The organism is Glycomyces sp. YM15 (genome assembly GCF_016918015.1).
In the GTDB taxonomy this organism is placed as follows: domain Bacteria; phylum Actinomycetota; class Actinomycetes; order Mycobacteriales; family Micromonosporaceae; genus Glycomyces.
The window spans coordinates 1-115343 of record NZ_JAERMK010000017.1; the positions used below are offsets into that span (position 1 = coordinate 1).

96 protein-coding genes and 5 pseudogenes (1 of these 101 running past the window's edge) are annotated in these 115343 nt (G+C 70.3%); 59 read left to right on the forward strand and 42 right to left on the reverse strand.

Going from position 1 to position 115343, the window contains the following annotated elements; genetic code table 11:
* Positions 1–118: 118 nt before the first annotated feature.
* Positions 119–1309: a LacI family DNA-binding transcriptional regulator gene (locus JHY01_RS18225; RefSeq protein WP_205327098.1), complete on the reverse strand. Its 1191-nt coding sequence runs from the start codon at positions 1307–1309 to the stop codon at positions 119–121.
* Between the two features lie 53 nt (positions 1310–1362).
* Positions 1363–2370 (reverse strand): hydroxyacid dehydrogenase, encoded by a 1008-nt coding sequence (locus JHY01_RS18230; RefSeq protein ID WP_205327099.1) that lies wholly within the window; start codon positions 2368–2370, stop codon positions 1363–1365.
* A gap of 278 nt (positions 2371–2648) precedes the next feature.
* Between JHY01_RS18230 and JHY01_RS18235 the strand changes: the two genes are divergently transcribed.
* The 5 genes from JHY01_RS18235 (at position 2649) to JHY01_RS18255 (ending at position 7042) form a co-directional block, all read left to right on the forward strand.
* Positions 2649–3998 carry an ABC transporter substrate-binding protein gene (locus JHY01_RS18235; RefSeq protein ID WP_205327100.1) on the forward strand — a complete coding sequence of 450 codons (1350 nt, stop codon included), beginning with the start codon at positions 2649–2651 and terminating at the stop codon, positions 3996–3998.
* 61 nt (positions 3999–4059) lie between these two features.
* Positions 4060–5019, forward strand: coding sequence for a carbohydrate ABC transporter permease (locus JHY01_RS27835; RefSeq protein WP_205327101.1), 960 nt, complete (start codon positions 4060–4062; stop codon positions 5017–5019).
* Positions 5016–5876, forward strand: coding sequence for a carbohydrate ABC transporter permease (locus JHY01_RS26815; protein WP_205327102.1), 861 nt, complete (start codon positions 5016–5018; stop codon positions 5874–5876). The genes JHY01_RS27835 and JHY01_RS26815 overlap by 4 nt, the downstream gene beginning before the upstream one ends.
* A 5-nt stretch (positions 5877–5881) precedes the next feature.
* Complete coding sequence (locus tag JHY01_RS18250) at positions 5882–6568, forward strand: hypothetical protein (protein WP_205327103.1); 687 nt, start codon at positions 5882–5884, stop codon at positions 6566–6568.
* Between the two features lie 63 nt (positions 6569–6631).
* Positions 6632–7042, forward strand: coding sequence for a cupin domain-containing protein (locus JHY01_RS18255; protein WP_205327104.1), 411 nt, complete (start codon positions 6632–6634; stop codon positions 7040–7042).
* Between the two features lie 210 nt (positions 7043–7252).
* Here JHY01_RS18255 and JHY01_RS18260 read toward each other — a convergent pair whose 3' ends face one another.
* The gene (locus tag JHY01_RS18260) at positions 7253–7768 is read right to left on the reverse strand and encodes a DoxX family membrane protein (RefSeq protein ID WP_205327105.1); all 516 of its coding nucleotides are present in this window, start codon (positions 7766–7768) and stop codon (positions 7253–7255) included.
* A gap of 282 nt (positions 7769–8050) precedes the next feature.
* Here JHY01_RS18260 and JHY01_RS18265 point away from each other — a divergent pair, with 282 nt between their 5' ends.
* Both JHY01_RS18265 and JHY01_RS18270 read left to right on the forward strand, forming a co-directional pair.
* Positions 8051–9037, forward strand: coding sequence for a glycosyltransferase family A protein (locus JHY01_RS18265; RefSeq protein WP_205327106.1), 987 nt, complete (start codon positions 8051–8053; stop codon positions 9035–9037).
* Positions 9034–9990 carry a lysylphosphatidylglycerol synthase domain-containing protein gene (locus JHY01_RS18270; protein WP_205327107.1) on the forward strand — a complete coding sequence of 319 codons (957 nt, stop codon included), beginning with the start codon at positions 9034–9036 and terminating at the stop codon, positions 9988–9990. Before JHY01_RS18265 ends, JHY01_RS18270 begins: the two co-directional genes overlap by 4 nt.
* On the opposite strand, the gene JHY01_RS18275 is transcribed toward JHY01_RS18270, so the two are convergent.
* From JHY01_RS18275 to JHY01_RS18310, 8 genes are all read right to left on the reverse strand, one after another.
* On the reverse strand, positions 9951–11075 hold the full coding sequence (locus JHY01_RS18275) for a glycosyltransferase family 4 protein (RefSeq protein ID WP_205327108.1): 1125 nt from the start codon (positions 11073–11075) through the stop codon (positions 9951–9953). The two genes, JHY01_RS18270 and JHY01_RS18275, sit on opposite strands and share 40 nt — an antisense overlap.
* Before the next feature lie 11 nt (positions 11076–11086).
* A complete protein-coding gene (locus JHY01_RS18280) occupies positions 11087–12220 on the reverse strand; it encodes an endonuclease/exonuclease/phosphatase family protein (protein ID WP_205327109.1) in 1134 nt (377 codons plus the stop codon).
* A gap of 8 nt (positions 12221–12228) precedes the next feature.
* Positions 12229–13179, reverse strand: a complete 951-nt coding sequence (locus JHY01_RS18285) for a UbiA prenyltransferase family protein (RefSeq protein ID WP_205327110.1) — start codon at positions 13177–13179, stop codon at positions 12229–12231.
* Complete coding sequence (locus JHY01_RS18290) at positions 13127–14236, reverse strand: NAD-dependent epimerase/dehydratase family protein (RefSeq protein WP_240192958.1); 1110 nt, start codon at positions 14234–14236, stop codon at positions 13127–13129. The genes JHY01_RS18285 and JHY01_RS18290 overlap by 53 nt, the downstream gene beginning before the upstream one ends.
* Positions 14237–14238: 2 nt before the next feature.
* Entirely contained in the window at positions 14239–15651 is a 1413-nt protein-coding gene (locus tag JHY01_RS18295; RefSeq protein ID WP_205327112.1) for an aspartate aminotransferase family protein, read from the reverse strand.
* Positions 15638–16681 carry a glycosyltransferase family 2 protein gene (locus JHY01_RS18300; RefSeq protein WP_205327113.1) on the reverse strand — a complete coding sequence of 348 codons (1044 nt, stop codon included), beginning with the start codon at positions 16679–16681 and terminating at the stop codon, positions 15638–15640. The genes JHY01_RS18295 and JHY01_RS18300 overlap by 14 nt, the downstream gene beginning before the upstream one ends.
* A gap of 206 nt (positions 16682–16887) precedes the next feature.
* Positions 16888–17868, reverse strand: coding sequence for an aldo/keto reductase (locus tag JHY01_RS18305; RefSeq protein WP_205327114.1), 981 nt, complete (start codon positions 17866–17868; stop codon positions 16888–16890).
* Between the two features lie 19 nt (positions 17869–17887).
* A complete protein-coding gene (locus tag JHY01_RS18310; RefSeq protein ID WP_205327115.1) occupies positions 17888–18694 on the reverse strand; it encodes a BTAD domain-containing putative transcriptional regulator in 807 nt (268 codons plus the stop codon).
* 564 nt (positions 18695–19258) lie between these two features.
* Between JHY01_RS18310 and JHY01_RS18315 the strand changes: the two genes are divergently transcribed.
* From JHY01_RS18315 to JHY01_RS18380, 14 genes are all read left to right on the forward strand, one after another.
* Positions 19259–20182, forward strand: coding sequence for a carbohydrate ABC transporter permease (locus JHY01_RS18315; RefSeq protein WP_205327116.1), 924 nt, complete (start codon positions 19259–19261; stop codon positions 20180–20182).
* A gap of 10 nt (positions 20183–20192) precedes the next feature.
* Entirely contained in the window at positions 20193–21008 is an 816-nt protein-coding gene (locus JHY01_RS18320; protein ID WP_205327117.1) for a carbohydrate ABC transporter permease, read from the forward strand.
* Positions 21009–21046: 38 nt separating this feature from the next.
* A complete protein-coding gene (locus tag JHY01_RS18325; RefSeq protein ID WP_205327118.1) occupies positions 21047–22369 on the forward strand; it encodes a sugar ABC transporter substrate-binding protein in 1323 nt (440 codons plus the stop codon).
* 30 nt (positions 22370–22399) lie between these two features.
* The gene (locus JHY01_RS18330; protein ID WP_205327119.1) at positions 22400–23419 is read left to right on the forward strand and encodes a LacI family DNA-binding transcriptional regulator; all 1020 of its coding nucleotides are present in this window, start codon (positions 22400–22402) and stop codon (positions 23417–23419) included.
* A 19-nt stretch (positions 23420–23438) separates the two neighbouring features.
* Entirely contained in the window at positions 23439–25991 is a 2553-nt protein-coding gene (locus JHY01_RS18335) for a CBM35 domain-containing protein (RefSeq protein WP_205327120.1), read from the forward strand.
* Between the two features lie 129 nt (positions 25992–26120).
* The gene (locus tag JHY01_RS18340; RefSeq protein WP_205327121.1) at positions 26121–28196 is read left to right on the forward strand and encodes an alpha-galactosidase; all 2076 of its coding nucleotides are present in this window, start codon (positions 26121–26123) and stop codon (positions 28194–28196) included.
* Between the two features lie 182 nt (positions 28197–28378).
* Complete coding sequence (locus tag JHY01_RS18345) at positions 28379–30226, forward strand: choice-of-anchor M domain-containing protein (RefSeq protein ID WP_205327122.1); 1848 nt, start codon at positions 28379–28381, stop codon at positions 30224–30226.
* A 22-nt stretch (positions 30227–30248) separates the two neighbouring features.
* Complete coding sequence (locus JHY01_RS18350) at positions 30249–30887, forward strand: choice-of-anchor M domain-containing protein (RefSeq protein WP_205327123.1); 639 nt, start codon at positions 30249–30251, stop codon at positions 30885–30887.
* Between the two features lie 133 nt (positions 30888–31020).
* Positions 31021–31650: a choice-of-anchor M domain-containing protein gene (locus tag JHY01_RS18355; RefSeq protein WP_205327124.1), complete on the forward strand. Its 630-nt coding sequence runs from the start codon at positions 31021–31023 to the stop codon at positions 31648–31650.
* A gap of 126 nt (positions 31651–31776) precedes the next feature.
* A complete protein-coding gene (locus tag JHY01_RS18360) occupies positions 31777–32925 on the forward strand; it encodes a WxL protein peptidoglycan domain-containing protein (protein ID WP_205327125.1) in 1149 nt (382 codons plus the stop codon).
* Positions 32922–34442 carry an anchored repeat ABC transporter, substrate-binding protein gene (locus tag JHY01_RS18365; protein ID WP_205327126.1) on the forward strand — a complete coding sequence of 507 codons (1521 nt, stop codon included), beginning with the start codon at positions 32922–32924 and terminating at the stop codon, positions 34440–34442. Before JHY01_RS18360 ends, JHY01_RS18365 begins: the two co-directional genes overlap by 4 nt.
* Positions 34439–35857 carry a TIGR03773 family transporter-associated surface protein gene (locus JHY01_RS18370; RefSeq protein WP_205327127.1) on the forward strand — a complete coding sequence of 473 codons (1419 nt, stop codon included), beginning with the start codon at positions 34439–34441 and terminating at the stop codon, positions 35855–35857. The genes JHY01_RS18365 and JHY01_RS18370 overlap by 4 nt, the downstream gene beginning before the upstream one ends.
* Positions 35847–36611, forward strand: a complete 765-nt coding sequence (locus JHY01_RS18375; protein WP_205327128.1) for an anchored repeat-type ABC transporter ATP-binding subunit — start codon at positions 35847–35849, stop codon at positions 36609–36611. The genes JHY01_RS18370 and JHY01_RS18375 overlap by 11 nt, the downstream gene beginning before the upstream one ends.
* Positions 36608–37471: an anchored repeat-type ABC transporter permease subunit gene (locus tag JHY01_RS18380; protein ID WP_205327129.1), complete on the forward strand. Its 864-nt coding sequence runs from the start codon at positions 36608–36610 to the stop codon at positions 37469–37471. The genes JHY01_RS18375 and JHY01_RS18380 overlap by 4 nt, the downstream gene beginning before the upstream one ends.
* A 198-nt stretch (positions 37472–37669) precedes the next feature.
* Here the strand turns inward: JHY01_RS18380 and JHY01_RS18385 are convergent, their stop codons facing one another.
* Together JHY01_RS18385 and JHY01_RS18390 are read right to left on the reverse strand one after the other, a co-directional pair.
* Positions 37670–38116 (reverse strand): hypothetical protein, encoded by a 447-nt coding sequence (locus tag JHY01_RS18385; RefSeq protein ID WP_205327130.1) that lies wholly within the window; start codon positions 38114–38116, stop codon positions 37670–37672.
* A gap of 1260 nt (positions 38117–39376) precedes the next feature.
* The gene (locus tag JHY01_RS18390) at positions 39377–39718 is read right to left on the reverse strand and encodes a metalloregulator ArsR/SmtB family transcription factor (protein ID WP_205327131.1); all 342 of its coding nucleotides are present in this window, start codon (positions 39716–39718) and stop codon (positions 39377–39379) included.
* A 56-nt stretch (positions 39719–39774) separates the two neighbouring features.
* Here JHY01_RS18390 and JHY01_RS18395 point away from each other — a divergent pair, with 56 nt between their 5' ends.
* From JHY01_RS18395 to JHY01_RS18410, 4 genes are all read left to right on the forward strand, one after another.
* Positions 39775–41634, forward strand: a complete 1860-nt coding sequence (locus tag JHY01_RS18395) for a heavy metal translocating P-type ATPase (RefSeq protein ID WP_205327132.1) — start codon at positions 39775–39777, stop codon at positions 41632–41634.
* Positions 41635–41665: 31 nt separating this feature from the next.
* Positions 41666–42700, forward strand: a complete 1035-nt coding sequence (locus JHY01_RS18400) for a GTP-binding protein (RefSeq protein ID WP_205327133.1) — start codon at positions 41666–41668, stop codon at positions 42698–42700.
* Between the two features lie 79 nt (positions 42701–42779).
* Entirely contained in the window at positions 42780–43925 is a 1146-nt protein-coding gene (locus tag JHY01_RS18405) for a GTP-binding protein (RefSeq protein WP_205327134.1), read from the forward strand.
* Between the two features lie 117 nt (positions 43926–44042).
* A complete protein-coding gene (locus JHY01_RS18410; RefSeq protein WP_205327135.1) occupies positions 44043–44825 on the forward strand; it encodes a class I SAM-dependent methyltransferase in 783 nt (260 codons plus the stop codon).
* A gap of 93 nt (positions 44826–44918) precedes the next feature.
* Here JHY01_RS18410 and JHY01_RS18415 read toward each other — a convergent pair whose 3' ends face one another.
* A complete protein-coding gene (locus JHY01_RS18415) occupies positions 44919–45587 on the reverse strand; it encodes an ABC transporter ATP-binding protein (protein ID WP_205327136.1) in 669 nt (222 codons plus the stop codon).
* A pseudogene (locus JHY01_RS18420) lies at positions 45584–46066 on the reverse strand (ABC transporter substrate-binding protein); the annotation flags it as partial. The pseudogene JHY01_RS18420 and the gene JHY01_RS18415, both read right to left, overlap by 4 nt.
* 142 nt (positions 46067–46208) lie before the next feature.
* On the opposite strand from JHY01_RS18420, the pseudogene JHY01_RS28165 reads away from it, so the two are divergent.
* Together JHY01_RS28165 and JHY01_RS26820 are read left to right on the forward strand one after the other, a co-directional pair.
* Positions 46209–46544 (forward strand): annotated as a pseudogene (locus tag JHY01_RS28165) (ATP-binding cassette domain-containing protein); the annotation flags it as partial.
* 52 nt (positions 46545–46596) lie between these two features.
* Positions 46597–46938 (forward strand): annotated as a pseudogene (locus JHY01_RS26820) (ABC transporter ATP-binding protein); the annotation flags it as partial.
* A gap of 80 nt (positions 46939–47018) precedes the next feature.
* Here JHY01_RS26820 and aac(3) read toward each other — a convergent pair.
* Positions 47019–47816 carry an aminoglycoside 3-N-acetyltransferase gene (gene aac(3) / locus JHY01_RS18430; RefSeq protein WP_205327137.1) on the reverse strand — a complete coding sequence of 266 codons (798 nt, stop codon included), beginning with the start codon at positions 47814–47816 and terminating at the stop codon, positions 47019–47021.
* Entirely contained in the window at positions 47813–48643 is an 831-nt protein-coding gene (locus JHY01_RS18435; RefSeq protein ID WP_205327138.1) for a helix-turn-helix domain-containing protein, read from the reverse strand. The genes aac(3) and JHY01_RS18435 overlap by 4 nt, the downstream gene beginning before the upstream one ends.
* 126 nt (positions 48644–48769) lie before the next feature.
* Between JHY01_RS18435 and JHY01_RS18440 the strand changes: the two genes are divergently transcribed.
* Positions 48770–49513 carry an SDR family oxidoreductase gene (locus JHY01_RS18440; protein WP_205327139.1) on the forward strand — a complete coding sequence of 248 codons (744 nt, stop codon included), beginning with the start codon at positions 48770–48772 and terminating at the stop codon, positions 49511–49513.
* Between the two features lie 48 nt (positions 49514–49561).
* Here the strand turns inward: JHY01_RS18440 and JHY01_RS18445 are convergent.
* Positions 49562–50982: pseudogene (locus tag JHY01_RS18445) on the reverse strand (MFS transporter).
* Positions 50983–51276: 294 nt separating this feature from the next.
* On the opposite strand from JHY01_RS18445, the gene JHY01_RS18450 reads away from it, so the two are divergent.
* The 3 genes from JHY01_RS18450 (at position 51277) to JHY01_RS18460 (ending at position 52522) form a co-directional block, all read left to right on the forward strand.
* Complete coding sequence (locus JHY01_RS18450; protein WP_205327140.1) at positions 51277–51498, forward strand: YHS domain-containing protein; 222 nt, start codon at positions 51277–51279, stop codon at positions 51496–51498.
* Between the two features lie 125 nt (positions 51499–51623).
* Positions 51624–51926 (forward strand): ATP-dependent Clp protease adapter ClpS, encoded by a 303-nt coding sequence (gene clpS / locus JHY01_RS18455; protein WP_240192963.1) that lies wholly within the window; start codon positions 51624–51626, stop codon positions 51924–51926.
* On the forward strand, positions 51926–52522 hold the full coding sequence (locus JHY01_RS18460) for a DUF2017 domain-containing protein (RefSeq protein ID WP_205327141.1): 597 nt from the start codon (positions 51926–51928) through the stop codon (positions 52520–52522). Before clpS ends, JHY01_RS18460 begins: the two co-directional genes overlap by 1 nt.
* A gap of 211 nt (positions 52523–52733) precedes the next feature.
* On the opposite strand, the gene JHY01_RS18465 is transcribed toward JHY01_RS18460, so the two are convergent.
* A complete protein-coding gene (locus JHY01_RS18465; RefSeq protein ID WP_205327142.1) occupies positions 52734–53105 on the reverse strand; it encodes a VOC family protein in 372 nt (123 codons plus the stop codon).
* 82 nt (positions 53106–53187) lie between these two features.
* On the opposite strand from JHY01_RS18465, the gene JHY01_RS18470 reads away from it, so the two are divergent.
* On the forward strand, positions 53188–54126 hold the full coding sequence (locus tag JHY01_RS18470; RefSeq protein WP_205327143.1) for a YafY family protein: 939 nt from the start codon (positions 53188–53190) through the stop codon (positions 54124–54126).
* A 76-nt stretch (positions 54127–54202) separates the two neighbouring features.
* Here the strand turns inward: JHY01_RS18470 and JHY01_RS18475 are convergent, their stop codons facing one another.
* On the reverse strand, positions 54203–56977 hold the full coding sequence (locus JHY01_RS18475) for a hypothetical protein (protein ID WP_205327144.1): 2775 nt from the start codon (positions 56975–56977) through the stop codon (positions 54203–54205).
* A 185-nt stretch (positions 56978–57162) separates the two neighbouring features.
* Here JHY01_RS18475 and JHY01_RS18480 point away from each other — a divergent pair, with 185 nt between their 5' ends.
* From JHY01_RS18480 to JHY01_RS18505, 5 genes are all read left to right on the forward strand, one after another.
* Positions 57163–59397, forward strand: coding sequence for a carbohydrate-binding protein (locus JHY01_RS18480; RefSeq protein WP_205327145.1), 2235 nt, complete (start codon positions 57163–57165; stop codon positions 59395–59397).
* Positions 59398–59459: 62 nt separating this feature from the next.
* Positions 59460–61214, forward strand: coding sequence for a DUF2264 domain-containing protein (locus JHY01_RS18485; protein WP_205327146.1), 1755 nt, complete (start codon positions 59460–59462; stop codon positions 61212–61214).
* A gap of 122 nt (positions 61215–61336) precedes the next feature.
* Complete coding sequence (locus JHY01_RS18490) at positions 61337–62629, forward strand: ABC transporter substrate-binding protein (protein ID WP_205327147.1); 1293 nt, start codon at positions 61337–61339, stop codon at positions 62627–62629.
* 48 nt (positions 62630–62677) lie between these two features.
* Positions 62678–64636: an SDR family NAD(P)-dependent oxidoreductase gene (locus tag JHY01_RS27415; RefSeq protein ID WP_275889819.1), complete on the forward strand. Its 1959-nt coding sequence runs from the start codon at positions 62678–62680 to the stop codon at positions 64634–64636.
* Positions 64637–64826: 190 nt separating this feature from the next.
* Positions 64827–65189: an Imm51 family immunity protein gene (locus JHY01_RS18505; protein ID WP_205327150.1), complete on the forward strand. Its 363-nt coding sequence runs from the start codon at positions 64827–64829 to the stop codon at positions 65187–65189.
* A gap of 15 nt (positions 65190–65204) precedes the next feature.
* Here the strand turns inward: JHY01_RS18505 and JHY01_RS18510 are convergent, their stop codons facing one another.
* Positions 65205–66371, reverse strand: a complete 1167-nt coding sequence (locus JHY01_RS18510) for an FAD-dependent oxidoreductase (RefSeq protein ID WP_205327151.1) — start codon at positions 66369–66371, stop codon at positions 65205–65207.
* A 99-nt stretch (positions 66372–66470) separates the two neighbouring features.
* Here JHY01_RS18510 and JHY01_RS18515 point away from each other — a divergent pair, with 99 nt between their 5' ends.
* The 4 genes and pseudogenes from JHY01_RS18515 to JHY01_RS28170 all read left to right on the forward strand — a co-directional run.
* A complete protein-coding gene (locus tag JHY01_RS18515; RefSeq protein ID WP_205327152.1) occupies positions 66471–67067 on the forward strand; it encodes a TetR/AcrR family transcriptional regulator in 597 nt (198 codons plus the stop codon).
* Complete coding sequence (locus JHY01_RS18520) at positions 67057–68223, forward strand: damage-control phosphatase ARMT1 family protein (protein WP_205327153.1); 1167 nt, start codon at positions 67057–67059, stop codon at positions 68221–68223. Before JHY01_RS18515 ends, JHY01_RS18520 begins: the two co-directional genes overlap by 11 nt.
* Positions 68224–68238: 15 nt before the next feature.
* Positions 68239–69162 carry an alpha/beta hydrolase gene (locus JHY01_RS18525; RefSeq protein WP_205327154.1) on the forward strand — a complete coding sequence of 308 codons (924 nt, stop codon included), beginning with the start codon at positions 68239–68241 and terminating at the stop codon, positions 69160–69162.
* 1347 nt (positions 69163–70509) lie between these two features.
* Positions 70510–70650 (forward strand): annotated as a pseudogene (locus tag JHY01_RS28170) (VOC family protein); the annotation flags it as partial.
* 58 nt (positions 70651–70708) lie between these two features.
* Here the strand turns inward: JHY01_RS28170 and JHY01_RS26835 are convergent.
* Together JHY01_RS26835 and JHY01_RS18535 are read right to left on the reverse strand one after the other, a co-directional pair.
* Positions 70709–72223, reverse strand: coding sequence for an alpha/beta hydrolase (locus tag JHY01_RS26835; protein ID WP_240192950.1), 1515 nt, complete (start codon positions 72221–72223; stop codon positions 70709–70711).
* Positions 72224–72379: 156 nt separating this feature from the next.
* The gene (locus tag JHY01_RS18535) at positions 72380–72859 is read right to left on the reverse strand and encodes a MarR family winged helix-turn-helix transcriptional regulator (RefSeq protein WP_205327156.1); all 480 of its coding nucleotides are present in this window, start codon (positions 72857–72859) and stop codon (positions 72380–72382) included.
* A 93-nt stretch (positions 72860–72952) separates the two neighbouring features.
* Here JHY01_RS18535 and ribA point away from each other — a divergent pair, with 93 nt between their 5' ends.
* Entirely contained in the window at positions 72953–73585 is a 633-nt protein-coding gene (ribA, locus tag JHY01_RS18540) for a GTP cyclohydrolase II (protein ID WP_205327157.1), read from the forward strand.
* A gap of 52 nt (positions 73586–73637) precedes the next feature.
* Here the strand turns inward: ribA and JHY01_RS18545 are convergent, their stop codons facing one another.
* Entirely contained in the window at positions 73638–73991 is a 354-nt protein-coding gene (locus JHY01_RS18545; protein ID WP_205327158.1) for a helix-turn-helix transcriptional regulator, read from the reverse strand.
* Between the two features lie 102 nt (positions 73992–74093).
* Here JHY01_RS18545 and JHY01_RS18550 point away from each other — a divergent pair, with 102 nt between their 5' ends.
* Positions 74094–75578, forward strand: a complete 1485-nt coding sequence (locus JHY01_RS18550; protein WP_205327159.1) for an FAD-dependent oxidoreductase — start codon at positions 74094–74096, stop codon at positions 75576–75578.
* Between the two features lie 21 nt (positions 75579–75599).
* Positions 75600–76085 carry an AAA family ATPase gene (locus JHY01_RS18555; RefSeq protein WP_205327160.1) on the forward strand — a complete coding sequence of 162 codons (486 nt, stop codon included), beginning with the start codon at positions 75600–75602 and terminating at the stop codon, positions 76083–76085.
* A gap of 80 nt (positions 76086–76165) precedes the next feature.
* On the opposite strand, the gene JHY01_RS18560 is transcribed toward JHY01_RS18555, so the two are convergent.
* A complete protein-coding gene (locus tag JHY01_RS18560) occupies positions 76166–76807 on the reverse strand; it encodes an arsenate reductase ArsC (RefSeq protein WP_205327215.1) in 642 nt (213 codons plus the stop codon).
* 255 nt (positions 76808–77062) lie between these two features.
* Between JHY01_RS18560 and JHY01_RS18565 the strand changes: the two genes are divergently transcribed.
* From JHY01_RS18565 to JHY01_RS18575, 3 genes are read left to right on the forward strand one after another with little or no spacing between them, the layout of a single operon-like run.
* Complete coding sequence (locus JHY01_RS18565; RefSeq protein ID WP_205327161.1) at positions 77063–77434, forward strand: helix-turn-helix transcriptional regulator; 372 nt, start codon at positions 77063–77065, stop codon at positions 77432–77434.
* Positions 77431–78525 (forward strand): ACR3 family arsenite efflux transporter, encoded by a 1095-nt coding sequence (gene arsB, locus JHY01_RS18570; RefSeq protein WP_307814498.1) that lies wholly within the window; start codon positions 77431–77433, stop codon positions 78523–78525. The genes JHY01_RS18565 and arsB overlap by 4 nt, the downstream gene beginning before the upstream one ends.
* A complete protein-coding gene (locus JHY01_RS18575; RefSeq protein WP_205327162.1) occupies positions 78518–78919 on the forward strand; it encodes an arsenate reductase ArsC in 402 nt (133 codons plus the stop codon). The genes arsB and JHY01_RS18575 overlap by 8 nt, the downstream gene beginning before the upstream one ends.
* On the opposite strand, the gene JHY01_RS18580 is transcribed toward JHY01_RS18575, so the two are convergent.
* The 4 genes from JHY01_RS18580 to JHY01_RS18595 form a co-directional block, all read right to left on the reverse strand.
* A complete protein-coding gene (locus JHY01_RS18580; RefSeq protein ID WP_205327163.1) occupies positions 78916–79806 on the reverse strand; it encodes a carbohydrate ABC transporter permease in 891 nt (296 codons plus the stop codon). The two genes, JHY01_RS18575 and JHY01_RS18580, sit on opposite strands and share 4 nt — an antisense overlap.
* Positions 79803–80777 (reverse strand): ABC transporter permease subunit, encoded by a 975-nt coding sequence (locus JHY01_RS18585; protein WP_240192967.1) that lies wholly within the window; start codon positions 80775–80777, stop codon positions 79803–79805. Before JHY01_RS18585 ends, JHY01_RS18580 begins: the two co-directional genes overlap by 4 nt.
* 5 nt (positions 80778–80782) lie before the next feature.
* Positions 80783–82453 (reverse strand): extracellular solute-binding protein, encoded by a 1671-nt coding sequence (locus JHY01_RS18590; protein ID WP_205327165.1) that lies wholly within the window; start codon positions 82451–82453, stop codon positions 80783–80785.
* Between the two features lie 194 nt (positions 82454–82647).
* On the reverse strand, positions 82648–83364 hold the full coding sequence (locus JHY01_RS18595; protein ID WP_205327166.1) for a methyltransferase domain-containing protein: 717 nt from the start codon (positions 83362–83364) through the stop codon (positions 82648–82650).
* A 26-nt stretch (positions 83365–83390) separates the two neighbouring features.
* On the opposite strand from JHY01_RS18595, the gene JHY01_RS18600 reads away from it, so the two are divergent.
* The 3 genes from JHY01_RS18600 to JHY01_RS18610 are packed head-to-tail and all read left to right on the forward strand — an operon-like array spanning position 83391 to position 86487.
* Positions 83391–84257 carry a UbiA family prenyltransferase gene (locus JHY01_RS18600; RefSeq protein ID WP_205327167.1) on the forward strand — a complete coding sequence of 289 codons (867 nt, stop codon included), beginning with the start codon at positions 83391–83393 and terminating at the stop codon, positions 84255–84257.
* A 5-nt stretch (positions 84258–84262) separates the two neighbouring features.
* Positions 84263–85450 (forward strand): acyl-CoA dehydrogenase family protein, encoded by a 1188-nt coding sequence (locus JHY01_RS18605; RefSeq protein WP_205327168.1) that lies wholly within the window; start codon positions 84263–84265, stop codon positions 85448–85450.
* Complete coding sequence (locus tag JHY01_RS18610; RefSeq protein ID WP_205327169.1) at positions 85444–86487, forward strand: type III polyketide synthase; 1044 nt, start codon at positions 85444–85446, stop codon at positions 86485–86487. Before JHY01_RS18605 ends, JHY01_RS18610 begins: the two co-directional genes overlap by 7 nt.
* A gap of 53 nt (positions 86488–86540) precedes the next feature.
* On the opposite strand, the gene JHY01_RS18615 is transcribed toward JHY01_RS18610, so the two are convergent.
* The 6 genes from JHY01_RS18615 to kdgD all read right to left on the reverse strand — a co-directional run bounded on the left by JHY01_RS18615 (position 86541) and on the right by kdgD (position 94999).
* The gene (locus JHY01_RS18615; protein WP_205327170.1) at positions 86541–89147 is read right to left on the reverse strand and encodes a S8 family serine peptidase; all 2607 of its coding nucleotides are present in this window, start codon (positions 89145–89147) and stop codon (positions 86541–86543) included.
* Between the two features lie 488 nt (positions 89148–89635).
* Positions 89636–91153, reverse strand: coding sequence for a tripartite tricarboxylate transporter permease (locus tag JHY01_RS18620; RefSeq protein ID WP_205327171.1), 1518 nt, complete (start codon positions 91151–91153; stop codon positions 89636–89638).
* 24 nt (positions 91154–91177) lie between these two features.
* Positions 91178–91675, reverse strand: a complete 498-nt coding sequence (locus JHY01_RS18625) for a tripartite tricarboxylate transporter TctB family protein (protein ID WP_205327172.1) — start codon at positions 91673–91675, stop codon at positions 91178–91180.
* Between the two features lie 11 nt (positions 91676–91686).
* A complete protein-coding gene (locus JHY01_RS18630; protein WP_205327173.1) occupies positions 91687–92688 on the reverse strand; it encodes a tripartite tricarboxylate transporter substrate binding protein in 1002 nt (333 codons plus the stop codon).
* A gap of 35 nt (positions 92689–92723) precedes the next feature.
* The gene (locus tag JHY01_RS18635) at positions 92724–94022 is read right to left on the reverse strand and encodes an enolase C-terminal domain-like protein (protein ID WP_374199546.1); all 1299 of its coding nucleotides are present in this window, start codon (positions 94020–94022) and stop codon (positions 92724–92726) included.
* Positions 94023–94081: 59 nt separating this feature from the next.
* Complete coding sequence (kdgD, locus tag JHY01_RS18640; RefSeq protein WP_205327175.1) at positions 94082–94999, reverse strand: 5-dehydro-4-deoxyglucarate dehydratase; 918 nt, start codon at positions 94997–94999, stop codon at positions 94082–94084.
* Between the two features lie 99 nt (positions 95000–95098).
* Between kdgD and JHY01_RS18645 the strand changes: the two genes are divergently transcribed.
* Entirely contained in the window at positions 95099–95992 is an 894-nt protein-coding gene (locus JHY01_RS18645) for a LysR family transcriptional regulator (protein WP_205327176.1), read from the forward strand.
* On the opposite strand, the gene JHY01_RS18650 is transcribed toward JHY01_RS18645, so the two are convergent.
* Positions 95989–97017 carry a LacI family DNA-binding transcriptional regulator gene (locus tag JHY01_RS18650; protein ID WP_205327177.1) on the reverse strand — a complete coding sequence of 343 codons (1029 nt, stop codon included), beginning with the start codon at positions 97015–97017 and terminating at the stop codon, positions 95989–95991. The two genes, JHY01_RS18645 and JHY01_RS18650, sit on opposite strands and share 4 nt — an antisense overlap.
* A 384-nt stretch (positions 97018–97401) precedes the next feature.
* Between JHY01_RS18650 and manD the strand changes: the two genes are divergently transcribed.
* Positions 97402–98640 (forward strand): D-mannonate dehydratase ManD, encoded by a 1239-nt coding sequence (gene manD / locus JHY01_RS18655; RefSeq protein ID WP_205327178.1) that lies wholly within the window; start codon positions 97402–97404, stop codon positions 98638–98640.
* A gap of 84 nt (positions 98641–98724) precedes the next feature.
* Here the strand turns inward: manD and JHY01_RS18660 are convergent, their stop codons facing one another.
* From JHY01_RS18660 to JHY01_RS18675, 4 genes are all read right to left on the reverse strand, one after another.
* A complete protein-coding gene (locus tag JHY01_RS18660; protein ID WP_205327179.1) occupies positions 98725–99402 on the reverse strand; it encodes a phosphotransferase family protein in 678 nt (225 codons plus the stop codon).
* A 455-nt stretch (positions 99403–99857) separates the two neighbouring features.
* Positions 99858–101090: an alpha-hydroxy acid oxidase gene (locus JHY01_RS18665; protein ID WP_205327180.1), complete on the reverse strand. Its 1233-nt coding sequence runs from the start codon at positions 101088–101090 to the stop codon at positions 99858–99860.
* Between the two features lie 55 nt (positions 101091–101145).
* On the reverse strand, positions 101146–102303 hold the full coding sequence (rhaI, locus tag JHY01_RS18670) for an L-rhamnose isomerase (RefSeq protein ID WP_205327181.1): 1158 nt from the start codon (positions 102301–102303) through the stop codon (positions 101146–101148).
* A gap of 229 nt (positions 102304–102532) precedes the next feature.
* The gene (locus tag JHY01_RS18675) at positions 102533–104209 is read right to left on the reverse strand and encodes a glycoside hydrolase family 13 protein (RefSeq protein ID WP_205327182.1); all 1677 of its coding nucleotides are present in this window, start codon (positions 104207–104209) and stop codon (positions 102533–102535) included.
* A gap of 100 nt (positions 104210–104309) precedes the next feature.
* Between JHY01_RS18675 and JHY01_RS18680 the strand changes: the two genes are divergently transcribed.
* Together JHY01_RS18680 and JHY01_RS18685 are read left to right on the forward strand one after the other, a co-directional pair.
* Entirely contained in the window at positions 104310–105551 is a 1242-nt protein-coding gene (locus JHY01_RS18680; RefSeq protein WP_205327183.1) for an ROK family protein, read from the forward strand.
* Positions 105552–105594: 43 nt separating this feature from the next.
* A complete protein-coding gene (locus tag JHY01_RS18685) occupies positions 105595–106086 on the forward strand; it encodes a VOC family protein (RefSeq protein WP_205327184.1) in 492 nt (163 codons plus the stop codon).
* A 43-nt stretch (positions 106087–106129) separates the two neighbouring features.
* Here JHY01_RS18685 and JHY01_RS18690 read toward each other — a convergent pair whose 3' ends face one another.
* Positions 106130–108130 (reverse strand): glycosyl hydrolase, encoded by a 2001-nt coding sequence (locus tag JHY01_RS18690; protein ID WP_205327185.1) that lies wholly within the window; start codon positions 108128–108130, stop codon positions 106130–106132.
* A gap of 264 nt (positions 108131–108394) precedes the next feature.
* Here JHY01_RS18690 and JHY01_RS18695 point away from each other — a divergent pair, with 264 nt between their 5' ends.
* The 4 genes from JHY01_RS18695 to JHY01_RS18710 all read left to right on the forward strand — a co-directional run bounded on the left by JHY01_RS18695 (position 108395) and on the right by JHY01_RS18710 (position 111995).
* Positions 108395–108751, forward strand: coding sequence for a hypothetical protein (locus tag JHY01_RS18695; protein ID WP_205327186.1), 357 nt, complete (start codon positions 108395–108397; stop codon positions 108749–108751).
* A 361-nt stretch (positions 108752–109112) separates the two neighbouring features.
* A complete protein-coding gene (locus JHY01_RS18700) occupies positions 109113–110531 on the forward strand; it encodes a hypothetical protein (protein ID WP_205327187.1) in 1419 nt (472 codons plus the stop codon).
* Positions 110532–110640: 109 nt separating this feature from the next.
* Positions 110641–111546, forward strand: a complete 906-nt coding sequence (locus tag JHY01_RS18705) for a ribokinase (protein WP_205327188.1) — start codon at positions 110641–110643, stop codon at positions 111544–111546.
* Positions 111547–111689: 143 nt separating this feature from the next.
* The gene (locus tag JHY01_RS18710; RefSeq protein ID WP_205327189.1) at positions 111690–111995 is read left to right on the forward strand and encodes an antibiotic biosynthesis monooxygenase; all 306 of its coding nucleotides are present in this window, start codon (positions 111690–111692) and stop codon (positions 111993–111995) included.
* A 58-nt stretch (positions 111996–112053) separates the two neighbouring features.
* Here the strand turns inward: JHY01_RS18710 and JHY01_RS18715 are convergent, their stop codons facing one another.
* Positions 112054–114735, reverse strand: coding sequence for a hypothetical protein (locus JHY01_RS18715; RefSeq protein ID WP_205327190.1), 2682 nt, complete (start codon positions 114733–114735; stop codon positions 112054–112056).
* A 204-nt stretch (positions 114736–114939) separates the two neighbouring features.
* On the opposite strand from JHY01_RS18715, the gene JHY01_RS27845 reads away from it, so the two are divergent.
* Positions 114940–115343 carry the start of a glycoside hydrolase family 36 protein gene (locus JHY01_RS27845; RefSeq protein ID WP_205327191.1) on the forward strand. It continues 1687 nt past the right edge of the window, so 404 of the gene's 2091 nt are visible here — the first part of the coding sequence; the start codon lies at positions 114940–114942; the stop codon falls past the right edge of the window.

Below are 115343 nucleotides of genomic sequence, written 5' to 3' on the forward strand. Positions count from 1 at the left end.
CTTGTCGTAGTCTGCTTACACCTACCCCGACACCTGTACCAGTTTCCTGTCCCTGTACGTACCTCAATTGTCCCCCATACAGCCCCCGACTGTCATCACCCACAGGTGGAGAACCTCCTCATGTTCCGCACCCCGAATCCGACCAGAGCTCCTGCGCCCCAACCCGAAACAGACCCGCCACCCGATCTCCCACCCCACCCGTCCACCACCTCGTCGCTGCCCGGTTTGACCTCGGAGCACCGTCAACCTGTAAGGCGCGGCGCGGGGGAGCGACCGAGTCGCGCACGACGATATGGGTGCCGAGGAGGATGCGGTCGGTCGTCGCGCCTTCGTTGCGGCGCAAGGCGAGGCGCACGGCCTCGCGACCGAGCTGCTCGTGGGGGACGTGCACGGTGGTGAGCGCCGGAGTGAGCTCGGCGGCGAACGGGATGTCGTCGAAGCCGACCACCGACATGTCCTCGGGAACGCGCACGCCCGCCTCGCGCAACGCCTTCAGCACGCCGATGGCGACCATGTCGGTGCCCGCGAAGATCGCGGTCACGTCGTCGCGTTCGGCCAGGAGCCGCTTGGCCAGCTCGTAGCCGCTGTCGATCTGGAACTTGCCCGGCAGGATGAGCGATTCGTCCAGCGCCACACCGTGGTCGGCGTGCGCCCGACGGAAGCCATCAATGCGTTCATCCGAAGTGGAGAGACCGACCTCGCGGCCGAGGTAGCAGATCACGCGGTGCCCGGCCGAGAGCAGGTGCGCCGTCATCGAATACGAGCCGCTCACGTTGTCGTACTGGACCACCAGCGCCGGGACGCCCTCGCCGAGTGACGGGCGCCCGCACAGCACCAGGTGCGAGCCGGACTTGTCCAGCGCCCTCGCGAAGTAGGCCATGCGCTCCTTGTAGACCTCGTTGTCCCAGGCCCCGCCCACGAGGATCACGGCCTCGGCCCGCTGCTCCCGCATGAGCTCGACGACGGCGAACTCGCGCTCGGGGTCCCCGTGCGTGGTGCACAGGAGGCAGAGCCGGCCCTCGGAGGCGGCCTGCTGCTCGACGCCCCGCGCGATGTAGGCGTAGAACGGGCCGGTCACGTCGTCCACGACGAAGGCGATGGTCTTGGTCGTCGCCCCGGCGAGGCCGCGGGCGTGCGCGTTGACGACGTAGTCGAGTTCCTTCATGGCCCGCAGCACCTTCGCGCGCGTGGCCGGAGCGACCGGGTAGTTCCCGGCGAGGACGCGCGAGACGGTGGGAGCCGACACGCCGGCGGCGGCCGCGACGTCCTTGACGGTGGGACGCCTACCGCCGTCTGAGGTCTCGCGCACCTGCAGCCCCTTTCGTATCCGGACGCTCACCAGGCTAGATCACGACACCGCGGTCACGCCCGCCTCCCGAGGAGTTCGGGGTCCACCCGGTGTGTCAGCGGCAGCCCGGCCGCGAGGCGCTCGGCTTCCTCCACCATGTACAGGCCCATGCGCGCGAGTTCGTTCCCCTGCGAGCCCGCCACGTGCGGGGTCATGAAGACGTTCGGGAGGTCGAACAGCGCGGAGTCGTGCGGCGGCGGTTCGGGGTGGGTGACGTCGAGGACGGCGGCGAGGCGGCCGGTGCGCAGCTCGGTGACGAGCGCGTCGGTGTCGACCAGGCGGCCGCGCGAGGTGTTGACGAGGACGGTGCCGTCCTTCATCGCGGCGAGGCGTTCGGCGTTGATGAGGTGGCGGGTCTCGGCCAGGTCGGGGGCGTGGACGCTGACCACGGTGGACTGCGCGACGAGGTGGTCCAGGTCGACCAGCTCGACGCCGAGCGCGGCGGCCTCGCTCCCGCTGACGTACGGGTCGGCGAGCAGCACCTCGAAGTCGAAGGGCCGCAGCAGTTCGATGACCCGCCGCCCGATTGCCGAGGCCCCGATGAGGCCGACGCGGACGCCGAAGTTGCCGACCCCGGGGTGGATGTGGCCGAGTTCGAAGGACCGCTCGCTGCGGAACCGCTCGCGCAGGTTGAAGATCCCCTTGCCCGCCAGCAGGATCGCGCCGAGCGTGTACTCGGCGACCGGAAGCGCGTTCGCACCCGCCGCCGAGGTGACCGCGATCCCGCGCGTCCAGACCTCCTCGCGGACGTGGCCCTTGACCGACCCGGCCGCGTGCAGCACCGCCCGCAGCTTGGGTGCGCGGTCCAGGACCGCCGCGTCGAGCGCGGGTGCGCCCCAGCCGGAGACGATCACCTCGACGTTCGCGAGCGCCTCGTCCGTGCCGGGCCCGTCGAAGCGCTCGACCACGGTCCCGGGGTCGATGTCGAGCACGGCGCCGAGCCGCCGCATCAGCGGCTCGGGGAAGAGCTGCGGCGTGAACACGGGGTCCATCGCGAACAGCGCCTTGGGGAGATCGGCCACGAGAAGAGTCCTCCGAACGGTTGCTGTAGAAATCGATTTCTACTGTAAGGGACCCCGCTTGTCTTGTCGAGCCGGATCCGGATGTCGACGCCAGAATCAAGAATGAGGTCATTCACCTGCAAGTTTGCTACTTGACGCAATTGCTTCGACCTCCGCGTGTAACGATTCGGCAAACTCAGCTTGCGCTCGTGACAGCGCTCACCTAGTCTCACAGAATCCGGTTTCTATCCCGGTCCCCGACAACTGCGAGCCACTCGCGCACCCCTGAAGGAGAACCCATGAGCACTGGGACGGAGCGCCCCGGCGCCAATCTCTCGCGTCGCACGGTCGTCAAGGCCGGAGCTGCGGCCGCGGTCGCGGCGCCCGCGCTCGCCGCGTGCGGCCCCTCGGCCGGCGGCGCCGGCGGCGGGAAGACCCTGATCCGGTTCCTCTACGCCACCGGCGACGCCACCTGGAACGAGGTCGTCGCCGCCGTCACCGAGGCGTTCAACGCCCAGAGCGACAACGTGGTGGTCGAGCCCGAGCCCCTGCCCGCCGGCACCGACTACGCGACCGCGCTGAAGACCGTCGACGCCACCGGCAACTGGCCGGCCCTGGTCGACATGCGCGACACCGTGACCTACATGGAGGCCGGGAAGATCGCGCCGATCCCCGAGAGCGTCACCGCCCTGCTCAGCGATGAGGTGTACGCGCCCTCCGAGGACGGCTCCGTCTACATCGTCCCGAGCACCGCCCTGAACGGCGAGATCGGGTTCAACATCGTCTACGACAAGGACTACTTCGAGGCGAACGGCCTCGCCGTGCCCACGACGTACGCCGAGTTCATCGCCCTCTTGGACGCGATCAAGGCCAACGGGGACGTCCCGCTCGCCATGGCCGCCGCCGAGATCTGGCCCTCGGACCAGATCTGGAAGCCCCTCGCCGCGCCGACCTTCGCCGAGTACAGCGAGGGCGGCGGCTTCTGGAACGCCGTGGAGGCGGGGGAGGCGACCATCGCCGACCTGCGCGAGCCCATGGAGCGCTTGAAGACCAACACGGACGACTACGCCCTCGACGGCTGGCAGTCCACTCAGGATGCCCAGACTTCGACCCTGCTCGTCAACGGCCAGGCCGTCATGGCGACCTCCTCCGCCGGACTCGGGCGGCTCAACGACATCGCCAAGGTCGACCCGGACTACAACGCGGGACTGTTCGTGATCCCCGCCGACGACGGCACCATCAACGTCCTCAAGAACTCCGTCAACGGCGACACCGCCTCCGGCATCGCGATCTCCAAGCAGGCCGAAGAGGACGGCGCCCAGTACGACGCCGCCGTCGAGTTCCTCGAGTACTACTTCTCCGTCGAGGCCTGCAACCTCATGGAGGCCACCGGTGTCGTCTCCCCGAACATCAAGCAGGGCGCCGAGGTCAAGCGCAACGACTCGATCCCCGGCGCCGCCGACTACTTCGGCCTGCTCGAGAACCCCAAGCTCGTCTGGTACGAGAACGCGCCCACCAACCCCAACCACAGCACGTTCCAGACCTTCTTCCGCCAGAGCCGGATCGAGATGATGGACGACCAGATCACCATCGACGAGCTCATCGAGAAGTCGCAGGGCGAATTCGAGAAGAACATGGCCGAGGGCTAACGGCGCACCACCGGCGGCGCCTGCCCCGGGGCGCCGCCCGAACCGTCAGAGAGGACGACCAGTGACCGACCAGCAAGTGCTCGTCAAGGCACTTCCGGCCGAGCCCCCGCCCATCGCCCGGCCCGCGGCGGGCCGCCGCCCGCGCTTCGACCGGCAGCGCATCGCGATGCTCCTGTTCATCGCGCCTGCGGCCCTCCTGTACGCGCTCATGATGATCGTGCCTTCGCTGCAGTCGATCCAGTTGAGCCTCACCAACTGGGACGGCATCAGCCCCACCTTCCAGTACGTGGGCCTGCGCAACTATGAGGACATCCTGACCGCCGACCGGTTCTGGAACGCCGTCAAGAACACCCTGATCCTCGGCCTCGGCTCGGCCCTGATCGTCAACGTGATCGCCCTCGCCGTGGCGATGATGCTCGACAAGCTGCACCACGCCCAGGGCTTCTTCCGCACCATCGTGTACCTCCCCGCCCTGGTCAGCGGCTTCATCGCCGCCACCATCTGGAAGTACGTGCTCAACTACAACTTCGGCGCCGTCAACTCCACCCTGAAGAGCCTCGGGCTCGACGCCCAGACCCGCGACTGGCTCGGCGACCACGACATCGTCATCGGCGTGCTGCTGTTCATCATCTGCTTCACCCTGGGCGGCAACACGACCCTCATCTACCTCGCGAACCTCCAGTCGGTGCCGCAGGAACTCGTCGAGGCCGCCCGCATCGACGGCGCCTCGCGCGCCCAGGTGTTCCGGTACGTCACCTGGCCGATGCTCGCCGGGGCCGTCACCGTCAACATGACCCTGATGATGATCGCCGGATGGACGATCTTCGACCAGATCATGGTGCTCACCCTCGGCGGGCCCGGTTTCGTCAGCGAGACCATGGCGTTCTTCATCTACAAGGTCGGCTTCGGGGAGTACCGCGCCGGGTACGGCAGCGCGGCCGCCGTCGTCCTGTTCGTCGTGGTCATGGCGACCACGGTGATCGCCAACCGCTACATGCGCAGCAGGGAGATCCAAGCGTGACCGTCACGAAGCAAGGGCGCGCCGGGGAACGCCGCCGCCTCACCCCCGGCGAGGTGGTCGTCATGGCCGTGCTCGCGATCCTCGTCCTCGCCGTCTCGTTCCCGGTGCTGTACGCGCTGCTCAACTCCTTCCGCGGCTACGCGGACATCACCAAGGACCCCATGGGCCTGCCGACCTCGATCGACTTCGGCAACTACGTGACGCTCTTCCAGACCACCGAATACGGTGAGGCGCTGCTCAACACGCTGATCATCACGGCCGGGACGCTCGTGATCCTCATGGCGCTGGTCCCCATGGCCGCCTACGGGATCGAGCGGGTCGGCGGCCGCACCGGCCGGTGGATCTACCTCCTCTTCATCGCCGGGCTCATGATCCCCTTCCAGGTGCGGATGATCCCGCTCGTGACCTCCATGAACGAGATCGGCCTCTACAGCACCCTGCCCAGCGTCATGCTCGTCCACTTCGGCGGGTCCGCCGCGTTCGGCGTGCTCCTGTACTGCAGCTTCATCAAGAGCGTGCCGCGCGAGATCGAGGAGGCCGCGAACATGGACGGCGCGGGCCGCCTGCGCACCTTCTGGTCCATCGTCTTCCCGATGCTGCTGCCCGTGACCTCGGCGTTCGTCATCATCCAGGCCCTCGGGCTCTGGAACGACTTCTTCATCCCGCTGGTGTTCCTCGACGCCTCCTCTGCCGGGACGATCAACGTGGCGCTCAGCCGCATGTCCGGGCTCATGGCCTCCCAGTGGGAGCTCATCTACACCGGCGCGATCGTCGCCACCGTGCCCTCGGTGATCCTCTTCGCCGCGTTCCAGCGCTACTTCATCAAGGGCATGTCGATCGGGGCGGTGAAGGGTTGAGCGCCATGGGGACCTCGCTGTTCGCCTACGACGGGCGGCTCTCCCGCTTCCTGCTCTCGATGTTCCAGTGCTTCGCGGTCTCGGTGCTGTTCCTGGTCACCGCGCTCCCGGCGGTCGTGGTCGACCAGGCTTCGGGCCGCGTCTCCCACGCGGGGATCTGGCTCGGCGTGGCCGCCGCACTCCCGATCGGGCCGGGCGCGTACGCGGTCCTGGCGGGAATGCGAGGCTTCATCACGGAGGGCGGCTACCAAGGCCGGGCCTTCCGGCGCTTCTGGCGGGACTTCGCCTCCGGCGCCGTACGGCTGCGCCGGCTATGGGCGGGCATGGCGCTCATCGCCCTGCTGCTGGGGTACAACGCGGCGCTGTACGGCGGCAGCGACGGCGCGTTCCTCGCGGTCACGGCCGGGGGAGCCCTGGTCGCGGTGGCGGCCGTCGCCGTCTGCAGCGCCTCGCTGCAAGGCGTCGCCGGCACGCCGATCGAAGTCCTCACGCTCGCCCTGCACGCCGCGGCGGCCCGCCCCCTGGCCCCGCTCGCGCATCTCGGCGTGCTCGTGATCGCTTTGGCCGCAACGCAACTGCCCGTGGTCGGCACGAACCTCGCACTGTTCCTTCCCGCCCTCGCGGCCTGGGCGATCCTGACCGCCAACCGGCTCCTCGGCTTCGACGGCAAGGCCGCCTCCCTGCGCAGGTGACGGCGCGTGTCGCCCCGGTTCGCTATCGTGCAGGTCCCGGCCGTTCGAAGATAGGTGGAGCCCATGTCCGTCCCGGATTCGTTCGAACCGCACCTGCGCGGGAAGACCCTGGCGCCGCCCGGCGCCGACCTCGTGCTCGCCGAGTGGGAGGCCGACGGCGTTCCCGACGGTTCGCGCCGGTACCAGGCGCCGCTGCACCGCCACGGCGACGACGAGGCGTGGTACGTGCTCGAAGGGACGTTGGCCGTGCGGATCGGCGACGAGGAGGTCGAGGTCCCCGCGGGCGGTGCCGCGATCGTTCCCGGCGGGACCGCCCACACGTTCTGGAACCCCCGCGCGGAGCCGGCCCGCTACCTGCTGGTCATGGGCGCCAAGACGAACGCGCTCATCAACGCCATCCACGCCGCGGCCGACCACAGCCCCGAGGCGATGCGGCGGCTCTTCGAGCAGCACGACGCGGAGCTGCTCGAGTAGCCGCCGGTCCTGCTGCGAGTGCCTGCGCGTCAAGGTCGACCGGCTGTGCGGCTGGTTCGATCCCCGAGCCCGGCCACCCCTGCCTAGGTTGCCACTATGAACACCGCAACTGTGTGGCACCGTCGAGATCGGACCCGACGCCGGGCGCACCCGCCGTCGAGGACGCCGGTCGTCGTGGTCCCAGAGTTCGCTGCCGCGCGCCCTTGATGCTCAGCGCAGGATCGGGAAGCGCCGTACCAGGCCGAGCCGCCGCCACACGAGACCGAGTCCCCACCGGTCACCGGCGCTGGTGAAGATCAGCGCGATCATGACAGTGGCGTAGACGAAGTGCGGGTCGACGACCGGGTTGGACTCGAGCGGGAGCAACGAGGCCCACAACGCGAGCATGAGCACCGCACCGCCGATCGCCGCCGGGCGCAGGCAGACGCCGAGGATGAGGGCGATCCCGAGGCCGGCTTGGGCGGCCATGAACAGCCAGTCGGCCCAGGCCAGCCCGGACGTGCCGCTGTACATCGCGCCGGCGCCGCCCGAGAAGAACTCGGCGGTCGGGCTGCCGCCGTCGATCCAGCCTTGGTTCGCGGGGGTGCTGAAGCCGAGCCCGAACGTCTTGTCGAGGAAGGCCCAAAGGAAGATCCAACCGAGGACGATCCGAACGACCGCGACACTGCGCGGCGGGCGGACGTCGGCGGCATCGGCGGACTGGTGAGTGGAGAGTTGCGCGGTCATGCTGCTTCCCTTGGGGTATAGGGCTATGAATGGTCAATGAAGCGCCACCAAAATAACATGCGGACCATTGCCGCGCAATCCGTCTATTGCTCGAGAACCCCTATGCGACAGCGCTGACCAGCGCTGCTGAATCGCCATTCGTCAAGGTCCCGTACAGGCGCATTCAAGACCGCTGTGCAAGTGCCGAGGTGAAACTGTCCTCCTGTTCAAGCGGTATGGAATGGATGCATTCGTACAGGCAAAATATCGTCGCATTCAAGGACCGGAAGCGAGTATCGGGATATGTCGACGGAGCTTCCCTGGTCGGTGGTCATCCCCTGCCACAATGCCGCCAAAACCCTTGAGCGCTGCCTATCGGCGGTATACGCGCAAACTGCTCCGCCCGCCGAAGTCATCGTGGTGGACGACGCCAGCACCGACGCCACCGCCGCGATCGCGGCCGGCTTCCCCTGCCGCACGATCGCGGTCGACCCCAACCGCGGACCGGCCGCCGCCCGCAACCTCGGCGCCGCACGCGCGGTCGGCGAGGTCCTGTTCTTCCTCGACGCGGACATCGAACTGCGGCCCGACGCCCTCGCCCGCGCCGCCGCCGCTCTCGCCGCTCCCGGCGTCGGCCTCGTCCAAGGCGTCTACGCCGCCGAGCCGATGATCGACGACGGTCCCGTCGAGCGCTACAAGACCCTCTTCGAGCACCGCTGGCGCACCGCCGCCGCCGGGCCCACCGACGTGACCCTCTTCGCGCTCACCGCGATCCGCACTCGAGTCTTCACCGCCGCCCGCGGCTTCGACGAGACCCTGCGCTCAGGCGAGGACGTCGAATTCGGCTCCCGCCTCCCTCCCCCCTGGACCGCCGTGACCGACCCGGACGTGGTCGGCCGCCACGATGACGTCGACCGGCTCGGGGCCCTCCTGGCCGAGCAGTGGCGCCGCTCCCTGCGCTTCGCCGAACTCCTCGCCCGCGCCCGCCGGGCGCCGTCCACAACGAACACCGTCCGCACCGGCGCCTACGGGCCCGCGGCCGTGCTCGCCGCCGCCGCGATCGCCGCCTCCGCGCCCCTCGCGATCTGGTCGCCCTGGCTCGCGCTCCTCCCGGCGCTCTTCGCCGCCGTGTTCGCCCTCGCCAGCGCGCCCCTCCTCACGGCCGCCGCCGCGCACGGCCGCCGCTGGGCCGCAACGGTGTTCGCGCTGCACCTGCTCTACGTCGGCACCGCCGGCCTCGCGAGCCTCGTCGGGGCCCTCCGGCCCGCCGTCTGGAGGGCCCGGGCATGAAGCGCATCCTCTGGCGCCTTTCGGGCATCGTCGTCATGGCCGCCGTCGTCGTCGCGGTCGCGGCGGCCATGCGCGGCCAGGACTGGAGCGCGGCGCTCGCGTTCGCCAGCGGCGAGCACATGCCCCAGATCGCGCTGGCGGCCCTGATCAACCTCGCCGGCCTGGTCCTCGGGATGCTCGCCTGGCGCGCGATCGTGAACGGCGCGGGCGAACCCGTGCCGGTGCGCGACGCCGCGAACATCTTCTTCGCCGGCATGCTCGTCAAGTACCTTCCGGGTCGCTTGTGGACACTTCTGGTCAACATGCGCATGGGCACCGAAGTCGGCGTCGGCCCGGCCCGCATGGCCGGCGTCTACGTGCTCAACATCGGCGTCATGGTCACCACCGGGATGCTCGCGGGCCTCCTCGCCGCCCCGGCGGCCTTCGGTCCGCGCGGCTGGTGGGTGCTCCTCGCCGCCGTCCCCGGGCTCGTGCTCTTCGCCCGGCCCGCCCTGGTCAACCGCGCCGCGGTCCTGATCACGAAGGCCGTCCGCAGGCCCGCCCCGCCCGCATACAGCGGCAAGTCGATCCGTGCCTCCCTGATCTACCAGACGGTGTCGTGGCTGGTCACCGGCCACCACCTGTGGGTACTGGCGCTGGCCGCCGGCGCGGACCCGTGGCGGTCCTACCTGCTGTGCGTGGGCCTGTTCGGGCTGGCGCTGGTGGTCGGCTCGCTCGTGGTGATCGTGCCCGACGGCCTCGGCATCCGCGAGGGCATCCTGGTGGCGGCCCTGACCCTGGTGCTGCCCTTGCCGATGGCGGGGGCGGTCGCCGTGACGAGCCGGGCCGTGGCCACGCTCGGCGAGGTCGCCTCCGCCGCGGTGGTCTACGCGTGGTCGGCACGGGCCCGCCTGAAGCGGGCCCGCGCCGCCGATCAGGTGCCCGCGGCGGCCTCTTCGAGCACCGCCGCGTAGGCCTCCAATGAGGACCGCATGCCGAACGCGGCGGTCGCGATCGCCGCGCCGGCGGACCGGCGCCTGGCCGGGTAGCGGCACACGCGCCGCAGCGCCTCCCGCAGCCCGTCCGCGTCGCCGGACTCGACGAGTTCGCCGAAACCCGTGGTCTGCAACGGCACACGCATGCCCGGCAGGTCGGAGGCGACGACCGGGACGCCGGACATCATGGCCTCGGTCTGGGTGATGCCGAAGGACTCCTCGGCCACGGACGGCAGCGCGAAGGCGTCGAGGGACGCGTGGAAGTCGGCGATCGCCGCCTCCTCCAACCGCCCGAGGAACCGGACGCGATCGTCCCCGGCGGCCTGGGCGCGCAGCCGCGCGACCACGTCGCCGCCGGCCACGCTCTCGTCGCCGGCCAGCAGCAGCCGCGCCGCCGGGTCCTCCCAGTCCCGGAAGGCGCGCACGAGATGGTGGAGCCCCTTCTCGGGGGCCATGCGCCCCAGGAACCCGATGTGCGGGCCCGCGCCGTCGCGGAACGCGGGCTTCCCGGGACCGCGCTCGCGGCACGGCGGCGGGACGGCGCACACGCGCCGCTGCTCCATGATCGACCAGTGCCGCGAGGACTTCGCGTGGTCGAGGTTGGCGACGACCACTGCGGTGGCGCGGCGCAGTGCGGCGCCCACCGAGGCGTCGACCACCGCGATCTGCGCCCGGGCCGTGACGCCCTGGGAGAGCCATACGTCGTCGTGGTGATGGACCACGACCGGCGTTCCGCGCGCCGCGCGCGCGATGAGTCCGGCCTCCAGCATCGGCACATGGATGTTGACCACATCGGCCCGCCGCGCGATCCGGCCCGCGAGCGAGGCGAACTCCGGGCTGACCACGCCGCGCCCGATGCGGGCGGCGACGCGGGCGCGGTGGACGTGCACGCCCTCGCGGACCTCGAAGCGCGGCAGGGCCGGGTCGTGGCGGGACGCGACCACGGCGACGCGCTTCCCGTTGGCCGCCAAGAACTCGGCCACGTCCATGGCGACCCTGGTGAGCCCGCTGGTGTAGGGGGCGTAGTAGTTGAGCACGACGCAGGCGTCGTATCGGGAGTTCACCGCGCTGGCTCCTATCGGATGTCGAGACCGACCATCTGGGCGTCGTGGTCGGAGAGGCCTTCGCTGGAGACGATCTCGTACTCGGCGATTCCGAGCCCCGGGCCGGTGCAGACCCAGTCGAGGCGCCACCACTTGGGGAACGGGAACCGGATCGAGGGCCAGCTGACCGGCATCACCGAGTCCGGGTCGGGGCAATCGAGGCGGTCGCGCAGTGAGGCGACCCCGGCGCTGAGGATGGTCGAGTTGAGGTCGCCGCCGATGAACACCGGGTGCGGGTTGGCGTCGATGTCCTCGTTGAGCACGGCGAACTGGGAGCTGCGGCGCTGGTGCTGCGAGCGCACGTACTCGTAGAAGTCCGCGCTCAGCGGCGAGGCCTCGCCGGTGGGCACGGGCACCGAGAGGTGCATGTTGTACATGGAGACGACCTGCCCGTCGACGTCGATGTCGGTGCGGAGGATCTTGGTGGTCCAGTACTCGCGCCAGGGGTCGTCGGCGGGCGGCGCGCCCGGGTCGCCCTCGTCGATGAGCGCTTCGGTGTCGAGAGCCTTCGAGTCGACGATCGGGTAGCGCGAGAGGGTGACCATCTCGCTGGCGATGACGAGCTCGTAGTCGGGGAAGTGCGCGCGGAGGGCGGCTTCGTCGTCGATGATCTCGACCCGGTCGGTGCGGGTCAGGTACTCGGTGAGGAGGTAGACGTCGGCGTCCTGGGCGAGCAGGTAGTCGTAGAACTCGTCGGCGTCGTCCCAGCGGTAGTGCCAGTAGTCGGCGTTCCAGGTGAACACCGCGACGTCGGCGGTGCCCTCGCCGGGCGGGCCGCCGAACACCGCAGAGAGGTTGACTCCCGCGATCGGGTAGGCGATCGCGAACACGGCGAGGTGGACCGTCCACAGTCGCCAGCGCCTGCCGCGGGCGAGGGGGATCGCGCACAGTGCCAGCAGGACCGGCGGGACGAGCAGCGCGAACGGCGGCACCATCTCGATGAGCGACCACCACCAGACCCGACCGGCCAGGACCAGGTGGGCGACGAGGAAGGCCGCCCACAGGGTTGTCAGGCCCACGACCAGGAGGGCGCCCAGGCGCCGCCGCCGGGGTTTCGCAGGCTCCGCGTCTTCGGTGGCGGGGGCGGGGTTCTCGGTCAGGCTCATGGTCTCCTTCAATCACTCGGACCGTACATGTCGGACAGATCGATCAGCTCCGTGGCCGCGAGGCACGCGAGACAGCTCGCGCCGATGGCCAGGAGCACCGGGTCGCGCAGCAGCAGGCGGGTGGGGTCCCCGTCGCCGCCGCGCAGCTCGAGCCGCTGGAGGTAGCGGAACAGGGCCATCAGCAGCAGCGGGACCACCAGCATCGCTTGCGGCCCCTCGGCTTCGGTGGCGTGCGGGCCGCGTAGGGCGAACAGCAGGAACGTGGCTGTCGCGAGCCCGCCCGCGATGGAGATGAAGTGCTCGAGCATCGAGGCGGTGTAGCCGCGCAGCGCCGCGCGGTGCGCCGTCCCGGCGACGACGATCTCCCTGCGGCGCTTGCCGAGCACGAGCAGCAGCGAGACGAACAGCGTCGCGAGCACGATGAGGCTCGCCGGCGCGGTGCCGAGCATGAGGTACCCGGCGAGGGCCCGCAGCGGGAAGCCGGCCGCGACCGCGAACAGTTCGAGCACCGGCACGTCCCGGAGCTTGCGGCTGTACGCGAAGTTCAGGGCGACGTACACCCCGATGGGGATCAGCAGGCCGGGGGCGGCCGCGACCGCCAGGGCCGCCGAGCCGACGGCGCACGCGATCGCGACGAGCGCGGCCTGGCGCACCGAGAGCGCGCCCGAGGCGAGCGGGCGGTGGCGCTTGACCGGGTGGTGGCGGTCGCGCTCGCGGTCGGCGATGTCGTTGACGGCGTATACGAGGGAAGACGCGAGCATGAACGCGGCCACCGCGAGGACGGGCCCGGCGACCGTCGCGCGGTCCCACACCTGCGGGTCGAGGAACGGCAGCAGCACCGCGACGTTCTTGACCCACTGGCGGGGCCGGGCGAGCGCGACCGCCGCCGAGGCGGCGGCGCGGAGGCTAGGCGTCCGATGATCGGCCGGAGCGATTGCTCCCGGCTTGAGGCTGGTCATGACGGCCCTCCTGCGCTCGTGCGGGTGGAAAGAGGATCTTGGCGCCGGCGAGCATCCCTTGGCGCCACCGGTCCGAGCTGGTGGCCCCGGCGGCGCCGCGCGGGGCGGGCGGCTGCTCGCGCCACCACCGGAAGGTGCGCAGGATCGCGTCGCGATTGGAGTGCTCGGGCGTGAAGCCCAGGCGTTCGGCGGCCTTCGCGATGTCCACGAAGGAGTCGGCTTTGAGCTTGCGCACCAGGCGGTCGTAGACGGGGGAGAGGCCGAGCGCCGAGGCGGCGCGGAGCATCGCGATCGCGGGGGCGGCCGGGACGGACCTGATGCGGCCCCCGCGCCCGACCTCGTCGAGCACGGCCTGGAAGTCCGAACGGAGCGTCCCGAACTCGCCCGCTCCGATGTTGTAGGTGTCGGCGGCGACGTCGTCGGGCGCGGTGAGGACGCTGCGCACGGCGCGGGCGAGGTCGTCGATGTCGAGCATCTGGACGCGCACGTCCCCGCGTCCGATGACGGGGAAGTCGCGGCCCTCCTCGGCCCATTCGAAGAGCATCCCGAACAGGCCGAGCCGCCCCGGGCCCAGGAACGTCTTGGGCCGCACGACGCTCACGCACCGGTCGGCGCGGTGCGGGGCGACCAGCGCCTCGGCCTCGGCTTTGGCGGCGCTGTAGGTGTCGACCGGCTCATGCGGGTGGTCCTCGGGCGTGGGCACGAGGGCCGGGAGGCCGTAGACCGCGGTGGAGGAGATGTGCACGACCCGTTCGACGTCGGCCTTCGCCGCGGCGTCGAGCATCGACCGCGCCCCGTCGACGATGATCGACCGGATGTCGGCCTTCGGATACGACGGCAGCGCTGAAGCACAGTGGACGATCGTGGTGCAGCCGTCGGCCGCTTCGCTGAGCGCGGTCGTGTCGCGCACGTCGCCGGTGCGCACGGTCAGGCCGGGAGCCGGGTCGAGCGGGCGCAGGTCGTAGGCCACGACCGCCGCGCCGTCCGCGAGGAGGTCGGCGGTGAGCCGGGAGCCGAGGACGCCGGCGGCGCCGGTGACGAGCACACGGGAGGGCAGGGCTACCACAGGTTGCTCACCTTCTGCGCGACGAAGCGGCGCACCAGCCGTCCCAGCCCGGAGGAGAGGACGTCCTCGATCGCGGCGAGGCAGCGGTGCACCTCTTCGAGCGGCGTGACGAGCGGCGGCCCGATCACGACCGGGTGCTCGCCGTTCAGGGTGTAGTACAGGTAGATCCCGTGGTCCTCGTACATCGCCTGCAGGAACGCCGAGGCGAGCAGCTTCTGCTGGAAGCCAGGGTCCTTGGCGAGCCCGCCGGGGACGAGCTTCATGAGGGGCTCGACGAACGACGGGCCGCCCTGCAGGAACAGCCCCCACAGGGCCCCCGCGCCGCGCACGTCCGCGACTTCGTCCGGGAAGGCCTTCGCGATCCGGTCGAGCCCTGGCGCGAGCACGGCCTCGATGGCGCGGGCCCGCGCGGGGTAGTCGTCCTCGATCGCGACGCGGATGGCCTCGATGGCCGTGGCGCACTCCTCGCCGAAGCCGTAGTAGGTCGTGCTCGTGGTCTGGAGGAGGGCGTCGCCGAGGTTGTCGTAGGCCTTGCGGTACACCCGGCCCCGCACCACGAACCCCGAGATCGAGGACTTCCCTCCGCCGAGCGCCTTCGAGGTGCAGAGGATGTCGGGGACGATGCCCTCGTAGCGCATGAAGTGGAACAGGCTCCCGGTCTTGCCCCACCCGGTGTAGATCTCGTCGAAGATGAGGACGATGTCCTCCTCGTCGCACAGCGCCCGCAGCCCCTGCAGGAACTCCTCGGAGCACTGGCCCATCGTGGAGGCGCTGAACGGTTCGATGAGCAGCGCGTACACGTCGCCCGGGTGGGCGGCGACGGCCTTGCGCACCGAGTCGAGGTCGTCGTAGACGAAGTCCTCGATGCCCGGGATGGTCGGGAAGCGGAACCCGTGCCCCTGGGCGGCGGTGAGTCCGCCGGAGCCGAGCAGCTTGCCGTGGAAGGCGGAGGTGGCGCGCAGGACCGTGCCTCGGCGGCCGCGGTGGTACTTGTATGCGCACTTGACCGCGCCTTCGATGGCCTCCGCGCCGGAGTTGGGGAAGAACGAGTGGTCGAGGTCGTCGGGCAGCACCTCGGCGAGGTTGTGGCTGAGCGCCGCCAGATAGGGGGAGAAGAACGTCTTGTGCACCTCCATGCGGCCGCGCTCAGCGAAGCGGCGGCGCGCCTCGAGGATGCGGGGGTGGTTGTGGCCGTGGTTGAGCACGCCCACCCCGCCGGTGAGGTCGGTGACGCGCCGGCCGCCCTTGAGGTGCAGGTAGCAGCCTTCGGCGTGGTCGACCAGTTCGCGGCCGAATCCGAACGAGGTCATGAGCGAGACCTGGCTGCTGTTGATGTAGCGCCGGTAGAGCTTCTGGACCTCTTTGAGGTCCATCGCCTCGGCTTCGTCGATGTCAATGAGTCGCATAGGGTTCGTTCCTCGTGGTGGGGGTGTGGCTCGCGGCGGGGCGGGAGCCCCGGCGCATCAGCGGCCCTGCGGCGATGCCGCAGACGAGGACCGCCATGAAGCACAGGTGGACGGCCGCGAACGGCACGGTCCGCGCGGGTCCGATGTGGCGCGCGGCGTAGCGGAGCAGGTCCGCATCCGAGGCGAGGGCGAAGGCGAGCGCAGCCGCGGTGACGAGGAGCGCCTGGGGGGCGAGCACCGCGACGGGCAGGGACGCGAGCGCGGCGGCCGTCGCCGCGAGCGAGCGCATCCGGTTGATGCGCTCCAACCGGACCCCGCGCGGACGCAGCGCGCTCAGCGGTGTGGAGCGCTTCCACTGGGTCCGCAGCGCCTTCGGCAGCGACGAGCCCGCGTCGTGGCTGCCCGCCACCGACTCGGCGATGACGATCGCCGCGCGCCCGCCCATCCGCGCCGAGTACTCCACGTCCTCGCAGTCGCGCAGCCGCTCGTCGAGCGGCCCGAACCGCTCGAACACGCCGCACCGCACGGCCGCGACCGCGAACACGACCACATTGGCCGGCCCGGCATGGCGGTGCCGCCAGAACGCCTCGCGCAGCACCAGGTACCGCTCGGTGATGCTCCTGCCGCGCAGGGGCTCGGGGTCGTAGGTGCCGTGCACGATGTCGATGTCCGGGCCGGATTCCATGAGTTCCAACGCATTCGCGACCGCGTCGGGCCGCAGTGCGACGTCGGAGTCCACGAAGAACAGGACTTCCCCGCGCGCGGCGGCGATTCCCGTGTTGCGCGCTCCGGACGGGCCGCGGTTGCGCTCCAATCGGATCACCTCGCATCCGAACTCGGCCGCGATCGCCGCCGAATCATCGGCACTGGCGTCGTCGACCACGATCACCTCGTCGGGCACCCGCGTCTGGTTCCGCAGGGCCCCGAGGCAGTCCCGGAGCGTCCCGGCCGCGTTGTGGCAGGGCACGATCGCGCTGACGAAGAGCGGTCCAGCGGCCGGCTCGCGCGGTCGGGCGGGGTCTCGTCCCATGGGTCACTCTCGCTCAGTTCCGTAGCACGGCAGGTGAATCTCTTGATACTGAACGTAATCGACCGTGCTGGACCGGGCCTCTACCGGACCTCGACCGGGTCTCTACACCACCTCTACCGCGCCACGACCGGGACTCGACCAAGCCTGAATCGAAACTGAACCACGTTCCGCGACGACGAACACGCGGAACGTGGTTCGATTTCGTTTCAGGCCGCCGTGAGTCGTTCGCGCACGGCCGCGTCCAGCTCGATCCCGGCCCCGGCCAGCGCCTCGTCCAATTGCGACACACTGCTGACCCCGAGGATCGGGATCACCGTCGCCGGGCCTGACGTGAGCCAGGCGAGCGCGAGCTGGTTCGGCGTCACCCCCAGCGCCGCCGCCTCCTCGCGCAGCACCGCGACCCGGCGTTCGGAACCTGCGTGGTCGTAGTCCACCGGCGCCCCGGGCGGCCTGCGATCCGACCTGGAGAACGCACCGTTCGACAACGGCGAGTAGGCGAACACCGGCAGGTCCTCGGCCACCGCGTAGTCCAGCAGTTCATCGCTCGCCGCGAGCTGGATCGACTCCGGCAGCGGCACGTGCAGCGGCCGCGGGTACAGGTAGGTGTGCCGCTGCTGGATCGCCCGGTACCCCTCGCGGGCCGCCCGCGCGGCGCCCGCCCGGGCCCGCTCGAGCCGCCAGCACGCGTGGTTGCTCGCGCCCAGGACCCTCACCGACCCCTTCTCGACCAGCCGGGCGAACGCGTCGACCGTCTCGTCCAGCGGCACCCCGCGGTCATCGGCGTGCGCGTAGTACAGCGCGACCGACTCGACGCCCAGCCGCTCCCTGCTGCGCTCGAACTGCTCGCCGATCCGCTCCGGCGCCAGGCCCTCCCGGTTCCCGCCGTGATACGGCTCGTCGGGGCGCGCGGGCGCGGCCCCGACCTTGGTGGCCACCCGCATGGTCCCGGCCATGCCCCGGTCGGCGAGCCAGCGCCCGATCAGCGCCTCGCTCTCCTCACCGGTGCCGCCGTCCGCCCAGAAGGCGTAGCAGTTCGCCGTGTCGAGCAGGTTCCCGCCGGCCTCGGCGTACCGGTCGAGCATGGCGAACGCCTCGTCCTCGCCCACGGTCGTCCCGAAGTACATGGTGCCGAGGCAGAACTGCGAGGCCTCGAACCCCGTCGCTCCGCCGATCTGGTGTCGTCGCATGTCACTCCTCGCTTTCGGCTCACCGCTGCTGTGCGGCGAGGGTCAGGTGCTCGGTCCACAGTTCTTCACGGGGACGGTCGGCCAGCAGGTCGAAGAACAGCTCCTGCGCCCGCTGGGACGGGCCGATCCCCAAGTCTTCTTTCAGTAGTGAGCGCAGGTCGTGGTAGGCCACGAGCGCTTCGCCGCGCCGGTCCTCCCGGTCCAGGCCCAGCATCAGGAGGATCCACAGTCGCTCCCGGAACGGATGCCGCCGCACCAGGGTCGCGAGTTCTGCCAGTGTGTCGCTGCGCCCGCCGACGCGCAGCCGCAGCGCCAGCGCGGTCTCGAGCGTGTCGAGGCGCAGTTCCTCCAGGCGGCGCCGCTCCTGGCTCGCGAGCGGCCCGGTCGCGCCGTGCAGCGCCTCGCCGCCCGACCAGCGGTCGAGCGCGCGGTCGAGCGCTTCCCGGGCCTGGCCGAGGTGCCCGGCCCAGAGCGCGGCCATGCCCGTGCGGCGGTCGGCCTCGAACTCCTCCACGTCGAGGGTGATGTCGCCGGGGGCGATGGAGTAGCCGGGCCGCAGGGACCGCAGGAGCCCGCCGCCTTCGGCACTGCCGGTGCGGCGGCGCAGGCGGCTGATATAGGTGTGGACGACGTTGACGGCGCTGGCGGGCGCGGCCGCGCCCCACAGGTCGGCGATCAACTGGTCGACGAGGACGGGCGAGCCGCGGCGGATGACGAGGATGCCGAAGCACTCCCGCTCGCGGGCGGGTCCGAGGTGGACGGGCTCGCCGTCGATGGACATTCCGATGGCGCCGAACAGGCGCACGGTGGTTTCAGGGGTTCTCATGCTCACCTTCAAGTCGAGGGGCGCGCCGGCCCGCGTGCGGCCGGGCTCGCCGCACTGGCCGACGCGGGTAGGGGAGCGGTCGGCGACCTCGTTGGCGCAGCGCTCCCACGGACCACGGTCAAGACATGGGATCTTGAGCTCTTCTATGGCTCTGCAGGGGGTTCGAGAGGTTTGTCAAGCCGCTCAGCCATGCTCGTGGCGGGGCCGGGGCGGTACCGATGTCATCCTAACAGGAGGGACCGACGATCTCGCTCCCATGCGATCACCGACGGTGAGAACCACTGGTGCTGAGCAGCGCATCCGTCGGGCTTGCCCCGCTTAGGGAGTCGTGTCGGCGGGAGTCGGGCAGGGCCGGCGCGGCTGCTCGAGGTGTGTCGGCGTTCGTCCCCGGCGGGCGCGCCCGGGGCGGGGCCAAGAGTCTCCGATCACCTCGTCGGCCTCGGCTCGCCGAAACTGTGAGCGCTCACGGAATCTCGATCAAATGCTATTGATATATTGACGTGTATCAACCGTGAGCGCTAACATTTCCTCGCATCCCGTCTCCTACGCGACTGGCCAGGTGCCATGCCAAACCTGCTCGAAACCGCGCCCCGACCGCGCTCCCGGCAGCGCCCGAGGCCCCGCGCGATCCTCGAGGCCTACGCGATGCTCGCCCCGAGCCTCCTCGGCTTCGCCGTCTTCCTCATCGCGCCGATCGTGATCGTCGTCCTCCTGAGCTTCTACGACTGGAACCTGCTGTCCGACCCCGAGTTCATCGGCCTCGAGAACTACCGGGAGCTGGCGGGGGACGAGCGGGCGCTCAAGTCGATCGGCAACACGTTCTACTACGTGCTCCTCAACATCCCCGCCCAGACCGTGCTGGCCCTGCTGCTCGCGCTGGCGCTCAACGCGAAGATCAAGGCCCGCAACGCTTTCCGCGTGCTCTACGTGCTGCCTTGGATGGCGATGCCGGTGGCCCTCGGCGTGATCTGGCGCTGGGTCTTCGACCCGCAGTACGGGGCCCTGAACCGCTTCCTCGACCTGTTCGGGATCGACGGCGCGGCCTGGCTGACCGACTCCACCTGGGCCATGCCGGTGATCGCATCGGTGAACGTCTGGCAGTACACCGGGTACACCATGCTGTTCTTCCTCGCCGGGCTGCAGGCCATCCCGGCCCAGCTCTACGAAGCGGCCGACGTGGACGGCGCATCGCCGCTGCACCGGTTCTTCGCGATCACGCTGCCGCTGCTGCGCCCGGCGATGCTGTTCGTGCTCATCACCAGCGTGATCGGCTCGTTCCAGGTGTTCGACACCATCCACGTGATGACCGCGGGCGGCCCGGCCGGGTCCACCGCGACGCTGAACTACCAGATCTACCTGGAGTCCTTCACGCAGCGCAACGCCGGGTACGCCGCGATGCTCGCCGTGGTCCTCTTCGCGATCATCGCGCTCATCACCATCGCGCAGGCCGCGTTCTTCCGTAAACGCACCACCTACGACTTCAGTTAGGGCCCAACGCATGAAGAAGCTCCCGCTCTACCTGGTACTGGTCATCGGCGCGCTGATCTCGGTGGCCCCGTACCTGATGACGCTCAACGGCGCCTTCAAGTCCAAACAGGAGATCCTGACCTCCGAGCCCTGGATGCCCCCGGTCGACCCGGTCTTCTCGAACTTCTCCGAGGTGTGGAGCCGCTACGACTTCGCCACCTTCGTGGCGAACTCGGTGATCGTGGCCGTGGCGGTCACGATCGGGCAGCTCGTGTTCTCCACCCTCGCCGCGTACGCGTTCGCGCGCCTCGACTTCCCCGGCCGCGAACAGCTGTTCTGGGCCTACATCGCGACCCTGATGGTGCCGCAGATCGTGACCCTCGTGCCCACCTTCATCATCGTGCGCGAACTCGGCCTGGTCGACACCCACATCGGACTCATCCTGCCGTTCGTGTTCGGCTTCCTGATGCCCTACGGGGTGTTCCTGGTGCGCCAGTACTTCAAGACCATCCCCGAATCGATCGAGCACGCCGCCCGCATCGACGGGGCCGGGACGTTCACCATCCTGTGGCGCGTCATGGTGCCGATGGCCAAGCCGATCCTCGGCACGCTCGCGATCATCAGCTTCGTGAACACCTGGAACAACCTTCTGTGGCCGCTCATCATCACCCACTCGGAGTCCACCAGGGTCATCACCCGCGGCATCGCGCAGATGCAGTCCCAGTTCAACCAGGAGTACCACCTCATCCTGGCCGCCTCCACCATGGCGCTCCTCCCGCTGGTCGCCGTCTTCCTGGTCTTCCAGCGCCACATCGTCCGCTCCATCGCCCTCAGCGGCATGAAGTGACGTCCCGCACCTCTCAACGACATGAAAGGCATTACGGCATGAACAAGACGCGCACAGCGGCCCTCGCCGCCCTCGCGCTCGCCCTCCCCGCCGGACTCGCCGCCTGCGGCGGCGACGACGACGGCCCGGTGACGCTGCGATACGCCTTCTGGGACGACAACCAGCGGCCCGCCATCGAGGCCATGATCGAGGCCTTCAACGAGGACCACCCCGACATCGAAGTGGAGCTCGAGCAGAACCCCTGGGAGGACTACTGGGCCGGGCTCGACAGCCGGTTCGCGGCCGAAGAGGCACCCGACGTGTTCTGGAACCACGTCTCGCGCTTCCCGACCTACGCCTCCAACGGCGTCCTCCTGCCGATCACCGATGACATCGAGGCCGACGGCGTCGATCCCTCGATCTACCCCGAGAACCTCTACGACTCCTGGCAGTACGAGGACGAGCAGTACGGTCTCCCGAAGGACTGGGACTCCATCGCACTCGTCTACCGCCTCGACGCGCTCGAAGCCGCCGGGATCGACCCGGCCACCGTGAACGACCTCGAATGGAACCCCGTCGACGGCGGCACCTATGTGGAGTTCCTGCGGAAGCTCACCGTCGACGCCGACGGCGACAACGCCCTGAGCCCCGACTTCGACCCCGAGAACGTGGTCCAGTACGGGACCGCGATGTCCTCCAACACCGGCCAGACCGACTGGTGGAACTACGCGGTCCAGAACGGCTGCTCCCTCCAGACCGAGCCCTGGGGCGACTACGCCATCGACGCCCCCGAATGCGTCGAGGCCATCCAGTTCACCGCCGACCTCTACAACAAGTGGCACGTCGCCGTCCCCGCCGAGTCCACCAACCAGCCCAACGGCGGCGTCCCCGGCGACTACGTCGTCCCCGGGCAGGCCGCGACCACGCTCGACGGCTCGTGGATGCTCAGCTTCTACCGCGACGGCCTCGAACCGGGTTCGTGGGCGGTGGCCGACAACCCCTCCGGACCCGTCGGATCCGGCACCGTCATCAACGGCCTCTCCAACGCGATCTACGCGGGCACCGAGCACCCCGACGAGGCCTGGGAGCTCGTCAAATTCCTCGGTTCCGAAGAGGCCCAGTCCATCGCCACCGGCATGGGCTCGGTCTGGCCCGGCGTCGCGTCCCTCAACCAGGGCTTCGCCGACTACTGGGCCGGCGAGGGCATCGACGTGACCGGTTTCCAGACCGCGGCCGAGGGCACCACCATCGGCTATCCGATGTCGATGAACGACGCCGCCTTCGGCACCGCCGCGATGGACGAGTTCAATCAGGTGTGGCTGGGGCAGAAGGACGCCCAGGAGGCGGCCGAGGCGGTCGTCGCCTTGGCCAACGCCGAATAGCCGCAACCGAACCGAAAGGCAATCGACAGCATGAGCGCCGCCGGCCCCAGACCCGTGAGCATCTTCGACGTGGCCAAGCGAGCGGGGGTGTCGCACCAGACCGTCTCGCGCGTCATCAACGACGCCCCGATGGTCGCCGACGCCACCAGGGCCCGGGTCAAAGCCGCGATCGCCGACCTGGGCTACCGGCCCAACCGGTCGGCCCGCACGCTCGCCGGCGGCGCCGTGCGGTCGGTCACCGTCTTCACCTTCGACACCTCCCTGTACGGCACGGCCGAGACGCTCCGCGGCATCGAGGACGCCGCCAGCGCCGCCGGGTTCACCGTGCTCATCTCCGTGCTCGATCCCGAGCAGACCTACACCGAGGGCGACATCCTCGCCCGCCTCTCCCACGACGGCGCCCCCGCGATCGTCATAGCCCACGATGAGACCACCACCCAGGCCCGGCGCGTCCTCAGGAACGCCCAGCCGGGCGCGGTCGTCGCCACCGGCGACGACCAGCTCGGCCGCGAACCCGATGCCGCCGACTGGCTCGTCCCGCTCGACGACCGCGCCGTCGCCAAGCGGGCGACGAAGTACCTCCTGTCCATGGGCCATCGAACCGTGCACTACCTCGCGATGCCGGGCAAGGCGCGACGTCAGGACGGCTGGGCCGAGGCGCTGGCCGAGGCGGGGGTCGAACCGCCCGAAGTGGTCCAGTCGGGCTGGACGATCGGGTCGGCGGCGGAGGCGGCGGCCGGGCTCGTCGCCGACTCCGAGGTCACCGCGATCATGTGCGGCAACGACGACCTCGCGTTCGGCGTCCTCCACGCCGCCCACCGCGCGGGGCGCGGCATCCCCGGCGACCTCAGCGTCATCGGCTGCGACGACAGTCCGATGGCCGCCTACCACGTCCCCGGTCTGACCACTATGGACCTCGATTTTCGCGGCGTAGGCCGCAGCGCCTTCGAACTCCTGCGACACAAGCTCGAAGGCGGCCCCGATCCCCGCCCGTCCTGGCGGTCTCCCGAACTCATCGTCCGGGAGACCTCGGGACCTCCTCGTCATTGACGACAACGAAAGGGCTGCAATGCATCCACTCCTCCGCAGAGGACTGGCGGCCACTGCCGTGACCGGACTCCTCACCGGTCTCGCGGCCGCACCCGCCCAAGGCCAGGACGCTCCCGTCCTCGCCGTCGACTTCGGGCGGCTCACGGGGGCGCCCGTCCACGGCGCCGTCGGCTCCCTGTACGGCATCTCCGAGAACGGCGTGCCCGGCGACAACCTCCTCGACCCCCTCCACATGTCCTCGATGGCCCCCAAGCCGACCGGCGGCACCCAGCACCCCAACGGCGACGCGAACGACGTCCTCGCCGCGCTCGCCGAGCACGACGGCGGCGACGCCTTCGTCAATCTCCAGGACTGGTACCCCGACTGGCCGTACCAGAACGATGGGATCGACGCCTATCTCGCCGAGGTCGAGGCGATGGTGCCGGTCATGGAGGCCTCCGAGCACGCCGACCGGCTGGTCTACGTGCCCTTCAACGAACCCAACTGGATCTGGTACAACCGCGGCGCCGACTACGCCGGGACCACCGCCCGCTTCTTCCACGACTGGGACCTCGCCTACGAGCGCCTGCGCGAGATCGCGCCGGACACCCCGATCGCCGGGCCCAACGAATCCCACTACGACGCCCGCTTCATGCGCGACTTCATGGAGCACACGGCCGCGGCGGGCACCGTCCCCGACGTCATCACCTGGCATGAGCTCTCCCCGGACTCGCTGCGGTACTACGCGGGCAACGAGGCGGACTACCGCGCGCTCGAGGCCGAGCTCGGCCTCGAGCCGCGCCAGATCAACATCAACGAGTACGGCAACAACCGCGACTTCGGGATGCCCGGCCAGATGGTGCAGTGGGCGGCGATGTTCGAGGACACCGACGCGCTCGCCGACATGGCGTACTGGACCGCCGCGGGCGGCCTCTCCGGCAACGCCCCGCAGACCAACGTCCCCAACGGCGGCTGGTGGTTCCTCAAGACCTACTCGCAGATGACCGGCCAGACCGCGCAGGTCACGCCCCCGCAGGACAACGCCGTCGACACCCTCCAGGGCATCGCCTCCTACGACGAGTCGAAGCGCCAGGCGCAGATCCTCCTCGGCGGCGGCTCCGGCGACGCCACCGTCGACTTCACCGGCCTCGACCTCGGCAAGAAGGTCACCGCCACGGTCCATGAGATCGCCTGGACCGGCAACGAGGGCTCCTCGTCCGCGCCGCGGGCCGTCGACCAGATCGCGTTGCGCCCGGGCAAGGACGGCGCGGCGAGCATCGACCTCGAGGGACTCGACCCCATGTCCGCCTACTGGATCACCCTCACCCCGGGCACCGGCGCCGCCGACCGCGTCGAGGTGCCCTGGTCCGGCACCTGGGAGGCCGAGGACGCCGCCATCACCGCGGGCACGGTCTACAACGAGGGCAGCGCCTCGAACCCGTTCGCCTTCCCCGCCTCCGGAGGCAAGAGCGTCGGCTCCCTGAACCGCGCCGACAGCCGCGTGGAGTTCACCGTGGACGTTCCCGAGTCGGGCGCGTACGACCTCACCGTCACCTACGGCAACACCTACGGCCGCGACCTCGCCGTAGGCGCCTCGCCGACCGAGCAGTTCCTCACCGTCAACGGCGGCGACGCCGCCACCGTCACCTACCCCTCGACCATGCAGTGGGGCTCGCGGGGCCAGGTCACCCTCCAGGTCGAACTCGAAGCGGGCCGGAACACCCTCGCGCTCGCCAAGAGCGACACCGTGGCCGGAACCGCCCACGGCGAGGCCGGCATCGACAAGATCGACCTCACCCCGTCCGTAGTGGACACCCACACCTACCCGGCCGTGTTCGCCCGCACCGAAGGCGACGCCGACTACCATTACGGCCGCCATGCGGGCGTCACGGTGAACGGCGACGAGCAGGTCGTCTTCGACGTCTACGCCCCGGCCGACGGCTACTACGAGGTCGCCGTCGACGCCGACGGCAAGGGCGAACTCATCGTCATCGGCCCGCACGGCGAGGACATCGCCTTCGAACTGCAGGACGAGCAGACCCTGGCCCTCCACGAAGGCGTCAACCGCATCGCCCTCAGCGCCGCCGGCCGACGCGGCCTCAACGTCCACGACCTCACCGTCACCGGCGACGGCGGCGACGCGGGCTTCACCCAGATCGCGGCCGCCGACGTCGAACTCGCCGGCACCGCCGCACTCACCGAGAACCCCTGGGCCACCGGCGGCCAGGCGATCACCGGCGTGGGCGGCGGCGAAGGCGACACCGCCACGCTCACCGTCGAAGCCGACGAGGCCGGGCCCCACCTGCTGCTCGTCCACTACGCCAACGACGAGCGCAGCGGCGGTCACGCCTACAACATCGACATCATCTCCCGCTACGCCGAGTTCACCGTGAACGGCGAACCCGCCGCCACGGTGCCCATGCGCGCCACCTGGAGCTGGAACGACTTCTGGTCCTACCCGCTCATCGTCGACCTCCAGGCCGGCGCCAACACCATCGAGATCGGCAACCCCGGTCTCCGCACCGACATCGGCGATCGCGAAAGCCGCGCCGCCGACTTCGACCACTTCGCGATCGCGCCGCTCCTGAACTAGACCCGGGCCTGGCACATTTACGACTCGCAAGCTTCGTCGAGGGGCCCGAGAGCCCGCCCCATCCAGTGGGGCGGGCTCTCACCACGACCGGCACCACCACCGAAAGTCTGAACCTCTGAAAGGACGTCCATGCCAGCGCAGGACACCCGCCTCTGGGCCATCGACACGCCGAACACGAGCTATGTCGTGGCCGTAGACGAACACGACCGCCTCCGCGGCCTCCACTGGGGACCCAGGCTGAGCCCCGAGCAGGCGCTGGCGCTGCTCGACCTGCCGGAGTCCCCGTTCCGGCCGGTCGTGGGCCGCGAGCCCCGATTCGACCTCGGTGCCGCATCGGCGTTCCAATACGGACACAACGGGCTCCAGGTCCGCTTCAGCGACGGCACGCGCGACCTCGAACTCGTCTTCGCCGAAGCGATCGAGCAGGACGGCGACCTCACCGTCGTCTTCACCGACCGCCACTATCCGCTCGAAGTGCGCACCCGCTATCGCACCCACCCCGGCTCCGACGTTATCGAACGCACACTCGCCTTGCGCAACACGGGCACCGAGCCGATCGAGGTCATCCGCGCCGACTCGGCGACCTGGGTCGTGCCCGGACTCGACAACCCGCGCCTGAGCCAGCTCCACGGCGAATGGGGCTCCGAAACCCAGCTCACCCGCACCACGATTCCATACGGGGAGACCGTGATCGGCTCCCGGCGGGGGATCACGAGCCACCAGGCGAACCCGTGGGTCGCCATCGACGACGGCGAGGCCACCGAGACGGCGGGCCCGGTCTGGTCGACCGCGCTCGCCTGGAGCGGGACCTGGCGCATCACCGTCGAGAAGGGCCCCACGGGCAGCGTCGTCGTCTCGGCCGGCTTCGGCCACGACCCGATCACGATCCGCCTGGGCGGGGGCGAGACGCTCGAGACCCCGATCGCGGCCGGGGTCCACACCGCGGGCGGCTTCGCGTCGGCCGCGAGCGCCTGGCACGACTACGCGCGCTCCCACGTCCTGCCGCATCCCGACGAGGTCCGCCCGGTCCTCTACAACTCCTGGGAGGCCACGGAGTTCGACTTCACCGCCGAGGACCAGATGCGGCTGGCCGACCGGGCGGCTGCCATGGGCTGCGAGCTGTTCGTCATGGACGACGGCTGGTTCGGCGCCCGCGTCAACGACCGGGCGGGGCTCGGCGACTGGACACCGAACCCCGACCGGTTCCCCGACGGCCTGGGGCCCTTGATCGAGCACGTCCACCGCCGCGGGATGCGGTTCGGGATCTGGGTCGAGCCGGAGATGGTCAACCCCGACTCGGACCTGTACCGGGCGCACCCGGACTGGGTCTACCACCAGCCGCACCGCCGCCGCAGCGAGGTACGGCAGCAGCTGGTGCTCAACCTGGCCCGCCCCGACGTGGCCGACCACCTCCACGCCCGCCTCGACGAGCTGCTGAGCCGGAACGAGATCGACTTCGTCAAGTGGGACATGAACCGGCCCTTCACCGAGGCCGGGTGGCCGGGCAGCCCGGACGCGGACCGGCTCTGGTTCGACCACACCCGCAACCTCTACGCGATCCTCGACCGGCTCCGCGCCGACCACCCGGATCTGCGCATCGAATCGTGCTCCTCCGGCGGCGGCCGGGTCGACTTCGGCATCCTCCGCCGCACCGACCAGGTGTGGACCTCGGACAACACGGACGCCGTCGACCGGATCGCCATCCAGGACGGCTTCGCGCAGGTCTACCCGGCGGGGGTCATGGGCGCGTGGGTCACCGACTCGCCGAACCCGTTGACGCGCAGGGAGGTGCCGCTCGACTTCCGCTTCCACGTCGCGATGGCCGGGGTGCTCGCCGTCGGCGGGGACCTGCGGATCTGGAGCGATGAGGACCAGGCCCGCGGCGCCGAGCTGGTGGCCGACTACAAGCGGATCCGTCCCACCGTGCAGCTGGGCCGCCGCCGTCCGCTGCGGGCCGGGGCGGTCACGGGCGTCCAATACGACCGGGGCGACCGGACGGTGGTCCTGGTCTGGCGCCGGGCCCGGGCGTTCGCCTACCCGGACCCGCTGCTCAAACTCCACGGGCTCGACCCCGACGCCCTTTACCGGGAGGAGCGCACCGGCCGCGTCCACCACGGCGCGATCCTCGTCTCGCACGGCCTCGAACTGGGCCTCGACCCGGCCGATTACGCGTCGGCGATGATCGAGCTGACCAGGCTCCCGTAGCCACGAGCGTCCAGTGGCGGCAGACCTGAACGGTCTGCCGCCATTTTTCATGCGCGCGTTCGCATATGCGCAACCCCTTGGTATTCGACGTCACCGAACTCGGATCTCTGTGGACTTCATATTGATAATGATTTCCGTTAGCATGATGAGGCGTCCCCGCCCACGACCCCGAAGGACCCCCGATGACCCTGACCTCAGCGCTGCCGCGAGCCGGAGCCCTCGCCGCCGCGCTCCTCCTCACCGCGCTGGCGGCGCCCCCGGCATCGGCCCAGACCGGCGACCGCACCGTCCTGTCGGTCGGCCACACCGACGCGATGCAGGTCCACCTCGACGGCGGCCGACTCAAGCTGCGGGTCAAGGACGACACCGGCGACGAGACCCGGTACCACCACCCCGACGACGTCCTCTTCCAGGTCCTCCCCGAAGCCAAGGCGACCATCCCCGAAGGCGGCCTTCTCGACTTCGTCGGAAAGGCGGGCGACCCGGTCTGGATCCTGCCGTTCACGCAGGACCACAGCCTGCTGTGGGCCGGCTGGAGCACCGAGCCGCTGAAATCCGGCCAGCTCGAGGACAACCGGATCCAGATGACCCTGGCCGGTGCCGAAGGCCCCGGCGACCTGGTCCTCTGGAGCCCCGGGAACCTCGGCGGCAACACCGTCCACTTCAACACCCGCGACGGCCTGCCCGACTCGATCAACGTGAACGTCAACTCCCACGTCCACTCCTCCTGGGGCTTCACCGCCGAAGGCGAGTACACGCTCACCTGGAAGGTCAGCGGAACCCTGGCCGACGGCACCCCGGTCGCCTCCCAGGAGTACGACTACCAGTGGGTCGTCGGCGACCTCCCCGGCGAGGACCCCGACCCGGTCGACCCCGATCCGGACCCCGGCACGCCCGGCCTGGACGACCGGCTCGTCCTCGAGACAGGACACGTCGACGTCTTCAACTCGAACATCGAGGACGACGGCACGCTCACCCTGAACCTCAAGGACGGCAGCGGCGTCCACGACGGCGGCGCGGTCTACCGGGACCCGGACGACGTGGTGTTCTTCGTGCCCCCGAGGACGAAGACGACACTCTCCGAGGGCCTGGTGTCCCAGCCGGGCTGGGAGACGATCGGCGCGGCCGGCGACCCGGTCTGGATACTCCCCGACACGGAGATGGACGGCCTGCTGTTCGCCGGCTGGAGCACCGAGCAGATCCTGGCGAGCGAACTCGCGAGCGACTCGATGTCCCTGGTGTTCAGCGCCGTCGAAGGCCCCGGCGATCTGCTGATGTACCAGGTCGACGACTTCGGAGGGGCCGCCGTCCTGGTCGACAGCAGCAACGGCCTCCCCGACGCCATCGGCACCCAGGCGCGCACGCACGCCCATGCCAACTGGATCTTCACGAAACCCGGCGTCTACACCCTGACCTGGCAGGTCGAGACGACCCTCGCCGACGGCACCGCAGTCGCCTCCACCCCTGAGGAGTACGTCTTCGTCGTCGAAGCGTGGCCCGCCGACGACCCGAACGACCCCGACGACCCGGGTAATCCCGACCTCGAGCACACCCAGACCATCACCGCCACGGTGGACACCGACGCGGGCGGCCTCGTCATCAGCGTCGACCCGAACGACCGCGACGTGGTCCTCCCCGCGCTGGCGCTCGACAGCACCGCCACCCGCTGGACCACCGAAGGCGAACTGCGACCGGTCACCGTCACCGACACCCGCTCGGCCGACCCCGGCTGGAACGTCGCCGCGCAGGTCTCGGAGTTCGCGGGCGACGCAGGCGGATTCAGCGGCTCCCACCTCGGCTGGCTCCCCGGCGTCGTGTCCACGGGCGACAGCCAGCAGGTCACGCCGGGCGCCGCCGTGCAAGGCGAACTCGACGGCGGCCCCGGCCTCTCCACCTCGCAGATCCTCGCCGCCGCCGCGGCCGGGTCCGGCAAGGGCACCTGCGTGCTCGGCGCCGACCTCCGACTGGACCTGCCCACCGACGTCGAGTCCGGGACCTACACCGCGCTCGTCACCTTCACCGCAATCTAGACAACTCGAAAGGAACCCCGCTTTGCGCACCATCGCGAAACTCTCCGCCGTAGCGGCAGCCGCCGCAGCGGTCCTCGCGGCCACCGCCGCCCCGGCCCTCGCCCAGGGCTCCAGCTGGACCGTCCTCGACCAGGGACACGCCGATGTGCTCGGCCTCGCCTATGAAGCGGGCGAACTCGAACTCCACGTCCACGACGAGGAGAACGACGTCGAATACGCCCCCTCCGAGGTGATCCTCAAGGCCAACAACGAAGCCAAGACCACGGTCCCCGCCGGGTACGACTTCATCGGCACCGCGGGAGAGGACGTGTGGATCCTGCCCGACACCGAGGTCGAAGGCCTCCTGTTCGCGGGCTGGGCCACCGAGGAGATCCTCCCCGGCGACTTCGCCGGCGACTCGCTCCAGATCACCGTCCACGACGCCTGGGGCGACGTCGACCTGTACACCGTGGACGACCTCGGCACCCCGAACGTCCTGTTCGACTCCGACGCCGGACCCGGTTCCTGGGACGTCACCGCCGCCAGCCACGGCCACCTGAACTGGGCCTTCGGCGAATCCGGCCTGCACAAGATCACCGTGGAAGCCGAAGGCGTGCTCGCCGGCACCGGCGAGACCGTCTCGACCGGCGAAGTCGACTACTGGTTCTGGGTCGAGGCCTAAACCCCGCACAAAGCGCTGATCACCGCCTGCCGATCCGCGGCCGGCCCGATCGGCCACCCATACGAGGGCAGGGCGGCCCGACACACTCCCCGGACCGCCCTGCCCCGCCCACCCGTCTCCAGAAGGGAACCCCATGCGAAACCTCGCAAAATCCTCCATCGTGGCCGGCGCCATCGGCGCCGTCGCCGCCCTGCTGTTCTCCGGAACCGCGCAGGCCGCCACCACCGTCAGCTCCGGGCACGTCGACGTCCTCGCACTCGCTTACGACGACACCGCGAACAAACTCGACCTCAACGTGAAGCTCTACGCCACCGGCCAGATCGTGGAACCGGCCGACGTGATCTTCGACGTCCACAGCGCACACCAGGTCACCCAGGCCAACGCCACGGCCTGCCGCTGGGACGCCGGGACGAACTGGGTCCTGCCCCGGCTCGAGACCACCGGAAAGATCTGGGCCGGCTGGAACACCGAGGGCCTCAACCGCGCCGACTTCGGCGGCAGCGTCACGGTCGACCTCCTCTCCTACACCGCCCCGACCGGCGGCCAGGTGTCGGTCTACGACGCCGCCACCGGCGTGACCCGCCTCCACACCGACCCGGCCTGCGACGACGGCACCATCGCCGTCTCCGAATCCCACCACCACCCGACCTGGGTCTTCACCGAGCCCGGCACCTACACGCTGACCTTCCAGCTCACCGGCACCCACGTCACCGACGGCGCGGTGACCTCCGACCCGGTCACCTACACCTTCGACGTCGGCTAACGACCGCATTCCCTCCCACAGAGGGGGGGGGGGGGGGGGGGGGGGGGGGGGGGGGGGGGCGGGGGGCCCCCCCCCCCCCCCCCCCCCCCCCCCCCCCCCCGCACCCCCCGATCCGAAAGTCCCCCCGTGAAACCCATTCCCGCGCTGAGTCTCAGAATCCTGAGCGCCGCCGCACTGGCCGCGTCCCTGACCGCCGCGGCGCTGCTCGCGGCGAATGCCGCCGCCGCCCAAGACGAGACGGCCGAGGAGCCCGCCGCCGTCACCTGGGGCGTCCTCCCGTCCAGTCAGGACGGACCGGACGGCCGGGCCGCCTTCGACTACGAGCTCGACCCCGGAGCGACCCTCATCGACTTCGTCGGCGTCTCCAACTTCGGCACCGAACCGATCACCGTCCGCCTGTACGCCTCGGACGCCTTCACCACCGCGACCGGCGCCTTCGACCTGCTGCCCTCCGGCGAGGTCCCGATCGACGTCGGCTCCTGGATCGGCTTCAACGAACCAGCACTCACGATCCCGCCGCAGACCCGCCTCGACGTGCCGTTCGCACTCACCGTCCCCGCCGACGCCACGCCCGGCGACCACGTGGGCGGCATCGTCGCGGCCGTCACCGAGACCGCCGCCGACGCGAGCGGCGACGAGATCCGAGTCGAGCGGCGCGTCGGCGCCCGCATCCATCTGCGCGTGACCGGAGACCTCGATCCGAACCTGATCCCCGAATCCGACGACGAGGCCTTCCATTACACCTGGAACCCGATCGAGCCCGGCGACCTGAGCTTCGAGTACTCGGTGGAGAACACCGGCAACGTCCGTCTCGAAGGGACACTCGTCGCCCGCGTCTCCGGCCCCTGGGGACTGCTCAAGAAGGAGTTCCACGTCATTGAACTCCCACAGATCCTCCCCGGCGATCGCTACGAGGGCACCGCGCGCCTCGAAGGGGTCTGGCCGCTCCTCTACGAGCACCTCGAACTGACCGTCCGGCCCGCAGCCGTCAACGAGGCCGACGACGAGGCCCGCCTGTCCTCGCGCTCCGACGAGACCGGCCTCTGGGCCCCGCCCTGGACGCAGGCGGCCGCCCTCGCACTGCTCGCCCTCACGATCTGGATCTGGGTCAAGGCTCGCAAACGCAAGCGCGGCAGGGCGATCCAACCCGCACCGGAACCCGAGCCCGAACCCAGGACCGAGCCCGACTCGGCCGAAGGCCCCGACGCCGACCCGGGCCCGGACCCGGACACACCGTCCGCGGCAGCACCAGCGAAGGAGCCCGCCGAAGCATGAGACGCACCCCCGCCACCCTCACCGCCGCGGCCTGCGCCGCCGCGCTGGCGCTCACCGGATGCTCCAGCGCGGGCGGCGGCAGCGACGGCGTCGACGTCGTCGTCACCACCGAACTCATCAAGAACTGGACCGAGACGGTCGGCGGCGGCCGCGTCAACGTCCAGACGATCGTCCCGCCCGGCGGCGACCCGCACTCCTACGAGCCCAGCCCGAACGACGCCGCCAAAGTCGCCAAGGCCGAGCTCGCCTTCACCAACCACCTGCTGCTCGAAGACCACCCGCTCATCAAGCTCTTCGACGCGAACGTCCCCGAGGACGCCCCCAACCTCTCCCTCGCCGAGAACGCGGAGCCATACGGCGCCAAGCTCATGCCGCTGGTCGAGAACATCAAACTCGACACCGTCTGGCTCGGTTTCGGCGTGCGCGGCGCGACCGAGACCCGCTCGGCCGAGATCGGCATCCGCCTCACCGACTTCACCGGCCCCGGCCAGGCCGCCATGTTCCTCACCGACGCCTTCGGCCGACCCGAGATCTACTGGAACACCGCCGACGGCCTCGCCGAGGACGACGTCATCACCCTGCCGCCCAACGCGCACACGCACGTCAACTGGACCTTCACCGAACCCGGCGTCTACACCCTGACCACCGCCGCCACCCTCACCGACGACGGCGCCGCCACCGACGCGGGCACCGCGACCTTCACCTACGCCGTCGGCGTCAACCCGCGCGAAGTCCAACCCGGCGCGACCGTCCTGGACAGCGGCCACGCCGACCTCACCGTCGACCTCGACAGTGCTTCGAACGGCACCGGCGGCTTCATCGTCCGCGACGACGACCGAGGCGAGCTCGCCACCGACTCGGTCGTGATCGACGTGCCCACCAAGGCCGTCGAGGTGATCCCCGAAGGGGAGCAGTTCGCGTTCCTGGGGGCGGCGGGGGAGGAGATCCACCAGCTCCCGCAGGCCGTCCTCGGAAAGCACGTGCACGGCGAGATCGACCCGCACCTGTGGCAGGACGTCGCCAACGCGAAGGCCTACGTCCAGGTCATCGCCGACGCCCTCATCGAACGCGACCCCGAAGGCCGCGAGACCTACGAAGCCAACCGCGACGCCTACATGGCCGAACTCGACGACCTCGACGCCGAAGTGGCGGCGGCGATCGCGTCCATCCCCGAGGCGAACCGCCAGCTCATCACCACCCACGACGCGTTCGGCTACCTCGCCGACGCCTACGGCATGCAGATCGCCGGGTTCGTCGTCCCCAACCCGGCCGCCGAGCCCAGCGCCAAGCAGGTCGAAGCCCTCACCGAGACCATCGCGGACCTCGAGGTGAAGGCCGTCTTCGTCGAACCCAACCTGCACGCCCGCGCCTCAGTGCTGCGCCAAGTGGCCGAGGACCAGGGCGTCGAGGTCTGCACCCTGCACGGCGACGCACTGCCCCAAGACGCACCGACCTATATTGACATGATGCGGCAGAACGCCTCTGCGCTGAGCCGCTGCCTGGGAGGAGACCGATGAGACGACACCACCGGACGGCGGCCCTCGCGGGGGCCGCCGCGCTCGCGGCGGGCCTGTACGCCGCGCCCGCGAACGCCCAAGGGGCCGAGGGGATCGCGGAGTTCGAGTCCGCCGGGTCGCGACTGGAGATCAACGCGCCGGGCGAACTCGACACGGTACCTTCGATCGTCCCCGAACGCGAGGACTTCGCGTTCCTCGGCGACGCCGGTGACCTCGTCTGGGTCGCCGGGACCACCGACGGCCAGACCTTCCCGATGCTCGACGCGAGCGACACCGACGCCGATGTCGAAGTGTCCCTGGCGAAGACCGAAGGCCCGGGCGAAGCCTGGCTGTACACCTTCGAAAGCACGGGGACCGCCGTGCCGCTCGCCACCACCGCCGACACCGCCACGTTCACACTCACCGCCGGCACCGCCACCCCCGTCGTCCTCGCCGTGAACGCGCCCGGCCAGTACACGCTCGAACTCGTCGCCCGCGAGGACGGCGACGCCAAGGGCTCGGTCCCCGCGACCGGCCGCGGCCAGGCCTCCACCGCCGCCCGGGCCACCTACAGCCTCACCGCCGAAGCCGCCACCGTCCAAGAGGCACAGGCCGTCGCGACCGGCGGGAACCGCGGCGGCGCGCAGGCCGACACCGCCTGCGAGATCGTCACCGACGGCCACGTCGACATCGGCCCCCGCTTCGTCGACGGCACCTGGACCGCCCAGTTGCGCGACGACCGGGCCTCCGAATCGGTCTGGCGCGAACTCGAGGACGTCGTGCTCCAGGTCCCCGACACCGCGCTGTTCCCGATCCCCGAAGGCGACTTCGGCTTCCTCGGCGCCCCGGGCGACGAGATTTACATGCTCCCGCAGGTCCAAGCCTCCGGCATCGTCTGGCCCGGCTGGAACACCCAGGACTCCAGCGTCATCGACGGCGTCCCGGGCGCGGTCGAATGGAACCTGACCGAAGTCGACGGCCCAGGCGACTTCACGATCTTCCTCACCGGCACGTTCGGCGGCGCCGAAATCCTCTTCGACTCCGCTGCGGCACTGCCACAGACCGTCTCGATCCCGCGCAACACCCACGCGCACGGCAACTGGACCTTCTCCGAACCCGGCGTCTACCGCCTCACCGTCGAATTCGCCGCCACCACCGGCGACGGCACGACGGTGACCGACACCAAGGACCTCCAACTGGCCGTCGGCGCCGCCGCGGACCCGAACGCGGCCTGCTCCGGCGACGGATCCGGCGACGACAACGCCTCCGGCGACGACGACAAGGGCGGCATCATGCCCACCACCGGCACCGGCTGGCTCCTGTGGGGCCTCGGCGCGGCGGCCGTCGCGGTCGTGGCCGGCATCCTCATCATGGTGGCGACCCGCAAGCGCCGCAACGCGACCACAACCGCAGTCGAGGAATCCGATGCGAGCTGAACTGGAAGGCTCCGGCCTGGAAGTCTCCGGAGTCGCCGTCACCTTGGGCGGCAACCAGGTCCTCCACGACGTGGACCTGGCCGTCGCCCCCGGAGAGACCGTGGGCCTCATCGGCCCGAACGGCGCGGGCAAGACCACGCTCCTACGCGCCGTCCTCGGCCTGCTCAACCCTGACACCGGCACCGTCCGCATCGCCGGGAGCCCGCCTCGCGGGGCCCGCGGCCGCCTCGGCTACGTCCCCCAGAAACACGAGTTCGCGTGGGACTTCCCGATCACCGTCGGTGCGGCGGTGCTCAACGCCCGCACGGCGACCCGCTGGATGGGCGGCCCGCGCAAAGCCGACCGCGAGGCCGCGGCGCGAGCCGTCGATCGCGTCGGTCTCGCCGATCTCGCCACCCGTCCGATCGGGGCGCTCTCGGGCGGCCAGCGCCAGCGCGTGCTCGTCGCCCGCGCGCTGGCCCGCGAACCCGGGCTGCTGCTGCTCGACGAACCGTTCACCGGCGTCGACGTCCCGACCCAGGAACTCCTGGTCGGGCTCCTCGCCCAGCTCGCCGAGGAAGGCACCGCGATCCTGATGACCACGCACGACCTGGCCCAGGCGCGGGCGGTCTGCACGCGACTGTGCCTGCTCAACCGCACGGTGGTCGCCGACGGCCCGCCGTCCCGACTGGACGACCCGGCGTTGTGGCTGCGGGCCTTCGGGGTCGCCGAATCCGAGCTGCTGCTCACCGGTACCGCGAAGGAGACGGCATGATCGAGTGGCTCACCGAGCCGTGGCAGCTCGCGTTCATGCAGCGCGCGTTCGCCGTCGCGCTCATCTCGGCCGTGGTGTGCGTCGTGGTCGGCGCGTTCGTCGTGCTGCGCGGCATGGCCTTCATCGGCGACGCCGTAGCCCACGCCGTCTTCCCCGGCGTCGCGGTCGGGTTCGTGCTGCACGCGAACCTCTCGCTCACCGGAGCCGCGGCGGGGATCATCACCGCCGTGGCGATCGCGCTGATCAGCCAGACGCGGAGGCTCAACGAGGACACCGTGATCGGGATCTTCTGGGCAGGCTCGTTCGGCCTGGGCATCGTGATCGTCTCGACCCAGGACGCTTACACGGGCGACCTCACCTCGTTCCTGTTCGGACAGATCCTGGCGCTCGGTGACGGCGACGTGATCGCCGTGGCGGTCGTCGGCGCGGTGCTGGTGGCGCTCACGTTCCTGTTGCGCCGCCAACTGATCGCGGTGAGCCTCGACCGCGAGACGGCGAAGGCCTCCGGACTGCCGGTGCTGGTGCTCGACATGGTCCTGTACGCGATGGTGACGGCCGCGATCGTGGTGGCGCTCCAAGCGGTCGGGAACGTGCTCGTCCTGGCGCTGCTGGTGACCCCGGCGGCGACGGCCCGAATGGGCACCGAGCGGCTCGGCACGATGACCGCCGTCGCGTGCGTCCTGGCGGCGTTCGGATCGATTGCGGGCCTGTATATCTCCTATCACTACAACCTGGCGGCCGGAGGCATGATCGTGCTGGTCCTGACGGGCATGTTCCTACTCGCCTGGCTCGCCGCCCCGAAGCACGGCCTCCTCTGGAAGCGCCGCTCGAAGGAGGCGGCCGCCCCGGCGGCGCAGTAGCCGGACCGGACGGGGGGAGGCAGTCCTCGCCTGGCACACCGCCACCCCCGCCCGGTCTTTCGGGTCCGTCACGACGCCTCAGGGCTCGTCACCTTCTGGCGGGATAAGACTTCGTATGGGTTGCAGGCAACCAGCGACGAAGTGGCGAAGGTCTACTCTGGGCGCGCGGCGCAGGCGGGCCTGATGTTGGGGCCGGGTTCAAGCGGTCAGCGACGGAGCGGTGAGGATGAGGTCGTGGGCGTGATGCCGCCGTGCGGGCTGGCTGTCGGTCGCGGTCAATGCGATCAGCGACTGGAGTGGCGGGATTCGGGTGCGTTGCCGTCGCTGAGGCCGGACTCGGGATCCCGGCAGGAGTTGGGGCGCTCGCCGCGATAGCGGCTCGGGCCGGATACGGGTCCCGGGCGGTGCGCTCGTGTCGCTGACGACGCCGGTGGCGCTGGTGCTGCTGGTGGCGGTGGTGGCGTCAGCTGGGTGGCGCTGGTGGTGCGGGCCGGGGCTGGTGGTCGCTTCCGGTCGGGCCGGGCGGGTCCGTCTCGATGCCGCAGCGGCGGAGTGGTCGGTAGCACGGGAGCGGTCAGCTGCCGAGTTCGGCTCGGTTGCGCTCTTGTCCATGTCCATGTCCGTGTGCATGGTCGTGGTCCTCATGCGCCTGTGTCGCCTCCTTCCCGCTGCTCCGCTTGCTTCCCTCGCTGGCCCTGCTGGCCCTGCTGGTCTTGCTTCGGCTTCCGGTTCCGGCCCTTAGGCTTTCACCTGGCCGCGCGCCGTTCCTGCCAGGTGCTGGTGCCTGCCGTCCCTGAGGAAGTGGTGCGGCCGCCCGGTGGATGCCGGTGGCGGGTTCGCCTCCCGAGGATCGCTTGCCGTTCCTGGGATCCGTCCTGCAGTCGCGCGGGCTTGCGGGCGCGGCGCTGCCGGGACGGGGTGGTGTTCGCCATGGACGTGCTCGCGGTGTCGCCGTACCGAGTCCTCTATTCGCTCGGTGTGGCCTCACCGCTGACGCTGGCGGGTCGTGCTCGAATCGCAGGTGCCCCCGTGTGGGGCGCTGCCTTCTGGTTGGGGTGATCCCAACTAGGATCGTCCACCCAGTCACGGCCCATCGGGGGCGCGGACAGCTGCGGGCGATGGCACGGGGGTGAGATCGGACGCCTCCAGTGGAGGAGCACCCTGGCTTACCGGGTCGTCGCCTCGAAACAAGTCGGTTTGTCGGATCGGCCAGAGGCTTGTCGTAGTCTGCTTACACCTACCCCGACACCTGTACCAGTTTCCTGTCCCTGTACGTACCTCAATTGTCCCCCATACAGCCCCCGACTGTCATCACCCACAGGTGGAGAACCTCCTCATGTTCCCCACCCCAAATCCGACCAGTCCCGCTGCGTCCCAACCCGAAACAGACCCGCCACCCGACCAACCCACCCCACCCGTCCACCTCCCCATCGCCGCCATCTTGAACCTCCAACCGCACTGACCGAAAAGGGGTGCGCCAATGTCGTTGCGCCCCTTCGCTGTGTTCAGTGCCTCCAGTCGGTCAAGCGCTTGAGGTCGCCGAGGCTGTGACAGCGCCCGACTCTGCGTCGCCAACCATCGAGGTCGAGGTTCGCGTACAGGCTCGGGTCGGGCCGGGTCTGCTCCAGGTCGATTGCGGGGGCTGATGATCTCGCTGAGCAGGTCGCAGAGGCATTCGCGGTCGCACTCGGGTGGCGGGGAGGTCGGATCCGAGTCGCGGCCGCCGACTGCGTGTGGTGCGGCTGCTCGGCGGTGACCATGCCGCGCTCCAGCAGCAGCTCGGCGAGCTTGGCACCGACCTTCGACCCATCCGTTTCGTCCTCTTTGCTCCCAATGAGGACGTCAATGCAATACGGCCCCTGCATGGAACCCGCCGGACTGGCGACGAAGGATCCGGGGAGGCGGTCAGTGCCCGGTGGGGCTGGGGGTGCCAGTCACGTCGGCAGCGTGGGAGAGGGCCTGCTCGAGAAGCGGCCTCAGATGGTGGCCTGCCGCCGAGTAATAGACGAAGGTGCCTTCGCGGCGGGTGGTGACGAGGCCGGCGAGGCGGAGTTTGGCGAGGTGCTGGCTGACGGCGGTGGGGCGGGCGCCGGTGAGGTCGGCGAGGCAGGCGACGTTCTCCTCACCCTGCAGGAGCGCCCACATGAGTTTGAGGCGGGTCGGATCGGCGAGCATCCGCAACGCGTCGGCGGCGGCGCGCGCCAGCTCGTCGCCCGGCATCGTGAAGTCCTCGATCCCCTCGTGCATGCGCCCAGCTTACTCCGTCTTGTTATCTGCGTATCTGCGAATATAAGATGATGCGCATGTTCGTGAACATGTTCCGGCTGTCCGACGTCCGCTGGGCCGCCACGGCCCTCGCCCTGTTCGCCGTCGGCGGCATCGCCCAGCTCTCCGGCGCGCCGGCCTCGGTCTGGCTGCCCGCCTACCTCGCCTGCTACGCCGCCGGAGGCTGGGGCTCGGCCTGGGACGGCTTGAGCGCGCTGCGCAAGCCGCGCTTCGAAGTCGACCTCTTGATGGTCATCGCCGCCGTCGCCGCCGCCGCGATCGGCCAATGGTTCGACGGGGCCCTGCTCATCGTCATCTTCGCGACCTCCGGGGCCCTCGAAGCGGTCCTGACCGAGCGCACCGCCGACTCCGTGCGCAGCCTCCTCGAACACGCCCCCGACCGGGCCGTGCGGATCACCGACGGCCGCGAGGAGACCGTGGACGCCGCCGCGCTGGCCCCCGGCGACCTGGTGCTCGTGCGGCCCGGCGACCGCGTCCCAGCAGACGGCACCGTCACCGCAGGAGAATCCGAAGTAGACGAATCGACCCTCACCGGCGAGGCCCTCCCCGGCCGCAAGGCCCTCGGCTCCCAAGTGCTGGCCGGCACGGTGAACGGCACCGGGGCGCTGGAAGTGCGGGTGGACCGCGCCAGCGCCGACACCGTGCTCGCCCGCATCGCTCGCCAGGTCGAGGAGGCCTCGGAGGCGAAGTCCAAGACCCAGTTGACCATCGAGCGGGTCGAACAGCCCTATTCGCTCGCCGTCGTCGCCGCGACCCTCGCGCTCATCGGCGTCCCGCTCCTCGCGGGCGCGGCGTTCGAACCGACCCTGCTGCGCGCCATGACGTTCATGATCGTCGCCAGCCCCTGCGCGATCGTCCTCGCGACCATGCCGCCCCTCCTCGCCGCAGTGGCCCTCGCCGGGCGCCAGGGCGTACTCGTCAAGAGCGCCTTGATGATGGAGCGTCTCGCCGAGGTCGACCGGGCCGCGTTCGACAAGACCGGCACCCTCACGACCGGGCGGCCCGAAGTCGAACGGATCCGGGCCTTCGACGGCGACGAAGCCCGCCTGCGCCGCCTGGCGGCCGCGGCCGAGTCCCGCTCGGAGCACCCGATCGGGCACGTCCTCGCCGCGCTCGACGAGCCCGCCGAAGCGACCGAGTTCCAGGCGATGCCCGGACGCGGCGTCCGCGCGGTGGTCGACGGCGTCGAGGTCCTCGTGGGCCATCCCGTGCTCCTCGACGATGCCGAAGACGACGCCGAAGCCCGCGGCATCGTCGCCGACTTCGAAGCGCACGGCCTCACCGTGGCAGTGGTGATCGCCGACAAGCGGCCGCTCGGCGCGATCGGTCTCACCGACGCCGTCAGGGCCGATGCCGCCCGAGCGATCTCGACACTCAAGGCCCGGCTCGGCACTGACTCGAGGCTCCTCACCGGCGACCACTCGGCCGCCGCGCGCCGCGTCGCCGCCGCCGTCGGCATCGGCGACGCCGAGGCCTCGCTGCTGCCGGGGGACAAGGCCGACCGGCTCGCCGGGACCCGGACCCTCTACATCGGCGACGGCATCAACGACGCGCCCGCGCTCGCCGCGTCCCACGTCGGCGCGGCCATGGGCGGCACCGCCTCGGACCTGGCGCTGCAGTCGGCCGACGTGGTCCTGGTCGGCCAGCGTCTCACCGCACTGCCTGCCGCGATCGACCTGGCGCGCAAGGCAAGACGCGTGGCTCGCGTCAATCTGGCCTTCGCGGCCACCGTGATGGCGGTGCTCGCCGCGTGGGACCTGTTCGGTGACCTGCCGCTGGTGCTCGGCGTCGCCGGGCACGAGCTCTCCACGGTGATCGTGGGCCTCAACGGCCTGCGCCTGCTGAGCCGCCGCCACTGGAGCGAACGGGTGCTCTAGCGGCGCACCGGCGCCCGGTTACCCTCTGCGGGTGAGCAGCCTCGCCTTCAACGACAGCGACCGGGTGCCGGTCATCGTCCTGTCCGGTCATCTCGGCGCGGGGAAGACGACGTTGCTCAACCATCTGCTCAGCCGCCCGGGAGCGCGGGTCGGCGTGGTCGTCAACGACTTCGGAACGGTGAACGTCGACGCCGCCCTGGTGACCGGGCAGATCGACGAGCCGGTCTCGATCTCCGGCGGCTGCCTCTGCTGCCTGGACGACGTCGGCGGCCTCGACCTCGCCTTGGAGCGGCTGACCGATCCCCGCCGGCGGCTCGACGCCGTCATCGTCGAAGCCAGCGGCATCGCCGAACCGGGCGCGCTGGCCTGGATGATCCGGGCCAGCAAGGTGGCGCGGGTGCGGCCGGGCGGCGTGATCGACGTCGTCGACGCGGTCGAGCATTTCGCCACTGTGGACCTCGACGGCCCGCCGCCCGCGCGGTTCGCCGTCGCGACGCTGGCGGTGATCAACAAGATCGACCGGCTCCCCGCCGACCGGGCCGAGTCCGCGCTCGCCGCGATCGAGGCGCGCATCCGCGAGGTCAACCCCGGGATCCACATCGTGCGCACCTCGCGAGGCCGGGTGGACCCGGAGCTCGTGTACGACGTCGCCTCCGCCGACGACCCGGTCGACGAGCTTCCTCTTGCGGCGCTTGCCAGGCAGGTGCACCACCACGAGGGACACCGGCACGCGGCGGCCGTGACCGTGCGATCCTCCGCCGTCGTGGACCCCGGCCGCCTGATCGAACTGTGCGAGGACCCGCCGGTGGGCGCCTACCGGATCAAAGGCACGGCCACCGTCGACACGGGCCGCCGCTTGCGGAGCTTCGCGGTGAACGTCGTCGGCGCTCAGGTCCACATCGCCGACCGCGCCGAGGTCGCGACCGGCGCCGAACTGGTCGCGATCGGGACCCGTCTCAACGAGGAGGCGGTGCGTCCGCGGCTCGAAGCCGCCCTCGCACCCGCGAACCGCCGCAATCCCGAGGGGCTGCGGCGACTGCTGCGGCTGCGCGACCTGAGCCGGTGACGGCTCGGCACCACTGGAGGAAGGTGCCGGCCGCATATCAGTTAAACTGACAACCATTTCCATTAATGAAGGGTTGTCGATGAAGAAGCTGCCGGTCACGGTGCTGTCGGGTTTCCTCGGCGCGGGCAAGACCACGCTGCTCAACCACGTGCTGGGCAACCGAGAGGGACTGCGCGTCGCGGTCATCGTCAACGACATGAGCGAGGTCAACATCGACGCCGACCTCGTGCGCGACGGCGGCAGCCTGTCCCGCACCGAGGAGCGCCTGGTCGAGCTGAGCAACGGGTGCATCTGCTGCACCCTCCGCGACGACCTCCTCGAAGAGGCCGCCCGGCTGGCCCGCGACGGCCGCTTCGACTACCTGCTCATCGAGTCCAGCGGCATCTCCGAACCGATGCCCGTCGCCGCGACCTTCGCATTCGGCGAGCTCGACCAGGGCCTCCTCTCGGACCTGACCGAGCTCGACACCATGACCACCGTCGTCGACGCCGCGAACCTGCTCATCGAGCTCCAACGCGGCGACGACCTCGTCTCGCGCGGACTCGACGCCTACGAAGACGACGACCGCACCGTCTCCGACCTCCTCGTCGATCAGATCGAATTCGCCGATGTGCTGGTACTCAACAAGACCGACCTCGTCACCGCTGACGAGGCCGACCGCGTCGAGGCGGTGCTGCGCCGCCTCAACCCCGAAGCGCGCCTGCTCCGATCCAGCCACGGCCGCATCGACACCGCGAGCGTCCTCGGCACCGGCCGCTTCGACCTCGACCAGGCGCAGGAGGCGCCCGGCTGGGTCAAGGAGATCAACGGCGAGCACGTGCCCGAGACCGAGGAGTACGGGATCTCGAGCGTGCTCTTCCGCGACGCGGCGCCCTTCCATCCCGAACGGCTGTGGCGGTTCGTTCAGGAACTCGACTCCGGGCGCTTCGGAACCGTCCTGCGCTCCAAGGGCTTCTTCTGGCTCGCGACGCGACCGGAGGTGACCGCCCTGTGGTCCCAGGCCGGCGCCGTCGCCCGCTTCGACCCCTTCGCCGCCCGGGACGCCGGCCAAGGCCAGGAACTCGTGTTCATCGGCGTCGCCCTCGACCACGCCGCCCTCGAGACCGCGCTGCGCGAATGCCTCGTCCACGAAGGCGAAACCATCGACACCGACCCGTTCGAACCGTGGGACGCCCACGGGTTCGAGGACCACCACGACCACGTACACGCAGGGATCGCACATTGACCGAGCGGTTCGCACTCGACTCCGCCGAACACGCGCGCCTCGCGATGCCCGCGGCCGAGCCGGTTCCCGTGGCATCCTGAACCCTCGCCGCCGCGGCGGCCCTACCAAGGAGTGAACGTGCAGCCAGGAACTTTGTGGAGCATGGGCGACTACGCCTCCAACGGCGACCGCTGGGCCGAAGCGAGCGTCCAGCTCGCTGCGGCGACGGCCCGGCCGGGGATGGCGGTGCTCGATATCGCTTGCGGCCCAGGACCGTTCGCCATCGCTGCCGCGCTCGCGGGGGCTGAGGTCACCGGTCTCGACGCCGCGCCGGCGCTCCTCGCGCTCGCGAGGAAGCGGGCCCGGGACGCGGGCGCCGAGGTCGAGTGGATCGAGGCGGACATGGCGGCGGTCCCGCTCGGCGACGCCTCCTTCGACCTGGTGGCCTCGGCCTTCGGCTGCATGTTCGCGCCCGATCCGGAGGCGATGGCGGCCGAGCTCGTCCGCCTGTGCCGCAGTGGCGGCCGCGTCGCGGTCCTGGCCTGGACGCCCGAGTCGGCCTTCGGCTCGATGGCCCCGATCGTCCGTCCGTACCTGCCCGGCGGCGGCGGTGGGCGCGCGCCGGTCGAACGGTGGGCCCGGCCCGAGACCGCAAAGGGGGTGTTCGCGGCGCAGCCGGTGCGGCTCCAGTTCGCCGTCCGCACGGTCGACGTCGTCTGGGACGACCTCGACCACGCGGTTCGCGACATCACCGCGAACAACCCGGCATGGCTCGGCATCCGCGCCGCGGTGGAGCCGACCGGCCGCTGGAGCGATCTCGAATCCGACCTCCGCGCCCTCCTGGCCGCCCGCGGCCGCGCCGAACCCGGCCGCCTCGTGCTCCCGGTCGACTATCTGGAGACCTTGGCCGTCAAGGACTGAACCTCAGCGCAACGGTCGGAAGAGGAGCTGCGGCACGCCTTCGATGTCGATGCGGCTCACCGCGATCCGGTACACCGGCTCGATCGTCTCCGGTCACTGCACCTCCTCCGGCGCTCCCGCCGCCGCGACGCGGCCCTCGTCGAGGAGCACGAGCGTGTCGCAGTACCGGGCCGCGAGGTTGAGGTCGTGCAGCACGGTCACCGTGCACAATGGGAGGCCGTTGACGAGCGTCAGGATCTCGTGCTGGTAGCGCACGTCGAGGTGGTTCGTGGGCTCGTCGAGCAGCAGGTGCGTGGCGGCCTGGGCGAGGGCCCTGGCGATGAGGGCGCGCTGCCGCTCGCCACCGGAGAGGCCGCCCAGCGGCCGGTCGGCGAGGTCGTCGATGCCGTTCTGCCGCATGGCCTCTCGCGCCGCCTGGCGGTCGTCATCGGTGTAGGAGCTCCAGCCACCGCGGTGGACCGAACGGCTCAGCAGCACCGATTCCCATACGGTCAAGGGGAACTCGCTGTGCTCCTCCTGCGCGACGGCGGCCAGGCGCTCCGCGCGCTCGCGCGGCTTCAGCGCGGCGAGATCATCACCGTCCACTGTTGCGCTGCCGCCGGCGCGGCGGACCGCGCCGAGCAGGGCGCGGAGCATGGTGGACTTGCCGCTGCCGTTGGGGCCGACCAGGCCGGTGACCCGGCCGTCGACGGCCGTGAGGTCGACCCCGCCGAGAGCGGCGGTCGGGCCGTACACGACGGCCAGACCGCTCGTCTCGATCATGCGGCGGCCCCTTCGATGAGCGTGGCGAGGCCGCGGAGCGCGCCCTGGTCGGGGTTCATGTCGGTGGCGCCCACACCGATGATCCGGTCGCTCTGCACTGCTTGGAGATCGGCGGCGCCCGGTTCGGACAGGAGCTGGGCCTTCGCGTCCTCGAAGCTCTCGCCGTAGCCGCCGTAGCTGAGGACGATCACCTGCGGGTCGGCGTCGAGCAGGGTCTCGAAGTTCGCCTCGAAGTAGGCCGACTGCTCGGCGGCGTAGACGTTCTCCAGGCCCGCGCGTTCGAGCAGATCGTCGGCCATGCTGAGCCCGCCGTGGGCGCTCATGCTCGACGAGGAGGACCAGTAGTAGACCGACGCGGCCGTCTGCGTCTCGGCAGGTGCCTTCGCCTCCAGCTCGGCCAGTTCGGTCTGGAGGCCCTCGATGCTCGCGGCCGCGGCGTCCTGCGTGTCGAAGACCTTGCCGTAGCGCTCGATGTCGGCGAAGACCGACGCTCGTCCGGCGGGTTCTGGAGCCCTTCGGGCAGCGGCGCACTGAACTCGCCGGAGCGGGCGATGATGCGGTCGGTCGCCCCGGCCGCGTCCAGCAGCGCCAGCCGTCGACTTCGCCTACGAGCCGGGCACGCTGGTCCTCAAAGGACTCGATCTCGCCGTCGCGCCCGGCGAGCACGTCGCCCTCGTCGGCGCTTCCGGTGCGGGCAAGACGACGATCGCGCACCTGCTCGTCCGCTTCTGGGACCCGGTCGCGGGACGGATCCTCCTCGACGGCGAGGACCTCCGATCGATCCGCCTCGCGGACACCCGCGAACGCATCGCCCTGATCTCCCAGCACCCTTACGTGTTCCGCGGGACCATCCGCTCCAACCTGCGTCTCGCCGACCCCGACCCCTCCCAGGAGGCGATGTGGAAGGCCCTCGACAGCGCGCAGCTCGCCGACACGGTGCGCGAGCGGCCCCAGGGGCTCGACGAGACGGTCGGCGAGAACGGCTCCACCGTGTCCGGTCGGGCAGCGCCAGCGGCTCGCCATCGCGCAGGCGTTCCTGCGGGAACCGGACGTCCTCATCATGGACGAGGCCGCCGCGCACCTCGACGCCGTCGGCGAGCAGGCCCTCGCCCGCGCGGTCGCCGAGGTCCAGGCCGGGCGCACCACGATCGTGATCGCCCATCGCGTCTCCACCATCCGCCACGCCGACCGCGTGATCCTCATCGAGGACGGCGCGGTCGCCGCCGAAGACGCCCATCCGGACCTGCTCGAGCGCACCGCCGAGTACCGTTCGCTGCTCGCCCGGGCCGAAGACCCCGGGCACCCGACTCGGCCATCCGTCGCGCTGCCGCTGAAAGGAGGTGCATCATGAAGCAGCAGCATCAGAACGTCGTCAAGCCGGTGGGGAAGCGATCCCGCTCCACTCCCGGCGCACCAGATGGCGGGAGCGGGTCAGCACCCGTAGCGTGATTCGAGCCAGTCGACGGCGAACGCCACCACGGCCGGTGCATCGACCAGCACGCTGTCCGCCTCGCCGACCGCGCCGCGCCGACCGGCACCGGACGCCAGGAAGTCCTCCACGATCAACCGGAAGTAGTCCTCAGGCGGGCCGGACACGACCGGCCCGCTCGTGTCGAACTCCTCGACCAGACGCCAGCGCGTGCCCTCCGGGGTCGCGAGCGGGTACTCGACCTGTATGCGGCGCTTGCCGGGCAGGACGGCGAGGTGCTCGGCGTGGTGCAGGATCGTCATCGTGTCGAGCGGCGCGCCGACCATGAGCACCCGCCCGCCCGCTGCGGCCAACCGCTCGAACGGGGAGCCCTCGCCGTAGCCGTAGTCGAGCGGATGGTCCACTGTGAACTCTTCGGCGCGGGCGCCCACGGCCGCGACCGCCGCACCCGGATTCCCGCTGCGGCGCACGCCCGGACGTGTCCCGATCACCGCCGCGAGCACGCCGTGGTCGCGCGCCGGCCGGGCCGTCGCCGGATCGTAGGGCGGCACGTGCTCGCGAAACTCGCCGGCCACGCGGCCGCGCTCGTCCCACACGTCCACACTCAACTCCCAGTCCTGGTAGCTGAGGACCGTCCCCTCAGGGCCGATGACGTCGAACATCGCGTCGACCAGCGCGTCCGGGCCGCCCAGGACCGGCCCCACCCGTCCGAAGGCCGCGTGGACCATCACCGCGTCGCCCTCGGCCAGGCCGATCCGGCGGAGGTCGGCCGCCAGGCTCGACCGCGTCAGCGCGTTCATCCGCCGAGCATAGCCAGCCGCTCGGCGGCGTCGGTGCCCTCGATCGGGGCGAGCCACAGCAGGCGCTGGCCGCCGTCCTCGGTGAAGAGGTGGTGGCATTCGAGTTCGATCACGCCGATCGCCGGGTGCACGAGGCGCTTGCGGTCGAAACGGCGCACCGCCACGTCCCGGGCCCGCCACAGCCGCGCGAACTCCTCGCTGCGGTCGAGCAGGTCCGCGCACATCTTCTCCGCCTCGGGGTCGCCGCCCGCGAGGGCCCGCCTGGCGGTGGTCGCACGCATGTCGGCCACGAAGGACTGGGCGTGGCGCTCGTGGTCCTCGGCCGGATAGATCGCCCGCGCGGACGGGTCGGTGAACCAGCGGTAGACGATGCTGCCGGTGTAGCCGGGTTCGCCGACCGGGTCCGTCTCGCCGAGCAGCTCGGCGGCGAGCCGGTTCTGCGCGAGCGGCTGGAGCAGGTCGGTCATGATCCGTGCCGGAGTGCCGTCGAGGCGTTCGAGCAGGGCCAGCAGCGAAGGGTCGGTGCGGCGGGACGGCTCCCTCGGCGGCGGGGCCGGATGCCCGGCCAGGTGGAACAGGTGGTCGCGTTCGTCGCCGGTGAGCCGCAGCGCCCGCGCGAGCGCCAGCAGCATCTGCCCCGAGGGCTGCACGCCCCGGCCGCGCTCCAGCTCGATGTAGTAGTCGATCGAGGCGTTCGCGAGGAACGCGACCTCCTCGCGGCGCAGGCCCGGCACGCGGCGGCGCGGCCCGCCGGTCAGGCCGACGTCGGCGGGCCTGATCCGGTCGCGTCGCGAGCGGAGGAAAGCGGCGAGTTCAGCGGCGTCCACCCCTCAATCATCCACGCCCGGACGCGCACCGAGACGGGGGTTGCCGACCCCGGGGTAAGCGCTACCGCCCATGACCTCGGCGTTCGCGGTCACGATGGCGTCGACACCTCGAATTAAGGAGCGATCATGAGCAACGACAACGGGACCCGTGCCGCCATCGTCACCGGCGGTTCGCGCGGCATCGGCCGGGCGGTCGTGCGGCGCCTCGCCGAGCAGGGCCACGCGATCGTCGTCGGATACGCGGGCAACCGCGACGAGGCCGCCGCCGCGGTGAAGGAGGCGATCGCGGCCGGAGCGGACGCGCTGGCGTTCCAGGCGGACGTGGCGGACGAGACGGCGGTCGCCGGGATGTTCTCGGAGGCCGAGACCAGGTTCGGCGGCGTCGACGCGGTGGTGCACTCGGCGGGCCGGATGTACCTCGCGCCGGTGGCGGAACTCGACCTGGACCAGATGGACGCCTTGCACCGCACGAACATCCGCGGCACGTTCGTGGTCGCCCGCGAGGCGGCCCGCCGGGTCCGCCCGGGCGGGTCGATCACCTTGTTCTCGACCTCCGTGGTCGGCACGTCCTTCCCGACATACGGCGCGTACGCCGCCAGCAAGGGCGCGGTGGAGGCGCTGACCATGGTGCTCGCGAAGGAGATGCGCGGCAGGGACGTCACCGTCAACACGGTCGCTCCCGGCCCTACTGCGACCGACCTCTTCCTCGAAGGGAAGAGCGAGGAGCTCATCGCCCAACTGGCGCAGGCGAATCCGCTGGAGCGGCTCGGGGAGCCGCGCGACATCGCCGAGGTGGCCGCGTTCCTCGCCTCGCCGGAGGGCCATTGGGTGAACGGCCAGGTCCTGCGGGCCAACGGCGGGATGATCTGACGCGGAGAGGGGGAGGCGGTGTCGCCTCCCCCTCTCGGTCCGCGGCGTTCAGGCGGCCTTCACCAGGTCCGGCCTGCGGGAGCGGACCGTGGCGGCGGTCGCGATGATCGCCAGCACCGCGACGGCCGCGGCGGCGATGAACGCGGCCGAGTAGCCGTCGGTGAGCGCGACCGGGTCGCCGAGCTCGTCGGCGCCGAGCGGGACCGCGATGGCGGTGACGGCGGCGAGGCCGAGCGCGGACCCGATCTGGTAGCTCGTGTTCACGATCCCCGAGGCCAGGCCGCCCTGTTCGGGTGCGGCGCTGGAGATGGCCATCTGCAGCGACGGGATGAACGCGAGCGACATGCCGAGCGCGGCGACGAGCGAGGCCGGGAGCACGTCGGCCGCGAACGTCCCGTCAGGACGGACGAGCGAGAGCCATCCCAGGCCCGCCGCGAGCAGGACCAGGCCGGTGACGATCATCGCCTTGGGGCCGAACTTCGCCGTCAGGCGCGGCGCGAGCACGACCATGCCGATCATGATGAGCGCGGTCATCGGCAGCAGCGCCGCCCCCGAAGGGAAGGCCGAATAGCCGAGCACCTGCTGCAGGTACAGGTTCAGGAAGAACCACATGGGGATCCACGCCGCCCCGAGCAGGGCCTGGGCGAGGTTGGCCGCGCCCAGGTTCGCCGAGCGGAAGATCGCGAGCGGCATGAGCGGCTCGCGGCGCTTGGCCTGCACGGTGAAGAAGACGGCGAGCAGCGCCGCCGCTCCGATGAGGACGCCCCAGGTCTGTGCCGACGCCCAGCCGACTTCAGGGGCCCGCACGATCGCGAAGACCAGACCGCCGAGGCCGAACGTGGCGGTCGCCGCGCCGATCCAGTCGATCGACCCGCGGGTCCCCGCGCCGCCGGGCAGGAGCGCCGGTGCGGCGGCCACGGCCAGGACGGCGATCGGGAGGTTGATGTGGAACACCCAGGGCCATGAGGCGTACTCGGTGATGACGCCGCCGAGGAACACGCCCGCGGTGCCGCCCGCCGGTGCGGCCGCTCCGTAGACCGCGAAGGGGCCTTCATCAGCTCTTTCGGGTTGGCGCCGAACAGCATCATGAGCAGCGTGAGCGCCGAGGGCGCGATGAGGGCCGCGCCGACGCCCTGCACCGCGCGGCCCGCCAGCTCGACGGCCGCGTTGCCCGCGAGACCGGCCGCGAGCGATCCGAGTCCGAGGACGATCCAGCCGAGACTGAAGACGCGGCGGGCGCCGAGGAGGTCGGAGAGGCGGCCGCCGAGGAGCAGCAGGCCGCCGAAGACGACGACGTAGGCGTTGAAGACCCACGAGAGGTTCTCGGGGGTGAAACCGAGGTCGGCCTGCATCTTCGGCAGGGCGACGCCGATGATCGACGTGTCCATGATGACCATGAACTGGGCGAGGGCGATGAGTCCGAGCGCGACCCAGCGTCGCGGTGCCGGAGGTGTGGACGTCGGTGACATGACCGCTCCTAATACCGGTGGGGGGTATAGTGCGGGCGCACTGTACCCGTTGGGGGCGAACCGCTCCGGAAGCGGAGCGGCGGCGGCCCGGGTGGGTCGCCCGCCATTTCTAACATACCCCCGGGGGGTATATCAAGCCGCAATCGGCGGTGACCCTGGACACCCCGGTAGTCCCGGTCGGCTCTTGACGTGAATACCCCTGGGGGGTATAAATGGTTGCCGCGGCCGCGGCCGCGGCCGCGATACGCGCCGCGGCCGACGACCAACCGACGCCACGAAAGCGAGCACCACGCCATGTGCAACTCCGAAGCCTCCGGCTGCCACACCGACACCGCGACCGAGGCCGGCACCGAAACCGCCGAATGCCCCGTCATGCGCGGCAGCCTCGTCGTCAAGTCCGACGCCGAAGCCGCGGGCCTCTTCCGCGACTACGGAGGCCGGCGCTACTGGTTCTGCTGCGCCGGCTGCGGCCCCGCCTTCGACGCCGACCCCGCGAAGTACGCGACCGCTGCCTGACCCGCCCGCCCGGCCCCGCCGCACCGGCGGGGCCGGGTCGCCGAACCGACAATCCCGCGACAAGGCGCCGCCCGCGCCGACCCGGATGGCAGCATTGGCATGTGCAAGCCACAACACCCGCCGTCCTGCCCGTGCGATGCGCCGCGGCGGTCGAGACCGAGCGATCCGCGACCCCGTCCGAGGTCGCCGACCCCGACGTCCCATGGATCACGCTCGTGCACAACGACCCGGTCAACCTGATGAGCTACGTCGCGTACGTCTTCCAGTCGTACTTCGGCTACTCCGAGGCGAAGGCGAACCAGCTGATGCTCGACGTCCACCACAAGGGCCGCGCGGTCGTCTCCAGCGGCACCCGCGAGGAAATGGAACGCGACGTGCAGGCCATGCACGGCTACGGCCTCTGGGCCACGCTGCGGCAGGACCGCTGATGGGCCGCTACTTCACCGCCGAGGACGGCGGCGCGACCGCCTCCTTCGATGCGATCGAAGCCGGCGTCCTGCGCGCTTACACCGAGCAGATGCTCGAACTCATCGACGCCCGTGAAAGCGCCGGCGGCACCGCCGAGGACCTCATCGCCTCGGCCTTCAGCAAAGGCCCCACCGAACCCCCCGAGGACCCCGCGCTGGCCCGCCTCTTCCCCGACGCCTACACCGATCTCGGCCCCGACGGCGACGCGCAGGCCGCCTCCGCCGAGTTCCGCCGCTACACCGAGAACGACCTGCGCGCCCGCAAGCGCGACGACGCGCGGGCCGTGATCCGCTCGCTGGAGGCGCTGGCCCCTGAAGGGCGTCGGCGCGAGCGGCTGCATCTGGAGCCGGACGAGTGCCGCCAGTGGCTCGGCGCCCTGAACGACCTGCGGCTCGTGATCGCATCCCGGCTCGGGATCACCGATGACGAGGACTTCGAAAAGCTGATGGACCTCGACGACGACGATCCGCGCGGTCCGCTCGTGCTGACCTACGGCTGGCTGACCACGTTGCAGGACACGCTGGTCGAAGCGATGACGCGGCCTTTGCAGCGGTGAGGAGGCCGGGCGGGCCGGCATAGGGGGAGGCCCCTCATCGACCGGTGCCTCGATGGTTGCGGCGGGGCCGGTTCGGGGCGCGTAGCGCGGTCGTCGTGCACCCGAACCGACGCGGCTCGGCTCGGACTGTCGAGCTGCTCGAGGGATCGCCCTCCGGAACGCGGGCAGGACAAGGGCGGCGGCCCGGTGCCGCCGCCCTGCCGCGCTGCGATCAGTCGACGGGCGCGACCCGGATGAGGTTGCCGTCAGGATCGGCCGCCACGAACGTGCGACCGAAGCCCTCGTCGCGCGGCTCGTCGACGATCCGCACGCCCTTGCCACGCCACTCCTCGCAGAGCGCGTCGACCGAAGCGGGCGCGCCCTCTCGGTCCACGGCGAGGCACACCTCGCTGGTGCGCACCGGGACCGCGGCGAGATCCACGCCCGAGCGGCTCCACAACGAGAGGCTGACGCCGCCGCCGAGGTCGAACGAAACGTACGTCGGCGTCTCGAAGACCGGCTTCATGTCGAACAGGTCCCCGTAGAAACGGGCCGCCTCGGGTGCGTCGGCGACATAGACGATGAAGATGTTCGGTGCGGGCATGACTGCCCTCCTTTCCGTCGGTGGCGCAACCGTAGGCGCGAAACCTGACGGGATCCGTCAGGTTCTCTGCGAACATGGGGACGTGACCCCCGACAGGTGCTTCTCCCTCCTCCTCGCGCTGCGGTCGCGGCCGGACACGACGGTGGCCGCGCTCGCCGAAGAGACCGGTGTGTCCGAGCGGACCGTCATGCGCGACCTGCGCTGGCTCCAGGACGCCGGCTTCCCCGTGCTCGCGCGCCGCGGCCGTTACGGCGGCGTCTCGATGCTGCCCGGCGGCGCGCTCGACACGAGCCGCCTGACGCCGCCCGAACGCGAGCACTTGGCGCTCACCGGACTCGACGACGACCAGCGGCGCCGCCTCGGCGTCGAGGCAGTCAGCGACCGCGCCCGCCGCAAAGTCGCCGGAGCCCGCCCCGGCGACGGCCTGATCGCCGTCGGCGACCTCGTCGTCAGCGACAACCGGCCGTGGTTCGGCCGCGAACCCGCCGGGGTCGCCCCCGCCGCACTGATCGGCGACCTGCGCCGCGGCGTACGGCTCAAGGTCCGCTACGAACGGACGGGCCGACCGGTGCGGTGGCGGACCGTGGACCCCTACGGGCTCTTGGCGAAAGGCGGCCGCTGGTACCTCGTCGCCGACGAGGCGGGCGCACCCCGGCTGCTCAACCTGCTGAAGATCGACCGGTGGGAACCGCTGCGCACCGCACGACGCCTCCGCCCGGGCGTGCGCCTCGCCGCGGTCGCCGCCGAACTGACCTCCGGCTGGGAGACCGACGGCGACCTCGAAGTGCACCTGCGCCTCCGGGGCCATCAAGTGGAGCGGGCCCAGCGCATCCTCGGCTCGCGCCTGACGCTCGGCGAGCCCGAACCGGACGGGACCACCCCGGGCGTCCTGCGCTGCCGCGTCCTCGAAGACGTACGGCAGCTCCTGGCCTTCGCCGACTCCGCCACCGTCACCGGCCCACCCGAAGCCCGCGAGCGCATCAAGGCACTCGCACAGCAGATCGTCGACCACTACCGGTGAACCCGGAGGCGCCAGGGTTCGAGAACTGCCAACGAGGCCGCCGCGTTCCCCGCTCAGGACCGCGTCGATCGCCCGATCACTCCTCCGGTACGAAGTCGGCGGCCATGGCGAGGATCTGGACCGCGGCCTGGCCCCACTGCGCGATCTCGTTCGTCGCGATGGGATACCACGTGCACGCATTGAGCGTTTGCGCCGTCGTCTCGGCCCGCCGGTCCGGGTCCGGGGCGATCTCCCAGCTCTTGAGCGGGTTCCGGAACCGGTGCCAGGCGTGCTCCGCCTGGGATTCGTCTCCGGTGCGCTGGTAGACGAACGCGTTGGCGCGCGCGTAGCAGTAGACGAACAGGTCGGCGAACCGGCCGCCGTACTCGGCCTCCTGCTCCGCCCGAGTGGCGGTGTAGAAGCGGGAGTAGCGCAGCCAGTCCGCTTCGAACGCGGGCATGTCGATCTGCTGGATCAGCTCGGCGCAGATCTCGATGCGGCCGAACGAGTTGGAGAGATTGCTCCGTTCGACCACCGGTTGCGTCTCGACGGCGTACCGGCGGGTCTCCATGTTGTACTTCGCCGATCCCTGGGCGAACCCGTTGGGCTGCTCCGCGATCGTCTCCATGGTGCCGAGTACCTTCTCCCGGCACGCCTCCCAGTCGGGGCCGCGGCGCTCCCATTCGGTGAGCCACGCGGCGACGAGGGCCGCCCAGCTGGTGCCGAAGCCGATGTCGAGGGCGGTCGGATCGGGCACGTAGTCGTCCTCGGGGCCGCGGATCTTGCGCGCGGTGTCGAGGACGAGCGCGGTCTTCTCGGAGTCGGCGAGCAGGTGCAGCTGCTCGCCGGTGCGTTCATCGGCGGTGAGGTAGTAGAAGTAGCGCCGGTAGTTGGCGTTGGAGACGCGCACCTGCTTCGAGGAGTCGCCCCAGTGCTGGACGCCGTGCCTCGTGCCGAGCCCCGCCCATTCGCCGATGTGGTAGCAGTTGACCTCGCCGGTCTTGCGGGTCATGGCCTCGGCGAATCGGAAGGCGTCGGCGCCGGTGGTGTGCAGGTAGTACTGCCACAGCCACTGGTCGGGCGAGATCTCGGAGTTGTCCCAGGCGTAGCCGCCGACGTCGTACCTCCAGACGCGCCGGTCCCCGTCCTGGGAGTGCATGACGTCGCCGTAGTCCCAGAAGCCGTACCAGTGCCGCTCGTCCTGCTGCGCCCTGTAATAGTCGAAGAAGAAGTCGAGCGAGTCCTCCACTTCGGTCAGCACCGGGTGGGACCGGTCGACGGGTCCGAAGAGGCCGCCGAAGGCCCCGGCCGCGCTCATGTGCTCGGTGGGGGCGATGACCTGCGGCTGGGCGCGCACGACGTCGGCCATCGCGCCGAGCCGCTCGTGCGTGGGCGTGGCCTCGGTGACCCAGAACTGGAGTTCGGTGGTGCGCGCGACGCCGTAGGGGGTGCCGAAGCCGGGTTCGTAGTCCTCGTAGGTGATCTCGAGGGCGTCGAGCTGCTCCGGGTAGGTGTCCTGGCCGAGCCCGTCGTGGTAGAAGCGGGTGTCCATGGGCTGGGCCTCGGGGGACCACATCCAGACGGTCACGGTCGCCTCTTCGGTGTGGGCGCCGCGGATGTCGAGGCCGGTGGGGTGGCGCTGCCAGAAGTCCTTCATGCCGAAGCCGAACCCGCCGGAGGGCCCGCCGACGTACCCGAACCCGGAGGCGCGGCGGCCCTGGTCGACGGGCACCCAGCCGTGGCCTTCCTTGGTGCGCTTCTTGATCGCGAAGCCCTCGCTGTTGAGCTGGGCGAGGGAGTAGTCGCCCCAGTCGGGGATCCAGTGGAGGCGGCTCGTGACCCGCTGGTCCCACGTGGAGGGATCGGGTAGTGCCCGGCCCGCCACCTGGGCGGCCCGCACGTTCGCGCCGGGGTCGCGGCGCAGGCCCGTGATGCCCTTGACGGCCTCGGTGAGCTGGCCGTGGCCTTCGCCCACGAAGCGCACGTGGCGGTCGTAGAGATGGTCGGTCATCGCCACCTTGAAGCGCACGCCGAGCCCGGCGATGAAGGCGTCCTCGCCGTCGGAGTCGAACACGAAGGTGTGGACCATGCGGAAGGACTCGCCGCCCGCGTAGAAGTACAGGCGCACGGTGAAGGGCAGCCACGTGCGGCCGCGCGACTTGCGGTGAGTGCCGTGGACTTTGACGACGGCGCGCACCGGCCCGTCCTGCTCGACGACGACCTCGTCGATGTCGCTGGTGTAGCGGTCGCGGCTGACCGAGCCGGTCTCGGGGTCGGGGGCCTCGTCCTGGGTGATGTTGACGAGGTGCCCGTTCGTCACGAGGGTGCGGTCGCCGCGCTTGATGTGCTTGATGAGGTCGGTGCCGGACTTGTTGATCCGGGCGGTGATCACGCCGGTGCCGACGTCGATGTGCTTCCTGGTCTCGGAGACGGTGACGGGGAACGCCGGCGCCGCGGGCTCGCCCGCTTCGAGGGTGAAGCGCTCGGCGGTGGCGGCCGGGCCGATCGCATGGGCGGTCCACTTGAGGGAGCCGTCGGGCCAGTACGCGAGCGGCCAGGTCTGCACCGGCACGGTGGCGCCGTCGTCGGCGGTGAGCCGGAAGGCCTGGTCCTCGGGGAACCGGCCCCGTCCCCAGGGGACGCCCCAGGTCGATCCGGGGGACTCGGCCGGTCTGCCTTCGAGCCAGCGGAGTTCGACCGATGCGGGGCCCGCGTCGTCCGCGGTGTCGGTCTGGGCGTGGGCGGGTGCGGCTTCGAAGAGCGCGGCGGCGGCCGCGACTCCAGCGGACGTGGCGAGGACGCCGCGTCGGCTGACGCCGGGCCGGGCGTCGCCGGACGAGTGTGGTTCTGATGCCGGTGCAAGGCCGGTCATGGTGCCTCCAAGGGAAAATTCAGCATCTTCGATTGAACCGTTTTAACTTCGGAGTGGTTAATATAGTCACACGTCGATGTCTAGTCAACTGGCTGCGGATCAGCCTGCCGACTCGGGTGCGAGCGTGGATTCGGCCGTGCCCGCGTGCATCGGCATTTCGTTCTACCGGCATGATGGGACCAATTATGGAAACGTTTACACGCGGCAGGTCGCTGCGTCGATGGGTCGCCGGGGCCGCGGTCGGCCTGTTGGCCCTCGTCGGGGGCCTCGTCGCGAGCACCACGACCTCGCACGCCCAGGACGGCAGGTACGAGGCGGAGCGCTCGCCCGCCGTCTGCGACGGCACCGTCGACACCAATCACTCCGGGTACTCCGGATCCGGGTTCTGCAACACCCCCAACGCCATCGGTTCGGCGGTCGCCTTCACCTTCAACGCACCGCAGGCGGGTGCCGCGACCCTCGTGATCGGCTACGCCAACGGCGGCGGCGACACCCGCCCCGCCGACGTCCAGGTCAACGGCTCGACGGCGCGGTCCGCGGTCGGGTTCGCCGACACCGGGGCATGGAACGCGTGGTCCCGCACCACCGTCACCGTGCCGGTGAACGCCGGCTCCAACACCGTGCGGCTCGTCGCCACCACCGCGTCCGGCCTCGCCAACATCGATTACCTCGACGTCTCGACGGGCGGCGATCCGGCGCAGGGCGACCGTCCGATGGAGGACCTCGACCGGGGCGTCGTGGCCGTGAGGAACGGCGGCAACGTCCTGGTCAGCTGGCGGCTGCTGGGACTCGACCCCGACGGCATCGGCTTCAACGTCTACCGGTCGGCCGGCGGCGGCAGCGAGGTCAAGCTCAACTCGAGTCCCCTGACCGGCGGCACCAACTACCTCGACCGCGCCGCGAACCTCTCCCAGTCGAACACCTACCGGGTCGCCCCGGTCGTCGGCGGTGTCGAGCAGGAGCGGAGCCCCGGGTTCACGCTGACGGCCAACCACGCCGACGAACCGGCCGTCCGCATCCCGCTGCGGGCCGGCGGCCCGATCAACTTCACCTGGGTCGGCGACCTCGACGGCGACGGCGCCTACGACTACGTGGTCGACCGCCAGACCTCCCCGCAGAAGATCGAGGCCTACTCCAGCAAGGGCGTCTTCCTCTGGGAAGTCAACATGGGGCACAACAGCACGAACCAGAACAACATCGAGGGCGGCTCGTCCACCATCGACGTCGGCCACAACGACGGCGTCACCGTCTACGACTTCGACAGCGACGGCCGAGCCGAGGTCGCGGTCAGGATCGCCAACGGCGTGACCTTCGGCAACGGCGCCAGGTTCAACCACTCCAACGACACCGAGCAGTTCATCGCCGTCCTCGACGGAAGGACCGGGGCGCTCCGCTCCTCGGCGAAGGTGCCGACCGACTACCTCTCCGACGGCCCGATGTACGCCCGGTTCGCCGCCTGCCACCTCGACGGGAAGACGCCGAGCCTGGTCGCGTACATGAAGAACCGGATCGGCAACGGCGGGTTCAACCTCATGGTCACCGCCTGGAGCTTCGACGGCGGCAATGTCAACATGCAGTGGAAGTGGCTGCGCGGCAACGGGAATCACCCGGACGGGCACAACAGCCGCTGCCTCGACGTCGACGGGAACGGCACCGACGAGTTCGTCGAGATCGGGTTCGTCCTCAACGGCGACGGGACCTTGAAATACTCTCTGGGCAGCCAGGGCATCATCCACGGCGACCGTTTCCACATCGCCGACATCGATCCGAGCAGGCCGGGCCTGGAAGGCTACGGCGTGCAGCAGGACCACTCCGGCGGGCTGCGCGAGTACTACTACGCCGCGGCGACCGGCCAGATGATCTGGAAGCACACGCGCAGCGGCACCGCCGACGTCGGCCGCGGCATGGCCGGCGACATCGACCCGCGGCATCCCGGCATGGAGGTCTGGTCGTTCGACGGCCTCTACAACGCCGCGACGAACCGGCTGGCCGAGCCCGACAGCAGTCTGCAGCCGTGGCCCCAGATGGGCCTGTGGTGGGACGGCGACATCACGATGGAGCTGTTCAACAGCGGCAAGATCGAGAAGTGGGATCCGAACAATCCGACGTCGACCAGCAGCGTGCCGCGGCTGGAGCATACCGGCAACTACGGCGGGGTCCTCGGACCGCGCAGCCAGCCCACCCTGCTCGCCGACGTCTTCGGCGACTGGCGCGAGGAGGTCGTGCTGCCCAACAGCAGGTACGACCAGCTGATCATCTACACCACCGATCGGCCGAGCGACATCCGGCTGTACACCCTGGCGCACAACCCGGCCTACCGGAACGACATGACCGTCAAGGGCTACATGCAATCCCACCACGTCGACTACTTCCTGGGAGCGGGCATGAGCGCGCCGCCCAGGCCCGACATCACCTATTAGCCGAAATACGGCCGCCGTCCGCCACGAGCGGGCGGCGGCCCCGACCTGAAAGCCTTGCCACTGTGACCTCTCCTCTGCGGGCGTTCGGCCCGCTCGATCCGACCCGCGCCGGCTGGCAGGCCGCCGCGGTCGCGATCAGCCGCCCCGCCGTCGAACTGGCGGCCAAGGGACCGGACGAGATGCCGGTGACCATGTCGAACCACTCCCACGAGGAGAACTGGTTCGAACTGCTCACCCGCCCGCTCTGGGGCCTCGCCCCCGCGAAAGACGCCGTGCCCCAGGACCTCTGGGGTCGCCTCGCCGCCACGCTCGCCCGCGCCCTCGATCGCGACGACGCCTGGTACGTCGGCGACGTCGGCCCCCGCAACCAGCGCTGCGTCGAATCCGCCGCCCTCGGCCAGGCCCTCGTCCTCGCTCCCGAGCGGCTGTGGGACCCATTGGCTCCGAAGGTCAAAGACAGGGTCGCCGCGTGGCTCGCCCAGGCCTATGGAGCCGAGGTCATCGACAGCAACTGGCGGTTCTTCCCCGTCCTCGCCGGGCACGGGCTCGACGCCATCGGCGTCGGACGCGACACGGCGATCGCGGACGCGCATCTGCAGCGCCTGGGGGAGTTCCACCTCGGCGACGGCGTGTACGAGGACGGCCCCGGCAACCGGGTCGACTACTACAACCCGTTCGCCTTCCACACCTACGGGCTCCTTCATCACCGCATCTCGGGCGACGACCGCTTCGTCGAACCCGCCGCGGCCTTCGCCAGGCGCTTCCGGTCCTGGTTCGCCGCCGACGGCGCTGCCGTCCCCTATGGGCGGAGTCTCGGCTACCGCTTCGCGCAGGGCTCCCTGTGGGGCGCCCTGGCCGCGGCCGACGTGGAGGCCGTGCCCTGGGCCGAGGCGGCGGGGTTCAGCCGCCGCCATCTCCAGTGGTGGTGGGACAAGCCGATCCTGGAACCGGACGGGCGCCTCAGCGTCGGCTACGGCTACCCGAACGACGCCCTGGTCGAGCAGTACCTCACCGCCGGTTCCCCGTGGTGGGCCACCAAGGTCTTCACCGGGCTGCTCGCCGGACCCGGCCACCCGTTCTGGACCGCCGAGCCCGCACCGCCCGGTCCTGTCGTCGAGCCGTACCCGCCCGCTCGCGCGATCCACGTGCGCGACATCGGCGGCCACGTGACCCGCCTGAACGGGCAGGCCTGGCGGCCGATGATGCGCGGCGGCAAGGACACCTACGGCAGGCTCGCGTACTCGACGCTCGCGGGGTTCTCGCACTCGGTGGACGGCCCCGGTCTCGAAGCCGCCGCACCCGACGGGGCACTGGTGTTCTCGGAGGACGGCCGCCACTGGCGCGGCCGAGAGGACTCCGACGACGGCGTCGTCAAGGACGACGGGACCGTCACGATCACTTGGCGGCCCTGGGCGGACGTCACGGTCACCACCACATTGGAGGCCGGCACCGACGGCTGGCACACCCGCACGCACGTGATCGACACGGGCCGGACGCTCCACACCGGCGAAGGCGGCTGGTGCGTCCCGCGCGACGGCCATGAGGCCGCAGTGGCCAACGACCGCATCGCCGTGGTCTCCCAGGGGATCCGCAGCGAACTCGTCGACGGTGCCCTCAACAACGGCGCTCTCGGCAACAGCGCCGCCGACGGCAGCGGCGGCCGCCGCGTCGGTCTGATCGAGCCGATGCCCGGCACCCACCTCTACTGGCCCGCCACCGTGCTCCCCGTGCTCACGGGGGTGATCGAACCCGGCCGACACGTGTTCCGCACCAGGGTCTTCGCCGGACGGGACTGCATCCTCGCTGAAGCGCCTTGACAGCGTTGGAAAGCGCGCTCTAAGGTGACACATCGAAAGTTAAAACGATTTAACAACCTGGATGCCATCCCCACCCGCTTCTCCGCTCAATCCCCTCCCCTCACACCAGAAGGAGTGCATCAATGTCGATCCACAATCCCCTCCGCCGCCGGAGTCTGCTCGCCGGGGCGACCGCCGCCGCTGCGCTCGGCGCGACGGCCGCGTGCGGCGACGACGGCCCGGCCGGGACCGCCGACGACCCGGTCGAGATCGGTTTCGAATGGTGGGGCGACGAAGCCCGCGCCGAGGTCACCAAGCAGGCTGTCGATCTCTTCATGCAGAAGAACGAGGGCATCACGGTCCGCACCAGCTTCGCCGACTACCCCGCCTACTGGGAGAGCCTGACCGGCCGCATGGCCTCGCGCGACCTCCCCGACGTGTTCCAGATGGACTACCCGCGCCTGCGCCAGTTCGGCGACACCGGGATGCTGCTGCCCCTCGACGGCGTGGTGGCGACCGACGACTTCCGCGACGGCGTGCTCGACACCGCCGAACTGGACGGCGAGCTCGTCGCCGTCCCGGTCGGCAGCAACATGTTCGGCCTCATCTACCGACCCGACTGGTTCGCGGAGCACGGCATCGCCGTCCCCGAGGCCGGGTACTCCTGGGAGGACTACGGCGACCTCATCGCGCAGGTGACCGCCGCGCTCGGCGAGGGCAGGTGGGGCGGCAGCGACTGGGCCAGCTCCTACCTGCTCATGGAGCTGTGGCTGCGGCAGCAGGGCGCGGCCTTCTACGCCGACGACGCCGCGAGCCTGGCCTTCACCAAGGAGCAGCTCGTCGAATGGTGGTCCTCGACCACCGCGCTCGTGGCGTCGGGTGCGATGCCCCCGCCCGAGGTCGCCGCCGAAGCCACCGCCCCCGGCGTGGCGGGCGGCGTGATGGCGACCGAGCTCCGCTGGGACACCGCGATGAGCGGCTACTGGCAGTCGGTCGTCGACGGCGGCGGCACTCTCGCGCTCGCCCCGCCGCCCTCCGCCGACCCCCAGAACCTCGCCCTCCACCTGCGGCCGTCCGTGCAGTTCGTGATCGCCGCGAACTCGGAGGCGCCCGAGGCGAGCGCCAAGCTCATCGAGTACATGCTCTCCGACCCGGAGGCCGCCGCGATCCTCGGCACGAACCGCGGCATCCCCTCGACCACGACCGGTCTCGAGAGCGTCGAGATCGACGAGGCCTCGCAGGTCGTGCTCGACTACGAGGCCGGCGTCCAGCAGTACCTCATCGACGCCCCGGTGGTGCCCCCGGCCGCGGCCGGCGCCATCGAAGCCAAGTTCACCGAGATCTACGGCCAGGTCCAGTACGGCGAGATGAACCCGGCCCAGGCCGCCGACCTCTTCTTCACCGAGGCCGAGACCCTGTTCCAGAGCGAGCAATAGCGCCACCCCGGCGGGGGAGCGGCCTCAGGCCGCTCCCCATCCGCATCGATGGACCCGGCCGATGCAGTCACCCTCCCCGCCGACCGCTCTCATCACCGGCGGAGCGGCCGGCATCGGCGCGGCCTTCGCCAGGGCGCTCGCGCAGGAGGGCTACCGGCTCGTCCTGGTGGACCGCAATGCCGAAGGGCTGCAACGGATCGCAGGCACCATCGACGCGGACACCGAAGTCCTCACCGCCGACCTCACCGTCGAAGCGGACCTCGTTCGGGTCGAGCAGCGCTGCCGCGAAGGCGTCGACCTGCTGGTGAACAACGCCGGATTCGGCCATCCACCGAGTTCCTCGACACCCCCGCGGCGGCCGAGCTCGCGATGTCGAAACCGCACGTGGACGCCGTCCTGCGCCGCACGCTCGCCGCGCTGCCGGGCATGATCGAGCGCGGCCGCGGCGGCATCGTCAACCTTGGTTCGGTCCTCGGATTCTTTCCCAGCTCCACGTATTCGGCCTCGAAAGCATGGGTCGTCAACTTCAGCCAGTCCGCCTTCACCAAGGCGCGACCGAGCGGCGTCCGCGTCACCGTGCTCTGCCCGGGTTTCACCCGCACCGAGTTCCACGACAGCGCCGGCATGAACATGGCCGGGATCCCGGGCTTCCTGTGGCTGGAGGCCGACGCCCTGGTCAAAGCGGCACTGCGCGACTGGCGCAAAGGCAAGGCCGTGAGCATTCCCGGCTGGCAGAACAAGACCATCGCGGCCCTCAGCCGCCTCCTGCCGATGCGCCTGATCCTCCGCATACATGCGGGACCGGCAGGCGCTCCCTGGCGGTGCGGGACCCGGCTTCCGCCCCGCGGTTCCAGCCCGGAGCTTGACACACCCCTGCTGAGCGGGAATCATAGTTTCAGTAACCGTTCTCGAAAGACTTTAACCGGGGTGAATTCTTTGGCGCGCAAAGCGAATGCTTCGGGTGACGGAACTCGCCACACCACCATCCGCGAGGTGGCCGAACGGGCCGGCGTCTCGGTCGCCACCGTCTCGCGCATCCTCTCGGGCACCTATCCCGCCGCCCCCGCCACCCGCAGCAAGGTCATGCGCGCCGTCGAAGAGCTCGACTACGTCGCCAACCACCACGCCCGCGCCCTCCAGGGGACCACCCGCAAGAGCATCGCCATCATCGTCAACTCGGTGATCTCCCCGCACTACGCCCATGTGGCCCAAGGGGTCCAGACCCAGGCCGCCGAGGACAGCCGCCTCTGCCAGATCGGCACCACGGGCGGCGACGCCGAGCGTGAGCTCGCGATGGTCCAGTTCATGCGCGAGCAGCACCCCGAAGCCGTGATCCTCGTCGGCAACGTGAACGCCGACGCCGAGTACCGGGCCAGGATGAGCCGCTACGCGCACGCGCTCGCGGCGATCGGCTCGCGCCTCGTGCTCTGCGGCAGGCCCCCGCTCGGCCCGGACGTGCCCGCGGTGGTCGTCGAATACGACAACACCGGCGGCGCCTTCGCGGCCACCGGTCATCTGCTCTCCAACGGCCACAAGCGAATCCTCTACCTCGGGAGACGCGACGGGTACACGACCGCCGACGCCCGGATCGAGGGCTACCGCAAGGCGCTCGCGGCCTACGGCGCCGAGCACGACCCGGGGCTCGAAGTCGACGGCACGTTCGAGCGCTTCGAGGGCTACCGGATGATGAAGGAGCGCCTGGCCGCCGGGCCGCCGGACTACACCGCGGTCTTCTCCGGCAACGACCAGATCGCGGCGGGCGCGAGGCAGGCCCTGCTCGAGCACGGTCTTCGCGTGCCCGAGGACATCTCGATGGTCGGCTTCGACGACCTGCCTCCGGCCGCCGACATCGACCTGACCACGGTCTACCAGCCGCACGAGGAACTCGGCCGCACCGCCGTGCGCCTCGCACTGGAGCACGCCCGCCAGGGCGGCCCGCCTCCGCACACGATCCTCGGCACCCACCTGGTGCTCCGCGGCTCCGTACAGCCCCTCGTCACGCGGTAGCCGGATCCTGCGCGCCGGCGGGCATCGAACTGATTTCCACAATGGTGGTTCGGGCGTCGCCCGGACCGCGCCCGGTCAGTCCGTCCTCCGCCGGAGCGGGCCGGCGCGAGCGCGCCGACGGCGAAGCCGAGCAGGGCCACGACGACGCCGCCGCCGAGCGATGTCGGTCCTCGCCGTTAGGCTTCCGGGGATGTCAGAACGACCAGAGTTCGCGCGCTTCCCCAATGTCCAATTCGTCGAAGGCGACACCAGTGACTCGGTGATCTACAGCCCCGGCGGTCCCGCCGACTCCCATCTCGCGGAGGTCTTCGCCGCCCACGGGCTCGAGGGCTCCGGCTACGACTGGCAGTCCGCGGTGCGCGCCGCCCTGATCGAGCAGGGCCCGCTGCTGGAACGGTTCTCGTTCGACTCCGAGGGCGGGATGTTCTGCGCCTACGGCACCGACCGCGAGGCGCTCGGTGCCGTCGCGATGACCTTGGAGTCGTTCCTGCATCGTCCGGTGCTCCTGGTCGAGGCGCTGGCGGTCGCCGCCGAGCGCGACCTTCTCGACTGACGTTCCCGACGCGGTTCAACGCGCGATCGTGATCGAGCGCCGCACCAGCCGGCGAACCCCTGGAAGGCCGATCGAGCGCATCATCATGTCGCTCAGCCAGACGTGGAACCTCGTGGGCGGCGCGAACTGGGCGATCCCTCTGCGCGCCAAGGCCTGCCGCTTCACGACCTCCGGGCGCATCCGCGACTCCCAGCGCGCCGTCGCCTCGGGCACCTCGTGCCGCTCCAGGGCCTCGCCGAGCCTGTCCGCGCCCGCGAGCGCCAGGCCCGCACCGTATCCGGCGAAGAGCGTCACGCACCAGGCGGCGTCGCCGAGCAGCACGACGCTGCCGCTGCTCCAGGCGTCCATGCGGATCTGGCTCACCGAGTCGAAGTAGGCCCCGCCCGGGTCCTTGCGGAGCTGCACCAGTGCGTCGGGCACGCCGCCGCCCAAGTCCCCGAAGGCCTCGTCGAGCGCGGGAACGGGGCCGCGCCGCAGGTCCGCTTCGGCATCGGCGCTGCGGTAGGCGAAGAACGCGGACGAGCGGCCCGGTCCGAGGTTGATGACGGCCGCGGTGCGGCGGGGACCGATGAACGTGGTGCCGCTGCCTTCGGCGAGACCGTGCGGGACGCGCCGCAGCGGGAAGGCGCCGACCATGTGGTCCATGTCGACCCTGAAGCGGGATTCCTCGCCGAAGACGAGTCTGCGGGTATTCGAATGCAGGCCGTCCGCGCCGATGAGCAGGTCCGCGTGCGCCGTGGTGCCGTCGCTGAAGGTCGCGGCGACGCCGTCCGCCTCCTGCGCGACGGCGGTCACGGTGGTGCCGAAACGGAACTCGGCCGTGTCGGCGACCGCTTCGAAGAGCACCGCCTCCAGATCGCCCCGGAACACCGACATCGCGCGCGTACCCTGCGCGGCCTCCACGATGGCCTGCGGCACCGTGAACTTCGTCGATCCGTCGGCCCGGACCAGGACCGAGGTGAAGGTTCCGAGGTCGCGACTCGCCAACGCCGGGGCCAGTCCCAACCGTTCGACGGCGTCGAAGCCGCCGCCGATCAGGTTCACCATGTACCCGCTGCTGCGCCGCGCCGGCGCGCGTTCGACCACGACCGCGCGCCAACCCGCCCCGTGCAGCCGCAGCGCCGCCGCCAGCCCGGCGATCCCCGCCCCGACCACGATCGCCGTGCGCTTCCCGTGCTCCATCTTCGCCTCCGATCAGTTTGAACATGTGTTCATTCCTAGTATGAACGAGTGCTCAAACTGTCGCCGAGGACCCCTCGGCGGACCGATACACTGGTGCCCGTGCCAAGAGGAGTCGCCATCCCCGAGCTGCGGCAGCAGCTGCTCACCGCCGCCGAGCGCGTGATCCTCCGCGACGGCCCCGGAAGGCTCAGCGGCCGCGCCGTCACCACCGAAGCCGGTGTCGCCGCAGGACTCCTCTACGCCCACTTCACCGACCTCGACGACTTCCTCGCCGCCTACGCCGTCGACCGCTCCTTCGTCGTCATCGCCGCCGCCGGGACCCTCGCCGACCGCGCCGGAACCGGCGACATCGCCACCGACCTCGGCGATGCCCTGCTCGCGATCCCGCGCGACACCCTCGCCGCGCTCACCCGCCTCCTCGTCCTGCGACCCGAACTCGCCCAACGCGTCCGCGACGTGCTCGGCGACGACACCGCCCTCGACGCGATCCAACGGGCCGCCGCCGCCCGCCTCGAAACCGAACGCCGCCTCGGCCGCCTCGCCGCGAACGTCGACCCCCAGGCGGTCGCGCTGGCCCTCACCGGCACCCTCCACCACCTGGTGCTCACCGGCGAGGACCTGGACCAACGCCTCCGACCCGCGATCACCGCGCTGGTCGGCACCACTGCGAACGAACGGAGCGGCAATGGCGGATGACCAGCGCCCGGACCTGCCCCAGCGCATCGGCATCGACCGGCCCGGCTCCTTCAGCCGCTCGGTCTTCCACGAGCGCCACCCGGTCCTCATCGAGAACCTCCTCGGCGACTTCCCCTATCCGGCGCGTATCCAGGCGCGCTTGGAAAGCCTGCTCGCCGAGACCCTGAACGGCACCGTCCCGCCCGAGATCCCTCCCGGCCCGAACGCGTCGTTCTGGGAGGCCCAGATCGCCGAATGCGCGGGCAAGCCGTGGAGCGAACTGCCGTTCCTGTGGGCCGAGTCGTACTTCTACCGCCGCCTGCTCGACGCCACCGAGTACTTCGAGCCCGAGAGCCCATGGGCCGGCGTCGACCTCTTCGCGCCCCAGAAACATGCGCAGCTCGCGGGCGCCGAGATCCAATCCGACCTCGACGCCTACACCGCGCTCGCCGAACGCGAGACCGCCGAGCGCCGTCGCGCGCTCCTCACCGCGAGCCTCTGGGGCAACCAGGCCGACCTCGGCTTCCGCACCACCAGCTCCATAGCGGGGCAGAGCGACATCGTGGTCGACGACAGCCCCGCGATCTGGGACCTCGTCGACGGCCCGGGGGAGGGGCCCGTGATCGTGGTGGCCGACAACGCCGGCCGCGAGCTCACCGCCGACCTCGCCCTCATCGACGCGATCCTCGAAACCGCGACCGTCGAGCTCCACCTCAAACCGCACCCGTACTTCGTCTCCGACGCCACCGGCCGCGACCTGCACGCCACCCTCGACACGCTCGCCGCGAACCCGAACAAGCCGGTCCAGGCGCTGGCCGAGCGCCTCCGCGACGCGATCCGCCACGAGCGCCTGCTGCTGCGCACCCACGGTTGCTACGTGCTGCCCACCACCTACCGGCACCTGCCGCCTGACCTCGCGGGCGGCTTCCGGGCCGCGAAACTCGTGATCCTCAAGGGGGACTTGAACTACCGCCGCCTCGTCGGCGACCGCGAATGGGACGCCGCCACGCCGTTCGGCGACGTCGTCGACTACTTCCCGGGTGACGTGGCCGCACTGCGCACCGCGAAGTCCGATCTCGCCGTCGGCGTCCCGCCCGCGCGTCTCAGTGAGTTGGAAACCGGTTCCCCGGATTGGCGGGTCAGCGGCACGCACGCGATGATGCAAGTGCTGCACTGAACCAAGGAGGCGACGATGCCGGTCGACGAGTACTTCACCAAGATGATCGAAGGGCTGGAGGCGGCCACCGCCCCTGGCGGGAGCGAGGAGGAGAAGGGCGCGCTCGCCCACGCGTTCCTGCAGGAGTACATCGGTGACGCCCTCGCTTGGGACGCCAGCGGAGTCGCGATCGAGGACATCGCGATCGACGGCCCGCACGGCCCGATCCCGTTGCGTCTCTATCGCCCCGAGGACGGCGCGACCGGCGCGATCCTCTGGTGCCACGGCGGCGGTTTCCTCCACGGCGACCTCGACATGCACGAGGCCCACGTGGCGAGCATCGAATTCGCCCGCCGCGCCGGTGTCGCGGTGGCCTCGGTGGGCTACCGGCTCGCCGACGACACCACCAAGTATCCGGTGCCGATCGACGACGTGCACGCCGCCTGGAACTGGTGGTGCGAGCAGCCGCTTCCCGAAGGCGTGCCGATCGCGCTCGGCGGCGCCAGCGCCGGGGCCGCTCTGGCCCTCGCGACCGCCCTGCGCACCAGGGACACCGGCGGCCGCGCGGCGGACGCGCTCCTGCTCGCCTACCCGTTCGCGCACTTCCCGAACCCGACCCTGAGCGTGGAGATGAACGCGGAGATGGCGGCAGTGCCGTTCCGGTTCACTCCCGAGAGCGTCGAGCACATGGTGCGGAACTACGTGGGCCGCATCAGCGACGTGCCCGCGGACGCCCTGCCGGGCGCGGCCCGGCTCGACGGCCTGCCGCCCACCCGCATCGTGGCCTCGGAGTACGACGACCTGCGCGCTTCGGCGGACCTGCTCGAGCGTCAGCTCCGCGAGGTCGGCGTACCGGTCGAGTCGTATCTGGCGCTGGGCATGACGCACGGGCACTTGAGCCACTCGCCGAACCTCCCGGAGGTCGGCCACTCCCTCGATTTCCTCGCGAAGTTCCTTTAGCCGCAAGCCGTCGATGTCGGGTCCGCCTTCGCCGAGCAGGCGCATCGGCTTCTCCTGGAACCTCCCGACCCCGCAACGCGGCCTACCAGGAGTCTCGTTCCCGTTCTGTCGCAAGACACCTCACCGTCCGAACACACAGGATCACATCGTCACCGATCGACAGTGAAAGCGGATGGAAGCGCCTCATTGATGAACTCGGCCGCCCGCAGATCGCCGTACTGGCCGGCCTCCACCCCGACACACCGACCCGCCGCAGAAAGGAGCAGCAGTGGCCCTGACCAGCGCAGGAACCTGTCTGGCGGCGACCGGCAGAAGCCAGGCCGATGATCTGACCGCAATAGACATGGAAGAATCGAGGCTGAAGCGTGCCATGGCTCCTCTTGGCCAAGCGGAATCAATGGGGGCCAACCGAACGTTCCGGCGAAGGGTGTCCTGTGCGGACTCTCAGATCTCTCCTCCCGATCGATGATGGTGTCGCATTCCTGCAAGAAGCTCGCAGGCGCGATGTCGGCAATGCGGACCTGGCTGTGGGGCGGGTCCGCACTCGACTGGTTCGTCCGCGCAGGTCTCGACGGGCCTCGCTCAGGCCTACGCAGGCCTCGACGGTCGTTCCGGTCGTCTTCGTATGCCTCGTTCTGAGCATTGCCTCCGGCCGGGGTGATCCCGACCGGCGATCTCCCACCCAGCACGGCCCTGAGGGCCGTGGTCAGCTGTGGATCCCGATAGCACTCGGGGACTGAGGCAAACAACCCGGTGAGGGTCGCCGTCTCGGAATCGGTCCGGTTTGTGAGTCGGCCAGAGGCTTGGCGTAGTCTGCGTGCACCTACTCGACACCTGTACGTTTTCCGTATCCCTGTGCGTATCTCAATTGTCCCTCAAACAGCCTCGGTCCGTCATCACCCACACGCGCACAAACCTCTCACGTTCGCATGTGACGCGGAGCCGAGCCCGCTGCGCCCCAACCGAAGCCGAGCCCGCCCACCGCCCCGCCTCACCTTCCGCCTCTTCGTCGTCGCTTGGTTGAACAGTGAGTGGCTACAACCGCGGAGCCCGCAATGCTCGGTAACGCCCCTGCCTCCATATGCGGCGAAGGCCCCGAACGCGCCGGCGCTCAGGTCTGCTTGGGCTTGGGTGTCAGTCGCGGCCTGCCGCGCGGAGGAGGCCGGTGAATGGGGCGCTCTCTCCTCCGCGCTCGACGCGGTGACCCGCGGTCGCACCACGGTGATCATCGCGGCACCTCCTGACGACGGCCGAGACTTCCGACGAGGTGCTGGTCTTCGATGCCGGGAACCTCGTGCAGCAGGGTCCCGCATGCCGATATCCACCTCGACGTCTGTCTGCTCGATCGACCGCGGTACCGAGGACGAAGTGGTCCGCCTGCTCGGCCTCAGCGCAGCCAGGGTCGATGTGGGCCAAGGGGCCGAGGGCAACTGGGAGGTCATGGCCGACCCCGAGGGCAACGAGTTGTGCGTCCTGCGCACCCTGGCGTCGCAGCGAGCGGCGACGGCCGGGCCTTGGGCCCGGCCGTCGCGTCGTTCAAAGGCGCCTAAAAGGGACCGACTGTCACCGGCGCCCGCTGATCGCTCAGCGCTCCGACTCCAGGGAAGTCCAGGTTCGGGCAGCTCAGGCCCGCTTCCGGCACGACCTTGTCGACGAAGTAGGCGTTGACGGCGTCGTCGACGCACTCGGACGGTCCTCCGTAGATGGTGTGCCCGTAGCCCTCATAGGTGATGAGGTGTCCGTCGGCCTGCTCGGAAGATGCCAGCGTCCACTCGTACACCGTCGCGGGGTCGTGCTCGTTGCCGATGAAGACGATCGGCGGGGCGTGGCCTACGTCCAGTTCCCCGCGCTCGTTGGTGTGCTCGATGCCGGAGCCGACGCAGGTGAGCGCGTGCTGGTTGTAAGGCGTCCACTCGACGTCGGGGTAGGCATCGGAGAGCCGCTCCTGGAGCGCCTCGAACTCGGCGAAGTCCTCGATGTCCCAGCCGTAGTCCTGGCACCAGGCCGGGTAGTACAGGTGGTTCACCTCGGGTTCCGCCTGCAGCGTTGCGATCCCGTCCAAGGGGGTGCCATCGCGCATCGCGGCGTATGCCTCGGCCAAGTCCGGCCACACTTGCGGCGAGTTCGCGGCGAACGTGTACTTCATGGACAGTTGGTAGAAGTCCATCGGCTCACCGGAATCCGGGTCGATGAGGTCCCCGGCGCGGGCCTCGGTCTTCAAATCGCCGTAGAGGGACTCGATGTCCTCGCCGTGGAGCGCGCACTCGGGTGCGTCCTCGCACCATGCGGTGAACTCGTTGAAGTTCTCCTCTACCGCCTCGGTCTCGGTGCTCATGAAGTCCCAGACCGATTCGAGGCTGTGGTCCATGTTGCCGTCCAGGACCATCGTGCGGATCCGGCGCGGGTACTCCTCGGCGTACTGCTGGCCCATGATGGTCCCGTACGAGTAGCCGAGGTAGTTGAGCTTGCCCTCGCCGAGCGCCCGGCGGATGCGCTCCATGTCCTCGACGGTCTCGAGGTTCGAGACGTGGTCGAAGAGCTTCCCAGTGCGGTCGCGGCAGTCCGCGGCGAGGGCGGCGTTGGCGTCCGCGAAGGCCTCGAACGAGGCCTGGTCCGTCGGAATGCCTATGGCGCCCAAGGCATTCAGGGCGTCTTCGCCGCAGAGTACCTGGGTGCTGGTGTTGACGCCGCGCGGGTCGAAACCGACGAGGTCGAACTGCTCGGCGGCCCCGCCGGTGAGCGGATTGAAGTACTTGACCGCTTCGACGCCCGAGCCGCCGGGCCCGCCGGGGTCCATGAGGATCGTGCCGAGCTTCTCGTCCGGGTTCGCGGCCTGCCTGCGGGCGAGGCCGATCTCGATCTTCTCGCCCCAAGGGCGGTCGTAGTCGAGGGGGACTTCTATGGTGGCGCACTCGACCGCTTCGGCCGGATCCACATCGGGGCACGGCTGCCAGTCAATGCCGTGGCGGGAGGAGCCTGCGGCTGCGGGTGCGGCGGCGAGGAGCGTGAACGCGAGGACCGCCGCGGCTGCGGCGGCCAGATACCGGGTGGGAGTCTTCAAGTGGATTTCCTTCTGGTCGAAGGGAACCCGATCGCGCGGACGCGAGCCGGGTGTTCGTTTCCACCTGAGATTGTATGAAAAGTATTGGTCCGATAGGGATCCCGCAGACGGTACCTTTGATGGTCCTGTGTCCCAGCGGAATCGCTCGCCTCGCCGCTACCAGCAGGTGCCGCCTTCGTTGCGTTCGACGATGCGGTCGCGGACGCGGCCGAGCGCGTCGGCGATGGCCTTGCGCTCCTCGGGCGTGAGCACGTCGATGAAGATCTCGCGCACCTTCTCGACGTGCCCGGGCGCGGCGCCTTCGAGCGCGGTGCGGCCCGTGTCGGTGATCTCGGCCAGAACGCCGCTGCCGCTCCACTCGCACTTGCGCCGCGTGACGAGCCCGGCCTTCTCCATCTGCCCGATCTGGTAGGTCAGGCCGCTCTTGGAGTTGATGAGGCGCTCGGCCAGCTCGGTCATCCGCAGTGCGCCGTTCTCGGCCCCGTTGAGGTGGATCAGGATCTCGTACTGCAGGTGCGAGAGGCCCGAATCCTCCTTGAGCTGCTGGTCGAGCTCGCGGGCGACCAGGGTCGAGGCCGGGATGAACGCCATCCAGGCGCGCATCTCCTCCTCGTTCAACCACTGCGTGTGACCCATGCCTCTACTCTACTCCCTTGTTCAAATTTGAACACAACTGTACCTTGGTCGCAGCAGTTCAAATTTGAAATGCTTTTGACCATCGGAGACGACATGGAAACCGTTCACGCGACCGCCGCGGTCCGCACCCGCGTCACCATCCCCCTCACCTTTGCCGACGGTTACACCACGACCGCCGAAGCCGTCACCTTCAAAGGCCTCGCCGACGGCCGGGAGCACCTGGCGCTCGTGCTCGGCCACCCCGCCCCGGGTGAGGCGCCGCTCGTGCGGATGCACTCCGAATGCCTCACGGGCGATGTCTTCGGCTCGGCCCGCTGCGACTGCGGACCCCAGCTCCGCGAGGCCGTCGAACGCATCGGCGAACGCGGCGGCGTCCTCCTCTACCTGCGCCAGGAGGGCCGCGGCATCGGCCTGTACAACAAGCTCGACGCCTACGCCCTGCAGGACGACGGCCTGGACACCTACGCGGCCAACACCGCCTTGGGCCTGCCCGAGGACGGCCGCGACTACACCGCCGCCGCCCAGATGCTCGAGGCGCTCGGCGTCGGCGCGTTCGAGCTGCTCACCAACAACCCGGACAAGGCCGGTCAGCTCCGCGGCCTCGGCGCCGACGTGACCGCGACCGTGCCCACGGGCGTCTTCGAAACCGAGAGCAACGTCCGCTACCTGAGTGCGAAGGTCCAGCACACGGGCCACACGATCGCCCTGGCGGCACTCGCCGCCTGATGGACGCCGAATGGGCCCCGCATCGCATCGATGCGGGGCCCGTTCGCGTGTCTCAGCAGCGCTTGGTCTCGAACGAGGTCGAGAGACCGGCCAGCGCCCGCATCGGCCCGGTGAAGGCGTCGCAGCACAGGGCGTAGAGGTTGCTGCGGCCCTTGGGGGTCACGGTCACGAGGCCGAGTTCGCGCAGCGGCGCGAGGTGGTGCGAGACGAGGGTCTGCGCGAGGCCGGTCGCCTCGGTGAGCTCGCGCACGGTGCGGTCGCGCTCGGACAGGAGCATCACGATCGCCAGGCGGTTCTCGTCGGCGAGGGCCTTGAACTGGGGTGCGAGGTCGCGGGCGCGTTCGACGAGCTTCTCGTCGGGCTCGGCGGTGACGTCGGTCAGCTCGATCTCGATCAGGCGGCTCATGCAACAAGTAAACCACAGAACTTGCTATCAACAGCAATCACTGGTATTAATTATCTACGTTGATGTGATCGCGATCGGCGCGACCACCACAAGGAGGTCCTCATGTCTCTCGCCACCCGCCGCCCCGCCAAGACCTGCGCCGTCATCGGCGCCGGCCCCGTAGGCCTCGCCGCCGCCGCGCACCTGCTCGAACGCGGCATCACCCCGATCGTCCTCGAAGCCGGCCCCAGCGCCGGAGCGGCCATCGGCCAGTGGGGCCACGTCCGGCTCTTCTCACCATGGCGCTTCGACATCGACTCGGCCGCAAGGCGACTCCTCGAAGGCACCGGCTGGACCGAGCCCGACGCAGCAGGCCTGCCCACCGGCGCCGAACTCATCGGCCGGTACCTCGGGCCGCTCGCCACGGCGCTCGGCGACCACGTCCGCTACGGCACCCGCGTCACCGGCGTCGCCCGGCTCGGCGCGGACAAGACCCACAGCCTCGGACGCGAAGGCCGCGCCTACCTCCTGCGCACCGTCGACGAAGCAGGCGAAGGGTCCGATGTGATCACCGATGCGGTGATCGACGCCTCGGGTGTCTGGGGCCGCGCGAACCCGCTGGGCGCCAACGGCCTCCCCGCCGCGGGCGAGACCGCCGACGCCCCCTGGCAGGTCGGCCCGCTCCCGGACGTGCTCGGCCGCGACCGCGAACGGTTCGCGGGCAAGCGGACCCTCGTGGTCGGCGCGGGCCACTCCGCCGCGAACACGCTGCTGCTCCTGGCCGAACTCGCCGAAGCCGAGCCGGGCACCGAGGTCACCTGGGCGATCCGGGGCCGCAGCGCGGCGAAGGTCTACGGCGGCGGCTCCGCCGACGCGCTCCCCGCTCGCGGCACGATCGGGACCCGCCTCAAGGCACTCGTCGAATCCGGTGCCGTCGAACTCGTCACCGACTTCACGATCGACGCTTTCACCACGGCCGCAGACGGTTCGGTCGCCGTGACCGGCCAGACCGGCAGCCTCGCCGTGCGACTCGAGACCGACAACGTCGCCGCCGCCACCGGATTCCGCCCCGACCTCGAGCTCCTGCGCGAACTGCGCCTCGACCTCGACGCCACCGTCGAAGCCCCGGTGAAGCTCGCGCCGCTCATCGACCCGAACTTCCACTCCTGCGGCACCGTCCCCGCCCATGGCGAAGCCGACCTCGCCCACCCCGACGAGGGCTTCTACATCGCCGGTGTGAAGAGCTACGGCCGCGCCCCGACCTTCCTGCTCGCCACCGGCTACGAGCAGGTGCGATCCATCGCCGCCGCGCTGGCGGGGGACCGCGAGGCCGCCGACCGGGTCGAGCTCGACCTGCCCGAGACCGGCGTCTGCTCCTCGAGCCGCGCGCTCGAGGCGACGAGCATCGCCGACGCGAGCGAAGGCTCGGGCTGCTGCGGTGCTTCGGCCGAGACCGCGGCCGAAGCCGGTCGCGGCACGGGCTGCGGCGCCGACGCGGCGAAGGAACCGGTGACGGTCGGGGCCCGCGGGCTGGCGACCGGCGTCCTGCACGGCCGCGCCGGTGAGCGTGTCGAGCTGCCCCAGGCGAAGTCCGGCTGCTGCGGCTGAACCGCCTGTTAACTTGGGCGGATGAGACGAGTGCTCATCACGGGCGTGTCAGGGGTCGGCAAGTCGACCGTCGTCGCGGCGCTGACGGCGCTCGGACACACGGCGGTGGACACCGACTACGGCGGCTACTGCTCACCCGGCCCGGACGTGGAGCCGCCGAAACCGACCGCCGAACCCGGGTGGGTCTGGAACGAGGCGCGCCTCCGGCGTCTGCTCGACGCCGGAGGCGACCCGCGCTTCGTGAGCGGCTGCGTCCCGAACCAGGGCCGCTTCTACGCCGACTTCGACCGGATCGTGCTGCTCAGCGCCGCACCCGAAGTGGTGCGGCGCAGACTCGTCGGCCGCTCCGGCAACGACTACGGGAAGACCCCCGGGGCACTCGCGCAGGCCTTGCGCGACCAGGCCGAGGTCGAGCCGCTGCTGCGCCCCGGGGCGACCCTCGAGATCGACACCGACGCACCGCTCGACGCCGTGATGCCGCGACTGCTGCGGCACGCACTCACATGAGCGCCAACCGGTGAGGCAAGCGCCTGTCGGCACCGCCGGGGGAGCAGGGGACCCGCTCGATCCCGTCCTTCGTCGCGAGGTCAGTAGCCGAGCAGTTCGTCGAGGAGGGCACGGACGCGGCCGTCGAGTTCGTCGCGGATGGCGCGGACGCTCGCCCTGTCCTGACCGGCCGGGTCGGCCAGCTCCCAGTTCAAGTACCGCTTGCCGGGGTAGACCGGGCAGGCGTCGCCGCAGCCCATCGTGACGACCACGTCCGAGGCCCGGACGGTCTCGTCGGTGAGCGGCTTGGGGAACTCCTTCGCGAGGTCCAACCCCATCTCCGCCAGCACCTCGACGACCGCGGGGTTCACCTCCGCGGCCGGAGCCGAGCCGGCCGACCGCACCAGTACCCGCCCGGCGGCGTGATGGTCGAGCAGTGCGGCGGCCATCTGACTCCGGCCCGCGTTGTGGACGCACACGAACAGGACCTCGGGCCGGGTCTTGTCCCGCGCGCCGGTGACGGTGAGGGTCGCGTCCAGGCGCTCGGCGGCGAACCGTTCTGCCAGCACGTACAAGTGGCCGCGCACTCGCGCCGTCGCGGCGAGGACGAGATAGGAGTCCTCCAGGACCGCGCGGACCGTTTCGGGCGAGAAGTACGCCGCGAAGCGGTCGGCGAGCCGGGCGGTCGAGGTGTTGAGCAGCTGGGCGGTTTCGGGCGGGATCGCGAGGCTGTCGGCGGTCATCGGGGTGGTCCTCTCATCGGCGGGAACGGCATCGGCGGACACGATCGACTCGATCGTCATCTAATTAGATAATCATCGAATATGAACGATGGCCGAACTCCCGGTGACCGATTGCAGAGCCGGACGTCGCCGGCCGAGTGGGCCCCCAGGTCGTCCGGCCGTTCGCCCGCCGCGCAGGCGCATCGCGACTGATGTGTGATCCAGGCAACTGGAGTGCTGCTTGTCGGCTACCTAGACGTCCGTCAAAATAGACGCATGTCGAAGCAGCCTGTTCGTCTCACCCTTGCGACCGACCTGGACGACTGTCGGGTCCCGCTGATCAAGGAACCCCTCAACGCCGATCAGGCCGAGCGGCTCGCCTCCTCCTTCAAGGCGCTCGGCGACCCCGTGCGGCTGCGGTTGCTCTCCCTGATCGCCTCTCACGAGGGCGGCCAGGCCTGCGTCTGCGACCTCACCGACGCCTTCGAGGTGTCGGCGCCGACCATCTCCCATCACCTCAAGGTGCTCAAGGAGACCGGTCTGGTCTCCTCCGAACGCCGCGGCACCTGGGTCTACTACCGCGCCGAACCGGCCGCGCTCGAACTGCTCTCCACCGTGCTCTCGGTCCCCCAGGGGGCCGCCGCGTGAGCGCCGTCGCCGAAGCGAACGCCGCTTCCCCGACGCAGGTCAAGCTCTCGACCCTCGACAAGTACCTTCCGGTGTGGATCGGCGCGGCCATGCTCGCGGGCATCGCACTCGGCCAGTGGATCCCCAGCGTCGGCAAGGCGCTCAACGCGGTCCAGATCGGCGGCGTCTCACTCCCGATCGCCGCCGGGCTGCTGCTCATGATGTACCCGGTGCTGGCGAAGGTCCGCTACGACAAGCTCGACTCGGTGACCGCCGACAAGCGGCTCCTCGTCTCCTCGATCGTGCTGAACTGGCTCGTCGGCCCCGCGCTCATGTTCGCGCTCGCCTGGGTCTTCCTCCCGGACCTGCCCGAGTTCCGCACCGGCCTCATCATCGTGGGCCTCGCCCGCTGCATCGCCATGGTCATCATCTGGAACGACCTCGCCTGCGGCGACCGCGAAGCCGCCGCGGTCCTGGTCGCGCTGAACTCGGTCTTCCAGGTCATCGCCTTCGGCGCGCTCGGCTGGCTCTACCTCGACGCCCTCCCCAGGTGGCTGGGACTGGACGCCACCGGACTGGAAGTCTCCGGCTGGGAGATCGCACTCAACGTCGCCGTGTTCCTCGGCGTCCCGCTCGCCGCCGGGTACCTGACCCGCCGCATCGGCGAGCGCCGCAAGGGCCGCGACTGGTACGAGTCGAGGTTCCTCCCCACGATCGGCCCGTTCGCGCTCTACGGCCTGCTCTTCACCATCGTGGTCCTCTTCGCCCTGCAGGGCGAGGCGATCCTGAACCAGCCCATGGACGTCGTGCGCATCGCACTCCCGCTGCTCGTCTACTTCGGGCTCATGTGGGCCGGGTCCTTCGCCCTCGGCAAAGGCATCGGCCTGAGCTACGAACGCTCCACCACGCTCGCGTTCACCGCCGCGGGCAACAACTTCGAACTCGCCATCGCCGTCGCGATCGCGACCTTCGGCGCCGCCTCCGGCCAGGCCCTGGCCGGGGTGGTGGGCCCGCTCATCGAGGTCCCGGTGCTCGTGGGCCTCGTCTACGTGAGCCTGTGGGCCCGCCGTTTCTTCAACGCCCGACCGCAAAGGAACACCGCGAATGTCTGAGAAGCCTTCCGTCCTCTTCGTCTGCGTCCACAACGCCGGACGCTCCCAGATGGCCGCCGGATGGCTCGCGCACCTCGCGGGCGACCGCATCGAGGTGCGCTCGGCCGGCTCGGCCCCCGCCGACCAGGTCAACCCCATCGCCGTCGAGGCCATGCGGGAGGTCGGCATCGACATCGCCGCGCAGCGCCCGAAGATCCTCACCGTGGACGCGGTCGAAGCCTCGGACGTGTGCATCACCATGGGCTGCGGCGACGTCTGCCCGGTCTTCCCCGGGAAGCGCTACCTCGACTGGACGCTGGACGACCCGGCCGGGCAGGGCATCGCGCCCGTCCGGGTCATCCGCGACGAGATCAAGGCCCGCGTCGAAGGCCTGATCAAGGAACTGCTGCCTTAACCCTTCACCGCGCCGATGATCACGCCCTTCTTGAAGTGCTTCTGCACGAACGGGTAGATGATCAGCGCGGGGACGATCGCGATCATCACGATCGCCATCTTCACCGCCAGGGTCGGCGGCGCGTCCTGCAGGCCCGAGGCCTGCGGGAGCGGCGCCGACTCCACCACGTACGTGCGCAGCACCAGCGCGAGCGGCCACTTCCTGGTGTCGTCCAGGTACAGGAACGCGTTGAACCAGTTGTTCCAGTACGCCACCGCGTAGAAGAGCGTGACCACGGCGATCACGGCCTTCGACAGCGGCGCCACGATCTGCCACAGCACCCGGAACTCCCCGGCGCCGTCGATCCGCGCCGAGTCGAACAGCTCCTGCGGGATGCTCATGAAGAACGCCCGGAGCACCACCACGTTGAACGCCGACACGGCCATCGGCAGGATGATCGCCAGGTAGTTGTCGCGCAACCCGATCGCGCTCACCCACAGGTACACGGGGATGAGGCCCGGGAAGATCACGAACATCAGCAGCACCGAGAACAGGATCGTCTTGTGCCCGAACGACCCCGGCCGCGACAAGGAGTACGCGCCGAGGATCGAGACGACCACGCTGATCAACGTTCCGACCGCCGTGATCCCCAGCGAGACCACGAGCGATCGCAGCACCACCGGGTTGCGGAACATCTGCTCGTATGCGCTGAACGTGATCCCGTCGCCCGGCCACACCACGAGCCCGCCGACGCGGTTCACCGTCTCGCCGCTCGACAGGCTCGTCAACGCGATCGTATAGAGCGGGAACAGGATCAGCAGCGCGATCACCACGATGCTCGCGCCCTTGACCGCCAGCCCGGCGGCACTCGGCTTCTCTTCCCATGCGGGACGCTTCCGAGAACTCATGACTTGGAGTACACCCCCCGCTCGCCCAGCATGTGGGCGAACTTGTTGGCGGCCAGGATCAGCACGAGCCCGACCACGCCCTTGAACAGCCCGGCCGCGGCCCCGTAATCGAAGTCGCCGGTGCGGATGCCGCTGTAGTACACGAACGTGTCGAAGACCTCCGAGGCCTGCGAACCGACCGCGCTGCGCTGCAGGAAGAACTGCTCGAACCCGACGTTCAGCGCGTCGCCGAGCCGCAGGATCAGCAGCAGCACGATCACCGGCCGGATCCCCGGCAGCGTGATGTGCCAGAGCCTGCGCCAGCGCCCGGCCCCGTCCACCGCCGCCGCCTCGTACTGGTTCGGGTCGATCGCGGCCAACGCCGCGAGGAAGATGATCGCCCCGAACCCGGCCTCCTTCCAGATCGCCTGCGAGGTCACCAGCAGGATGAACGTGTCCGGATCGGTCATCCAGTCCACGCCATCGAACCCGTTGGCGCGCAACGTCTGCGAGAGCAGACCCGCCCCGCCGAGCATCTGCTGGAAGATCGCGATCACGAGCACCCAGGAGAAGAAGTACGGCAGGTACACCACGCTCTGCAGCGTCGACCGCAGCCGCTCGGACGCGATCGAGTGCATGAGCAGCGCCAGCGCGATCGGCACCGGGAAGTAGAACACCAGCTGGAACGCGGTGATCCCGAGCGTGTTCAGCATGGCCCGCGTGAACTCCGGATCGGAGAACAGGACCTGGAAGTGGGTGAACCCGACCAGGCGCGAACCGAAGATGCCGCCGGTGAACGGCTTGTAGTCCTGGAAGGCGACCACGTTGCCCAGCGTGGGGACCCACCAGAACCCCCATACCAGGATCATCATCGGCGCGGCCATGAGCAGCAGCGGCCAGTCGCGGCGCAGCCGCTCCCGCCAGTGCGCCTTCGGCTTCGCCTTCCGCTCCGGGGCGTCCCCGGCCGCGGGGGCCGGGGACTTCGTCGTCAACGTGCTCACAAGCGGTCGTTGTCCTCTGCGACCCCGGTGTAGTACTCGCGGGCGGCGTCGCCGACCTTCGCGCGCCAGTCATCGACGATGGTCGCCCACGCGGCGACGTCGCGCTGGCCGCGGTAGATCTCGTGGTGGGCGTCCTTCATCGGCTCGTTCTCGGCGGAGAGGGAGGAGGGCATCTCGACGCGAAGGCCCTGGAACGGGTGGTCGTCGAGGAACGCCGCGGCATTGGTCTCCCACGCGTGCTGGGCCTCGACCAGGCCCGGGTACTGGAACTTGAAGTTCGCGTTGGCCCGACCGGACAGGAACAGGTACGTGTTGGCGACCTCGCTCTGGCCCAACGCGGTCCGCTGCGGCACCCCGTCGGCGTCCACGGTGAAGTGGACGCCTTCGACGCCGTCCCACACCAGGTCCCATTCCCTGGTGCCGAAGGGCGCCGAGCACCAGTTGGCGACCCGCAGGCACTCCTTGATCCGCTCCTCGGAGAGGTCCTTGCGGATGAAGGTGAACATGCCGGCCGGGTCGTCGCGCCAGATCGTGGGCGTGCCGCCCGCTTCCTTCGCGAGCGGGTTGACCGCCTGCAGGTCGAAGCCCGGGACGTCGCGGTAGGTGCCCAGCATCTCGTGCCAGGCGCCGAGGCCGTCCTCGTAGAACACCGCCTGGCCGGAGCCGATGAGCTCCTTGGCGTTCGTGTTGCGGTCGGCCACGTAGTCGGGGTGGACCAGGCCCTTGTCGAAGACCTGCCTGGTGAACTCGATCGCGGCGGCGAACGCCTCGGTCTCGAACTTGTGGACGAGCTTGCCGTCCTCGACCTTCCAGAGCGTGGGCACGCCCATGGCCTCCTGGACGGTCTGGTCGAGGCTGGCGAACGCCCAGCGGTTCTTCGAGGGGTCGTTCACCTCCTCGGCGATCGCGAGGAGTTCGTCGAGGTTGGTGGGGTGGTCCAGACCCAGCTGGTCGAGGATGTCCTGGCGCGCGAACAGCGTGTTCGTGTAGGGCGCCCGCTCCCAGGGGATGCCGAGCAGCGTGCCGCCGAAGACGCCCATCGCCCACGCGGCGGTCGGGTAGCTCGCGAGCAGCGGGTACTCGGCGGCCTTGTCGCCCGCGAGATAGGGCGAGAGGTCGGCGAACAGCTCGTTCGCGGCCTCGCCGAAGTCGGAGAGGTTCACGATCTCCCAGCCGGGGATCTGGAACATGTCGGGCACATCGCCGCTGGCGAGGGTGGTGGTGATCTTGTCGAGGTAGTTGTTGCCGTCGGCGATGTTGAACACGACGGTGCCGCCGAGCGCCTCGTTCACCGAGGTGAAGTAGGAGTTGTCCGGGAGGCCGGGCGGGGCCGGGTTCCACAGTGGTGTGATCGCGGTGATGTCCTCGCCGGTGGTCATCGGCGGCTCGGCGACGGCCTGAACCGGTTCGGCCGGGCGCGAGAGGTAGCCGGGGGAGACGGTGCCGTCCGGCTGCCCGGGGAGGTCGGGCTCGACCCCGCCCTCGTACGGCGTGTAGGCGGGCAGGAGGTCGGCGAGCTCGTCGGACCCCGCCGCGGTGCCGTCCGGTCCTTCGTCGAGCGCCGCGCACCCGGCGAGGGAGGCGGCGACCGCGCCTGCCGCTCCGGCCTGGAAGAGGCCGCGGCGCTGAATGCGGAACGCGGGGACGTTGCTTGAGGTGTCGCCCATGGCGATGCCTTTCGTTGGGGGATACAGGCTGCCGGGAATGGATTCTTTGGCTGGCTTCACACGCCAAGAAGGGGTGTATGCGCTGGCTGCCGGTGCCATTCTTTTAATGGTATGACCAAACAAATATAACCGCTCCGATGAGACGCGTGCAACACCCCTCCCAAAGGCACCGTCAGTCCGGGTCGTACCAGCGGTTAGACGCGTTTGCGACCCCGAGCCTGGAACAGCACCGCCGTCGTCGGCACCGGGACCATCCGGACCGTCTCCCGGCGGCCGAGGAGCCAGCCCGCGAAGTCGGTCAACTTAGGGCGAATGCCGCGAAGCTCCAGCGCCACATCGTGCTTCGCGCACGCCGCGACGAGCACCTCGCGGTCCACCAGCAGACGCGGATCATGGACCCCTCGGGTGGCGATGCGCGGCAGACGTTCCGCGACACCGATGGCGAGCAGGCGGCACATCGCGGTCGCCGCGAGCGTGTCGATCACGAGCAGCCCGCCGGGGCGCAGCAGCCGACACGCCTCCGCGACCGCACGGCGGAGATCGGGCACATGCTCCAAGATCTCGCCCGCCACCACGACCTCAGCGCACGCATCGGGCAGCGGCACCGCCAGCACGTCCCCCTGCACGCCCAGCACGCCGTGCTCGGCGGCCTGCCGCAGCGCCCCCAGCGAGAGGTCCACGCCGATGTGCGTGTAGCCCTTGCCGTCCAGATGCGGCGCCAGGAGTCCGGCCCCGCACCCGAGATCGACCAGGACCGCGCCCTCGCCGGGAGCGGGCGGCACCAGAGCGGCCCGCGCCGCCGCCAGCCAGTGCAGCATTGCGAACACCCCTCGCGGCCGCCACCACTCCCCGGCCAGCCGGTCGTACATCGCAGGGTCATTGGGCGCCAGACGCTCAGGGCTTCCGCTCATCCCGTCAGCGTGGCACACTGTGAGCCGTGAAGCAGGTTGCGGCGAGCTGGGCGCTGGTACGGGCCTCCCACCCGCTGCCCGCGGTCGCCGTCTCGGCCGTCGCGGCCGGGCTCGCCATCGGCGCCGACCGCGCGCCCGCCTCGGCCGCCGTCGCCGTCGCGGCCGTCTTCGCCGGGCAGCTCTCCGTCGGCTGGCTCAACGACCTCATCGACGCCCCCCGCGACGCACGGGTCGGCCGCACCGACAAGCCCTTGGCGGCCGACGAGATCCGACCCGCCTCGGTGCGCCTCGCATTCCTCGTCTCGGCGTTCGCCGCCGTGAGCCTCACCCTGTTCTCCGCCCCGCTCGCCGCCGCGGCGCATATCGCCGCCCTCGCCTCGGCCTGGGCCTACGACCTCGGCCTCAAGGCCACCGCCTTCTCGGTGGTGCCCTTCGCCGTCTCCTTCGGACTCCTGCCCGCGTTCCTCTCGAACGGCGCACCGTTCCCGCCGCCGTGGCTCATCGCGGCGGCCGCGACGCTCGGCTCCGCGGCGCACTTCGTGAACGCGCTGCCCGACCTCGCCGACGACGCCGCCACCGGCGTGCGCGGCCTGCCCCACCGCCTCGGCCCGCTGATCAGCCGTTTCGCCACGGCGGCCCTGGTCCTGACCGCCTCCGTACTGCTGGTGTTCGGCCCGCACGGGCCGCCCTCGCCGCTCGGGCTGGCCACGGTGCCCGCGGCCGTGGGCATCCTCGTCGTCGGCTTCCTCCTGGACAACCGGCCCCGCTCCAGGGCCGCGTTCCGCGCGGTCATGCTCGTGGCCCTGATCGACGTCGCCTTGCTGCTCCACACTGGAATATCCGTCGCGTTATCGGTTGGGGTTGATCGAGCCCGGAGTTCCGGGGGACACTGATCCGCATGACTGCAGCAGAGAGCCCCGGTGAACGAGCGCTCGCGCTCGCCCGCGAACTCGCGCCCGACCTCGCCGAACGCGCCGCCGTCCACGACGAGCACGGCAGGTTCCCGAAAGCGGACTTCGCCGATCTGCGCGCGGCGGGCCTGTTCGGGCTCATGGTGCCCGAACGCCTCGGCGGATTCGGCGCCTCGTTCGCCGAGTACTCGCGCGTCGCCTCCGCCCTCGCGCGCGGCGCGGGCTCCACGGCGCTCGTCTTCAACATGCACGCCTCCGTCACCGGCGCGCTCGCACAGACCCCGGACGACCTCGTGCGCCTGCTCGGCGCCCCGAAGAGCTCCTTCGAAGCCCGCGACAAGGCGCTCGAAGCCGCGGCGGGCGGCGCGCTGTACGGCGTCGCGATGAGCGAACGCGGCAGCGGCTCGCGTCTTTCGAAGACCTCGACCGCATACCGCCGCACCAACGCCGGCTACCGCATCACCGGCAGCAAGGCGTTCGTCTCCGGCGCCGGGCACGTCGACGCCTACCTCGTCACCGCCCGCGAAGCGGACGCCGAGGAACCGCAGGTCTCCTACTTCCTCGTCCCCGCCGGCGAAGGCATCCGCATCGAGGAGACCTGGGACTCGCTCGGCATGCGCGCCACCGGAAGCCAGGACGTCCACTTCGACGTCGAAGTGGACGCCGACGCGCTCCTCGGCGGCGTCGAAGGCCTGACGCTCATGATCGCCGAAGCCATGCCGCAATGGCTCGTGGCCTCCTACTCCGCCGTCTACGCGGGCGTCGCCCGCGCCGCCGTGGACGCCGCCGCCGAGCACCTCCGCAGCCGCGGCCTCGGCCGCCTCCCCGCCGCCCGCGCCAGGCTCGGCCGCGCCGACACCGCCGTGGCCGCCGCCGAACTCGTCGTCGCCGAGACCGCCGCGCGGATCGACACCGCCCCAGGCGATCCCGAGACCAACCGCTGGGTCTGGCGGGCGAAGCTCACCGCCGGGGACACCGCCGTCCAAGTCGCCTCCTCCCTGCTCGAAGCCGCCGGCGCCTCCGCGTCCCGGCGCGGGCACCCCCTCGAACGCCTCTACCGCGACGCCCGCTGCGGCGCACTGCAACCGGCCACCTCCGACGTGTGCGCCGACTGGCTCGGCGTCGCCGCCCTCGGCGACGACCCCGACCACGACGCCGAGGTCCCGCGATGGTGACCGCCCGCATCGCCGGGATCGGCACCGCCTTGCCGCCCGCCTACAGCCAGGACGCACTGTGGGAAGACGTGTTCCGCTGGCACTTCTCCCGCAGCCGCGTCGCCCAGCGCATCTTCACCGCCTCCGCGGTGCGCTCCCGCCACACCGCCACCGACCCTGCCGAGTTCAAGGCCGTCGCCGACTGGACCACCGCCGAACGCATGGCCCGCTACAGCGAGGTCGCCCCGCCCCTCGGCCTCGAAGCCGTCCGGAAGGCGCTCGCCGCCGCAGGGACCGACCCCGAGGAGATCGGCCTCCTCACCGTCGCCACCTGCACCGGCTACCGGACCCCCGGCCTCGACGTCGAACTCGCGCGGATGCTCCCGCTGCCCCCCGACGCCCGCAGGCTCCTCATCGGACACACCGGGTGCCACGCTGCGCTCCCGGCCCTCGCCGCCGCCGCCGACTACGTGGCGGCCCACGACCGCCCGGCCGTCCTGCTCTGCCTCGAACTCACCTCGCTGCACCTGCAGCCCGCGTCCATCGACCCCGAGCAGATGGTCTCGCACGCCCTCTTCGCCGACGCCGCCGCCGCGCTCGTCCTGCGCCCCGGCGCCGCACCGGGACTGCGCGTGGTCGACATCGCCTCCCGCACCGACACCGCCCGCCGCCATCAGATGACTTGGGACATCACCGATCTCGGCTTCCGCATGGGCCTCTCCCCGGAGGTGCCCGACGCCCTCGCCGAACATGTCGGCCCGCTCGTGAAAGAGCTCCTCGGCCGCCACGGCCACGACGTGCGCGACGTCGCCGCCTGGGCCGTCCATCCCGGCGGCCCCCGCATCCTCGACGCCATCGACGAAGGCCTCGAACTCGAACCCGACGCGCTCGCGACCTCCCGGAACGTCCTCGCCGAACACGGCAACTGCTCATCGCCCACCGTGCTGCTCGTCCTGCAGGAGATCCTGGCCGCCGGACCCCCGGCCGGGCCGGTCGTGGCCCTCGCCTTCGGCCCCGGCCTCACCCTCTACGCGGCCCTCCTCGAACCCGACCGATAGCGGAGGACGGGCCCGGGGCATCGCCACCGGGCCCGTTCCGTACCGAGCGGAGGCTACGGCGAGAGCGTGAAGTTCGCTTCGGTCGCGTCGTCGGCGACGACGTCGACCGTTCCCGTCGCCGAGCCCGATTCGGCGTCCACCACCGTGAACTGCGACGATCCGGAACCGGCCGCGAAGGTCCAGTACACGCCGTCGTCGCCCGAGACGCCGTAGTGCCCGGAGGCGGTGTGGGCGACCACGGCGCCCGCGACCGGTGCGCCGCTCTGGTCGGTGACCGTGCCCCGCACGAGTCCGCCCGCGACCGGGGCGCAATCCGGCGTGCCGCCGACGAGGACGTCGTCGATCTGCCACCAGTAACCCGACCGGTAGGCGTGGTAGTAGTGGAACTTGAGCTGGGCCGATGTTGCTGCGGCCCAGGTGCTCAGATCCACGGTGACCGTGGTCTCCCGCATCGGCTCCGTCGCCGTCCAGGCGTCCTCCCAGGTCTGGCCGCCGTCGGTGCTGATGGCGACTGTCGCCTGCGAATACGGGAGGATCCCGTTGAAGTCGGTGGCGAAGGTCAGGACCGGCGACGGGGCGCTCGACAGGTCGAACACGGGCGAGACGAGGTCGGTGTCCATGGTGCCGCCGCCGGGCGGCCGGGCGAAGGCGAAGCCGCCCGAGCCCGGGGTGCGGTTGCCGTAGTCGTAGGCGTCGTCGAAGGTCCACGGCTCGGGGCCGCGGTTGTCCACGGCCCACCCCAGCGGCGTTGTCCCGGTCTCGAAGCCGGTGCCCAGCGGGTCGAACGCGTAGCCGGGCGCAGTGCAGCCGCTCGCGACCGGCACTTCGACGTGCAGGTTCGCCGCGTTCGCCTCGATCCGGACGGTCTGGTACCCGCCGTATTCGGGCGCAACGACCAGCTCCACGCCGCCGGTGGGCAGCGTCAGCTCGAACGCTCCGGTGAGCGGATCGGTCTCGGTGGCGACCTCGCCGCCCGCCGAAGCCACGGTCGCGGCCAGCGGCCAGTCGTGACCGGAGCCGTCGACCACGGTACCGGTGACCACAGTGGTGGGAAGCGGGGTCAGCGCGGCGTCGAACACGGCGGTCTGCCCGGCCGCCACGGTCACCGTCCCGGTGGCCGTCTGGTAGCCGAATTTCTCCACGGTCACCGCGTGCTGCCCGGTGAGGGCGAACGTCACGGCGTACCGGCCGTCGGCGCCGGTGGTGGCGCGGCGGTCGAACGCCCCGTCGAAGACCAGCTCCGCGTCCGCCAGCGGCGAGCCGTCGGGACCGGTGACGGTGCCGGTGATGGAACCGGAATCGCCGTCGGGCAGGGCCTGTGCGGCCGCGAAGGCGTCGATGCGCCCGTGCCCGTGGACGTTGTTCGCCTCGGCGGTGCCGCCGCACTGGTCGTCCTCGGTGTATCGAGCAGAGCCGGTGAGCATCTCGTAGACGAGGCCGTAGTCGCCGCGGAGGGCGGGCTCGGCCTCCATCATCAGGGCGATGGCCCCGGCCACGTGCGGCGCGGCCATCGAGGTGCCGCTTTGCGAGCCGTAGCCGCTGCCGGGCACTGAGGAGAGGATGCCCGACCCGGGGGCTGACACGTCGGGCTTGACGCGCCCGTCGCTGGTGGGCCCGCGGGAGGAGAAGTCGGCGATCGCGCCGCTGGAGCCGTAGGCGCCCACGGCGATCACGTTCGCGTAGGCGCCGGGGGCGTTGGCGGTGAGGCAGACCGGACCGCTGTTGCCCGCGGCGAACACCGGGATGATCCCGGCGGCGTGCCAGAGGTTCACGATGTCCTCGAAGTACGGGTCGTCGTCGCCGTCCCGGCCCCAGGAGTTGTTGATGATGTCGGGTGCTTCGGCCGGGTCGGCGTTGTTCCCCTGCGAGTCGGTGGGCGCGACCATCCACTGCCCGGCCTTGAGCACCGATTCCATGCTGCTGCCGTAGTAGTTGGCGGCGATCCATTCGGCGCCGGGCGCGACACCGATCTGGTTGCCCGCGCCGTCGTCGCCGACCATGGTGCCGACGGTGTGGGTGCCGTGGTTGCTGAGGTCGCACGGGGCGGCGCCGCAGCGGCCTTCGACGTCGTAGAAGTTGTAGTCGTGGGTGAAGGTGCCGTCGCCGTTGTTGCCCCGGTACTGGTTCACCAGCGCCGGGTGGTCGTACTGGACGCCGGAGTCGATGCTGGCGACGACGACGCCTTCGCCGGTGACGCCGAGCTGGTCCCAGACGGCGGGCGCGTTGATGTCGGCGACGCCCCAGCCCGCGGAGGCCGCATCGAGTGCGGTGTCGGCGGGTGCGACCGGTTCGACGGTCACGACTTCAGGGGTGTCGACGATGGCCGCGACCTCGTCGAACGCGGTGATGGTCTCGAGCAGTCCGGCATCGCCGCTCACCTTGAGCGTCGATGAGGCCCAATAGGACTCGTATGCCACGCCGGCTTCGTCGAGGGCGGCCCTCAGCTCGGCCTGGGAGGACTCCGCGAACGCCTTCGCCGCCTCGATGGCGGCCGCGCCCTTCTCGGCCTTGGTCTCGGCGTCGAATGCGGCGGAGTAGTCCGGGCCGCCGTCGAACTGGACCCAGAGTTCGGCTTCGCCCTCGGCGCGGATCTCGGCCAGCAGGTCGGGGTCGACCTTCTGTTCGGTGAGTGCTGTCGCGTCGGTCTCGGTCTGCGCCAAGGCGGGTCCGGCACCGGCGAATGCCGATGATAGCGCTCCCATTAGCGAGACGGCGAGTACTTGACGCCATCGTTGTGTACCTGACAAGACGGCTCCTCGTGGTGACGGGTGCAGGCGCCGGGGTGGGCGGCGCCGATCGCGATCGAGATGCAAGGGAAGTCGATTCCCTTGCGCCCCACCATGACAGGACATCAGCGCCGACCGAAATGGATATAAGCGAGAAATCATCGGGAACCATGTGGAAACCCCCGACGGAGTGCCGCAACTCACACACGCCGTCTCCATGCGGCGCGCCGTCAGGCGGTGACTCGCCCCCGGGTCCGGCGCCGCGGCCCAAGCGCATCGAGCGGAGCACGCCGGGAGCCCCGCGTCACTTTGCTGGCGCGGCCGCCGGTTCGGGTTCGAGCTTCGGCACACCCGCCTTGCGTCCCGTGCCGATGAGGCACGGGATCGCGGGCGACGAGACGACCCTCGGCCTCCCATGATCGCTATTCGGCCGTGACGCCGGACTGTTCCGCGTTCGCCGTCTGGCGGGTGCGGACCTTGCGGAGCAGCGGCACGACGACCACGGTCAGGACCAGGATCGCCACGAGCGTCCCGGAGACGGGGCGCTGCACGAACTCGGTCACGTCGCCGCCGAAGATCCGCATCGAGCGGCGGAACGACGCCTCCAGGAGCGAGCCGAGCACGAACGCGAGGACGAACGGCCCCGGCTCGAACCCGAGCTTGCGCATCCCGTAGCCGAGCAGCCCGAGCCCGATCACGAGCAGCATGTCGAACGCGTTGTTGCGGATCGAGTAGGTGCCGATCATCGTGATCACCACGGTGATCGGCGCCAGGACGCCCGGGCGCACCTTGAGCATCCGCACGAACAGCCCGATGAGCGGGATGCTCAGCACCAGCAGCAGGAGGTTCCCGAGGTACATCGAGTTCACGACGCCCCAGAACACGTCCGGGTGGTCGCTCATGAGCCCCGGCCCCGGCGTGATGCCCTGCAGCATGAGCGCGCCGAACAGCACCGCCATGGTCGCGTTCGCCGGGATGCCCAGCGTCAGCAGCGGAATGAACGACGAGGTCGCCGCCGCGTTGTTGGCCGACTCGGGTCCGGCGACGCCTTCTATGGCGCCCTTGCCGAACCGGGACGGGTCCTTCGCACTGCGCTTCTCGACGGCGTACGCCACCAGCGAGGACATGGTCGCACCGCCGCCGGGCAGGATGCCGAGGATGAAGCCGGTGACCGAGCCGCGCAGGATCGCCAGGCGCGACTTGAGCCAGTGCAGCCGGCCGGGGATCGCCCGCCCGAACGAGGGGACCGCCGTCTGGGGCCGGTTCCGGTGCTCGAGGTTGTACAGGATCTCGCCGACCCCGAAGAGGCCCATGGCGACGATGGTGAAATCGATGCCGTCGGCGAGCTGGTCGGTGCCGAACGTGAACCGCGGCGTGCCCATCAGCGGGTCGAGCCCCACCGTGGCCAGCAGCAGCCCCGCGGCCGCGGCGGCGGCGCTCTTGATGATCGACCCGTTCCCGAGCGTCCCGACCAGGAAGATCCCTATGAGCGCCAGGATCGTGTACTCGGCCGAGCCGAACGCCAGCGCGACGCCGGCCAGGGCCGGGGCGATGAACGAGAGCAGGATGATCGAAGCGGTGCCGCCGATGAAGGAGGCGATCGCGGCGATCCCGAGCGCGGGACCGGCCTCGCCGCGCCGCGCGAGCGCGTGCCCGTCGAGCGCGGTGACCACGGTGGAGGCCTCGCCGGGCAGCTTGAGCAGCACCGAAGTGATGGTGCCGCCGTACTGCGCGCCGTAGAAGATCCCGGCGAGCATGATGACGGCCGCCGTCGGTTCCAGGTTGTAGGTGATGGGCAGCAGGATCGCGATCGTCGCGGCCGGGCCGAGGCCCGGCAGCACGCCGATCAGCATCCCGACGGTGACGCCGAGCAGGCAGAAGAGGATGTTCTGCCACTCGAACGCCACCGCGAACCCGGAGAGCACGGAGGAGAAGTCCACGTTCGATACTCCAGTGGGGACTGATCAGAAGGCGATGAGGTGCGGAAGCGGCACGTTGAGCCCGATGATGAACAGCACGTATGCGACCGCCGTGACGGCCACCGACAGGACCGCGCTCGTGAGCCACGATTCCCGGCTGAGCAGCCGCAGCCACGCGAACAGCAGGAGCGCCGTCGGCACCTCGAAACCCACGATCTCGTACAGCGAGGCGTACACGGCGAGGCCGCCCGCGGCGGCGAGAACCGCCGCGGTCCCTCTTGTGAACGCCTCGGTGTCCCGGCGGGTCTTGGCGGTCACGGCGATGATCCCGATCCCGGAGGCCACGAGGAGTCCGGCCACGATCAGCGGCCAGAGCCCCGGCCCGGGCTCGGTGAGGCTCCCGATGTTCAATCCGAAGCTCAGCCAGGCGGCGACGGCGCCGAGCGCCACGGGGATCGCACCCGCGATGACCGACTGGACGCGCCCGCCCACTCGCGGCGCCTCAGCTTCGCCCTGGGCCGCTTCGGGTTCGGTATCGACCATGACCGCCTCGCTCATTCCGCGCTGCCGAGCGTGACGCCGGAGTCGGCGATCTGCGCGGCGAACTGCTCGGTGGCCTCGGCCAGGTGCAGTTCCGCCTCCATGCCGTCGACCTCCCAGCGCTCCATGAAGTTGTCCTGCAGGAACTGGCCGTACTCGGAGCCCTCGCGGGCCTCCTCGAAGGCGAGCGTCAGCGCGCCCACGACCTCGTCGGGGGTGTCGCCCGGGACGACGATGAACCGGCGCTGGTCGACGAGGATGTTGTGGCCGATCTCCAACGCGGTCGGCACATCGTCGAGGTAGACGCTGCGCTCCTCGGAGAACACGCACAGCGGCCGCATGTCACCGGCCGCGATGTGCGGCATCGTCTCCGCGAGCGACAGCGACGCCGCTTCGATGTCCTTGCCCAGCAGCGCGGTCACCGTGGGACCGCCGCCGTCGAACGGGACGTCGGTGGCGTTGACTCCGGCGATCCCGAACAGCAGTCCCGCCGAGAGCTGCGAACCGGTCCCCACACCCGTGGTCCCGAAGTTCACCTGGTCGGCGGCGAGCAGATCCTCAAGCGTCTGATAAGGAGAGTCGGCGTGCACCACGAGCACATAGCCCTCATTGGTCAACGTGGTGATGATGCGCAGGTCCTCGATGACCACCGCGTCGGGGTCGTCGACGACGAGCGGGCCGATGGCGAACAGCGACTTGACGGCGAGGGCGATCGTGTAGCCGTCCGACTTGCCCGCGAGTAGTTCCTTGAGCCCGACGGCGCCGTTGGCACCGGGCTTGTTCGTGACCGGAAGGGACTGCCCCAGCGGCGCTTCGGCGGCTTTGGCGATCGCGCGGCTGATCAGGTCGCCCGACCCGCCGGCGTCGAACGGGACCCAGAAGTCGACCGCGCGGGTCGGGAACGACGCGTTCGCCTCGTCAGCCCCGCCCTGCACCTGGCACGCCGACAGCGCGGCGAGGGGAGGCACGGCGGCGAGACCGGCGAGCAGTCCGCGTCGGGGGAAGGGGTGTTGCATTGTCTGCTCCTTTAAGCGATCGAATAGCCGCGAATTCACCCCAGGCAGGGGCGTTTCGGGTTGAACATCCATCCGGGGACAAGGTATTGCATAGCGGCCGCGTCGTCGCGCGCGCCCAAGCCGTATCTGGAATACCGCTCATGTGCTGCTTCCACCTGCGCCATATCGAGATCGACCCCGAGACCCGGCGCGGTGGGCACCGCGATCGCGCCGTCCGCGATGCGCGGGGGCACTGTCGTGAGGCGCTGGCCGTCCTGCCAGATCCAGTGCGTGTCAATGGCGGTGATCGCACCGGGCGCTGCGGCGGCGACGTGCGTGAACATCGCCAGCGACACGTCGAAGTGGTTGTTGGAGTGGGAACCCCACGTCAGGCCGAAGGCCTCGCAGGCCTGCGCGACCCGCACGGAACCGGCCATGGTCCAGAAATGGGGATCGGCCAGCGGGATGTCGACGGCGCCGCCGCGCACCGCGTGCGCGAACTCCCGCCAGTCGCAGGCGATCATGTTCGTCGCCGTCCGCATCCCGGTGGCGCGCTTGAACTCCGCCAGCACCTCGCGACCCGAGTAGCCGTTCTCGGCTCCACAAGGGTCCTCGGCGTACGCCAGCGCGCCGTCCAGTCCCCGGCACAGGTCGATCGCCTCGCTGAGCGACCAGGCCCCGTTGGGGTCCAGCGTGATCCGCGCGTCGGGGAACCGCTCGGCGAGCGCCGTGACGGCCTCGGCCTCCTCCGGTCCGGGCAGCACCCCGCCTTTGAGTTTGAAGTCCCGGAACCCGTACCGCGCCTCGGCCGCTTCGGCCAGGGCCACCACGGCCCCCGGCGTCATCGCGGCCTCGTCGCGCAGCCGCAGCCAATCGTCGTCCTCATAGGATCCGTCCCGGTACGGCAGGTCGGTGCGGCCCCGGTCGCCGACGAAGAACAGGTAGCCCAGGACGGGGACGCTGGAGCGCTGCGGCCCGTCGCCGAGCAGTTCGGCCACGGGGACGCCGAGGTGCTTGCCGAGCAGGTCCAGCAGCGCCGCTTCGAGGGCGGTCCGCACGTGCACGGTGACGCGCTGGTCGAAGGTCTGCTGCCCCCGCCCGGCCGCGTCCCGGTCGGCGAAGCGGCGGCGCACCGCCTCGAGGAGGGACCGGAACGCCCCGATCGACGACCCCAGTACGAGATCGGCGGCGTCCCGAAGGGTCTGCGCGATGGCCTCGCCGCCGGGCACTTCGCCCACGCCGGTGTTCCCGGCCTCGTCGGTGAGGATCACCAGGTTCCGGGTGAAGTACGGCGAGTGCGCGCCGGAGAGGTTGAGCAGCATGGAGTCCCGCCCGGCCACGGGCACGACCCGCATCGCGGTCACGGTGGGGGTGGTCGCCTGTTCCGCTGCGGCAGCGGCCGGTTCGAATCCGGTCATGACCCGGACGCCTCGATCAGCGCGGCGAGCGCGGCGAGTTCGCCCTCGCCCAGATCGGTGAGCGGCGGTCGCACCGGCCCGGCCGTGCGGCCCACGGCCGTCATGCCCGCCTTGACGATCGACACCGCGTAGCCCTTTCCGGCGTTGCGGATGTCGAGGTACGGCAGCACGAACGCGCGCAGCCGCCGGTACACCTCGTCGCGGTCCCCGGCGCGCACCGCGTCGTAGAACGCGAGCGCGAACGCGGGCACGAAGTTGAAGATCGCCGAGGAGTACGTGGTGACGCCGAGCTGGAGGTACGGGAGCGCGAAGGTCTCGGCCGTGGGGAGGCCGCCGATGTACAGCAGCCGGTCGCCGAGGGTCGCGTACAGGCGGGTCATGAACTCGATGTCGCCCACGCCGTCCTTGAACCCCACCAGGTTCGGGCACTCGGCCGCAAGGCGCTCCACAGTGGCGACGCTGTAGTCCGCATTGGACCGGTGGTAGACGATGACGCCCAGCGGGGTCGCCTCGCACACCGCCCGCACGTGCGCGGCGAGGCCGTCCTGCCCGGCCTCGGTGAGGTACGGCGGGAACAGCAGCACCGCGTCGGCCCCGGCCGCCTCGGCGTCCCGGGCGAACGCGACCGCCTGGGCCGTGCCCTGGCCCGCCGGGGCGATGATCGGGACGGCTCCGGCCGCCTCGTCGGCGGCGACGCGAACGACCCGCCCGACCTCTTCCGGTGTGAGCGAGAAGAACTCGCCCGTCCCGCCCGCCGCGAACAGGCCCGCCGCAGGGAACGACGCCAAGTGCCCCAGGTGCTTCCGGTAACCGGCCTCGTCGAAGGAGAGGTCGTGCTTGAAGTGGGTCACGGGGAAGGACAGCAGCCCCTCGCCCAGCGCGCGCTGGATCGCTGCGGGGGAGTATCGGGACATATGCGGAGATCTCCTGTGGTGTCGATGTGGCCCGTACCGTAACCCCCACGACTCATACCGGTCCAACACTGAATTGACATCGACTGATACCTTCAGAGCATGGCCACAGGAGACGTGGGATACACACTCGACCAGCTCCGCGGATTCGTGGCCGTCGCCGAAGAGGCCCACTTCGGAAGGGCCGCAGAGCGACTGCGCATGACGCAACCGCCGCTGAGCCGCCAGATCCAGCGCCTCGAACGCGTGATCGGCTTCGACCTCTTCGTCCGCACCCAGCGCGGAGCCGAACTCACCCCGGCCGGACGCATCTTCCTCGACGAGGCCCGGCGACTCCTGTCCACTGCGGACACTGCTCCGCTGCGCGCCCGCCGCGTCGCCGCCGGCACCGCCGGCACCATCAGGATCGGCTTCACCGCCGTCTCGGCCCTCACCGTCCTGGGGCGATGGATCAGTGTGGCCGCCGCCGAACTGCCCGGCGTCGACCTCGTCCTCAGTGAGATGGTCACCCACGCGCAGCTCGACGCCCTCCTCGCCGGGGAGATCGAAGTGGGCCTGGTGCGCCAGGTCCCGCGCTCGGACCTGCTCGACTCACGGCTCGTGGCAAGGGATTCGCTCATCCTCGCCGCCCCGCGCGACCACGTCCTGACCCGACTCGGGCGAACGCCCACCATGAGGGACATCGCCGAGCACGACGTCGTCACCTACTCGCCCTCAGAGGCCCGGTACTTCTACGAACTCGTCGTCGCCGCGTTCCAGCAGGCCCACCTGCGCCCGCGCTACGTGCAGCACATCAGCCAGGTCCACACGGTCCTGTCCGTCGTCAACGCCGGACTGGGCGTCGCGCTCGTGCCCTCCTCGGCGAGCGCGTTCAACCTCCCGAACCTGGTCTTCCTCGACATCGACGACCTGCCGCCGGACACCGTCGAACTCCACGGCGTCTGGCGCCACCGCCATGGCAACCCCGCGCTCGACGCCCTCCTGCGAGCCGTCTAGGACCTGGCCGCCGCGATCGACTCACGGCCGACGAACTCCGTCGGCAGCGCCGACTCGTCCTCCGATTCGCCGCCGTCGATCTCGGTCAGCAGCCGCCTGATCCCACGCTCCCCGAGGGCCGCCAACGGCATCCGGATCGTGCTCAGGGCCGGGGTCGGCAGGTCCGCCCCGAAGATGTCGTCGAACCCGATGATGCTCAACCGGCCCGGCACGTCCAGCCCGTGGTCGCGGCACTCCCGCAGCAGCCCCAGCGCGACCAGGTCGTTGTAGGCGAGGACCGCGCTCACGTCGGCGGCCTTGACCCGCCCGAACGCCTCGGCGCCGCCCTCGCGGGTCGGCGCGTTCGACTTGATCTCCACGATGGACATGTCCCATTCCACCGCGATCTCGAACGCGTGCTGCCAGCGCTGGCCGTTCATCCACGAGGCCTCGGGCCCGGCGAGGTAGGCGATCCGCCGGTGCCCGGCCTCGCGCAGCAGCTCCAGTGCGGTCGTGATCCCCGGCCGCACATCGGGAATGACGGCAGGGATGCCCTCGACCAGGCGGTTGACGACCACGAGCGGCTTCACCGACGAGAGGTCCTGGATCTGGTGATCCTCCAGGCGCGAGCCGACCAGCAGCAGTCCGTCCACTGAGGTCTGCAGTCGCTCGGCGGTGGCCCGCTCGAGCTCGGGGGATTCCTGCGAGTCGGCGAAGACGATCGTCATGCCGGTCTCGGAGGCGACCCGCTCGGCGCCGCGCACCAGGTCGAAGTACGCCGGGTTGGTGATGTCGGAGACGAGCAGGCCCAGTGTGCCGGTCTTGCCGGTCGGCAGGGCCCGCGCCATCGGGTTGATGCGGTAGCCGAGCTCGGCGGCGGCGTCGCGGATGCGCCGCTCGGTCTGCGCATTGAGGCGGCCGGGCTTGTTGAGCGCGCGGGACACGGTCGAAGGGCTCACCCCGGTCAACCGGGCGATGTCGTAGATCGTCGGGGGCGCCTTGCGCTCGGCGGCTCGGGTTCGGATGGCGGCGTCGGACTGCTCCATGCCTCCCCTTTCGCGCTTGTTGCCGGGGGTTGTCATCCGGCAATCGATTGGTGCCGCTCTGTCGGTTTGCGAGACAGGGCCTACCGAGCATACCGGAGGCCTGCCGCATTTGAAATGCCGAGGGCTCCTCGAAAAAGTGACTGGCAATCGGTTGACAATTGTTCAGTCACGTGTCGGCATATCGCTCATGACCTCGCCACGACGATGCGATACCGCCCCGTCCCCGCCCCCGGGACGGCTGGCAACCGACGGGCGGCGGGTTGACGGGAACGAGAAGGGCGTGTTCACTCGCGAACGCCGACCCGAGACGGCCGCTGCCGCCCGCGCCACTGCCGGACCGGCCTCGACGGCCACACGACCGGCCGATCCTCTTAGGAGCCCGCCATGATCATCGACAGAGCCGAAGTCATCGTCACCAGTCCCGACCGGAACTTCGTCACGCTCAAACTCACCACCGACGACGGCCTTACCGGCCTCGGCGACGCGACCCTGAACGGCCGCGAGCTCGCCGTCGTCGCCTACCTCAAGGACCACGTGGTCCCGCTGCTGCTGGGCCGCGACGCCCACCGCATCGAGGACACCTGGCAGTTCCTCTACCGCTCCGCGTACTGGCGGCGCGGCCCCGTCACCATGGCCGCGATCGCCGCAGTCGACATGGCGCTGTGGGACATCAAGGGCAAGGCCGCCGGGATGCCCGTCTACCAACTCCTCGGCGGCGCCTCCCGCACCGGCCTCCTCGCCTACGGCCACGCTTCCGGCAAGACCACCGAGGAACTCTTCGACTCCATTCGCTCCCACCAGGAGCAGGGCTACCGGGCCCTCCGCGTCCAGACCGGCGTCCCCGGCCTCAGATCCATCTACGGCATCGCCTCGAACGCCACCTTCGCGGCGATGCAAGGCGTCCGCTACGATCACGAACCCGCCCAGCGCGGCGCACTGCCCAATGAGGAGGACTGGGACACCCGCGCCTACCTGCGGCACGTCCCCAGCGTCTTCGAAGCCGTCCGGAACGAATTCGGTCCCGAACTCCCGCTGCTCCACGACGCCCACCACCGGCTCACCCCGATCCAGGCCGCGAAGCTCGGCACGTCCCTCGAACCGTACGACCTGTTCTGGCTCGAGGACGTCACCCCGGCCGAGAACCAGGAGGCCCTGCGTCTCGTCCGCCGGCACACCACCACCCCGCTCGCGATCGGCGAAATCTTCAACACCGTCTGGGACTACCAGCAGATCATCCGCGAACAGCTCATCGACTACGTCCGCTCCGCCGTCACCCACACCGGCGGCATCAGCCACCTCAAGAAGATCCTCGACTACGCCGCGCAGTACCAGGTCAAATCCGGCATGCACGGCCCCACGGACATCTCACCCGTGGGCATGGCCGCCGCGATGCACCTGGGCCTCGCCGTCCACAACTTCGGCATCCAGGAGTACATGCGGCACGGCGCCAAGACCGACCAGGTCTTCCAGCAGTCCTTCACCTGGACCGACGGCCGTCTCCACCCCGGCGACCAACCGGGCCTCGGCGTCGAACTCGACACCGACGAGGCCGGGAAGTACCCGTACGTCCAGGCCTACCTGCCCTACAATCGCCTCGCCGACGGGACCGTCCACGACTGGTGACATCGCGGGGCCGTCGCGACGATCCGCGCCGGCCCCGCGGCCCTGCGACGTTCCAGAACGGCCGCCGCCAGTCATCGGGCCAGGTCATGAATCGTTGAGGGCCTTGTGGAGGCGTGCCGCTTCTGCTGCGTTCGTGTTCGGGTCGGCGGTGCGGTAGGCGACGGCGATGTCCAGCGCGGGGCGGCTTGTTCGCCCCCCGATCGTGGTGAGGAGTCCGGCCCGGGCCGCTTCGAACCAGGCCGACTGCGCGGCGGTGTCGGGGCCGAGCTCGGTCACGTCGATGCCCGCGATGATCGCCCAGGAGACGGCCAGGTCGTACTCCGGATCGCCTGCGGTCGCGTTGGTCCAGTCGATGAGGAACGGGCCGTCGTCGGTGATGATCACGTTCTCCGGGTGGAGATCGAGGTGGAGCACCTTCCGTGTTCCGGCCCTGGCCATCTCGAATTCGCGCGTCGAGCTTGCCAGAAACCTGGGGGCGTCGATCTCGTGGAGGCGGTCGTGGAGATCGAGGAGGATCTTCGCGGCCTCGGGGACACCGATCGTCCCGGCGCCGACCTCGGCGCCGAGCGTGCGGCCGTTCAAGCGCTGCATGGTCATCTCAGCGCCGTCGGCGGCGAACACCTCCGGGACCGGGAACCCGAGGTCGTGGAGGTACCGCATCAACCGCGCCTCCGCCGCGGCGTCGAACGGGCCGCGCCGCAAGACCTTTCGGTCGTCGAGTGCGAACACCTGGGATGCGCGTCCCCCGCCGATCTGCTCCATGGCCGAAGCGTAGCCGCGGTGCCGTTCGTGTTCGGCGGGGATCAGGCCTTGCCGTCCTTGCGGAAGGGGGCGAGCGTCTCCCGGATGTCGCGGAGCTTCGCGTCGAATTCCGCTGCCGCTTCGGGGTCGGCTCGGCGCCACCGTTCCTGGATCTGGTCCATGGCGGCGCCCCGTCCCGACCTCGCCGGCGCCGGAGGCCTCATTGGGCGCGAAGAGGATGAACGAGACGGAGCCGAGGACGGCGGCGATGAGGTACCACCAGCGGCCGACCCGCTCGACGGTCTGGAACCAGCCCGGTTTCGGCCCGCCCCAGCCGGCCCTGAGGCCGTCGTGGCGATCCATGGCCGCTGCGATCTCGGCCTCGGAGGCGGTGGAGTCGGGCGCGATGACATAGAGGTTCTTCGAAAGGCGGTCTCGCGGAGCCATGTTGCGGCCGGCATTGCGGCCGCCCTCGCTCAGCGGGGGATGAGGCGCCGGAGCTGCGTCACGTGCCCCGGTTCCAGTTCTTCCAGGCTCGCCACGCCGAGGAGCTTCATCGTGCGTTCGACCTCTTCTTTCAGGATGGCGATCGTGCGGTCCACGCCGTCGCGCCCGCCCGCCATGAGGCCGTACAGGTAGGCCCGGCCGATCATCGTGAACCGGGCGCCCAGCGCGATCGACGCGACGATGTCCGCACCCGACATGATGCCCGTGTCCACGTGCACCTCGGTGTCCCGGCCGACCTCGCGCACCACCTCGGGCAGCAGGTGGAACGGGATCGGGGCGCGGTCGAGCTGGCGACCGCCGTGGTTGGAGAGCGTGATGCCGTCGACGCCCATGTCCGCCAATCGCTTCGCGTCCGCGACGGTCTGGACGCCCTTGACCACGAGCTTGCCGGGCCACTGCTCCTTGATCCAGGCCAGGTCCTCGTAGTCCACCGTGGGGTCGAACATGGTGTTCAGCAGCTCGGCCACGGTCCCCGACCAGCGGCTCAGCGAGGCGAACGCGAGCGGTTCGGTGGTGAGCATGTCGAACCACCAGTTCGGGTGCCTCGCCATGTCGAAGAACGTCTTCGCTGTCAGTTCCGGCGGGATCGCGAAGCCGTTGCGCTTGTCGCGCAGGCGCGCGCCCGCTACTGGAACGTCCACTGTGACCAGCAGCGTGTCGAACCCGGCCGCCGCGGCCCGGTCGACCAGGGCCATGGAGCGGTCGCGGTCCTTCCACATGTACAGCTGGAACCAGTTGCGGCCGCGCTCGCCACCGGCCTCCGCCACGTCCTCGATCGGCGTGGTGCCCATCGTGGACAGCGCGAACGGGATACCGGCCGCGGCAGCGGCGCCGGCGCCGGCCCGCTCGCCCTCGGTGTGCATCATCCGCGTGAAACCGGTGGGCGCGATGCCGAACGGCAGCGCGGACCGCCGCCCGAGCACGTCCCAGCCCGTGTCGAGCTTCGAGACGTCGCGCAGGATCGCGGGGTGGAACTCGATGTCGCAGAACGCCTGCCGCGCCCGGGCCAGGGACAGCTCGGCCTCGGCCGCGCCCTCGGTGTAGTCGAACGCGGCTCGGGGCGTGCGCTTCTTGGCGATCCGGCGCAGATCCTCGATCGTGAGCGCGGCTCGCAGGCGCCGCCGCTTGGCGTTGAGTTCCGGCTTCTTGAACTTCACCAAGGGCAGCAGGTCCTTGGGGCGGGGGAATTGTCGCTTCGTCATGGTTCGGGCCTATCAGGAGGTGGCGGGTGGATGCATCGTATAGACCGGGCGGCGCTCAAGCCCCCCAACCGGCCTGTGCGCCGCCCACGCGCTCGAGGGCGATCTTCTCGGCGTACCCGGAGTCGGCGAACGCCCGCATCGGGTCGGGCTCGAGGCCCTGCTCCTCGCGGAGTTCGGCGAGCAGCGGGCGGACGTCGGTGTTGTAGGCGTCCATCAGCACCGCGTTGGCCCCCAGCACCTCCCCGGCCGCCTGCGCGGCCCTGAGCGCATCCGTGTCCACCAGCAGTGCTTTCGCGGTCGCCTCCTGCACGTTCATCACCGACCGGATCTGGCCGGGGATCTTCGGCTCGATGTTGTGGCACTGGTCGAGCATGAAGTTCACGCCCGCATCGAGGCCGCCGCCCTGGGCGACCTCGTGCATGATGCGGAAGAGCTGGAAGGGGTCCGCCGCCCCGGCGATGAGGTCGTCATCGGCGTAGAAGCGGGAGTTGAAGTCGAACGCGCCGAGCCTGCCTTCGCGGAGCAGGAAGGCGACGATGAACTCGATGTTGGTCCCGGGGGCGTGGTGCCCGGTGTCGACCACGACTTTCGCCTTGGGGCCCAAGCGGAGTGTGTGCGCATACGCGGTGCCCCAGTCGGGCACGTCGGTGGCGTAGAAGGCGGGCTCGAAGAACTTGTACTCGAGGATCATGCGCTGCTCGTCGCCGAGCCGGGCGTAGACCTCGTCGAGCGCTTCTGCGAGCCGGTCCTGGCGGGCGCGGAGGTCGTCCTGGCCGGGGTAGTTGAGGCCGTCGGCGAACCAGAGCTTCAGGTCGCGGGAACCCGTGGCGTCCATGACGTCGACGCATTCGAGCAGGTGGTCGATCGCCTTGCGGCGCACGGCCGCAGTGGGGTGGCAGACCGAGCCGAGCATATAGTCGTCGTCTTGGAAGGTGTTGGAGTTGATGACGCCGATGGCGACGCCGCGCTCGGCGGCGTGGGCGGCCAGCTCGGCGTAGTCGTCCACTTCGTCCCACGGGAGGTGCAGCGAGACCGTGGGTGCCGCACCCGTGTAGCGGTGGACCTCGGCGGCGTCCGCGATCTTCTCGAACGGATCGCGCGGCACGCCGGGCTGGCCGAAGACCTTGAAGCGGGTGCCCGAGTTCCCGTAGGCCCACGAGGGAACCTCGATGCTCAACCCGCGCAGCGCCGCCTTCACCAGGGGTGCGTCCATGGCCCGTGCTCCTTCCCCCGGTCGGTACCGGAGACGTTTATATCGATTCAACACTTGAAATTGCCGTTCACCTGGATGCTGTTGCCAGGTGCTCACCTGTTCGACGCCGAAACTCGATGGTGAGATTGAATCGTTTCATTCAGCTGCCGGGCCTGAGCCTACCCCACTGGCCGCTGCGGCACCAGACCCCGGCTCCGGAGCGTCGCAAGCGCACCGGAGCCGGGCCGGATCACGAGCCGTTCCGCAGCCAGACCGTGGTCTCGGCGGGCAGCTCGCCCTCGATCGGACCGCTCGACAGCAGCACCTCGCCGGCGGGCAGCGGCACGGCGGTCGCGCCGAAGTTCGCCACGGCCTCCCAGCCGTTGGCCCGCCGCAGGTGCAGGACCTGCGGTTCGGAGGCCACCCACGTCAGGGACTCGTCGGTCTGGAGCCTGCGCCGCAGCGCGAGCGCGTCGCGGTACAGGTTGAGCGTCGAGGCCGGATCGGCCGACTGCGCCTCGACCGAGACCGGTCCGAACCATTCCGGTTGCGGCAGATGGGCTTCGCCGCTGCCGAACCCGTACGACTCGCCCTGCTCGGTCCAAGGGATCGGCACGCGGCAGCCGTCGCGGCCCACGTCCACGCCGGGGCTGCGGAAGAAGGTCGGGTCCTGCCGTTCCGCGTCCGGGATCTCCGCGACCTCGCCCAACCCGAGCTCTTCGCCCTGGTAGAGGTACGCGCTGCCGGGGAGCGCGAGCATGAGCAGCGTCGCGGCTCGGGCGCGTCGCAGCCCGGCGGCCGCGTCGACCTCGGGTTCCGTGCCGCGAGAGAGGAGCCACGCGCGGTTGTGGTGGCGCGGCCGGTCACCGTTGGGCGGCAGGCCGTACCGGGTCGCGTGGCGCACCACGTCGTGGTTGGAGAACACCCAGGTCGTCGAGGAGCCGCTGGCCGCGGCCTGGTCGAGGTTGTCGACGATGATCCTGCGGAACGCCCCCGCGTCGAAATCGGCTTCGAGCAGGTCGAAGTTGAACGCCTGGCCCAGACCCGAGTCGCTGGCGTAGCGGGCGCGGCGCGAGGGCGGGTCGACCCAGGCTTCGGCGACGGCGATGCGCGGCGGGTCGTACTCGTTGAAGACGCCGCGCCAGTCGGCGTAGATGTCGTGCACTTCGTCGCGGTCCCACAGCAGGTGTGTGCCGGTGGCGCGGTCCATCTCCCGGAGTTCGGCCTCGGAGGGCAGGTCGTCGGGCAGGTCCTTCGCGAGGGCGTGCGCGACGTCGACCCGGAAGCCGTCCACGCCCCGGTCGGACCAGAAGCGCAGCGTCCTGAGGAAGTCCGCGCGCACCTCTTCGTTGCGCCAGTTGAAGTCCGGTTGCTCGGGCGCGAACAGGTGGAGATACCACTGGCCGTCGCCCACGGGCTCCCACGCCGGGCCGCCGAACATGCAGGTCCAGTCGGCGGGCGGCAGTTCGCCGTTGCGGCCGAGGCCGTCGCGGAAGACGTACCGGTCGCGTTCGGGCGAGCCCTTGGGCGCGGCCAGCGCCTGCTGGAACCATTCGTGCCGGTCGGAGGAGTGGTTCGGAACGATGTCGACGATGAGCTTGATGCCAGCGGCGTGGAGGGCCGCGATCATCGCGTCGAAGTCGGCGAGGGTGCCAAGGCGCGGATCGACGTCGCGGTAGTCGGCGACGTCGTAGCCGCCGTCGGCCAGCTCGGAGGGGTAGAACGGGCTGAGCCACACGGCGTCGACCCCGAGCCGGGCGAGGTAGTCGACGCGAGAGGTGATGCCGGGGAGGTCGCCGATGCCGTCGCCGTTCGCGTCGGCGAAGCTGCGCGGGTAGATCTGGTAGACGGTGGCCTGGCGCCACCAGTCGGCGTCGGTCCGCTGCGGCGGGGTGGTGTCGGTGGTGCTGGTGAGCAGCTCGGTCATGGACGAGAGCCTTTCAACGATTGGTATCCTGATTAAATCTAGGTGTTAAATCAACTCCGTCCGCCATACTGGTACACGGGAAGGCGAGGTGTCAAGAGGCGTGGCCGATATCGACGACAGGGCCGGGTTCTCGCAGAAGCGCGCGAACGCGGCCGCCGTGCTGGACTACGCCTGGGACCGCGGGGCGTTCACCGCGAGCGACGCCATCGAGGCGACCGGCCTGACCCGCTCCACGGTGATCGCGCTGGCCGACGACCTCGTGGAGCGCGGCTGGTTCTGCGAGCTCCCGAACGCGCGCGCGGCGGGGGAGTACCGCAAGGGCCGTCCGGCCCGGCGGTACGAGCTGCGGTCGAGTGCGGGCGTGGTCGTCGGCGTCGACGCCGGCCAGCACTGCGTCACCGCCGCCGTCGCCGACCTGCGCGGCCGCGAACTGGCCCGCGCGTACACCGAGATCGACGAGGACAGCGCCGAGCAGCGCCTCACCGTGGCGGACACCGTGATCGCGAAAGCGCTCGGCGACATAGGGCTGCAAGAGCGGTCGATCCTCTGCGTCACGGTCGGCGTGCCCGCCCCCACCGACCTCCACGGCGTCTCTCCCGAAGGGGAACAAGGGTTCTGGTCCCGCATGAACCCCGGGTTCGCCGCCCACCTCCGCGAACGGGGCGAGCGGAGCGGCTGGCTCATCGAGGTCGAGAACGACGCCAACCTCGCCGCGCTCGCCGAGGGCGCGCTCGGCGCGGGCGTCGGCGCCTCCTCGTACATCACCCTCATGACGGGGGAGCGGCTCGGCGCGGGCTACGTCGTGGACGGCCACCTCGTGCGCGGCAAGCGCGGCGCCGCAGGTGAACTGCGGCTCCTCTCCCTCGTCGAAGGGGTCGGCTCGACCCAGGGCATCGCGGCCCTGCTCCGCACCTGGGCACTCGAAGCGCGCGCGTCGGGCACAGTGGATGCATCGAGCCCGATCCTGAAGACCCCCGAAGCGAAGCTCGGGGCGGAGGTCGTCTTCCGCACTGCCGAATCAGGCGACCCGGCCGCGCTGGCGCTCCTCGACCGCATGGCCGAGCGCCTCGCCCGCATCTGCGCGGTCCTCGGCGGCCTCCTCGACGTCGAGCGCATCGTCTTCTCCGGGGCGGTGGCCGACTCCCTCGGCCTGCTCCTGCCCCGCACGGCCGCCCGCCTCGACGAGCTGACCCACTCGCCCGCTCCCGACCTGGCCGCCTCCACTCTCCATGGCGGGGTGGTCAGCACCGGTGCGGTCGTGCGAGCCCTGCAGATCGTCCGCGCCAACGCGATAGCCCTCGAACCTCTTGACCCAATACGGGAACAAACTATTCCGTTCTGATATACTGGTTCGGCATCGCTCCACCGCACGAAAGCGAGTCGCCATGAGCCTCAAACCCGAACCGATCCCCGAGGGCTACGGCACGGTCACGCCGTGGATCGTCACCAGCGACACCGCCCGAGTCATCGAGTTCATCAAGGCCGCCTTCGGCGGTGAGGAACTCGGCCGCGTCGAAGGCCCCGTGCCCGGCCGGATCGGCCACGCCGAAGTGCGCATCGGCACCTCGATCGTGCTGCTCTTCGACACGCCGTTCAAAGCGGACACACCCGCCTTGCTGCGGCTGTACGTCGAGGACGCCGCAGCCGTCCTCGAACGCGCCGTCGACGCCGGAGCGACCATAGTGACCCCCTTGACCGACGTCCAGGCCTGGGGCGACCGCGTCGCGAGACTCCGCGATCCGCTCGGCGACATCTGGTGGCTCCAAGAGCGCGTCGAGGCCCCGAGCCCCGAAGAAGCCATGCGCCGCATGGGAGAACCGAAGTACCTCGCAGCCATGGAGCAGACCCAGGTCATGGACGCGCCCGGACTGATCTGAACGCCGGAGTGCCGGGGCGCGGAGCCCCGGCCCTCCGCAGCGCCTACTCGGCGCGGATGTCGTCCACGTAGACCGTGCCCGTGGTCGTCGTCCCGCCGTAGCCCAGGTACAGGTTGAACGCCGACACCTCCGCCAGGTGCTCCGCATCCAGCAGCTGGTCCGCGTGCCCGGTGTCCCAAGGGGCGGGCCTGAACTCGCTGAACGGCGCGACCACCTCCGCCCCGGTCGTGTTCGAGAGCCCCGTGTTGTACTCGAAGTACGCGCCCTTCGACACGACCTGGATCGTGGCCCCGTTCGTCGAGCCGTCGCCCTGCAGCCACAGCTTCAACGCGCTGAACGCCGTCCAGTCCGCGCCCACCGACCTGCCGATGCCCGTGTACCCCGCGTTCGAGAAGTCGTACGAGTACGCCAGACCGTAAGCGCCCGAGGCCTTGTGGTCCGCCGAGAGCCTCGTCGTGTTCGAGTTGACGTGGCTGTACGCCTCGCTCAACGTCAGGTCGTCCCCGGCGTACCCCTCGAAGTCGTCGATCCACCCCGCCGGGAGCGGCTCGACCTCGCCGAGGAACACCAGCGCCGAATCGGTGTAGGTCCTCGCCCCGACCTTGGCGCTCACCGACACCGTAACGGTCCGGTTGTCCAACCAGGACGGATCGATCGTCCACTTTCCCGAGTAGAACCCCGCCGAGTCCCGGGTCAGCGTCACCGGAGCGCCGCCGTCGATCGAGTACGTCGCCCTCCGCGAGGTCGCCGAGGTCAGCCGCATCCGGATCGTCGCCTCCGCCGTCGTGATGCGCTGGCGGTCGGTCGGCGTCACCAGGTGCAGGAACGGTGCGCTCGGCACCGCGCACGTGGGCGCGTCGAACACGCCCTCCAGGTCGGAGGCGAAGAGCGAGTACGGGTCCTCATAGAAGGCCACGAAGTCCGGCTCCATCGCGTGCCCGGGGAACGGGACGTACGCGCGGTTGTCCCCGCCGAAGTTCGCCCAGGTGAGCATGTGCGACACCCGGCTCGCGGCCGTGTCGTCCTGCAACGCGCCCAGGAGATCGGTGAACCAGTTCAGGTTCCGCCCCTCGTCGCCGGACTCCCCGAACTCCGTGAACGCCGGCACCTTGCCTCGCTCGTCGGCCAGGCCCACGACCATCGCCAGGTCCTTCACCGTGGCCGCCAGCCACTCCGGCGAACCCGCCGAGTTGTCGTACGCGTCGTAGCCGAGGATGTCGACGAACTCGTCGCCCGGGTAGGTCTTCAGGTACACCTGCGGGTCGCCGCCGAAGCCCGAGTTCGGCGAGTACGAGTACAGCAGGTTGTGCACTTTCCTGGTGTCCCGCAGGTACTCCACGGTGTAGCGGAAGATCTCGATGAACTCCGCCGACGTGCAGTGCCCGGCCCCCCACCAGAACCATCCGCCGCTGTTCTCGTGGAACGGCCGGAACACGACCGGGATCAGCGTCCCGTCAGGACGCTTGGCGCCCTTGACCGCCGCCGCGATCCGGTCGAGGAACTCGTTGAAGTCCGCGTGCTTCGGCCCGCCCGGGAGGATCTGGCTCACCACGCGGCCCGTCGTGTCCCAGAAGTCCCCGCCCGTGACGAAGTTGTACATGTGCGCGCTGAGCACGTTGATCCCGCCGAGCGCGTCCGACTTCTCGAAGGCCCAGCTCAAAGCCTCGATGTTCTGCTCGACGGTCCCGCCGTACACGCCAGGCTTCTGGAACCCGTTGAGGATCAGCGTGTCCCAGCCGAACACGGCCGGGTAGTCGCCCGTCGTGGCCTCCACATCGGAGGTCGTCTCGGTGAAGGTGTCGAAGGTGAAGCCGTCGGTGAGGGTGTGCTCATGGCCGAACAGGATGCCCTGACCCTGCTGGTCGAGCATGTATTGGAACAGCGCCCGCGTCTCGGGGGTCGCGCAGTCGTCGGCGATCTTGACCCGGGCGTGCCGGGCGGTCGTCGCCGCACTGGCGGCGAGCGGCATGCCGGCGGCCGCGACGGCGGCGGCGCCCAAGGTGATCACGGCGCGCCGGGGCGCGCGGAATGCGGAGAAAGGCACTTGCGTCTCCTTTGGAACGAAGGGCCCTCGCAGGAGGGGGTTGGATCCGGTGTCTGGCTATGACCTGGGGTTTCAGAAACTGAAGCGGTTAAGCCGATCACAGGATATCCATAGGTATTCATCGATGTCAACGGCGGCGACGCGCCTTCCGGTCCGCTTGACCGGTTCGGCGGGCCGCCAGGGCCGCGCTGCCCTCCTGCCCCATTAGCGGGCTGCGGCGCCGGTCGGGCGGGCAGAATCGGAGGGAACCGAGGAGGAACGACTATGGACGTCAATGTAGACCGATCGAGCGTCGCCATGGGCGACGACACCTACCCGCACGCCAGGACCATCGACCTGCCGGAGTCGAGCACGATCGCCGAGGCGATCGCGTACCTGCGGCAGCGGCGGTTCCTCGCCGCGATCGCCGGCGGGCGCGCGACCTGGATCCTCGAAGTGAACGGCAACCCCACCGCCGTGATCGCCCAGCAGTGGGCGGAGCCGAAGTTCCTCACCGACCCCTCGCACACGCTCGGCTCCTTCGGGAACGAGGTCTCCCTCATGTTCCGCTACCGCGCGCAGATCGACCCCGACGACCTCTTCGACACCCTCGAAGCCGGAGAGGCCCCGCCCGGGACGTGAGACGGGCCGGCGAAGTGCTCCGTCAGCACCGCACGTCAAAGCCCCTCGCCACTCCGACCGCCAAGTCGCGGTGCTCCCGGGCCGTCGCCGCGAGATCCACCCGCAGTTCGGCCGGCGGCGACTCGGTCGGCGACCGGGCTGGCCCAGGCTTCGGTGACGGTCTGCTGCAGACGGTCGATCTCAGTCGATGGCATCATCGGAAGGCAGTCTCGGCCCTTGTCGCCGCGGAGGCAACCGGGTTCCCAAGCGGCCCGGCACGGCGCGAGCAGTCCTCGCGCTGTGGGTATGGTCGGCTTGCCAGATCCACATTCCATCGGCGGCGCTCAAGCCGCCCTTGGGCATATCGAAGGACGAAACCGGCATGAGTAAGCCTTCGCAGCCTTCGGCTTCCGATGAACGGAAGCCCCGCTCGGCGAACTGGAAACGCATCTCCATTGTGGCTGCCGCCGCGGCCGCGCTCTTCGCGGGAACGACCGTGGCCACGGCCCTGGCGTTCCCGCTCACCGACCCCGAACCCTCCGAAGCGCCACTGGAGTCCTCGACGAGCGCCTCCGGAGCCGCTTCGACCACCGAGGCGGCTCCCGAGGCGGCCGCGCTTCCCGGACCCTCCGAATCCCCGTCGCCCGAAGCGGTCGGCGAATGCGAACGGGTGCCAAGCGGCACACCGGAAGTCACGGTCACCGAAGTCGACACCGGTGGCGGCGTCATCGGCTACGGGCGTGAAGGCGACACCGAGCGCCTGCCCATGGCCATCGCGGCGAGGCCCGGCGGGTCCTGGCTCGCCTGGGTCGGGACCGACGACCGGATCCATCTCGGCAGACTCGACTGCGACGACGAGCTCGAAGGCGACCCGATCGCGTTCGAGGGCATCGACCTCCAGGACGTGCAGGCCGACGCGAACGGCGTCGTGGTCCTCGTGACCCGCGAAGGCGCATGCGGGGACGGCCCGCTCTGCGGCGGTGAGGCGAGCCCTTGCAACACGATGCACATGGTGCGCTTCGACAATGACGGCAACCAGGTCTGGGAGCGCCAGGTCACCAACCTCGGCGACGGCCTCGACGGATACGACGACGGCGCGCGGTTCGTCTGGTGGTACCAGCACCACGGCCGGCTCGCGACCGACGGCGAGCACTACGCGGCCTACTTCGGCGTCGCGATCACCGTCGCCAACGGCGACTGCGTGGACGTCCACCAGGGCGACCGCATGCAGGTGGTCGACTCGGACGGGAACCTGGTCGACCACGCCGACGGCTTCGAGGTCGGCTGCAGCCACAGCTGGACCACCCGCATCGTCTGGGATCCGAGCCACGAGACGTTCGCGATGGTCTGCGCGACCGACAACGGATGCCGGATCGCCCAGCCCGACCCGTACGAGACCGTGGCCGCGGGAACCTGCGACGGCACCCTCTTCGGCGGCGACCTCGTCCTCGCGAGCGACGGCCCGCGCTACTGGACCGCCTGGAGCCAGGGCGGCCAGGTCCGCCTCGAGCATTTCGAGCCCGACGGCGTCAGCGTCGATCCCGGGGTCGAGGCCGCCCACCCGCACCTCGTCGCCTACGGAGCCTCCCACATGCTGCTGGCCTGGGAGGACGGCGACGCCATGCGCGCCCAGGTCCACCACTCCGGAACCGGTGCGGTCGTGGGCGAGGCGTTCGACATCGACGTGCCCGACCACGGCTACCAGGCGTTCAAGGCCTATGACGACGGCAGCGTGGCCTACCCTGCCGCGGGCGGCGACGGCACGATCCAGATCGCCCGGGTGATGCCGCTCAGCGGCTGACCCGGATCACTGGATCGGCCGACTCCGCGAACGGTCCCGGGCCGCTGTGTCAGGCTTCGCATGGGCGGGTACCACCGCCCCAGCGATACGGACTGTGGAGGCAGGCAACATGAGCGTGGTCGTCATCGGAAGCGCGAACCTCGACCTCGTCTACGAGGTCGAGCGCATCCCCGCGCCGGGTGAGACGGTGCTCTCGCGCGGCCTCGCCTCCTTCCCCGGCGGCAAGGGCAACAACCAGGCGATCGCGGCCGCCCGAGCCGGGGCGGATACGCGCTTCATCGCGGCGCTCGGCGATGACGAGGCGGCTGACGCGCTCGCCGAGCAGGCCCGGGACGCGGGCATCACGCTGCTCGCCCGCCGCGTGGACGCGCCGACCGGCACGGCCGTGATCTTCGTGGACCGCAAGGGCGAGAACTCGATCGTGGTGAACTCGGGCGCGAACGCCCACCTCGTGGACCTCACCGAGACCGAACTGGCCGAGATCGCCGCCGCCGATGTCATGGTCGTACAGCTCGAGACGCCGCTGCCGACCGTGACCGCCGCCATCCGCGCGGCGCGGGCCGCCGACACGACCGTGGTCCTCAACGCCGCGCCGAGCGGCGCCTTCCCCGAGGAGCTGCTCGGCGAGGTCGACATCCTCATCGTGAACGAGCACGAGGCCGCGGAACTCGCGGGCGAGCCGGCCGGGACCGGCGAGCGGTCGTTGATGTCGGTCCTCACCTCGCACGGCTGCGACGTGGTCATCACCCTCGGCTCGGACGGCGCCTTCGTCGGCGGCCACGGCACCGAACCGGTGAAGATCCCGTCGTTCCCGGTCGAGGTCAAGGACACGACGGGAGCGGGCGACGTGTTCGTGGGCGCATTCGCCGCCTCGTTGGATCGCACCGCCGACCAGCGCTCGCTCGTCGCGGCCACCGAATTCGCGACCGCCGCCTCGGCGGTCGCGGTGCAGCGCAAGGGTGCGGGTCCGTCGATCCCGACCCTGGACGAGGTGCGGAAGCTCTTGGATTCCTGACCGGATGCGAACGAAGGGGCCCCGCGCGACCGCGCGCGGGGCCCCTTCGGCCTCGATATCGACTTCTGGCCGTGCTCATGCCGCCGATGGCTTATGGTCGGCACGATCCCAAGCGACCAGTGTGTGGAAAGGAGACGGGCACCATGGCCGAGCAGGTCCTGACCGAAGTCAGCGCCGTCGTCGCGCCGGAGCGCGAAGCCGATCTTCTCGTGGCCTATCGCGAGGTCGCCGCAGGGCCTTTCCCCGACGGGCTGATACGAACCGAGCTGCTGAGCGGGGGAGGCGGACGCTGGCGCATTCAGACGCTCTGGCGGGACCAGGCCGCGTTGGAGGCCATGCGCGCGGGACCGGAGCCGCCTACGGCGCCGCGTCTCTTCCGGGAGGTGGGCGCCGACCCCGAGCTCGTCATCCTCGACGTGCGGGTGCGCGGCACTGCCCAACCCGATTGACGCCTTGTCGGCGGAGGCCCTGTGCGGTTCGCGCACAGGGCATCCGCTGTTCCTTCGGTCAGCGGGCGGCCGTCGTCGGTGCGCCGATCAGGCGCGGGGCGATGACGACCCGGTCGATGTCCGGCGCCCACGAGCCGGCGTTGCCCAGCTGCAGTGTTTCATCCGCAGTGGACAGTGTCACGGGGATCGTGCGCTGGGAGAAGCTGTTCCACGAGTACGTGTAGCGGAAGTACGCGTGGCCCACCTGTTCGCCGCCTTCGGCGACCTCGAGCAGCCGGTCCACGACCTGCGGGTTGTAGTCGTGCTGGCCTGAGGTCTCGGCGTTGGCGTAGTAGACGGTGAGGTCGTAGTCCCCGGCTGCGGCGAAGCCGTCGCGGGCGATCTCGACCGTGTTGGCGGTGCCGTTGCCGATCCAGCCCGCGAAGGCGTTCCCGGAGGCGTTGGTGCCGGTGCTGTCGGCGAGCGTGGTGATCGACGCCTGGCCGTGGAGCGTCATGTCCTCGGCCTCGACTGAGACGGCCGCACTGTCGGCGGCCCGGTCGCGGATCGTGGTGAGCGACTGGACGACGGCGCCGTCGGGGGAGCGGAGCTCGATCTCGTTGATGCCCTCGTTGAGGTGCACGACGGCGTTCGAGCGCCATTTCCCGGCCGCGTCGGAGTCCACAGTGGCTACGGCGTCGCCGTTCGCCGTGAGCTCGACCGAGGAGGCCTTGGTCGAGGACCAGTCGATCTGCACGTCGTAGTAGCCGGTCTCGATCGCCGTCGCGTACAGGTCGGCCCGGGCAGCGCCGCTGATGGCCGCGCCGCCCTTGCAGTCGCCGTTCCACTTCAGGGAGGCGCCGTCTTCGAGGCGGAAGCCCGTGGACGGGTACAGCGTGGGCTCGCCTTCCTCCACAGAGGTCAACGCGACCTTGTCGAGGGTGATGTCCGAGTTGGGGAGCCTGGTGGTCCCATCGGCGCTGGAGCGGATCGACAGGGTGTGGCTCCCGGCGGTCAGGTCGACGAGCAGTTCGGCGCTGCCGCGGTACTTCCACCGGCTGTTGTCGTTGAGCGCCAGGTCGGCGGCATACTGGATCGTGCCGGCCGACGCGTCGTCGACGAACAGCGCGTGCCTGCCCGGGACGCCGGGGGCGCCGCCGATCACCTGGAGCCGGTAGGTCCCGTCGTGCGGGACTGCGACGTTCCATTCTGCACGCGAATCGACCTGGTTGAAGGAGCCGACGTCCTCGCCGCCGGAGGCGAGGAACTGCCAGCCGCCGTTGGCCTGCGGGTGCTGCGCGTAGACCGTGGCGGCGGTGAGGTTCATGTCCTCGGCCTCGATCGAGTCCCGCCACGGCTGCGCGGCGGCGTCGGCCTCCACGTCGCGGCTCTGGCTCGGGGTGATGATGAGCTGGTATCCGGCGTACCGGTCGTAGGTGGGCACGTCGAGCCGCAGTTCGCCGTCGTCCAGCTGCACGCCGTCGTACGCGGCGATGACACGCGGGGTGTCGGCGAGGCCCTCGGCGCCGGTGAGCGCGTTCTCGCGGATCTCCACGTCGACCTTGTTCCCGAAGACCGACTCGTCGAGCCCGCTGATCGCAATGGCCACGTCGCTGTCGGTGCCTCCCCAGAGGACGGTGGCCCGGCGGTCGGCGTCGTCGACCGCGCCGATGCCCTGGAGGGTGTCGACGCCCTTCGGAGTCGGCGGGGTGACGCGCACGGTCTCGCTGCCGTCGAGGTCGCCGTACCACTTGAACATCCACCAGCCCGCGTTCGCGCCGTTCGGCCGGGCGGTGTTGTCGGAGAGGTTGCCCGCGTAGTTCCAGTAAGCGGTCTGGGCGTCCACCTTGGTGTCCTCGAACATGGTGAACCATTGGATGAGCTGGCCGGGGACGCTCATGTCGCGCAGCATCCCGTACTCGGTGATGTTCACCGGGATCGGGTCGAGGCCCAGGGACGCTTCGAGTTCGCGGTAGTCGGCGAAGTTCCGGCGGTAGGTGCCGAGGTTGTCGATGCCCAGCTCGTGCCAGACGAAGATGTCCGGCAGCGAGTGGTTCGCCTTCGCGAACTCGAGGAGGTCGCGGCTGCGCTGGGGCTGCCAGCGGGTGTCGCCGGGGCCGGCGATGCGGGCGTGGCCGAGGCCGTGGCGCTCCCAGACCTCCTGGATCTTCTCGTAGACGGCCTGCCAGTCGCCGAGGAACCGGTCCTTCTGGTCGGCCCAGTTCGGGTACCAGTTGCCGCCGTCGGGCTCGTTGAAGGGGAGGAAGACGTAGTCCTCAGGACGGTCGGAGTCCGTGGCGACGGCCTCGGTCACGAACTCGACCACTTCGAGGAAGTCCCAGACGCCGTTGCCGCCCTCGGTGTACGTGCCGTCCTCGAGGTTGTAGGTGCGGGTGTCGCCGGGGCGCCGGCCGCTGTTGTACGGCCACTCAGGGTAGTAGTCCTGCATGTAGATGTACATGTCCTCGCCGTGCTCGGCGAAGAATCCGTCCTCGACCTTGATGGCGTCGCCGGAGGGGTGCTGGGTGCCGTAGGGCGCCTTCTGCGAGGTGTTGGTGATGTGGGCGCCGTTGATGAGCGACTGGGTGGGCGCGCCTTCGTCGCCGAAGCCGTAGAGCGTGCCGGAGGCGCCGCCGCGGAAGTCGCCGGTGCGGTCGGCGAAGTCCACGGCCAGCACTTCGGGCTCGGCGGCGACGGCCGGCTCGCCCGCCAGTCCTGTCACCGCGGTCGCGGCGACCGCCGCGGCAGCACCGGTGCTCATGAGTCTCCTCAACATCAGGGGGGTCCTCTCTTCATTGAGATCGGGGTATTTCGGCTCTCGAGCCGCAGGTAGACCGTACCGATATTTGATAACGATTTCAAGACATGACTTGAAATCGATTTCAGAACTGGGCTAGGTTCGAACCGTTGACGACATCGCGGCCGACACCCGACCGCGATCCCGACGTACGGAAAAAGGGGTATCGTGACCGATCAGTTCTCTTGGGGCAGTGGACGTCTCGAATTCGGATTCGCGTGGGACGCCGACTCGCCGGTGCGCGTCACCGGCGTCACCCGCGGCGGGACCGCGATCCCGGTGCACGCCGTGCCCCTCGTCGAGGTCACGACCGCCCGGCAGGGCAACACCCCCGGCGCGGACCGCATCTCCCACACCCAGCTCGGACTGGCCCTCCGCTACGCCTCGCACACCGAGGACCGCGACGGCGGCACCCGCTCGCTGGCCATCCGCCAGACCGCGCCCGGCGTCGAAGCCGTCATCACCCTCGAAATCCTCGACACCGCCGAGTCGGCCGTGCGCTCCCGCGTCGAAGTACGCGCCACCGGCGACGACACCCTCGTGCTCCGCTCCGTCGCCTCCTGGAGCGCCGG

Excerpts from the sequence above, each read along its gene's own strand:
- JHY01_RS18325 (WP_205327118.1), top strand. The coding sequence starts at position 21,047 with ATGAACAAGACGCGCACAGCGGCCCTCGCCGCCCTCGCGCTCGCCCTC.
- JHY01_RS18535 (WP_205327156.1), bottom strand. The coding sequence starts at position 72,859 with ATGGGTCACACGCAGTGGTTGAACGAGGAGGAGATGCGCGCCTGGATG.
- JHY01_RS18575 (WP_205327162.1), top strand. The coding sequence starts at position 78,518 with ATGTCTGAGAAGCCTTCCGTCCTCTTCGTCTGCGTCCACAACGCCGGA.
- JHY01_RS18660 (WP_205327179.1), bottom strand. The coding sequence starts at position 99,402 with ATGGAGCAGATCGGCGGGGGACGCGCATCCCAGGTGTTCGCACTCGAC.
- JHY01_RS18365 (WP_205327126.1), top strand. The coding sequence starts at position 32,922 with ATGAGACGCACCCCCGCCACCCTCACCGCCGCGGCCTGCGCCGCCGCG.
- JHY01_RS18695 (WP_205327186.1), top strand. The coding sequence starts at position 108,395 with ATGGACGTCAATGTAGACCGATCGAGCGTCGCCATGGGCGACGACACC.
- JHY01_RS18705 (WP_205327188.1), top strand. The coding sequence starts at position 110,641 with ATGAGCGTGGTCGTCATCGGAAGCGCGAACCTCGACCTCGTCTACGAG.
- JHY01_RS18565 (WP_205327161.1), top strand. The coding sequence starts at position 77,063 with ATGTCGAAGCAGCCTGTTCGTCTCACCCTTGCGACCGACCTGGACGAC.
- JHY01_RS18440 (WP_205327139.1), top strand. The coding sequence starts at position 48,770 with ATGAGCAACGACAACGGGACCCGTGCCGCCATCGTCACCGGCGGTTCG.
- JHY01_RS18355 (WP_205327124.1), top strand. The coding sequence starts at position 31,021 with ATGCGAAACCTCGCAAAATCCTCCATCGTGGCCGGCGCCATCGGCGCC.
- ribA (WP_205327157.1), top strand. The coding sequence starts at position 72,953 with ATGGAAACCGTTCACGCGACCGCCGCGGTCCGCACCCGCGTCACCATC.
- JHY01_RS18345 (WP_205327122.1), top strand. The coding sequence starts at position 28,379 with ATGACCCTGACCTCAGCGCTGCCGCGAGCCGGAGCCCTCGCCGCCGCG.
- JHY01_RS18335 (WP_205327120.1), top strand. The coding sequence starts at position 23,439 with ATGCATCCACTCCTCCGCAGAGGACTGGCGGCCACTGCCGTGACCGGA.
- JHY01_RS18315 (WP_205327116.1), top strand. The coding sequence starts at position 19,259 with ATGCCAAACCTGCTCGAAACCGCGCCCCGACCGCGCTCCCGGCAGCGC.
- JHY01_RS18465 (WP_205327142.1), bottom strand. The coding sequence starts at position 53,105 with ATGCCCGCACCGAACATCTTCATCGTCTATGTCGCCGACGCACCCGAG.
- JHY01_RS18510 (WP_205327151.1), bottom strand. The coding sequence starts at position 66,371 with ATGGAGCACGGGAAGCGCACGGCGATCGTGGTCGGGGCGGGGATCGCC.
- JHY01_RS18260 (WP_205327105.1), bottom strand. The coding sequence starts at position 7,768 with ATGACCGCGCAACTCTCCACTCACCAGTCCGCCGATGCCGCCGACGTC.
- JHY01_RS18320 (WP_205327117.1), top strand. The coding sequence starts at position 20,193 with ATGAAGAAGCTCCCGCTCTACCTGGTACTGGTCATCGGCGCGCTGATC.
- JHY01_RS18645 (WP_205327176.1), top strand. The coding sequence starts at position 95,099 with ATGGCCACAGGAGACGTGGGATACACACTCGACCAGCTCCGCGGATTC.
- rhaI (WP_205327181.1), bottom strand. The coding sequence starts at position 102,303 with ATGGACGCACCCCTGGTGAAGGCGGCGCTGCGCGGGTTGAGCATCGAG.
- JHY01_RS18630 (WP_205327173.1), bottom strand. The coding sequence starts at position 92,688 with ATGCAACACCCCTTCCCCCGACGCGGACTGCTCGCCGGTCTCGCCGCC.
- JHY01_RS18635 (WP_374199546.1), bottom strand. The coding sequence starts at position 94,022 with ATGCGGGTCGTGCCCGTGGCCGGGCGGGACTCCATGCTGCTCAACCTC.
- JHY01_RS18255 (WP_205327104.1), top strand. The coding sequence starts at position 6,632 with ATGTCCGTCCCGGATTCGTTCGAACCGCACCTGCGCGGGAAGACCCTG.
- JHY01_RS18280 (WP_205327109.1), bottom strand. The coding sequence starts at position 12,220 with ATGAGCCTGACCGAGAACCCCGCCCCCGCCACCGAAGACGCGGAGCCT.
- JHY01_RS18390 (WP_205327131.1), bottom strand. The coding sequence starts at position 39,718 with ATGCACGAGGGGATCGAGGACTTCACGATGCCGGGCGACGAGCTGGCG.
- JHY01_RS18300 (WP_205327113.1), bottom strand. The coding sequence starts at position 16,681 with ATGGGACGAGACCCCGCCCGACCGCGCGAGCCGGCCGCTGGACCGCTC.
- JHY01_RS18650 (WP_205327177.1), bottom strand. The coding sequence starts at position 97,017 with ATGGAGCAGTCCGACGCCGCCATCCGAACCCGAGCCGCCGAGCGCAAG.
- JHY01_RS18475 (WP_205327144.1), bottom strand. The coding sequence starts at position 56,977 with ATGACCGGCCTTGCACCGGCATCAGAACCACACTCGTCCGGCGACGCC.
- JHY01_RS18415 (WP_205327136.1), bottom strand. The coding sequence starts at position 45,587 with ATGATCGAGACGAGCGGTCTGGCCGTCGTGTACGGCCCGACCGCCGCT.
- JHY01_RS18555 (WP_205327160.1), top strand. The coding sequence starts at position 75,600 with ATGAGACGAGTGCTCATCACGGGCGTGTCAGGGGTCGGCAAGTCGACC.
- JHY01_RS18560 (WP_205327215.1), bottom strand. The coding sequence starts at position 76,807 with ATGACCGCCGACAGCCTCGCGATCCCGCCCGAAACCGCCCAGCTGCTC.
- JHY01_RS18675 (WP_205327182.1), bottom strand. The coding sequence starts at position 104,209 with ATGACCGAGCTGCTCACCAGCACCACCGACACCACCCCGCCGCAGCGG.
- JHY01_RS18305 (WP_205327114.1), bottom strand. The coding sequence starts at position 17,868 with ATGCGACGACACCAGATCGGCGGAGCGACGGGGTTCGAGGCCTCGCAG.
- JHY01_RS18250 (WP_205327103.1), top strand. The coding sequence starts at position 5,882 with ATGGGGACCTCGCTGTTCGCCTACGACGGGCGGCTCTCCCGCTTCCTG.
- JHY01_RS18385 (WP_205327130.1), bottom strand. The coding sequence starts at position 38,116 with ATGAGGACCACGACCATGCACACGGACATGGACATGGACAAGAGCGCA.
- JHY01_RS18370 (WP_205327127.1), top strand. The coding sequence starts at position 34,439 with ATGAGACGACACCACCGGACGGCGGCCCTCGCGGGGGCCGCCGCGCTC.
- JHY01_RS18550 (WP_205327159.1), top strand. The coding sequence starts at position 74,094 with ATGTCTCTCGCCACCCGCCGCCCCGCCAAGACCTGCGCCGTCATCGGC.
- JHY01_RS18715 (WP_205327190.1), bottom strand. The coding sequence starts at position 114,735 with ATGAGCACCGGTGCTGCCGCGGCGGTCGCCGCGACCGCGGTGACAGGA.
- JHY01_RS18450 (WP_205327140.1), top strand. The coding sequence starts at position 51,277 with ATGTGCAACTCCGAAGCCTCCGGCTGCCACACCGACACCGCGACCGAG.
- JHY01_RS18710 (WP_205327189.1), top strand. The coding sequence starts at position 111,690 with ATGGCCGAGCAGGTCCTGACCGAAGTCAGCGCCGTCGTCGCGCCGGAG.
- kdgD (WP_205327175.1), bottom strand. The coding sequence starts at position 94,999 with ATGTCCCGATACTCCCCCGCAGCGATCCAGCGCGCGCTGGGCGAGGGG.
- JHY01_RS18395 (WP_205327132.1), top strand. The coding sequence starts at position 39,775 with ATGTTCGTGAACATGTTCCGGCTGTCCGACGTCCGCTGGGCCGCCACG.
- JHY01_RS18605 (WP_205327168.1), top strand. The coding sequence starts at position 84,263 with ATGACTGCAGCAGAGAGCCCCGGTGAACGAGCGCTCGCGCTCGCCCGC.
- JHY01_RS18625 (WP_205327172.1), bottom strand. The coding sequence starts at position 91,675 with ATGGTCGATACCGAACCCGAAGCGGCCCAGGGCGAAGCTGAGGCGCCG.
- JHY01_RS18480 (WP_205327145.1), top strand. The coding sequence starts at position 57,163 with ATGGAAACGTTTACACGCGGCAGGTCGCTGCGTCGATGGGTCGCCGGG.
- manD (WP_205327178.1), top strand. The coding sequence starts at position 97,402 with ATGATCATCGACAGAGCCGAAGTCATCGTCACCAGTCCCGACCGGAAC.
- JHY01_RS18460 (WP_205327141.1), top strand. The coding sequence starts at position 51,926 with ATGGGCCGCTACTTCACCGCCGAGGACGGCGGCGCGACCGCCTCCTTC.
- JHY01_RS18310 (WP_205327115.1), bottom strand. The coding sequence starts at position 18,694 with ATGAGAACCCCTGAAACCACCGTGCGCCTGTTCGGCGCCATCGGAATG.
- JHY01_RS18295 (WP_205327112.1), bottom strand. The coding sequence starts at position 15,651 with ATGCGACTCATTGACATCGACGAAGCCGAGGCGATGGACCTCAAAGAG.
- JHY01_RS18520 (WP_205327153.1), top strand. The coding sequence starts at position 67,057 with ATGGCGGATGACCAGCGCCCGGACCTGCCCCAGCGCATCGGCATCGAC.
- JHY01_RS18505 (WP_205327150.1), top strand. The coding sequence starts at position 64,827 with ATGTCAGAACGACCAGAGTTCGCGCGCTTCCCCAATGTCCAATTCGTC.
- JHY01_RS18270 (WP_205327107.1), top strand. The coding sequence starts at position 9,034 with ATGAAGCGCATCCTCTGGCGCCTTTCGGGCATCGTCGTCATGGCCGCC.
- JHY01_RS18545 (WP_205327158.1), bottom strand. The coding sequence starts at position 73,991 with ATGAGCCGCCTGATCGAGATCGAGCTGACCGACGTCACCGCCGAGCCC.
- JHY01_RS18405 (WP_205327134.1), top strand. The coding sequence starts at position 42,780 with ATGAAGAAGCTGCCGGTCACGGTGCTGTCGGGTTTCCTCGGCGCGGGC.
- JHY01_RS18375 (WP_205327128.1), top strand. The coding sequence starts at position 35,847 with ATGCGAGCTGAACTGGAAGGCTCCGGCCTGGAAGTCTCCGGAGTCGCC.
- JHY01_RS18330 (WP_205327119.1), top strand. The coding sequence starts at position 22,400 with ATGAGCGCCGCCGGCCCCAGACCCGTGAGCATCTTCGACGTGGCCAAG.
- JHY01_RS27415 (WP_275889819.1), top strand. The coding sequence starts at position 62,678 with ATGGACCCGGCCGATGCAGTCACCCTCCCCGCCGACCGCTCTCATCAC.
- JHY01_RS18610 (WP_205327169.1), top strand. The coding sequence starts at position 85,444 with ATGGTGACCGCCCGCATCGCCGGGATCGGCACCGCCTTGCCGCCCGCC.
- JHY01_RS18235 (WP_205327100.1), top strand. The coding sequence starts at position 2,649 with ATGAGCACTGGGACGGAGCGCCCCGGCGCCAATCTCTCGCGTCGCACG.
- JHY01_RS18380 (WP_205327129.1), top strand. The coding sequence starts at position 36,608 with ATGATCGAGTGGCTCACCGAGCCGTGGCAGCTCGCGTTCATGCAGCGC.
- JHY01_RS18265 (WP_205327106.1), top strand. The coding sequence starts at position 8,051 with ATGTCGACGGAGCTTCCCTGGTCGGTGGTCATCCCCTGCCACAATGCC.
- JHY01_RS18700 (WP_205327187.1), top strand. The coding sequence starts at position 109,113 with ATGAGTAAGCCTTCGCAGCCTTCGGCTTCCGATGAACGGAAGCCCCGC.
- JHY01_RS18580 (WP_205327163.1), bottom strand. The coding sequence starts at position 79,806 with ATGAGTTCTCGGAAGCGTCCCGCATGGGAAGAGAAGCCGAGTGCCGCC.
- JHY01_RS18595 (WP_205327166.1), bottom strand. The coding sequence starts at position 83,364 with ATGAGCGGAAGCCCTGAGCGTCTGGCGCCCAATGACCCTGCGATGTAC.
- JHY01_RS18285 (WP_205327110.1), bottom strand. The coding sequence starts at position 13,179 with ATGACCAGCCTCAAGCCGGGAGCAATCGCTCCGGCCGATCATCGGACG.
- JHY01_RS18525 (WP_205327154.1), top strand. The coding sequence starts at position 68,239 with ATGCCGGTCGACGAGTACTTCACCAAGATGATCGAAGGGCTGGAGGCG.
- JHY01_RS18340 (WP_205327121.1), top strand. The coding sequence starts at position 26,121 with ATGCCAGCGCAGGACACCCGCCTCTGGGCCATCGACACGCCGAACACG.
- JHY01_RS18665 (WP_205327180.1), bottom strand. The coding sequence starts at position 101,090 with ATGACGAAGCGACAATTCCCCCGCCCCAAGGACCTGCTGCCCTTGGTG.
- JHY01_RS18590 (WP_205327165.1), bottom strand. The coding sequence starts at position 82,453 with ATGGGCGACACCTCAAGCAACGTCCCCGCGTTCCGCATTCAGCGCCGC.
- JHY01_RS18685 (WP_205327184.1), top strand. The coding sequence starts at position 105,595 with ATGAGCCTCAAACCCGAACCGATCCCCGAGGGCTACGGCACGGTCACG.
- JHY01_RS18490 (WP_205327147.1), top strand. The coding sequence starts at position 61,337 with ATGTCGATCCACAATCCCCTCCGCCGCCGGAGTCTGCTCGCCGGGGCG.